Here is a 115,343-nt window from a genome sequence, read left to right as displayed (position 1 = left end):
ACAACATCTACCACAACGGCTTGCCGGAACCCGACGCCTATGACCGCAAAACCGCCGAGGACCGCATGAAGGCGCAGCTGGACATTCTCAAAGGCTACAAAGGCGAGAAATACATGATTCCCGGCAACCACGACTGGGGCGGCGGCAGCGGCACCCCCGACGGCCTGGAGGCCGTGATCCGCGAAGAGCGGTTTGTGGAAGAGTACCTGGCCGACAGCAGCATTGTGGTAGGCACCGACTTCTTTGTGCCGGGCAGCGGCTGCCCGGGTCCGTTTGAGACCTACATCTCTGAAGACATCGTGTTGATCGCCCTCAACTCGCACTGGTGGCTGCACCCCTACGAGAAACCCTACGGCGAGGACAACGTCTGCGGCGTGGCCAATGAGGTAGACATGCTGGTGCAGCTGGAAGACATCATTGACAAAAACCAGGGCAAGAACATTATGGTGGTGGGGCACCACCCCCTGTTCAGCAACGGCATCCACGGGGGGTACTTCACCCTAACCGACCACCTGTTCCCCCTGACCATTCTCCGGAAAGGCCTTATCCTGCCCCTGCCTATCATTGGGTCTATCTATCCGCTGGCCCGCAAGTACGGGGGCATCAGCCAGGACATTCCGCACCCCAGCTACCAGGCGTACATCAAAGGGCTGTTGGGGGTGTTTGAGAAGTATGACAATATTGTGTACGCCGCGGGGCATGAGCACAACCTGCAGTACTTCAAGTACGGCAAGCTGGCGCACATCATCAGCGGCTCGGGCTGTAAAACCCAGCACGCCCGCGACGGCGGCGATGCCCTGTACGCCCACAAAACAAAGGGGTTCGCCCGGGTCAACTATTACCGCAACGGCGAAGCCTGGGTAGAATTCTGGACCAATGAGGGCACCGATGACCCTGCCGGCCTCATGACCTTCCGGATGCCCATGTACGCCAAAACCACCACGCAGCAGGAGAAGATTGCCGTTGCCACGGAAGATTACAAAGACAGCACCATTACCGTGGCGGCCAATCCTGTTTACGCGGCGGGCGGCGGTATAAAGCGGGCCTTGCTGGGGCAGCACTACCGGTCGGTGTGGAAGACGCCGGTGCAAATGCCCATGCTGGACCTGGAGCGCGAGAAAGGCGGCCTCACGCCTTACCAGAAAGGGGGCGGGAAGCAGACAACGTCCCTGAAACTGCGCAACGAGGAAGGCCGGGAGTACACCCTGCGTTCCATCAACAAAGACCCCACCAACGTGCTGCCCGAGGCCTTGCAGGAAACCTTCGCCCGTGACCTGCTGCAGGACCAGATCTCGGCGCAGCATCCCTACGGGGCCCTCATTGCCGCCCAACTGGCCGATGCCGCCGGGGTGTACCACACCAACCCCAAGCTGGTGTACATTCCCAATGACCCGCGCCTGCGCCAGTACCTGGATGAGTTCAACAACACCATGGCGTTCCTGGAGGAAGACGCCGACGAAGACCACTCAGACGTGGCCAGCCTGGGCAATGCCACCAACATTGTGGGCACCGAGAAAGTGCTGGAGCGCAAGCGCAACGACCATGACAACCGCGTGAACGAGCAGGAGTTTGCCAAGGCGCGCCTCCTGGACATGCTCATTGGTGACTGGGACCGGCACGAGGGGCAGTGGCGCTGGGTGGAGACCCGTTCCGGCGAGGACAACCGCACCTACCGTCCCGTGCCCGAGGACCGCGACGTGGCTTTCTTCAAGGGCGATGGAATTATTCCGTGGCTGGTGAGCCGGCGCTGGGCGGTGCGCAACTTCCAGAACTTCGGGAAAGACTACGCCGACTACAAAGGCCTTAACCTTACCGCCCTCACCGTTGACCGCACCTTCCTGTCCAGCGTGACGCGCGAGCAGTGGATTGCCCTGGCCAACGAGATGAAGAACGCCCTCACAGACCAGGCCATTGAAAACGCTGTGCGCCAGATGCCGCCCGAGGTGTACCCCCTCTCGGGGCCCGAGATCATCGCCAAACTGAAGTCCCGGCGAGACCTCCTGCCCAGGGTGGCGGAGAAGTACTACGTGCACTTAGCTGAGGACGTGGACATTGCGGGCAGCGACAAGCGCGAGAAGTTTGAGGTGCACCGCCTCTCAGATGACGAGACCGAGGTGATCGTGCGGAAGATCAACAAGGAGGGTGAAGTGAGCAAAGAGCTGTACCGGCGCAAGTTCTTCCACAAAGAAACCGAGGAAATCAGGCTCTACGGCCTGGGCGGCGATGACGTGTTTGAGGTGACCGGCCGCGTGCGCAACAGCCCCATGGTGCGCATCATTGGGGGCGAGGGCAACGACGCTATCTCAGACCAGTCGTTTGTGAAGGGCGGCGTGCGCAAAACCAAGGTGTACGACTTCACCGGCGAGAAAAATGAGCTTGCGCTGGGCCCGGAGGCCGAGGACAAGACCGAAGCCAACGAGGAGGTAAACCTCTATGACCGTGACAATTACAAGCTGGCGTATCTGGGGCCCCGGCTCTCAGTGGAGTACAACGTAGACGATGGCCTGTTTCTGGGCGGAGGCCTGCTGTACCGCAACCACAAGTTCCGGAAGAAGCCGTACGCCTCTGAACACTACCTGCGGGCCAACTACGCCTTTGCCACCCGCGCCTACAACATCAGGTATGACGCCGAGTTCAAGCAGGTTTTCAATGACAACCTGGACCTGGGCGTGAAAGCCGCCATCTACGGGCCGCAGTACCAGATCAACTTCTTCGGGCTGGGCAACGAGACCCGGCAGGAGCGCGATGACATTGAGTATTACCGGGTGCGGCTGGCCCGCCAGTGGGTGAACCCTACCCTCAACACCACCTTCACCCACTTTGTGCGCATGGGCATTGGGCCGTTCTATGACCGCTATGAGCTGCAGCACTACCCGGGCCGCTTTGTAGATGAAGTGTTCTCTGAGGAGGTGTTTGGCATGGAGCAGTACACGGGCGTGCGCGCCTTCCTCAACCTGCAGGCCGTCAGCACGCCGGTGAACCCGCGCATTGGCCTCAAGTGGCTGAATGAGTTCTCTTACCATCGCCAGTTGGGGGCCGAGCGCCGCGACTTTGGCCGCATTGGGTCTGAGTTTATCTTCTACATTGGCCCCAGGCTGCCGTTCCAGCTAACCCTGGCGGCCCGATTTGGCGGGGCGCACAACTTCGGCGATTTCCCGTTCTACCAGGCCAATACGCTGGGGGGGCTCAGCAACTTACGGGGATACCGGCGCACCCGCTTTGCCGGGCGCAGCTCCCTGTACCAGAACACCGAGATTCGCCTGGAGGTCTTCCGGTTTAACGTGTACCTGTTCCCCGGCAAGTTCGGGATCATGGGTCTGGTGGACCACGGCCGCGTGTGGGCCGATGGCGAGAACTCCAACAAGATCCACCGGGGCGTGGGCGGCGGCGTCTGGATTGACGTGCTCAAGCAGGCCGTGGTGAATGCCACCTACTCCGTGGGCGAAGATGAAAAGCTGTTCAACCTCAATTTTGGTTTCCTGTTTTAGCCATGCCCCGCTTTCTTTTACCTACTACCGTTGTTTGCATGAAGCGCTTTTTCCTTTGGTTGGGGGCAGTGGCCTTGGTGGGCGCGCAGGAGCCGGTGAGGGCCCAAGGGCTCTTTTCCGATTCCATTCGGGCGGCCCGCGCCACCGTTGACCCGCAGGAACTGGCCAACCCCTCGGTGCTGGGGCAGGGCAAGAGCAAGGGCGTGGTGATCAGGTATGAGCGCCTGCCCCGCTTTGGCATGCACTCCCGGGGCCAGCAAAGCAACGTGGAAGATGCCCGCGCCGATGTGCTCCGCAGCAACCGTTTTGAGTTCAAGGCCTATGCGCCGCTGGTCAACAATCCGCACTTTAAGCTGGTGCTGGGGGGCGGCTATTTCCTGGAGGAGTTCAACTACAAAGAGCCCGCCACGCAAGAGTACCCGCTGTACCAGCGCCTGGAAGACAAGAACCTACGCTCCCTTGACGCCCAGCTGGTCATGCTGCGGCCCATCAACCACAAGAATTACATCATCTTCAGGGTAAAGGGCGAGCTCAACGGCGATTACGGCAAGGACAACAAGATCAGCCTCACCCGCTACCTGAGAACCTCCATGGAAGCCATCTACGGCTGGAAGAAAAGTCCGTACCTGTCGTACGGCGTGGGGGTGCAGCTGGGCTATGCGTTTGGGCGGCAGACCATCTATCCGGCCCTGCTCTATAACCGCACCTTCAACGACAAATGGGGCGTGGAGGCCATCTTCCCGGCCAACGTCACATTCCGGCGCAACTTCTCAGAGAAGTCCCTGCTGTACATGGGCTACCGCATTGACGGAGCCACCTACAACATCAACATTGACACGCCGCCTTTTAACCAGTACGAGACCGTGGAGCTCCGCAAATCAGAGATCAAGGGCAGGCTGCGGTGGGACCGCGAGATCTATGATTTCCTGTGGTTCGGGCTGGAGACGGGCTACCGGTACAACCACCGGTTCAACCTGTATGACGGTCGCCGGCGCACGGCCAACCCTTTGATTGAGACCCACATCAAAGACGCCGTTTTCTTCAACGTGGAGCTGTTCCTGGTGCCGCCCCGCCGGTTCCTGAAGCAGTAGGGCCGTTCTGTTTTAGGCTTGTTTTGGGGAGAAAAGGCCCAAAACAGGCTAGAGCCTACCCGAGAGCAATCGTTTATGCTCCCCAAAAAAGTACGGAGCCCGCTACCGGTAAGTAGCGGGCTTCGGGCTTTTTTGGGGCAGGGTTGCCTAGTGCTCAGAACCGGAGAGCAGCCCGGCCGCGGCAGCCTTTTCCTTCAGGAAATCATAGGCCTCGTACTGCGCCCTTACGGAGGTGGTTGGGTCGTCTGAGACCCAGTACTGGTTGTCTGCGGTGCGGGCTTTCTGGTTGTCTTTCCGTTGGATGTCCAGCAGGTGCCTGATCTCCTGGCGCAGCTCTGGGTGGTAGAGGGGAAACGCGACTTCCACCCGGCGGCTCAGGTTGCGGTTCATCCAGTCGGCGGAGGCGATGTAGATCTTTTCCTCGCCCCCGTTCCCGAACACGTAGATGCGGCCATGCTCCAGGTAGCGGTCTACAATGCTGTGCACCGTGATGTTCTCGCTGATGCCCGGCACCCCCGGCACCAGGCTGCAGATGCCGCGCACCAGCAGCTCAATCTTCACGCCGGCCTGGCTGGCGGCGTACAGCTGCTTGATCATGCGGGTGTCCTGCAGGGCGTTCATCTTGGCAATGAGGTAGGCCGGTTTTCCCTCCTGGGCCAGCTGCATTTCGTGCCGGATCAAAGCCTCAAACCCGTCGCGCAGGTTCAGCGGGGCCACCAGCAGGTGCTCAAAGGTGGGGTCGCCGCCGCCGTCTACCAGAAAGTTGAAGACCTTGGCCAGTTCATGGGTCAGCCGCTCGTCGGTGGTGAACAGGGCGTGGTCGGTGTAGATGAGCGAGGTTTTCTCGTTGAAGTTCCCGGTGCTCAGGTAGGCGTACTGCACGGCCCGGCCCTCTTCCTGCCTGATCACCAGGCCAATCTTGCTGTGCACTTTCAGGTCTGGCGAACCGTAGATCACGTTGGCGCCGGCCTTCTCCAGTTTGTTGCCCCAGTAAATGTTGGATTCCTCGTCAAAGCGGGCCTTCAGCTCCACCACCACCGTCACCAGTTTGCCGTGCTCGGCGGCCCGTACTAGCGCCTTGGCCACTTTGGACTTGTCAGCGACCCGGTACAGCGTGGCGCTGATGCTGGTTACGGCCGGGTCCTGGGCGGCCTCCTCAAAGAACCGGAGCACGTAGTCAAACTTCTGGTAGGGGTAGTGCACCAGAAACTCCTGCGTGCGCATGGCCGCCAGAATGCTGTCCGCGTTCTCCAGGCCGGGGTGCGGCAGGGGCGGCTTGGGGTCATAGTACAGTTCGGGGTTCTGGAACTTGGGAAACCCGAAGAAGTCGCGGAAGTTATGGTAGCGGCTGCCCACCACCAGCTCGTCGGTGGTAATGCCAATGCGCTCCAGGAGGGCGTGCAGCATGGGCTCGGGCGTGGCCGGGTCATAGAGCAGGCGGCTGGGATGGCCCTTCTCGCGTTTCTTGAGGCTTTTTTTGATTTTAGCCATTAAATTACCCGACACCTCTTCCTCAATGTCCAGCTCGGCGTCGCGCGAGAGCTTGAGCGCAAAGGCCTCTACTTCGGCAAAGCCGGGGAACAGGTCTGGCAGCCCCAGCCTGATCACGTCATCCAGCATCATGACGTAGTGGTCGCCCTGCTCGGCGGGCAGCTGCACAAAGCGGCTGCCGTGTTTCTGGGTGGGAATCTCCAGGATGGCGTATTGCTCCGGCTGCTCGGTTTTGGGCTGGAGCCGCACCATGAGGTACACGGTCTGGTCTTTGAGAAACAGCGGGCTGGGGTTGGTGCTGAAGATGATGGGCACCAGGAGCGGCTTTACGTTGCGCCGGAAATAGTCCAGGGCCAGGCGGTGCTGGCCGTCGGTGCAGCCGGTCTCGTCAATGAGGTGAATGCGCTCCTGGCGCAGCTCGGGCAGCAGCTCATTGCGGAACACCTGCCCAAACTCTTTCTGCTGCCGGGAGACCTCGGCAAGGATTTTCTCCAGTTCCTCGGCAGGGTCTTCCTCCAGCTTCTCTCGGGTTTTCTTTTTCAGTTTCACCAGCCGGCGCATGGTGGCCACGCGCACCTTGAAGTACTCGTCCAGGTTAGAGGAGAAGATGGCCATGAAGTTAAGGCGCTCCATGAGCGGCACCCGCGGGTCTTTGGCCTCCTGTAGCACGCGGTAATTGAACGCCAGCCAGCTCAGCTCCCGGCTAATGAGCGGGTACTCGGGCTGGGCCGAACCGGCGGTGGTGGTATCTGTTGACATGGTAGGGTCGTTGGCAGCCATTCAGGTGAAGTTGTGCGTGGCCGCGCGGGCACGCGTTAACGATAGTTTTTAGGGAAATCGAAGAAAAGGAGCTTGGAGTTGTTGGGCGAGATCTCGCCCCAGTAGCCGCAGTCAAAGCTGATGCCCACAATGCCCGCGGTGGGGATGTTGACAATGCTCTTCTCCTGGATCAGCTGGTTGGCGATCTCGGTAAAGGTAGGATTGTGCCCCACCAGCATCACGTGGTCGTACTCCTCGGGCAAGGCCTGAATAAAGATCAGGAGGTCGTCGGTGGCAATATGATAGAGTTCTTCCTGCACCCCAATCTTGTCCAGGGGGAAATCCAGTTCCTTGGCAATGAGCGTGGCGGTGGTGATGGCCCTGACCGCCGAGCTGGAGATGACCATGTCTAGTTTTATTTTGCGCTCGGCCAGTTCCTGCCCAATCAGGGGGGCGTCGCTGCGGCCCCGCTTGCTCAGGGGGCGGTCATGGTCGCTCAGTTCCTCGTAGTCCCAGCTGGATTTGGCGTGTCGTAACAGATATAGCGTTTTCATAGAGCATCCAGTAAAGATGAAAGCCACAGCTGATGCACAACTGTGGCTTTCATCTTTACTGCATACGCCCATAAATTGTTGTGCTTTGGCAAGCCCGGGCGGCAGGGTTTCTGATTGAATTCTGGAGGGATGCCCCATCCTGGGGCGGGAGGGCCGCACCCGCGGGGAATGCAAGCATTTCGGGCCTGTTTTCCAGAAAACAGGCCCGAAACAGGTGGGTTATTCTACTGGCGGCGCATTGTTGGGGTAGCGCTCAAAATGGATTTTAGACACCTGCTCCAGCAGCACCTGGCGCAGTTCCTCAATGTTGCTGCGGTTGGTGGCCGAGATGAAAATGGCCGGCGTGTGCTGCTTGGCCAGGTAAGAAGACCTCAGTTCGTTGATGTCGGGCAGGGCGTCTGGGTGGTCTTCCTTCAGTTCCTGCTCGCGCTTCTCCAGATACAGGTCGGTTTTGTTGAAGACCAGGATAACGGGCTTCTCGGCGGACTGAATGTCTTTGAGCGTATCGTTCACCACGGCAATGTGCTCCTCAAACGAAGGGTGCGACACGTCTACCACGTGCAGCAGCAGGTCAGACTCCCGAATCTCGTCCAGCGTGGACTTGAAGCTTTCAATGAGTTTGGTGGGCAGTTTCCGGATGAATCCTACCGTGTCTGAGAGCAGGAACGGAATGTTGTCAATCACGATCTTGCGCACCGTGGCGTCTACCGTAGCGAAGAGCTTGTTCTCGGCGAAGACATCGGCCTTGGCCAGCAGGTTCATGATGGTAGATTTGCCCACGTTGGTGTACCCCACCAGAGACACGCGCACAATACCCGCACGGGATTTGCGCTGCTCAAAGTTCTGCCGCTCAAATTTCTCCAGCTTCTCTTTGAGCAAAGAGATCTTGTCGCGCACAATCCGTCTATCGGTCTCAATCTCGGTTTCCCCGGGACCACGCATGGCCACGCCCCCGCCCCGTTGCCGCGATAAGTGGGTCCAGAGATTGGTCAGGCGGGGCAGCAGGTACTGGTACTGGGCCATTTCCACTTGGGCGCGGGCCGTGGCCGTCTGGGCGCGCAGCGCGAAGATGTCCAGGATGAGCAAGCTGCGGTCAATGATTTTCACGCCCAGCTCGCGCTCCAGGTTGCGCACCTGCGAAGGCGTGAGATCATCGTCAAAAATGACCATGTCTACGTTGTGTTCTTTCACGTAGGCCACAATTTCCTCCAGCTTGCCCTTGCCCACGTAGGTTTTGGAGTCGGGTTTGTCCAGTTTCTGGGTGAAGCGCTTGAGGGTTCTGGCGCCTACGGTCTCGGTGAGGAACGCGAGTTCGTCCAGGTACTCCTTGGTTTTCTCGTCTGACTGGCGGTATTCTGGGACGGCTACCAAAACAGCGGTTTCCTGTTCCTTGGCCGTAATATGGAGTTGGTTTTTCATGTAGTTCGGTTACTTTTTAAGCAAAGTGGAGTAGAGCGCCAGGGCTTCGATCTCTTGCTCCGACAATTGGGAGCCGAAGCCCGGCATAAGCCCGCGCCCGTTGGCAATCACTTCCCGGCGGCCCTCCACGTTCAAGCGGCTCAGCTGCAGGTTGACCGCCCCGCTGGCGCCTTTCTGGCCGTCCTCACCGTGGCAATTGGCGCACAGGTTGTTGTAGATGGCCTTGGCGTTTTCCAGTTGCGTTCCCTCCAGTTGAGACAGAATAGGGTGGCTGGCTTTCTCCGGGTCCGGTGAGGCGGTGCCCACTTTTCCGCCCGGAGACACGGCTACTGCTTCCCCTTTATCAGCACGTATTTTCAGGCTTTTGGTTTCGGCTATGCCGTAGACGTACAAAAAGAGCAGCACGCCCGTGGCCGTCAGGACTTTGCTGTGCCGCTTAAGGCCCACAATGGAAAGGGGAATGGCCGCCAGCACCAGCACCACTTTCACCAGGAGCCAGTTAGGGAGCGGGCCGTTGTAGCTGAGCGCCAGGTAGCCCCCGCTGACCAAGGTAAGCGTCCCGAAGACAATGTCCAGCATTTTGGTAGAGGAGCGCACCCTGTTCAGGTGGTCATGCTGGTTGAAGAACAGCAGAAACGCCTTCGCCAGCAACAGGAGCAGGAATAGGATTACTACCAGAACGTGGATATGTAGGAAAGCGGTGGTCATACAGGTGAAACGGCAAACCGAAGGTGGGTTTGGGCGCAAAGTAAGCACAATGGCCCTGAAAACCGACAAACCAAAACAGTTTCTGCCCAAAGGAGCAGGTTGCTGCCAAATCTGCTGCTATCTTTGTCTTTTGCTTTATACTGCCCCATGCGCATTGCCATTGTTATTAATAAGTCCTGGAATATCTTCAATTTTAGATTGAGTCTGGTCAAAGCCCTCATGGCGGCCGGGCATGAGGTGGTGGCCATAGCCCCGGAAGATGCGTATTCCGCCAAGCTGGTAGCCGAAGGATGTAAATTTGTGCCGCTGCCCATGGAAAGCAAAGGCACCAACCCCATCAAAGACATGCTGTTGGTGCGCAAATTCCTGAAGGCCTACAAAAGCGTGCAGCCCGATGTGATCTTGCAATACACCATCAAACCCAACATCTACGGCTCCATTGCGGCCAAACTGGCGGGCATTCCTACCATCAACAACGTGTCGGGCTTGGGAACGGTGTTCATTGTGCAGAACCTGGTGTCCAAGATTGCCATGGCGCTGTACCGGTTCTCTTTTCAGTTCCCGGACAAAGTCTTCTTCCAGAACTCCGATGATCAGGCTCTCTTTTTAGACCGAAAACTGGTGCGTGACTCCATTACCGAAGTTATTCCCGGCTCGGGCATCAACACCCAAAAATACCAACCCGCCGCTTTCCAACGCCGCGAGCCTTTCGTGTTCCTGATGGTTTCCCGGGCGCTTTATGAGAAAGGTCTGGTGGAGTACGTGGAGGCCAGCAAAATCCTGAAAGCCAAGTACCCCGATCTGCGCATTCAATTGTTGGGGGCTATTGACGAGGAAGGTAACATTGGCATTAAACGGACGCTGGTGGAGCAATGGGCCAACGAAGGCTGGCTGGAGTACCTGGGCACCTCAGATGACGTGGCCAGCGTAGTGCATGGCGCCGACTGCGTGGTGCTGCCCTCTTACCGCGAAGGAACCCCGCGCACCCTGCTAGAAGCTGCGGCCATGGGGAAACCCATTGTGACGACCAACGTGCCCGGCTGCAAAGAAACCGTAATAGACGGCTACAACGGCTATCTCTGCGAGGTACGCAACGGCGCCGATCTGGCTGCCAAAATGGAGCAAGTCTATCTGCTTTCTGACCAAGAACTCCAGAACATGGGCCAGAAGAGCCGCCGGCTGGCCGAAGAAAAATTTGATGAAAAGTTTGTCATTGACCGCTATTTTGCGGCCATAGAAGGTGCTACCGGAAAAGTAGCCAGAAAGATAAAATAACAGATCCTATGCAAGTAAAGAACTACCCAATTGCGGGGATAGTGGAAATCACACCCAGAATTTTTGCCGATGACCGCGGAGCTTTCCTGGAAACCTTCAGCGCGAAACTGTTCGCCGAAGCCGGTGTCACCGAGACCTTTGTCCAGGATAACCTGTCCATCTCCAAAAAAGGCGTGGTGCGCGGACTGCATTTCCAGAGACCACCTTTCGCTCAGGCCAAACTGGTGAGCGTGACCGTGGGCAGAGCGCTGGACGTGGCGGTAGACATCCGCAAAGATTCTCCCACTTATGGGCAGCACGTGACTTGCATCTTAGACGCTGAGAAGCGCAATTCCTTTTTTATTCCGGTAGGCTTCGCGCATGGGTTTGTCGCCCTGGAAGAAGGCACCATTTTCCAGTACAAGTGCAGCAACTACTATCACAAAGAGTCAGAGGGTGGTCTGCTGTGGAATGATCCGGCCTTAGCCATTGATTGGGGAATTGAGACGCCTTTGGTGTCTGAGAAAGATGAAATCCTTCCTACGCTGGAAGGGTTTGATTCTCCTTTCTAATTGAGAATTCGGCCTATAAACCGGAAGCCTCTGCCCAGCTGCAGAGGCTTTTTTTATTTTCCATCCATTTTAAGCCTGGTTTGTGGAAAATTGGCTAAAAACAGCTTCGTCGTTCTCTGCACTGCTCAGAGAAAGTTAGCAAACACAAGCTCCTGAAAAACCTTTAGGGATTGCAACACCACCTCCTGCCTTTACCCATCTTCCTTTCTCAAGCTTGAAGAAATTTCATCCGTGAGGCGGTTTTGGAGCCGTTTCTGGAAAACAGCCCCGAAACTGCAGACCATACCACAGACTTCTCATCAAGTCCAGTAAGTAGCCCATTTCTCCCTTACTGAAGCGCCACCCCTCTTTCATGCTTTTAAAATTATTTTAATTTTTTATAAAACTTATGGGGGATTTTAGCTTTCGCCTTGTCTATCATCTCTAGACAAGTATGATGTTTCCTCTAAGAAGCTGGCCAAAATGGGGGCAACGCAGGGTTGTTTTTTCAGACAAGCCAATCTACGGCGACTCTGGTGAGCGGTAAGCCGTCCCTGCGAGTACCCCGTTGCCTCACCTGCTTAGCTCCGCATCATTCCTGCCTCTCCCAATGCAACTACTTCCTGTAACCTACCTTCAGCTCTACCTGCCCATGAAGTGCTTTACTACCAGATTTTTCCTTGCGTTATTCGTTTTGCTAGCAAGTGTGCTGCGCCTGCAAGCGGCCCCCAACAAACCCGCTACTCCCGCCAAACCCGTTCATTTCATCCAGAACCGGGGGCAAATTCAGACCCAGAAGGGGAGTCCGGGGCAACAGGTGGAATACTCGGCCACGGTGCCCGGGGCTACGCTGTACTTTACCCCAGACCGGGTGGTGTACCACTTTCAGCAAAAAGAAAGTACCGGTACAGGCAAGACCCAACAAGTGGTGATGCGCTTGGTGAATGCCAATGCGCAGACTAAGATCCTGAGCGAGCAGAAAGCCGGGGAGTTCTACAATTACTACCTGCCGCACTGTCCGCAGGGCATTACCGGAGTGCCCGCTTACCAGCAGCTGGTGTACCAGGAGGTGTACCCTAACATCGACTTAGTCTTCCACGCCAAGCCCGAAGGCGTAAAATACGAATTTGTGGTGCGCCCGGGCGGAAAGCCCTCAGACATTCAGATGCAGTACGAAGGAGCCACCGACATCAGCCTTGATGCCAAAGGACACCTGCAAATCAAGCACCCGCTGGGCAGCATTCAGGAGGAGGCGCCTTATACCTACCAGCCAGCGAAGGGCACGGATAAGACAGCGGTACAGGCCATTACTTCTGCGTTCGCGCTCAAAGGAAAGAACAGCATTGGTTTCCAGGTGGGGGCCTATGACGCGGGCAAAGACCTGGTCATAGACCCTTTTGCCACGTATTACGGGGGCTCCATGTTTGAGGAAGCCTCTGATGTGGCCACCGATGCCGCGGGCAACATCTACTTCACCGGAAAAACATACAGCGAGGATTTCCCTACCAAAAGCATCGGGGGCGGGTACAACCAAACCCAGCACGGCGGCGATTTTGACGCGTTTTTGGTAAAATTCGATAAAAACGGGGCGCTGAAATGGGCCACCTATTTTGGCGGAGGCAGCAATGAGGAAGCCAACGGACTGGCCGTTGATGCCAGCGGCAACGTGGTGGTCACCGGTTATACCTCCAGCACCAACCTGCCCCGGTTAGCGGGCGGCGGCTACGAGCAAACCGCGCTCAACGGAAGCCAGGATGCCTTCATCCTGAAAATGAACGCCAACGGAGTCCGGCTGTGGAGTACCTATTATGGCGGCGATGAGGAGGAAGAAGGAACCGATGTGGCCATTGATGGTTCTGGGGACATCATTGTGGTGGGGCGTACGTACAGCACCAATTTTCCGGTGCAGGCCGCTGCCGGCGGATACAACCAGGCCACCCGCGGCGGCGGCTCCAACCGATGGAACGACGATGCGTTCCTCCTGAAGTTCAACGCCAGTGGCGTTCGGCAGTGGGCCACGTATTACGGCGGGGCCAACGAAGAGGTAGCCAGGGGAGTGGCCACCGACCAGAACGGCAACATCTGGGTAACGGGCACCGCCGAAAGCGGCATGCCCCTGCAGACCTTAAGCGGCGCCTATAACCAGACCTTCGCCCCCGGTTCTACCAACGGCACCGATGCCTTTCTCCTGAAATTCTCCGCCGGCGGCGTTCGGCAGTGGGCCACCTATTACGGCGGCCGGGCCGATGATCTGGGCGAGCGCATTGCCGTTGACGCAGCCAACAATGTGCTGGTGACCGGTACCACCTACGGCATGGCTTTCCCGCTGCAGAGTTTAACCGGCGCGTACAACCAAAGCACCTTCGGGGGCGAGAGCGATGCCTTCATCCTCAAATTCACCAACAGCGGAGCCAGTACCTGGGCCACGTACTACGGCGGTCCCGACGAAGACCAGGGCAAGAGCATCGCCACTGATAAAGGCAATAACATCTTTGTGGTTGGTTCGGCCACCGGGACAGGGTTCCCCACCCAATCCATCGCGGGTGGGCTGAACCAGTTGCAAGGCTCCGCCGATGGCGACCAGGATGGCTACCTTTTGAAATTCAATGCTTCGGGGGCGCGGCAATGGGCTACGTATTACGGCGCTCCCCAGGAGGACGAACTAAGGGGCGTAGCCACTGACGCCGACGGGAACGTGATTGCCGTAGGGTCTTCTTACAGCGGAGACTTGCCGGTAGTCACCAACCCGGGAGGCTATGGCCAGGGTGGCAGGGTCTTTACCCAGAAAGTTATCATCCTGCAGTTAACCGGGGCCGGCCGGTTGTCTACCGGGCAAACGGCCCAGACCATCTCCTTTGAGCAGATCCAGGACCGGGAAAACTATGAATCGGTTACCCTGAACGCCAGCGCCAGCTCAGGGTTGCCGGTATCCTACACCGTTTCGGGCCCCGCCGAACTGTACGATGGCAATTTTGTCTTGCTGACTGGTTTTGGAAAAGTAACCGTTACGGCTAACCAAAGCGGGAACAGCGTGTATGCCCCGGCCCCGGCGGTAGAGCGAAGCTTCTGCGTGAAAGTGGTCCTGCCCCAGGACCTCAATGTGGAGGGGAACAACTGCGTGGGAACCCAAACGTACTCGGCCGGTGAGGTGCAGGGAGCCATCTACAAGTGGACAGTTTCCTCCGGCGGAACCATCGTGAGCGCTACCAAGGATGAGGTGACCGTGCAGTGGGCCAGAACCGGCAAACATACCCTTACCCTTACCATCTCCAGTGACTGCGAGCCTACGGGAAAAACCAAAGCGTACGAGGTAGACGTGGTCACCAGTCCTAAACCCGGAGCCATTGCCAACCTGGTGCCCGCCCAGAATGCCGCGAATCTGTCCTTGCCGCTCACTTTCTCCTGGGGCGCATCTACCAACGCCACCAGCTATGACCTGTACGTTTGGCCCGCCAGCCAGACCAATGCGCCTTCCAGTCCTTTTAAGTATGATATAGAGGGAACTTCGGTTTCGGTCACCTCTGGCTTGACCGTTGGTGTTTCCTACAAATGGAAAGTAGTCGCCAAGTCGGAGTGCCAGACCACGGAAAGCGCGGTACAGACGTTTACCTTGGGCTGTACCCCACCGGCCCAACCCTCTGTTATTTCCGGTAAGACCGAGGCCTGCGCCGGAATGGAAGTTTACTCCGTTGCCTCGGTGAACGGAGTCACTTATAACTGGACACTGTCAGGCGGCGGGGAACTGCTGGCTATAGGAAACCTGGCAATGATCACCTGGAAAACGCCGGGTACTTATACTTTGACGGTAACTCCGGTAAGCTGCGGGACAAACGGGACCCCGCGCTCTATCCAGATTACCGTCACACAAATGGCGGCACCCGGCCAGGTCAGCAACATGAAACCCGCCACGGGCTCCGGTAATCTTTCGCTTCCCCTGAACCTTTCCTGGTCTGCCGCCGCCAACGCTACGCTGTATGACGTGTATGTGTGGCGCGAAGGAGCTACCCGTCCGTTTTTGCCCGTGAAAGGAGACTTGCAGACGCTCACTACCTCCATCAAAGACGGGGAGGTAAACATCATCAATGGGGTGACCTATAACTGGCAGGTAGTGGCTAAAAACACGTGCCACCAGACCGATGGGCCCATCCAGACGTTCATCATCAACTGCGTTGCACCTCTGCAGCCAAGCGTCATTTCCGGCAAGACCACTGTCTGCCTGGAGCAGCAGGAATACCGGGTGGAACGGGTAGAAGGGGTAACCTATACCTGGTCTGCGTCAGATGCCGGTATTATTTCGGGCAGCGGCAATGCCGTTCAGGTGACCTGGACCAAGGCCGGAACGCATACTTTGACCGTAACGCCATCGGTGGGCTGCGGCCAGAGCGGGCCTGCCCGTACGTTGCAGGTAACAGTGCAGAACGTACAGCTACCTACTGCCATTACCAACCTGCAGCCGGCCTCCGGAAGTACCAATCTTTCTTTACCGCTGAATCTCTCCTGGGCAGCCTCAACCCATGCCACGCAATATGATGTCTACGTCTGGAAAGACGGCACCACACGGCCAAGTTCTCCGCAGGCAAGTAACCTCACCACACCTTCCTATTCCCTCACCACCGGGCTGAACTACGGTGAAGTTTATAAATGGCAGGTAGTAGCCAAAAACAGCTGCTTCCAGGTGGAAAGCGTAGCCCAGACCTTCACCCTCAAGTGCGTTACTCCAAGTCAGCCCTCGGTGATAACAGGCGTGAGCAGTGTGTGCTTGGGCGTTCAGCAAACTTATAGTGTGATTCAGGTAAGCGGCATCAGCTATACCTGGTCTACCGGTGGGGCCGGTACCGTGTCCGGAACCGGAGACATGGTGCAGGTTACCTGGACCAAAGCAGGAACCCATACGTTGACCGTCACGCCATCTGCGGGTTGTGGACAAGCAGGGCCGGCGCGTACCCTCCAGGTAACGGTGCAAGATCCGCCTGTTCCGGGAGTGGTTTCCAACATGAAGCCGGCCAACGGAACTACCAATTTGCTGGTGCCTTTTGATCTTTCCTGGACCGCTGCTCAGAATGCCACTTCCTATGACGTATACCTGTGGCCCGATGATGGTAAGCCCCGGCCAGCCTTCCCATCCTATGATCATGTAACCGCTACTACGGTACGGGTAACCGGTAGCATTCAGTACGGGGTGCAGTACAAGTGGCAGGTGGTGGCCAGGAACGCCTGCAAGGAGAAAGAAGGACCGGTGCAAACTTTGAAACCGTCCTGCCTCCCGCCGCATAAGCCAGAAGCCATTACCGGGGTAGTGAACGTTTGCCCGGGTATTTGGAAATACCAGGTGAAAAACAGCAACGGCGCCACGCACAGGTGGCAGATCTCAGGAGGCGGAACCAAGACCGAAGACAACGAAGAGGTGACCATCAACTGGACTGCTTTGGGTACCTATACCGTTACCGTTACACCAGTTTCGGCCTGCGGGGCCGCAGGAGAGTCGCAAACTCTTACCGTGGTGGTGGGCAACCCGGTTACTCCGGCGGCAGTCACCAGCATGAAGCCGGCGAATGACATGAAGAATGTGCTTCCCTCGGTAAGTCTCTCCTGGGCGGCGGCAGCCAATGCCACTTTCTATGATGTTTATATATGGCCAGCATCAGAAGCTACCCGTCCAAGTCAGCCGTTTGCAGCCAATGTAGAGGAACCTGGCTATACCATCCCTCCAGCGCGTACTCTGGCCTCAGACGTGGCGTACAAATGGCAGGTAGTGTCTCGCAACAACTGTAAACAGACAGAAGGACCGGTACAGACGTTCCATACCAGGCCTCTGCCAGATCTGGAGGTATTGAACAAGTCTGTACAGGCAACAGCTACCAGCGGTGGCACCATTCCGGTAAGTTGGGATGTGAAAAACACCGGAAAAGCCGGTACGAGCAGTGCCCAATGGGTAGACAGAGTGTACCTGTCCAACGACCTGGATCTGCGCGCCGATGAGGACGAGTTGCTGGGCACCTTCCCGCAGGTAACGTATCTGCAGCCTGGCCAATCGTACCGGCAGGTGCAGGAAGTGAAACTGCCTTCCACACCGGGCACCTATTACCTCTTTATCATCACCGATAACCAGCATGCCAACTGTAGAGGAGACCTCACCGGCGATAAATGCTCTCTGGACCGGCAGATTGGGGCACACAACCTCCACGAGGCCAATGAACAGAACAACTACGCTTACCAGCTCATCAACATCCAAACCGGACCAACCGCTGATCTGGAAATGGTATCGGTGGGGGTACCGTCTGAGGTGTTCAACGGAAGCACTATCAACGTGTCTTACAAAGTGTTCAACAAAGGGGAAGCCAGTGCCTTGGGTAAGAAAACCTATGCCAGCGGGGTAATCCCTCAGACGCAGGTGCTAGGGGGCAGAGGCGCCCGTTTGGGAGCCACCGCCCATTGCTATGATCATTACTGGCAAGACGGCATCTACCTGTCGGCAGACAAGAATTTCTCCCCTGAGACAGACATCTACCTGGGTGCTTCTTTTGTGAGCCTGAAAAGCACCACCCAGAAAAACGCCTGCGGTGATTTTGCCGGCATTCCGCTGCCCACTAAAAAGGACTATGCCCTGGTTACCCCGGTCACCTTGCCGGTGGATAAGTTAGGGAAATACTACGTGTTTGTGGTAGCCGCCGATAAGGACGGAGTGGATGAAGGCTCGCGCCTGAGCAACAACGTGATGGCCAGCGGAGAAATTAACATCAAACTGACGCCACCACCCAACCTGGAGGTAAGTGCGCTCACCGTTCAGAACACCGGGGTTGCCGGAAAAGAGGCTACTTTCTCCTGGACAGTGAAAAACAGCGGAGCCTCCGCGCCAAGGGCTACAGAAAATGTGTGGCATGATCACCTGTACATTTCCAAGGAAAGCACCTTTGACAAGGCCACCAGCATCAGCCTGGGCAAATTCTACCATACCGCCGGTCCTGATTTTGTGGGCAACAAGGGTTCCTACACCCAGACCAAGAGCATCCGCTTGCCAGACGGAATCTCCGGTACGTATTATGCCTACCTGATCACCGACGAGGACAACAAGGTGTTTGAGCACACTTTTACCTCAGATAACCAAAAAAGAAGCGATAAACAGATTAACATCTCCGTGGGAAGTTACGCCGATCTGGAAGTGCTCAACATTGATATGCCAGATGAGGTAACCGCCGGGCGTGAGTTCAAAATCAAGTACCAGGTGAAGAACAGCGGTACCGGTAAACCAACCGGGGTGTACCAGGACCAGACCTCTTATTCCAGCACCACCACCTGGGATCCTACCAAAAGCCTGAAGACCCAGAACTATGACGGGCAGCCAGAGCCAAAACAGACGCAGAACAGAGAAATGATCGTAAGAGCCCCTTACGCCATAGGCGATGCCTACTTCTTTGTGCAGACAGATTTCTCGGGCAAGGTTTACGAGAATAATGAGGAAAACAACCTGAAAACGTACGGTAAGAAAGTGACGGTGAAATATGCGCCTCTGGAACCAGACCTGAAGGTAACAGACTTTACCGCGCCGCCGGTGGCCCAGGCCGGAACCACCATCAAGCTGGATTGGAAAGTGTCTAACATAGGAAGCGGTAGCCCCGAGGTTTCTACCTGGTCAGACGCCGTGTACCTGTCCAAAGACCGGACTCTGGATGCGGGAGATAAGGTTCTCTTCTCTAAATACTTCCGCAGCGGTGGCCTGAACCCGCGCCTTTCTTACGACGCCACGTATTCCACTGAAGTGCCGAAAGGCCTGTCCGGAACCTACTACCTGATTGTACTCACGGACCCTGACAAACTGGTGACCAATGATCCAGACCGCAAGAACAATCTGGAAATCAAAGAAATCACCTTATCAACAGCTCCGCCGGCAGATCTGGTAGTGACCAAGATCGAGGCTCCGGCCGAAGCCTACGCGGGCCAGTACCTGAAGGTGAAGTTCACCGTCAAGAACCAGGGCCAGGGAGTAGCTTCCAGCAAGTACCCAGATCTGGCCTATTGGCGCGATGCCGTGTGGTTGGGATTAGATCCGGCTTTGGCTTCCAAGGCTACGAGCCAGACCTTGGGCAGCAGCCAGAAAACAGGCCCGTTAGCGAAAGGCGATTCTTATACAGACAGCATTGAGGTGCAGATTCCAACGTACCTCAACGGCGAGTATTACCTCTTTGTGCGCGCCGATAACCAGGACATGGTGTTTGAGCATGACAAAGAAGAGAATAACCTCTCAGTAGCCATTCCGGTGAAGATCACCACCGCGCCTCCGGCTGATTTGATCGTGGAGAAAGTGAACCTCACGCCAAGCGTTTACCTGGGAGAAAATCTGCAGGCGGCCTATACCGTGAAAAACGTGGGCACCGTGCCGGCCGTGGGTAATCTGCGGAACAGCGCCTTCCTCTCCGCTGATGGTAACTTGAACCCGGCCTCCGATGTGCTGCTCAACTACGGTGAAACCCGCATCAACCTGGAGCCAGGCAAGTCGTTCTCCGGAACGTTGATGGCGCCGGTACCCGGTTTGCTGCCTGCCAACTACCAGGGAATTCTGCTCACCAACTCCAGCAACGCTGTTGCCGAGAATAACCTGAACAACAACCAGAAAACAGGAGACGCGCCGGTCAATGTGAAAATCAAGACTCTTTTCCTGAATGTGCCGGAAATCGCGCCGCTGAAACTGAATGACCAGTTGTTCTACCAGGTGGCCGTTACCGCTGACCAGGATCTGTTATTGACCCTGAACAGCGACCAGGAGTATGGCCTGAACGAGGTGTACGTCGCCTACAACCGTATTCCAACGGCCGCCAACTTTGACTTCAAGTATTCAGACCTCAACCGACCTAACCAGAAGGTACTCATCCCGCAGACCAAAGCCGGCAACTACTATGTGCTGGTAAGGGCATCCTCAGGATTCAGCGGAAGCCAGAACGTTACCTTGCTGGCCAAGTCACTGCCTTTCTCCATTATGGGCATCACGCCTAACCGCATGGGGCAGGGCAGGGTGACCGGCACGCTGCAAGGAGCCGGGTTCCGTCCGGGCATCCAGGTTACCTTGAAGGCAGGCAACGGTACCACAGCGGCAACCGCCCAGGTAGTAAAAATGGTGAACAGCATGGAACTGCAACTGCGCTGGAACCTGACCAACACGCCCAAAGGCATTTATGATGTGGTGGCCACCAATCCTAACAACCAGCAGCAGGTGCTGGCCAAAGGAGTGACGGTGGAAGAAATCAAACCCTACACGGTAGACTACGTTCCGCAGGCGCCTAATGTGCTGCGCAGGGGCAAAGGCGGCTTGTACACCTTCTCGTTCCGCAATACGTCTAACGTAGACATTCCGGTGCTGCACGGCAATTTCACCCTGCTGGATGAGGCCGACGTAACCGTGGAGAAAGTAGAGGGCAGATTCCTGACCGGCTCTGACTGGCCCATTGCGCCCGGCATACCTAACACAGACTACACCGTGGTAGGGGGCACAAAGGAGATTCCGTTTATTACCCGCAACGTGGCTCCGGGTGAGAAGCTCACCATTGCCATCAACGTGGGCCTGCAAGACTTCCGGTTAAACCGATTCCCGCTTACGGTAAAATTATTTGCCTACTCCCAAAGCACACTTATGCTCAATTTGAGTGAGCAGATTGAGGTCACCAGAAGGGCTATCCTGGCAGAACCACAGTTGCTCAAAGCAGATCAGGTAGATGGGTTATTATCCCTGGCGGGTAATCAGCGGAAGTATGGCGAAGCCGTCATGGCTACCCTGATTGCCAACGGGCTTTTAACCTCCGCCGACACGACTGGTTTTGATTATACCTGCCCCACCTGCGGCCCGCTGAACGGCCCAAGCCCGCAGCCCGAGGCTCAGGAATCAGAGGTAGTCGCCTTTAACTATGACCCAGGGGCCAGCCCAGGGTCCATTATCATGCCCACGGCCACCTTTGCGCCGGGGCAGGATTACCTGTGGGAAATCAACAAATACAACGGTTCGGCCGGGGCAGATCCGGGGTGGGACTTGATCAAGATCAACGGTCGTCTCAACATCACGGCGACGGCTCAGAATCCCTTTGTAATCAGGGTTTCCTCTCTGGATTACGACAATTACCCAAGCTACCTGGCGGGTTGGTACCCAGCCGTGGATAAGTGCTGGCCCATAGCCGTAGCCGAAGGCGGAATCACCGGCTTTGCCGAAAACAAATTCGCAATTGATACGTCGCGCTTTGTGGCCCACAACTATACCTACAAAGGCAAGTTCTCGCTGCGGGTAACCGGCAACACGTTATACCTGTGTTTTACCGCTTACGTGCCAAAACCAGGCGAGCAAGGCGTGCCGGGCGCGCCGGGTGGATGGGGCGAAGCCGGAAGCCCCGGCGGGCAAGGCGGTCCAGGTACTGGAACCGTTAGCCCGGGTGCGGGTGGGCCCGGTGGAGCCGGTGGGCCAAACGGCGGCGCGGGCGGACCAGGCGGTAAGGGCGGACCGGCAGGTACCACCGGGCCGGGTGGTCCCGGTGGCCCAGGAGGTCCGGGGGGTCCGGGGGGCGGCCAAGGTGGCGGCGGCGGCGAGGGCGGAGAAGGTCCGCAAGGGCCAGGGCCGGAAGGTCCAACGGGGCCCACTGGACCGGTGGGTCCTGAACAGCCAAGTTCTCCGCCGGGAACCCCTCCGGGTACGCCTCCGCACAGAAGGCCAACGTCCAGACCTAAAGGGCCGGGTTCTTACCGGTACAGCAAGTCCTACATTCCAGATTGGCCGCAACAGCAGCCGCAGAACCCGGAGGAGACAGAGCCGCCCACCACTCCTAAGCAGTGCAACGAGACCCTCTTCTCAGAAGATGACTGCAAGAAAGGATTGGACTTCCTGAGCCAGATGGCCAAAGTGCGTACCGGAGCCAGTGATCCGTATTCAGGCGTGATTGGATCGGTTTCCACGGCCACCTCAGACTGTTACACCAGCGCCGTGATTGGCGGAATTGGCGACGCCGTGAACACCACGCTTGGCATTGTGAAAGGAGGACCCACCCCGTTGGTGGTTACCAGCGGACTCCTGAATGCGGGTAAGTTCGGGTTGTCCTTATACAGCTGTTCTCTGCCCGATGGAGACCGGAAGCGCGATGTACAATTTGTGATTGACCTGATTGGCTGCTTCAACTCTTCCAGTGCGCTGGAGCTAGGCATCAATGCGGCGGCCTGTTTCGGGAAGTTGTTCTTCTGTACCGATATTGTAGCCTCCTGTGACCCGAATGAGATTGTGGGGCCAGTGGGCTACGGACCTAACCGAATGGTGGGTACTACCGTGCCCATGGGCTACAAGGTGAGCTACGAAAACGATTCTACGCTGGCCTCGGCGCCGGCTCAACGCGTACGGGTAACCGTGCCGCTGGATGAGGAGTTGAATCCGTTGAGCTTCCGGTTAGGTTCCTTCGGGTTCGGGCCGTTCACTTTCAACGTGCCGGCAGATGTCGCCAGTTACCAGACTACTTTGGCCTTGGCTGATTCTGTAGGCTACAACGTGGAAGTAACCGCCGGGGTAGACGTACTGGAGAACGAAGCCTTCTGGGTGTTGCAAACCATTGACCCAGCTACCGGTTTACCACCTGCTGATCCGTTGAAAGGCTTCCTGCCGAAGAACAACGCCAGCGGTGCCGGAGAAGGCTTTGTGACCTACACTGTGCTGCCGAAGAGCGCCGCCGCCACCGGTGACACCATCCACGCCAGAGGCTCCATTGTCTTCGATACAAATGACCCGATTATCACCAACCGGGCCCAAAACATCCTGGATGCGATGGCCCCTGCGTCTAAAGTTGCCAACCTGCCCGCCATTGTAGAAGCCTCTACGGCCGTTGCGGTTACCATTCAGGACGAGGCCAAAGGCAGCGGGGTGCAGTCTTATGATCTGTACGTGTCTGAAAACGGGGGAGCCTTTACTTTGCTGAAAGCAAAACTGACGCCGTCTGAGGCATACGCGTTCACCGGTCAGCCGGGCAGAACCTACTGTTTCTTCTCCATCGGGAGAGACAACGTGGGCAACCAGGAAGCCATGAAGTTTACCGGCGAGGCTTGTCTGTTGGTGAAAGGCAATGACAATACCCGCAAAGTGGCCGTGCTGCAACCAAACGGCGGTGAGCAGTACTGTCCAGGTTCCCCCATCAAGGTAACGTGGGGAAGTCAGGGCGTGCAGAACGTAAATGTGTTCTACTCCACCAACGGCGGACAATCGTTCCAGAGCATTGCCACAAATCAGGCGGCTACGGGTTCTATTAACTGGACGGTTCCTGCCGCGTTCACCGCTTCTGACAACGTGGTGATCAAGGTGGAAGATGCCGCTAACACCAATGTGAAAGACGTGAGCGATAAAACCTTTACCGTGGGCATCACCACACCGGTGAATGCCGGAGCAGACCAAACCGTTTGCCAGAACCAGGCGGCGTTTGCCCTCGGTGGTTTTAGCCCCGAAGGCGGAAAATGGGCCGGAAACGGCGTAAGCGCCACTGGAACGTTTGACCCGGCCACCGCAGGCGTAGGAACGCATACGCTCACCTACACGGTGCAAGTGAACGGCTGTACTGCCACTGCTACGAAGAAAGTGACCGTAACAGCGGCCTCACCGGTGACCCTAGCGGCCATTGCCCCGGTTGCAGAAACTGCGGCCCCGTTTGCCTTAACCGGTGGCTCACCGGCCGGAGGTACCTACACCGGGATGGGCGTGGTGAACGGAACCTTCCATCCTGCCCTGGTAGGAACCGGAACCTTCACCATCACCTACACCGTGAACGGAGACTGCGGTGCCTCGGCCTCCAGAACCATTGCGGTGAACCCAGTGATTCAGGCACCCACCACGCTTGCCGCAGAGGGTATTACTTCTACCCAAATCGCTTTGACCTGGGCAGACAATACCACCTCTGAAACAGGCGTAGTAGTGGAGCGGGCCAACGCACAGAACGGACCATTTACGGTAGTGGCTACGTTACCAGCCAACACCACCGCCTACACCGACAATGGCCTGGTAGCGAAAACCACCTACTACTACCGCGTGAAAGCCATCAACGCCACCAACGCGCAGTCTGAGTACAGTGCCGTGGCCAACGCTACTACCAAGAACAGCATCACCGGCTCACCGTACGGTCTGGGCAACGCCTTCGTGAAACTGTACCCTAACCCAACCCGCGACAAGGCGCAGGTAGAGTACACCTCAAGCAAAGGCTCGCAGAAAGTGACCATCATTCTCTACAATGCGGTGGGTACGCCTATCCTGGAGAAAGAAGTGAAGGTGCAGAATGGCTCGTTCAAAGCCGAACTGGATCTGAGCGACCTGGCCAGCGGTGCTTACTTCATGAGGCTGATTGACAAAGACCAGATTTTCTACAACAAAGTGGTGAGACAATAAAAGGCTTGCCCATCAACAAAAAGGGAGACCATGTGTATGGTCTCCCTTTTTGTTGGCAGATAGAAGTAGATGCCGTTTGCGGGTGTTTTCAGAAAAACAGGCTGAAATCGTTTGTGAAACTCCTGCAGTGGCGGCGAGTTCAATCCTCACAGGTCTTCAAGACCTGTGAGGATTTTATGTTCCTGTTGTCTGGGCGATTTGAGAAACGACATTTGCGGGAGACACTCATAGGAGCTGCGCACACTACGAGGTCTTTGGAGCCTACCTGTTTCCCGCAACTGAGGTTTATTCTGCCAATGTGCTGGCGCGAGTCTCCAGACTCGTGCCGCTGGATGAATGGAGTCTCCAGACTCCCGAGTTCCGGCTGGTGGTTTATTGCGAGTCTGGAGACTCGCTTTATCCCAGGTCACGAGACTGAAGTCTCGCGCCAGCTTTTCTATCATTTAGACTCAAGACTCAGAATTCAGAACTCAATAAGACCTCGTAGTGTGCGCAGCTCCTACGAGTGTCTCCGCCAATAGCGTTTCAAGCCTGTTTTTCTAAAAACAACCCAAAAACCACTACAACAGATTCACCACCGTCTCCAGGCCAATCCCACGGGAGCCTTTGATCAGCACGTGGCTGTTGCGCACGGGATGATCGGTGAGCCATTGTTCCAGAGCGCTTTTCTCCGCGAAGTAGCGGAAATCTGGATTCACCTCGGCGGCGTAGCGCATTTCCTTGCCGCAGAGAAACACCTGCGCGAAGTTCAATCCGTTCAGTTGCTCGCCTAACGCGCGGTGCTCGGCTTCGCTTTCCTGACCCAGTTCCAGCATGTCGCCCAAGATGACCACCTTTGATTCACCGGCCATCTGTGCGAAGTTGGAAACCGATAAGCCCATAGAACTGGGGTTGGCGTTGTAGGCATCCAGCAGCACGGTGTTGGTGTCTTTCTGCACAATCTGGGAGCGGTTGTTGGTGGGCACGTACCCGGCAATGGCGGCGTTGATCGCCTCGTGCGGCACGCCAAAAAACTGACCGATGCACGCAGCAGCGGCCATGTTCTCAAAATTGTAGGAGCCCATCAAATGGGTGTGCACTTCCTCACCGTTGGCGGCGCGGTAGATTACCTGCGGGGCGGCTTGCAGCAGCTCGGCGGTATAATCGTCTTCGGGCTGGTAATAGGTGACTTTCTTGGCTATTCTGCGTACCATGCGCATGAGGTGTTCGTTAGAAGTATTCACAAACACAGTACCATCTGCTTTGTCCAGGTGCAGGTAAAGTTCGCTTTTGGTGCGGGCCACGCCCTCCAGGCTCCCGAAGCCTTCTAGGTGCGCCTTGCCAATGTTGGTGATAATGCCATGGGTGGGCAACGCGTAAGAGCACAGCTCCGCGATGTCGCCGGGGTGGTTAGCGCCCATCTCAATGATGGCCAGCTCGTGCTCCGGCTGAATGCTGAGCAGGGTGAGCGGCACCCCGATGTGGTTGTTGAGGTTCCCTTTGGTGCAGAGCACGTTGTATTTCTGGCTCAGAACCGCATTGATGAGTTCTTTGGTAGTGGTTTTGCCGTTGCTGCCCGTGATGCCAATAATTGGAATGCTCAATTGCAACCGGTGGTGCAGCGCCAAAGCCTGTAAGGCTTTGAGGGAGTCTTCCACCTGGATGATGTTGGGGCCGGTGATGCTTGGGTCCTGCACCACGGCATAGCGGGCACCTTTGTCCAGGGCCATCTGGGCAAACTGGCTGCCTTTAAAGTTAGGCCCGTCTAAGGCAAAAAAAAGGGTGTTGTCTTGTTCGGCCCGCGAATCAGTGCTTACTTTCCGGCACTCCAGATATTTCTGATACAGGTGCTCTATTAGCTCCGCCATAGGATAGATTGCTTTGTCAAGTCAAGGATACGAATAAATGAATCGAGCATTAAAGGTACTAGCGTTTTTTTTAAGTTGGATAGGTGCGCTGGGGCAAACCGCCCTGGGCCAGGCACCTGTCAGGCTGCAGGAGGTGACCGGACCCGAGGTCCGGAACCAGGCCGGTCAAGCGCTACGCCTGCCGTGGGCCGGCGGGTTCAACAGCCCGCAGTTCTCGGCCATTGACCTGAACCGCGACGGACAGCAGGATCTATTCGTTTTTGACCGAAGTTCGCAACAGGTAACCACTTTTCTGGCGGTGCAAACCAACGGTGTCTGGTCTTATCAACACGCGCCGCAGTACGAAAACAGCTTTCCGGCGGGGCTGCGTTTCTTTGCCGTTTTGCGCGATTTCAACTGCGACGGTGCGCCAGACCTGTTCACAGCTTCTAACCTAGGGCTGGTGGTGTACACCAATACGTCTTCGGCCAGTGCCGGTCTCCAGTTTGACCTTACGCACCCGGTGGTGTATTTCAATTCAGGGGCTAACCTGCTGGTGGGCTCCGAGGACATGCCCGCTATTGTGGACATGGACGGCGATGGCGACTTGGACATCCTTACCTGGGAGTGGACGAACGGCACCGTGCTGGAGTACTACCGGAACGAGCGGGTAGAGCAGGGGCTGGGCTGCAATTCGCTTACGTTTACCCGTGCCTCTAACTGGTGGGGACAGGTGACCCGCTGCGTAGGCTCCTGCAACAACTACAGCTTCGGGCAGACGTGTCCGTCAACGGAGCACGTGGGCGGCTCCAGCGTGTTGCCCTTGGATTTAAACGGCGATGGCGTGCTGGACCTGGTAACCGGCCATGACGACTGCCCCGATCTGGTAAGCCTTTACAACACCGGTACCAACCTGCAGCCCAAGATTACAAGCGCCGCTTACAACCTTCCGCCTGATATCACCAGGCAACAATTCAGTGTCTTTCCTGCCGCCTATTACCTGGATGTGACTTTTGACGGCATCCCTGATCTGGTGGTGGCCCCCAACATGACTTCTAATTCGCATCAGAATGTGAACCTGAAAAATTCGGTGTGGGTATATGCCAATAGCGGTACTGCCGCCAAGCCCCGGTTCAACAGTCCTAAACAGCCGTTCCTGCAAGACCAGATGGTAGATGTAGGCGAAGGGGCCGCGCCCGCTCTGGCAGACCTCACCGGCAACGGGACTCTGGATCTGCTGGTAGGGAACACGGCAGTTCTGGAGAATGGCCGCTATACTGCCTCGCTCACGTTGTACGAGAACAAAGGCACTGCGCGGCAGGCTGCTTTTGAAGCGGTTGCCACCGATTACCTTGGCTTTTCAGCGCAGAACCTCACCTCCCTCAAGCCCCAGTTGGTAGATTTGAATGCCGATGGAAAAACAGATTTGGCCTGGAGTGCTTTCCGGCAGGCGACCAACACCGTGGAATTCAGGTACATTCTAAACGAAGCCCCGGCGGGTCAGCCCGCCCAGTACACCATGGCAAATGCGGTCACTGTGCCAGGTATTCTGCTGTTCAGGGGAGATACGCCCTACTGGTACGATGTGGACCGCGACGGGAAGATGGACGTGCTCATTGGCCGCGCCTCCGGCGGATTAACCTACTACCGAAATTCGGGTACCCTTGCCGCTCCCACCTGGACCTTGGTCTCAGAAGCGCTGGGCGGAATTGCCGCCGATCCGGAGCGTAACCGCTTGCAGGTTACCGTCACAGATCTGAACCGTGACGGCCAACCCGATCTGCTTGCCACCGACAACTCCGGTCAACTGCGGGTGTTCCCTGCTTTCCAGGCGCACCTTACCGGCTCCTTCCCCGCGGAGGAAAATGTGCTCTGGATACCCTTTAAGCAGCAATATGGGCAAGCCAGGTTTGGGCCAGGGCTGGTAATCGCAACGGGGAATCTAGACCAAGAGGAAAATCAGTTGCCTGAGCTTATTCTGGGAACCCACGCCGGCGGCCTTCGTTTCCTGAAAGCCATCTCTGAACCGCTAAGCGTGGAGGGCCCGCAGGAAGATCTAGTCGCCATCAAACTCTTTCCTAACCCAGCTGATAGAACGGTGCAACTCCTCACGCCCAAAAACGCCACTTACCAACTGCACAACACCGCCGGAGCTCTGGTTTCCAAAGGAAAGACACTGGCTGCACAAGCCTATTCCATCTCTACCGCAGTCTTACCAGCAGGTCTTTACTTCCTGCGGGTACATTTGGCAGATGGCCGCGCCGTGACGCATAAGTTGGTGGTGAAGCACTAATGCGTATTTCTTGTTTTTAGCCTGATTTTAGGAAAAGAGCTTCAGAATAGGAAAGTTACCTTTCCCATTTGTCATCCTGAAAGGATCTTGTGGGCAAGCAGTAATAGCGTTTAGAAAGCGTCTTTACCGTTCACTACCAAGATCCTTTCAGGATGACAAAAAAGGAGAAAATCCCATTATTCTAGCAACCATTCAGCCGTTCATTCACACATTCACTCAATCACTCATTTACTCATTCAAACATGAATCGTGAACGCATCAGCGTCAATGTCCCAGGGAAGTTTCTGGCGGGTTTCCTCCAGGTGCTGGCGCGATAAAGTGACGGTGGTAACGGCTTCTTCGTGTTCATGGTAGGTCAGTTCCTCGCCCAGCAGGTTGTAGGCAGCCGAGTCGCCAGAGTAGGCATGGCCTTTGGCATCGGTGCCTACGCGGTTCACGCCAATGCAGTACGCCAGGTTCTCAATGGCGCGGGCTCGCAGCAGCGTTCTCCAGGCCAGGCGACGGCGGTCTGGCCAGCTGGCAATATAGATGAGCACGTCATACGCAATAGGCGTGTTGCGCGACCAAACCGGGAACCGCAGGTCATAGCACACCAGCGGACAGATTTTCCAGCCTTTTAAGTCTACGATCAGTTTCTCAGTACCGGGAGAATAGGCCTCGCACTCACCGGCCATCCGGAAGAGGTGGCGTTTGTCATACTGGGCGAAGGTGCTATCGGGGCGCATCCAGACCACGCGGTTGTAGTAGTTTCCGTTCTCGGTGATGATCAAGCTGCCCATAACCACGGCGTTCCTCTCCTGGGCCATCTGCCGCATCCAGGCCACCGATTCGCCGGTCATTTCCTCGGCCAAGGCGGGCGCATCCATGCTGAAACCAGTCGTGAACATCTCGGGCAGGATGATCAGATCGGTCTCGGGGAGCTGTTGAATTTTGTCCTGGAACCTGGCTCTGTTGGCGGTGGCATCGTGCCACACCAGGTCTAACTGAAGAAGGGAAACACGCAGATCAACCATCTGTTTCATTAGAAATTAAGATTAGAAAGTAGAAATTGAGGCGGTTGTCCTTGATTTTTCTGAGACAGGAGAACTTCTCAAGTTCTAACACGATAAAAGTACTCACTTCTGTTTACATCAAACAATCCCCCCATGGAGATACAAAAGAAAAAGATTGCCATTGACATGGACGAGGTCATGGCCGACCCCATTGAGAAATTCATCAGACTATACAACCGCGACTGTGCCCTGGAACTGACCCTGGAAGCTTTGCACGGAAAAGACATTCACGAGGTAGTGCCGCCCGAGCATGCCAGCAAAACCTGGGAATACATCAACGCGGAGGGCTTCTTCCGTGATCTTAATGTAATACCAGACGCCCAAGAAGTCATCCAAGCGCTGTGCGAGAAATATGATGTCTTTATTGTAAGCGCTGGCATGGAGTTCCGGAATTCGCTTATTGACAAGTTTGACTGGCTGCAGGATCATTTCCCGTTTATCAGCTGGCGTAACTACGTGCTCTGCGGTGACAAAAGCATCATCGGTGCCGATATCATGATTGATGACCGCCCGCGAAACCTGCGTACTTTCACCGGGGAACGGAAGCTGCTGTTCACCTCGCCGCATAACGTGAACATTCATGAGTTTGAGCGGGTGAGTACGTGGAAGGAAGTAGCGGAGAAGTTATTGTAATGATTTGTCGTTTCAGGGCTGGTTTCGGGAAATCAGCCCTGAAACTTATTCATGGTTCAAGTCTGCGACTTGGACCTACTATGGCCGACAGTTTGAAACTGCCGTGAGGCGCTAGCCTCAAGGAAGTCCTCCTGCTATGGCGCGGAAGTTACTTCCGTGCCTTTCTTTTTTATTGCCGCTTCCCCAGCCATTCGCCTTCTTCGCCGTTGTTGGTGTTCTCACCAACAACCCAATCTGCCCCTCAAGCCACTACTTGCCCCAGAGCCCCTGTTGGGTTACGCATGCGCCCAACAGGGGCTCTGGGGCATTTTGCTTATTGGTCTTTGAGCTGTTGCAATACCTTCATCGTCCTGCGGACGGCCATAATTAAATTCTGCCGTTGTTGGTATTCTCACCAACAACCTACGCTCCCCAAACACTAAGTCCCCCTTTGAAGGGGGTAGGGGGATGTTTACACTTGCATATCCTCCTTGTTTCTATGCCGCGGATTTACCACAATGATTGTCCCAACAACTCAGAACTCAAGACTCAGAACTCAGGACTACAGTTGGCACAGCCTTTCTGCAGCGGTACGTAGCGTATCTTCTTTCTTCGCGAAGCAGAAGCGGATGACGCCATTGTCCTGGCCGTTGTGGTAGAACACCGAGACGGGGATCACGGCCACAGCGGCTTCTTTGGTGAGCCATTGCGAGAATTCTACGTCTGATAAAGCAGAGATCTGGTTATAGCGGGCGAGTTGGAAATACGTGCCGGCGCTAGGCAACAGCTCAAACTTGGAGGGCTGCAGCAGGGAAGAGAACAGGTCGCGTTTCTGTTGGTAGAACTGGGGCAGGGTGAGGTAGTGCTCCTGGTTATCTAAATAAGCAGCAATGGCGTGTTGGAGCGGCGTGGCGGTGCTGAAGGTGAGGTACTGGTGCACTTTCCGGAACTCGGTGGTGAGCAGGGCAGGGGCGATGCAGTAGCCTACTTTCCAGCCGGTGGTGTGGTACGTTTTCCCGAAGGAGGAAACTACGAAGGACCGCTCTGCCAAAGCGGGTACCGTAAGTACGCTGTGGTGTGGCTGCCCGTCGAAAACCATGTGCTCGTACACCTCGTCGCTGAGGATAAGGAACGGGTACTTTTGCGTGAGTTGCGTGAGCGCCTTCAGGTCTTCTTTCTGCCACACGGCGCCGCTGGGGTTGTGCGGCGAGTTGATGATGAGCAGGCGCGTTTTCTGGGTGAGCTTTTCTTCTACCTGCTGCCAGTCTACGCTGAAATCGGGGAAGCGCAGGGGCACAAACACCGGTACGCCACCGCTTAGCTCAATGGCCGGCACATAGGAGTCGTAGCAGGGCTCCAGCACTAGCACCTCATCGCCGGGCTGCACTACGGCGGCAATGGCGGCAAACAGCGCCTCGGTAGCACCGGAAGTGACGGTGACCTCGGTGTCTGGGTTGGGCAGGTGGCCGTACAGCAGTTGCGTTTTCTGGCTAATTTTCTGGCGGAGCAACGGTAACCCGGGGCTGGGCGCGTATTGGTTGAAACCAGCCCGCATGGCCTCCGTCACCAAATCCACCAACTCCGGCGGACAGTCAAAATCTGGGAAACCCTGTGATAAGTTAATGGCCCCGTGCTGCTGGGCCAGTTGGCTCATGGTGGTAAAGATGGTGGTACCTACGTTGGGTAGCTTGCTCTGCAAAGAAATGCTCATGCGCTTTTGGCCTGTTTTTGTGAAAATAGGCAAAAAACAGATTAGGCCAACCTAGCCATGCAGCGTAGCCTGCACAATGTCTTGTAGCGTGGGCACTACTTCCATCTCAAACCACGGGTGGCGCTTAAACCAGGCAATGTTCCGGGGCGAGGGATGGGGCAGAGGCAGGTACTTGGGCAAGTAATCACGCCAGGCTTCTACGGTTTCGGTGAGGGTGGCTTTGGCGGCGCTTCCCAGGAAAGCCTTTTGGGCGTAGGTACCTATGAGCAGGGTTAATTTGATGTTGGGCAGCAAGGGTAACAACTGCGGATGCCAGTGCTGGAAACACTCAGGGCGAGGCGGCAAATCGCCGGAGCGGCCGGTGCCCGGGTAGCAGAACGCGGTGGGCACAATGGCTACGTTCTGCTCATCGTAAAATTCCTCGGGCGAGAGGCCCAGCCACTGGCGCAGGCGTTTGCCGCTTTGGTCGTTCCAGGGGATGCCGGTGGCGTGAACTTTGGTGCCCGGGGCCTGCCCTACAATCATCAGTTTGGCCGAGGTAGCAGCGCGCAACACCGGTCTTGGGCCGTGCGGCAGGTGGGCAGCGCATAGCTGGCAGGCTCTGATCTGGGGCAGAAGTTCTTCTAACATTGAAAAAGATAAAGCAGCGTTTTAGGGCTGTTTTCTGGAAGAGAACGCCAAAACGCCCTGGGATAATTCCTTCGCTTTCTTTTCCGGTGGTAAGCAGCCCGAAGAGGTATAATGTGTCCGGCAGGGTGGGGGTTAAGCTATGAGTACGCCCACGCACTTGAGGGAGGAGCGAGGGGGAGAATCCGGCCCCAAAAAAGAAGCCGGCGTCTTCAGGACACCGGCTTCTTTGCACTGTTATGATGTTGTCTTTAGGTCTCCAGTAGGCCATCGGCAGCTATCTCGTCCTCGGGGAAAGTCCGGAGGAGCAAGTAAGAGATAGCTACGCTGGTGATGGCAATGGTAATCATGAGGGCTTTCATCTTTGCGGGAATGAAAGGCTACTGCTTAGTAGTACCGGGGAGTGTTGTCGCGGTTGTAAAAGAATGAGTCATCCCCGGTGTCTGACTCGTCTGACCAGCGCGGACCTCTTTCGTAGCCCCGGTCATCGCGGGAGCGGTATTCGTGATTGTTCCGGCGGTGGTCCTGGTCATTCCGGCGGTTGTCGCGGTCATTGTCATACTGGTTGCCGTGGTTGCCTGACCGGTTAAACATGTTCTGCACGCCGTGTTTGATGTCGTACCAGGCTTCGCGCAAGCCTTCGCCCATGTCGCCCAGCACGTCGCCTTTGTCGTGGTCTACGCGGCGGCCGTCGTTGGCGGTGTAGCGGTGCTCCTGGTACCAGTCATGGTTGCCGCTGCCGTAGCGGTAGTCATCGTCTTTGTAGCGGCTGCGGGAGCCGGGGTACTCATTGTAGGGGTTGGCGTCTGGGCGGGGCAGTTCTTCGCGCACGCCTCTGGAGTCCATGTAGCCGCCCCGGTAGTAGTTCTCGTTGGAGTCGTCGCGGCGGCGCTGCTCAGAGATCCTGTTTTCACTGTGGATGTGGTCATGGCCGTGCCCGTAAGAATCCTGGCGGGCAGAGTAATTGCCGCGTCCGTCGCCGTAGGGCGCAAAGTGCTGGTTGCTGTTGTGGCTGTGTGACGGGCCGCCCTGCTGGCCGGAAGACGGGGTGCTGTTGCCGCGGCCGTCGCCGTAGTTGAGGCTGTTGGGGTTGCGGTACACGCTGTACTCGCGCTCGCCGTAATGCTTGCTCAGGCTGGCACCACGGTCGGCGTTGGAGGTGCGCTGGTGCGTGTCCTCGGGGAAGTGGCTGCGGCTCTGGTTGCTGTAGCCCGTGTGGAAGTTGTTGACACCATCCCAGTTACTGCCTTCCGGCCGGTGCGATGACTGCCGATGTTCCTGGTCTCTGCGGTGCAGTTCCCGACCAATCCGGTGGTTCTCAATCTCACCGCTTTGGTCTGGTGATTTCCAATTTCTTTGATTATCCTGCATGGTAGTAATTTTAAGATTCTAAGATGTTTGCCTCTGCCACAGAGGCGAGTAGGTATATGTACGAGTGCCTTGGCAGAGGGTTAACACAGCCCTTGCCCCGGGGGCGTTTTAGGGGCGTTTGGGCAAAAACAGGCCAAAAACGGCATTTTGGCGGAACCTTTGTGGCGGAAAACAGTAAGGGGAGGAGACCAAAATTTTAAGCTCGGCTTTATGAAACGTTATCTACCGTTGCTGGGAGTTTTCCTGCTGTTTTTTCTGGTGATGTCTGGTTTTGCGTACGGCGCGCGCCACACGGGGGCGCAACCTGTGAAGGCGTGGGAGCAAGTGGCGCCCATCAGCTCAGCGCACGGAGGCGAGTAGCCCCGCCATGGCGCAGACCGCAGAAAACGGAAAGCCCCTTGCCTGCCAATAACAAAAAGGGCGACCCTGTACTTGAGACAGGGCCGCCCTTTTCTATGAGGCCGTAAAGTGGGTTACTGAAAGTGTTCCTGCAGGATCTCGCGCACGTGGGCTTCCTCCAGGGGTTTGGAGATGTGCTGTTCCACCGCGCTGTATTTCTTGAGTTTCTCCAGGTCATAGAAACTGGCCGAGGAGGTGAGCATCATGACCACAATGCATTTCTGGGTTTCCTCCGGCAACTGATGGTACTGGTCCAGGAACTCAAAGCCATCCATCACGGGCATCTTAATGTCCAGGAACATGAGGTCTGGAAGAGGCGCGTTCTGAGCCAGGGCGTTGTTCAGGAACTTAAGGGCTTCTTCTCCGTTGGTCACCACCTCAATTTGCTCGGCAATGTTCATGCGGGTAAGCAGCCGCTTGTTCAGGTAGTTGGTGGTTTCGTCATCGTCTACCAGCAAAATCAAGTTCAACCTTTTCATAGGACAAATATAGAAAGCCCGTGGGCTACTGAACGTTATTTTTAAAATAAATGGTGAAGGTGGTGCCTTCGTTTATCTGGCTGTCTACCTCAATGCGGCCGCCGTTCTTCTGCACAATGCGGTTAAGGATGTAAAGCCCCAGCCCAGAGCCGTCTACGTGGTTGTGGAACCGCTTGAACATCTGGAACATCTTGGCCCCGTGTTTCTCCAAGTCCATGCCCATGCCGTTGTCCCGCACCACAAACACTGTGTGCTCCTGCTGCGGGTAAGTGCGCAGGTGTACCTCCGGCGGCCGGTCTGGCGAACGGTATTTCACGGCGTTGCTGATGAGGTTGTACAGAATGCTCTTGAGGTTCACGCGCGAGTACAGCAGGGTGGGGGCCTGCGCAAAGTCACAGGTGATGGTAGCACCCGAGCTCTGGATCAGGTCTTGGATGCTGAACTTCACCTCCTCCACCAGGTCTGCAAAAGCAGCTTCCTCCAGGTGGGCGTCAATCTCCTTCTGCACCTTCACAATCTCGGCCAGGTCTGAGATGGTGGCGTTGATCTGTTTGAGCGACTTGTTGAACATAGAGATCAGCAGCTCGGCATCGGGGTCATGGAACGTGGCGCTCTTGGTGAGCTCCTGGAAGATGCCCGCCATGTTAATGATGGGCAGCTTGAGGTCATGCGAGGCCGTGTAGACAAAGCTGTCCAGGTCTTCGTTGATGCTGCGCAGCTCCCGGTTGGTTTGCTCCATGAGGGCTTCGTTCTGCTTCTGGTCCTCAATGTCGGTGCAGGTGCCAAACCACTTGATGATCTTGCCTTCCTGGTCGCGCAGCGGGAGGGCGCGGGCCAGAAACCAGCGCCAGCTTCCGTCAGAGCCCCGTTTGAAGCGGTATTCTATCTCATAGGGTACCCCAGTGGTAAGGGAGTGGTGCCAGCGGGCGGCGGCGCGCTCCTGGTCATCTGGGTGCAGGAGTTTGTTCCACATGGTAGGGCCCTTGCTGGTTTCCAGGTCATACCCGGTAAAGTCTACCCAGCGTTGGTTGAAGTAGTCATGGAAGCCCTGGGCATCGGTGGTCCAGACCAGCTGCGGCATGCTCTCTGCCAGGAACCGGAAGTGTCGGATGCTCTCCTGCAAGGCCAGTTGGGTTTGCTTCTGGTCATGGATGTCAGTATGGGAGCCCACCCACATGAGGATGTTGCCCTGGGCATCGCGCACGGGTACGCCCCGCACCAGGAACCAGCGGTACTCCTGGTCTTCCTGGGCGCGCCAGCGGTTTTCTATCACAAAGTCCTGGCCGGTGGCCAGCGAGTGCTTCCAGCTAAGGTGCGTATTCTCCAGGTCGTCTGGGTGCAGGTAGTTTTCCCATCCCCAGCCGGTGAGCGTTTCGCGGGTGCCGCCCAGAAAGTCATACCATTGCTGGCTGTAGTACTCCACATACCCGTCTGGGTGCGTGGTGAAGGTCATGTGCGGCAGGGCGTCCAGGATCTGCGTGATGCGGTCATGCGAGGCCTGGAGCTCGGCGGTAAGCTTTTCAGTCTGCTGCTTGGCCAGCACTCGTTCGGTTACCTCTACAATTAGGATCATCACGCCTTCCACGGAGTGGTCCTGGCTGAAGAGGGGCTGGTAGATAAAGTCAAAGTACCCGGGTTCCAGGGTGCCGTTCCCTTGCCGGTCAAGGTGGGCGAGCTGCTCGTTGCCCCGGTAAAGCTGGCCGGTGGCGTACACTTTCTCCAGTATCTTGAAGAAGCCCTGTGCCTCCAGCTCAGGCAGGGCCTCTTTGAAGGGTTTGCCCACAATGTCACGGCCGCCCACCAGCTGCTTAAACTGCGGGGTGGCAAAGTCGGCGATCCAGTCGGCGCCCTTCAGTACGGCAAACTGCACCGGGGCCTGCGCCAGCATGCGCTGCACGTACTCATCCCGTTCCCGCAGCGTTTGCTGAATGTCTTTCTGCTCCTGAATGTCAGTGTCTACCCCAATCCAGGCCTGGATGTCGCCGGCCTCGTCGTACATGGGGGTGGCCAGCATGGAAAACCAGCGGTACTGCCCGTCTGCGGCGCGCTTCAGGCGGGCCTCGTTCACGTAGTTCTGGCCAGACGCCAGGGCCGAGGCCCATTTGGATAGGGTGGGTTCCAGGTCCTCTGGGTGCACCACCTTGTCCCAGCCGTCGTCTGGCCCCAGGTTGCCGGTGTAGGCGTACCAGGCTTTGTTGTAGTAGTAGATGAAGCCATCGGCGCGGGCCACCCAGGCTATCTCAGGAATGCCTTCCAGCAAGGCCCGCACGTGGTCTGCGCTGGCTTTGAGGGCGGCGGCGGCCTTGTTCCGCTCGGTAATGTCCAGCATGGCCCCAATCATGCGCTGCGGCTTGCCGGCCGGGTCGCGGGCAATAAAGCCGCGGTCCAGGATCTCGGCGTAGGAGCCGTCGGCCTTCCGGAACCGGTACTCATCCTGCCAGGTGGTGCCGTCGCCGTCTATGACCGCATGAATGCCGTCTACCACGCGCTGGGCGTCATCTGGGTGAATGCGGCCGTACCATGAGTTCACGTCATGCTCAATCTCCTCCTGTTTGTAGCCGAAGGTGGTCTTGAAACCGTCGTTCCACCAGATGTGGTCGTTGGTGAGGTTCCAGTCCCAGATCACGTCATTGGTGGCCCGGGAGATGAGCTCAAACCGCTCCAGGTTTTCCTGGGCCTGGCGGGCCTGACTTTCCTGGTAATCGGCGTCTACCATGGTGCCCATCATGCGGGCGGGTTCTCCCTCGCGGTCATAGAGGATAAACCCATGGTCTATGACCCGGGTGTAGGAGTCATCGGCTTTCCTGAAGCGGTAACTGCCGGTCCAGACTTTCTCCCTGCGCTGGATCACCAGCCGGATGCTGTGCTTGAGGGATTCGTAGTCATCGGGGTGTACTTTCAGGTCCCAGGAGTTGGGGGCTTCCCCGTGCTCTGAGACTGGGTACCCGAACACCTGCTCAAAGTTCTTGCTCCAGTAGAATTTCCTGCTTTCCACGTCATAGTCCCAGGAAACCCCGCCGGTGGCTTCCACAATGGCCAGCAGGTTGCTGTGGGCCCGCTCTGAGCTGTTTTTCTCCTTCTGTTCCTCGGTGACGTCTACCACGCTGTGGATGAGGTAAAGCACCTCGCCGGTCTGGTCCAGGACGGGCGTGTTCAGCGGTTGCCAGTACTTTTCCTCAAAGCCGCCGCCCTGGGCCGCGGGCCGGGTCACGTCATAGCGCTGCACCTCCATCTTGTGCGGAGCCTTGTGGGTGCGGGCGTGCTCCAGGGACTGCCGCAGGTTGGTTGCCGCGGCCGCCTCGGGCGCGTCTGGGTTGTCTGGGAAAATCTCAAACAAAGGCCGGCCAATGATGGAACGGTCCTTGAGCGTGGAGGCAAGGTAGGCATCGCTGGCTTCCAGAATGGTAAAGTCAGCCGACAGAATAAGGTATGATCCTGGCAGAGCACGTAAAACAAGCTGCAGCTCCAGGGGAGCCACAGGGTCAGGAGGAGACATCATACAGAACGGTACTGTGACAGGTAATCATGATTTTGTAAGGCACCCTGCTGGTAAAGTGCCCTTGGTACACCAAGAAAGGCATTTTTGGGCAGTTTTACCAGAAATTGCGCAGAAACAGCCCTACGCCTGCAACTGCTCAAAGATGTCTTTGGCCGCATCCAGCGTGGAAACATCCTCTACCACTACTATCAGCTTGTCTTTGGCTTCCTTGAGCCTGGACCGGCGGGAGTGCTGCTGCACGTACTGCAAAATACGGCTAAAGGTTTCAGACTGGAAGAAGGCATCATTGTTCTGGCTGGGGATGTAGCCCCTGAGCGTGTCTTTCTTGAGCGTGAGCTTCTCAAAGCCCAGGTGACAAGCCTCCCAGCGCATCTTCACAATGGCCACCAACTGCTGCACCTCGGGCGGCAACGGCCCGAACCGATCTACCATGCCCGCCACCAGTTTCTCCAGGCTTTCCAGGTCTTTGACGCTGTCCAGCTTGCTGTACATCTGCAGGCGCTCAGAGATGTTGCTGATGTACGTGTCGGGGATGAGGATTTCCAGATCGGTTTCCACGGAGCACTCGCGCACGGGCTCTACTACTTTCTCCAGCTCCAGGTCTTTGAAAAACAGGTCGCGGAACTCGGTTTCCTTGAGTTCCTGCACGGCCTCGTCCAGGATCTGGTGGTAGGCCTCAAAGCCCAGGTCGTTGATGAACCCGCTCTGCTCGCCGCCCAGCATGTTACCGGCCCCGCGGATGTCCAGGTCGCGCATGGCAATCTTGAAGCCCTCGCCCAGGTCAGAGAATTCCTCCAGGGTGCTCAGGCGCTTGCGGGCATCAGACGGCAGGCCAGATACCGGCGGTGTCAATAAATAGCAGTAGGCTTTCTTGTTAGACCGGCCCACGCGCCCGCGCATCTGGTGCAGGTCACTCAGGCCAAACATGTGCGCCCGGTTGATGATGATGGTGTTGGCGTTAGGAATGTCCAGCCCGCTTTCAATGATGTTGGTGCTCACCAGCACGTCATACTCGCCCTCCACGAAGCGCATCATGCGTTTCTCCAGCTCCTCAGGGTCCATCTGGCCGTGGGCGTAGGTCACCTTGGCATCGGGCACCAGCTTGAGGATGAGGTTGGCCATTTCCTCAATGTCTGAGATGCGGTTGTGCACAAAGAACACCTGCCCCTTGCGCTTGAGCTCAAAGGCCACGGCATCCCGGATGAGGGCATCGTCAAACACGTGCAGTTCGGTCTGCACCGGTTGGCGGTTGGGTGGCGGCGTGGCAATCACCGAGAGGTCACGGGCCCCCATGAGGGAGAAGTGCAGCGTGCGCGGAATAGGTGTGGCGGTGAGCGTGAGCGTGTCTACGTTCACCTTCATCTCCTTAAGCCGGTCTTTCGTTTTTACGCCGAATTTCTGTTCCTCGTCAATAATCAGGAGTCCCAGGTTCTTGAACTTCACGTCTTTGCTCACCAGGCGGTGCGTGCCTATGAGAATATCGGTTTTGCCCTCGGCCACGCGGGCCAGGGTTTCTTTGATCTGCTTGGTGGTCTTGAAGCGGTTGATGTACTCCACGTTTACCGGGAAGTTCTCCAGGCGGCTCCGGAAGGTTTTATAGTGCTGCATGGCCAGAATGGTGGTGGGCACCAGCACGGCCACCTGCTTGCCGTCACAGGCCGCTTTAAAGGCCGCCCGAATGGCCACCTCGGTTTTCCCGAAGCCCACGTCGCCGCAGACCAGCCGGTCCATGGGGTGGGGCTGCTCCATGTCGTTTTTCACGTCCTCGGTGGCTTTGCCCTGGTCTGGGGTATCTTCGTAAATGAACGACGACTCCAGCTCGGCCTGCAGGAAACCGTCGCGGGAGAAAGCGTACCCGGGTGCCTGCTTGCGTTTGGCGTACAAAGAGATAAGCTCGGAGGCAATGTCTTTGACCTTGCTCTTGACGCGCTTTTTCTTGTTCTCCCACTCCTGCGAACCCAGTTTGCTCATGGTGGGCGGCGTGCCTTCCTTGCCGGTGTACTTGCTGATCTTGTGCAGCGAGTGGATGCTCACGTACAGCAAATCATCGTCACGGTACACCAGTCTGATCGCTTCCTGCAGACGGCCGCCCACTTCCACTTTCTCCAGCCCCGCAAAACGCCCGATGCCGTAGTCCATGTGCGTGACGTAGTCGCCGGGTTTGAGGGTGCGCAGTTCCTTGAGGGTGATGGCTTTGGACTTGGAGTAGCCCTCGCGGGTCTTGTGCTTGTAGAAACGCTCAAACAGCTGGTGGTCGGTGTAGCACACCAGTTTCACCAGATCATCCACGAAACCCTCGCGCAGGGCCAGCATTAAGTGGTGGAACCGCACGTCATGGTCCAGCTCGTCAAAGATGGTGGTGAGGCGGTCGGCCTGGCGCGGCGACTCGGCGGCGATCACGTTCACGTAGCCCTTGCTTTGGTTTTCGTGCAGGTTGCTCACCAGCCGCTGGAAATCCTTGTTGAACGAGGGCTGCGGATGCGCCTGGAACTGCACCACCTCAGCGTTCTTGAAGTTGAACCGTTTGCCAAACTCAATAAGCGTGAACGCCTCCAGCCGTTTCTTAAAGCCCTTGCCGCTTTCAAACAAATCCTCGGGCTTGGACACGATCTGCACGCCGGCGCTGGCCTCCAGCATTTCCTGGAAGCTTTGCTCGGCTTTCTCGTAAGACTCACTCACCACTTCCACGGTGTGCCGGTAGTCCTTTACCCAAACGGTGCTGTTTTCAGGAATAAAGTCCAGAAACGACTCGCGGGTTTCCTGCAGCAGTTTGGTCTGCACGTTGGGGATGATGGAAATCTGCTTTTTCTGCTCCACTGAGAGCTGCGTGTTGGGGTCAAACGTCCGGATGCTTTCAATCTCGTCGCCGAACAACTCCAGGCGGTAGGGCAGCTCGTTGGCGTAGGAGAACACGTCAATGATGCCTCCGCGCACGGCAAACTGACCGGCCTCGTAGACAAAATCGGTGCGCTCAAAGTCATAGCTGGTGAGCATCTCAGAGAGAAAGGCCACGTCCAGCTTTTCGCCCACCTTGGCGCCCAGCGTGTTGGCCACCAGTGACTTTTTGTTGATCACTTTCTCGGTGAGCGCCTCGGGGTAGGTGACAATGAAGGCCCCGGCGCCGGCGCGGTCGTTGAGGCGGTTGAGTACCTCGGCGCGCAGCAGAATGTTGGCGTTCTCGGTGTGGTCAAACTGGTACGCCCGCTTGTACGAGCTGGGGAAGAGCATCACTTCCTGGTCACTCTCCAGGAGGTTGGAAAGGTCGCTGTAGAAGTAGGCGGCCTCCTCGCGGTCGTGCAGGATGAACAGGTGGGTGCCGGGCTGCAGGGTTTGCAGGGCAGACGCCACCACGGCATCCAGGCTGCCCACCAGCCCTTTCAGTTGTATATGGTGAGGTTCAGGAGACTGCAGCCGCTGCGCCACGGTTTGCACCACGGGGTCCTGGCGGTACAGTTCCAAAAATTGAGTTGCTTTCAAAGGTAAATCAGTTCTAGAAAAACAGGGGCAAAGCTAGCCATTCTTGCTGGTTACTGGAAACGAAGAGCACGCAGGCTTAGTTGCCGCCGGACCGGTATTGCCGGGCCTTTCTTACAACACCGTTTTGGGGCCTTTTTCTCCAAAAGGGGCCAAAAACGGCAAAAGAAATGCCCCAAACCCAGCCACAGAAGAAGCGGTACCCGTCATAGAAATTTGCCCCGCATGCATTACTTTTGGTCTTTCTGCCTGAAGCCCTACCCTAGCCTATGGAATTCTTCGATTACTTCATCAATGTTCCGGAGAACATCGTCATCGTTTCGCCGGAGTTCAAGATTCTGGCCGCCACCAACCTGTACCTGAAAACCACCATGCGCCGGCGGGAGGAGATTATGGGGAAGGTGTTCGTGAAAGAGGTGTACCAGGACCCCGGCGTTTCCTTTGACGAGAACCCGGTGATCATCTCTATCCGGAAAGCCATTGCCACCAAACAGGTAGACTACCTGGACGTGCTGCGGTACGACCTGGAGCGCTCTGCCCAGGAGGGCGGCGGCTTTGAGGCCCGGTACTGGGAGGCCTCGCACACCCCGGTCTTGGACGAGGCCGGAAACGTGCGGTTCGTGATCCAGAACACCCATGACGTGACCGAGCGCGAACTGGCCAAACAGGCCAGCAAAGTCAGCGAAGAGAAATTCAAGTTCCTGACCGATGCCGTGCCGCAACTCATCCACACGGCCGAGCCCGACGGGGCCTGCACCTACGTGAACCAGCGCTGGCTGGACTACACCGACCTGCCGTTTGAGGAGTTCCTGGGCAGCGGCTGGCAGAAAGTGATTCACCCCGATGATATTTACCAGGTAAAGAACCGGCAGAAAGAGGCGGTTTACGCCGAAATGGAATTCCAGGCAGAGCTGCGCATCCGGGACAAGGAGGGCAGCTACCGGTGGCACCTGGTCAGAAGCCTGCCCATGAAAGACCAAAGCGGCAAGGTGCTCATGCGGGTGGGCAGCGCCAATGACATTCACAGCACCAAGTTAATGGTGCAGGAGATCCTGGAAAGCAACGAGCAGATGTCCCTGCTGTCTGACCAGGTGCAGCAAGCCTACCAGAAAGCCGAGGACCAGCGCCAGACCCTGGAGCGGCTCATCATGCAGGCCCCGGCCATCTTCGCCATCCTCAAAGGGCCTGAACACCGGTTTGAGCTGGTGAACCCGCAGTACCAGCAACTGATGCCCGGCCGGGAACTGACCGGCAAAACGGTGGCCGAGGCCTTGCCCGAGGTAGTGGCCCAGGGGTTTGTGGGCATCCTGGACAATGTCTTTACCACGGGTAAGCCGTTTGTGGCCGAAGAGATTGGGGTGGAACTGGACTGGCACAACACCGGCCAGACAGAGACCGCCTACTTTACCACCACCTACCAGCCCCTCTTTGAGGCCGATCAGGTAACCGGTATCATTGTCTTCGGGTACAATGTCACAGACAAGGTGAAGCTAAGACAAGAGTTGGAAACCCTTAGGCAGGGCTAATCTCCCTGTACAAGGTTACAATACACTAGCTTTTAACGTGGTTTACTGCAAATGAATCAAGCGCAGGTAGATTTCCAACAATTACGAATCAAGCATATTCTGTTCAAGTCAAAGGTACGATCGGTGCTGTACGGCGGAACGCTGGATGCTACTTTCTTTTCCAGCAGCGGGCCCATCAACATCTGGTTCAACTCTGTGGGGCTGTCAAGGTACCGCAACGTTGCCGAGATGCTGGAACTGAAGCAAGTGCAGCAGGAACTAAGCACCACCGCCGACTCTCTCTTTGCCCTCTACGAGCGTGGCAAGATAGACGAAGCCCAGAACGGCCTGGCCAAGATTGAGAAGCTGTCTGGGCAGTTCCTGGCGCTTCTTTCCAAGCTGGAGGGCAAGTTGGCCGCTTAAATCTAAAAAAGAGCCCAAAAACAGCGCGCGCTACCAGCAGGTAGCGCGCGCTGTTTTTGTTAGCCAGTTGCCATGGCCCTGGTGGGGTCTTACTCGCCCTCCTTCAGCTTGCCTTCCATTTTCTGTTTGAACTTCTCCACTTTGGGGGTAGACACCGCGCGCATGTAGGGGTTGTTGGGGTTGTTCCGGTAAAAGTCCTGGTGCTCTTCCTCGGCAGGATAGAACTCCTTCAGAGGGGCCACCTCCGTGACAATGGGCGCCTGGAAAGCGCGGGCGGCGTTCAGTTGCCGGATGTAGGCGTCTATCTGGGTTTTCTCCTGCGGGGTGCGGTAATAAATAGCCGACCGGTACTGGGTGCCCACATCGGGGCCCTGGCGGTTGAGCGTGGTAGGGTCATGCGCCGCGAAGAAGGCCTCCAGCAGGGTTTGGTACGACACCACGTTGGGGTCATAGTAGATCTGCACGGCTTCGGCGTGGCCGGTGAGGCCGGTGCTCACCTGCTCATACGTGGGGTTTTTGGTGGTGCCACCCGTATAGCCAGAAACCACGTCATGCACGCCCCGCAGCTTCTCGGCGGCTTCCTCGGTGCACCAGAAACACCCGCCGGCAAACGTGGCCACGGCCAGGCTGTCGCGCGGAACAGTAGCTTCCTTCTGCGCCGGCGCCTTCTGCGAGGCGGTTTGTTTTTCTTTTCGGCTCTGGGCGCAGGAGGTGAAACCCAATAATAAAACCAAGGCAACCAGTAGAAGTCTCATGGGCAAAATGCGTGAAGTACTGTAGGTACAACCGTAAAGGTAGGGCAGAAGTTTCGGGAGCCAAGGCCAGGGGCAAGGTAACTTTTTAGGCATGGTTGCGTCAACACCTCTGTAGACCAAACCAAGATAAAACTATGTCAGAATCAGCGAAAACCACCACCGACCATGATACCATCCGCAAGTGGGCCGAGTCGCACGGGGGCAAGCCCGCCACCGTGAAAGGCACCGGCAAGGGCGACGAGGCCGGCCTGCTGCGCATCAATTTCCCGGGCTACGCCGAGGACAACCTGGAGGAGATTTCCTGGGAGGAGTTCTTTGAGAAGTTTGAGGAAAAGAAGCTGGCGTTCCTGTACCAGGACGAGAAAGACAGCCGCTTCTCCAAGCTCATCAACCGGGAGTAAGCCGGGCTTTCCCGCGTTTTGGGCCTGTTTTCTACAAAATGGGCCCAAAACGCGCCGGCTCCCTTTAGCGCAGAGGTGAGAAATATCATCAATTATTATTTGGACCAATTCTAAACAGAGGCTAAATTTGTGCTGTTCCTTCGCGCAACCAGTTGAATTGCCTTATGCCTACCCCTCCGCATCTGCTTGAATTGTTCCGGACTGCCTACGGCGCGGTGTACCAATGCAACCGCTACAACTGCTACTATGTAGAGTTTGCCGGCGGTATCTCGCCCTTCAAGGTAAAGGATTTTCTGACCCTCAAGCAGCACGTAGACGCCATCAACGTGGAGGAAATGGCCAAAGACCCTTCCCGCGCCTTGGACGTGCACATCTTAATGCCCTACCGGTCTGAGCGCTGCTTTGTGCTCACCCTCACCGATGTGCTGCACTTCCAGGAGCTGCTGCAAGGCGCCAAGGCAATGCTTGCTTTGAACAGCATCCTGTATGAGTGCCTGTACGCCCCGGTGGTGTATTAAAGTGTTTACTAACAATCTGCTTTATTTCCATTCTTTCTGAAAGCAAAGTCTCTTTGAGTGGAGGGTAAGCGATTCAGGCTACTTTCTGCTTTCCTTTCAACTGCCTCTCAGCCGCGTGTACCATGTTCGTAGACCTTTGGCCTACGATTGGCCTCCGTGAACAAAAGGGTTATTCTGCCATCTCCACATAGCGGCCAGAGGCCGCAGGATGACTCACACTCGCCGGAGGCGAGCGAGGGTTAAGAGGATCAAAAAATCATTGAGGTGCGACTCTCCTAACCATTTTCCCTATCGCATTTTCCGCCGTTACCATTGTTTGCCATTGCCGTTGTTGGTGTTCCCACCAACAACCCAATCTACGTTTCCCAAGCACAAACTGCCCTTTTAAGGCGGCAAGGGAGGGTTTCTTTAACGCAGAGTCTCCTTTGAAATAGGAATGCTTACGCCTCCTGGTCTTTCCCAGATAGGAGCCCCTACATGGTTCTACCATAGCCGGCAGTTTGCAACTGCCGTGAGGCGTTAGCCTCAAAAACGCTTTTCCCGTTCACCGTTATCGCCTTTTGTTCGCCGTTGTTGGTGTTCTCACCAACAACCCCAACTGCCTCACCACCCGCCTTTATTCTCTACTTCCGCCTCAGCACTCTGGACTCAGGACTCGCCCTGCGGGCGCTTGGGCCATACTGAATTTAGACTGAATCTGTATTACCCCAAATGGCTCCGGTAGAAGAACCAAGAAAGGCTTTTACCGGTATATTTGAGTTAAGGCGTTTACCGCAGTAGATGCCCGGCACAAAGAGATTTTTAAGACTATGAAGGATTTACTGAGACTGCGTACCTCGCTTTCTGAAGAAATAGAGACGCTTTTGAACGAACAGATAAAAGTAGAAGCCCACTCCTCGGCTACGTATCTGGCCATGTCTAGCTGGTGCAACCGCCAGGGCTTTGACTATTCTGCCGATTACTTCATGAAACAGAGCCACGAGGAGCGCGAGCACATGCTCAAACTCTTCAACTTTGTGGGAGATCTGGGCGGCCACGCCATCTCGCCCGAGGTGGTGAACGTGCCCCAGGAGTTTGACTCTTTCAGAGATGTGTTTGAGAAGGCGCTGCAGCAGGAGATTTTTGTGACGCAGCAGTTCAACCGCCTCGCCGACCAGTGCATGAAATCCAAGGACTACATGACGTTCCAGTTTCTGCAGTGGTTCCTGCAGGAGCAGGTAGAAGAGGAGTATGTAGCCCGCCGCGCCCTGGAACTGTTTGACGTGATTGGCGAAGAGGGCACCGGCCGCTGGGAGATTGACAAGCAGGTGCGCAAAATAAAATACGAGAACGGCGCTGAGTAGCAACTTTGCCGGCGGGCGTACCGTATAAAAAGACAAACCCCTCAGACCCGTAAGTCTGAGGGGTTTTTTATTGGCCCAGCACCTGCTCCCGAAAAACCTGGAGGATCTGCCCTTCGGTCATGTCGTGGAGCCACAGGTTCTGCGGCTGTATGCTGAAGATGGGGCCATGCTTGCACCGGTCGGTGCAGTCGGTCTTGATAATCTCCACCTCGTCTTTGAGGCCGGCCATTTTCAGCTGCTCCCGCATGGTTTTGCGAATCTCTTTGCCGCCGCGTTTCTGGCATTTGCCGCTGCTGCAGGCGTAAATCACCTGGCGGGGCGTCTTCGGAATTTTACTCATAACTGCTCATTGCCTTTCTGGTTGGTTGTACGGGCCGGCGGCCGAATGGTGCCGCCCCGGGAAAGAAACTGTGCTTGCAGACCGCCGCTGTTTCCGGGCCGTTTCTGGCGAATTACCCTAAAAAAACGCCGCTGAAAACACTACGCCTCTTCGTATCTGGGTTCCCGCTTCCACTTAATTACCTGCCAGATGTACAGCAAAATGCCTGCGGCCAGCAGGCCGTACATGGCGTACGTGAGGGGGCCGGTGTTCTCGCGCTGCACGCTGTCTTTGCCCGCAAAAAAGGTGATGTTCTTGGCCGGGGCCGCCAGGCCATACAGCTTGCGGGTGCCTCCGGTTTCAACCACGTCCTCGCGGCTGCTGAATTCCACCTGAATCCGGTCGCCGGGCTTAACGGCGGCCCTGAAGGCGGCCGTGTCAAAGCTGGCCTCCTGGTTGCCGGTCAGCTCAAAGCGCTCAGAGAACTCCCTGAGCCAGATGCCATAATCCTTTTCCCCCTCGGGGGTTTTCTTGAAAGAGTAATTGCTGAAGGTGCCCTGCTCTGCCACCAGGTCCTGTTCGCCCCTTACCTCCTGCGTGAAGCTCTGGAAAATCATGAGGCCCAGGCCTAGCACAATCAGGAGCGTGGCGGGCAGGAACCTCCCCGAAATAGGCATGGGAAAAGTAGGAACGCCTAAGGTGCGTCTACCGCGTCTTGACATAATCTATAGAAATGTATGAAGTGCTAAAAGTATTAAAACTAAAGCGGGAATAGAAGAGTTCGTTTCAGGCTGATTTAAGCCCGGGCCCGTTCTAAAGGCAAAATGGGGGCGAAAACCTCCCCAAGCCCCTTCTGCCCAGACCCGTGAGCGCAAAAAAGCTCCCGGGCCTTCATGCTCCGGCCAAGCCAGAGAACATGAAGCCCGAGAGCCTGAACGAGGGCCGTTTTGAAGGGCTTTTGGCAGAAACAGCCCCAAAACGGCGGTGGCCCCGAAGGAAGATCAGAACGGCGCGTTGTGCAGCTTGCCTTCCCTGATGCGGTACAGCAAGCCCGACACGGGCTCGTAAACATCCAGTTCAAACGTGGCCGAGAGGCGCCTTTTCTCCAGGTCAAATTCCGTGAGGATAAACCGGCCGGTGTGCTGGCTGCTGGTGGTAAGGAGCCCCTGCAGGGTGAGCGGCCGGAAGTAAGGGAATTTTAGTGTCCCATTGCTGCCTGCTGCGTTGCCGGTGTAATCGGCGAGGTGGTCAATGGGGTAGGTGCCCGTGCCCTGCACGCCCCAGATGTCTAACTGAATCTCCCGGATGGTGTCTTTGCAGCTGTCAGAGCCTTTGATCAGCAGGCGCCCGTCGGTGAAGTAGGTGATGGAGACGTTGTCCTTGGGCAGGGCGATGTTCTTGCCAGAGCCCCGGCAGGCCGTGAACTCCCGGCCATTCACCCGGGCTGTCATAATGGGGTCTTCAATCAGCTCGGCTCCGCATCCAGAAACCCCGGCCATGACTAACAAACTAAGAAGAAAAAGGTAGAAGGTTGGGCGCATAACAAAGTTTGAGGTGAAGACCGCTTGCGGCGGGTTTTCCCCTACGGGCAGGACCAATAAAAATTGACTTTTTCTTACTTCACAATCTCTACCCAACCCTTGGCGGTATTGCCTTCGGTGTCCTTTAAAAGATAAAAATAGGAGCCCTCAGAGAGGTTGCCGCCGTCCCACTTCTGGTTATAGATCTTTTCCTGGAAGACCAGTTTGCCCCAGCGGTTGTAAATGGTGATTTCAGTAGGGAAGCAACTGAAATGCTGCACAAAGGTGTCGTTCTTGCCATCGGCGTTGGGGGTGAAGATGTTGGGGACAAAGGGCGGTTCCACCACCACGTCGCCTACCTCCAACAGCTCCTGGCAGCCGTTGCCGTAGGTGGCCACCAGCACCACCCGGTACCGGCCGGGCTGCCCATACAGGTGGCGGGGCGAGGTTTCCGTGGATTGGGTGCCATCGCCAAAGGACCAGGTGTACTGCACGCCCGCCTCTGCTTTGTTGGAGAACGCCGCGTTGAACGGGGCGTAGCCAGAAAGGGCAGGGTTGTCTGGACAGGCGTTGGCGAGCCGGGCCTCTAAGATAGGTCTGGGAGGTACATTGATGCGTTTGGTGGCCGAAATAGCGCAAGGAGTGGAAAGCGAGTACGTGACCTCGGCGGTGCCCACAAAACCGGGTGGTGGCGTGTAAATACCTGCTGGGGTCACGTTGGGCCCGCTCCAGGTGCCGCCCGCTACGGAAGCCCGCAGCTGGAACGGCGTCGCGCTGCCGAAGCAAAGGGTGGTGTCCGGCCCCGCGCTCACCTGCGGCAGAATCACCTCCACTTCCTGCGTCACAGACCCGCAGAAGCCGTTGGAACCATCGCTCCGGTAGGTGATCACGTGTTTTCCCACGCCCGCCTGAGCAGGGTTGAACGAAGCGCCCGTAACCCCGCGGCCCGAGAAGGTACCACCGGCTGGCGAGCCGGTCAACGGCACGGTTTGGGTGGAGTTGGCACAGAACTGCGTCTCCGGCATAGACAGGGTGTGCACCGAGGGCGCGGTAACAGTCATCACCATGGTGTTGGCAATGGAGCAGGAGCCGGTGCCGGTAACGGTGTAGGTGAGGGTGCGGATGCCCACCAGGCCGGGCGCGGGCGTAAACCTGTACTCCCCGTTCACCTGGGTAACGCCGTCGCCGGTCCAGACGCCGCCGGTGGGAGTGCCCCGCAGGACAATGGCGGGCGCTTCGGCGCAGATTTCCTGGTCGGGGCCGGCGTCGGCGCGGAGCTCCTCGGCAAAGTCCATTTTAAAGGCCGCGTTGTTGCAGTTGAGGCTGTTGTTGGTTCTGGAGTAGAAATTGGCCCCAAGGGGCACAGGAAAGTTAGACCTGGACTGGCACCCGCCGCAGACCGACTGGTACACGTAGCCCCTTTTGTCGAACCGGCTGGTGCCGCCGTCCACGTGCTCGTAGCTGCCGCCGGTCACCAGCTGGTTGCCCCCGAAGAACGTGGCGTAGAGCAGCTGGCGGGCATCGGTGCCCAGCTGCATCAGGTAGAAGTCCCCGCCGTCGGTGGTGGTCTGCACGGCCCCGGTGGTCACGGGCAGACCATGGGTGGTGCCGTTGCCGTACACGCCGCCGTTGGAGTTGCCGCCCCACCCCGACACATAGATGCGCTGGCAGTCGTCTACCAGAAACGCGGTGGGCGAGATGTCAATGGTGGCCCGGCCTGCCCCGAACACGGTAGACCAGGCGGTGGTGGAAAGGTCATTGCTGAGCTTGTGCAGGAACTGGCGGCCGTTGCTGTTGCTGTAGGTGCTGCCGGTCACCGGGTAGCTGCCCAGGGTTTGCCCCAGCAGGTACACGCTGTTGTCGGCGTCCAGCTGCAGGAAGTACGTCTGGTCATACGCCGGGGTGCCCAGGAACGTGGCGGCCAGGGGAACGGTGCCTGCGCTGTTGATTTTCACCACAAAGCCATCGGTGCTGCCCGCCGAGGCAGGGTTGAGGCCGTTGGCCGAGCCGGGCAGGGCGGTACTGGTAGTGCCACCGCTTAGGTACACCTGCCGGTTCTGGTCAATCTGAATGGAATAAGCGGCCTCTGCCCCAGCGCCCCCGTAGTAATTGGCCCAGATAATGCGGCTTAAGTCGGGCGAGAGCTTGCAGACCACCGCGTCATGCGTGCCGCCGTTGGCTTGGGAGCCGAACCCGTTCTGCGCCGGAAAATCTGAGGAGGCGGTATTGGAGGCCAGGTACACGTTGCCGTCTGGGTCGGTGATGATGTCGCCGCGGTACTGGTCGCCATAGTTCTGCACCAGGGTGGGCGTCAGGACTCTGGACAGGAGCCCATCATTGTCAGAGCCGCCCAGGAACGTGGAGGCAATCAGCTGGGCCCCGTTCGCGCTCAGGCGCGTGATCACCAGGTCAGACCCGTTGAAATACGCCGGGTTTCCGCCGGCCCCCAGGGGCGCAATGAAGGGCCCGCCTTTGAACTGCCGACTGAACGCCCCCTCAGAAGTAGGGTAATCTGCTGAGCTGGTAGTACCCAGAATCAGGAGTTCATCCTGGGCGTTCACCACCAGGCTGTGCGGGGTATCGGTCTCTTCGCCGCCAATGTACGTGGCATAAAGCAGGGCCGCCTCGCCCACCGCCTGGGTGTTGTACTTAATGATGGCCATGTCCCAGGCCCCGTTGAACGACTGGTCAAAGGCTCCCTCAGAGGCAGGGTACCCAATGCCCGAGGCGATGCCCCCGGAGTACATGTTGCCCTGGCTGTCATAGGTGGCGGTAAAGCCCCAGTTGTCGGCGGTAGAGCCCGTGAAGGAGGAAAATTCCACCACTGGGTCAATCACCAGGGGGTGGCGGGTGTCATAGCCCTGGGGGAAGTGGAACGAGAGAACGGTGCCGTCTAATTGGTAGTGGCACGCCACCGGCACCCGCTGGTTGTTGATGAGCTGGTAGGCCACCGGCTTGTGCTCCTTCACCTGCCCCACCGAGGTCTCTATCTGTAAATGGCCGTTCTGCAAGGAAAGCCCCGACACGCCCGAGTACCTTACCTTAATCTGAGCGGGCGAGGTGCCGGGCGCCACGTGCAGGTCGTATTTCAGGTGGCCGTGCTGCTCATACAGGGCCATGTCAATGCCTTGGTAAAGGCGCTGGTACGAGACCTGCCTAAAACCTCTGGCCCCGGTGCCCCATTTTGCCGGGTTTTTGCCCAGGTAATAGTTGCGCAGGCCCTGGGTCACGTCCTGCCCCTGCAGCGCTGCCGCCGGACTGGCGTTTTCAAAGGTGACCGAGTAGGCGTGGCTCTTCAGTTTCTGGGGTTGGGCACTGCTGCGTTGGGTGGCAGAGGAGGGAGCCGCATGCCCGTGGGCAGAAGCGGTGGGTTCGCGCAGGACGTACACAAAGCCGTTGGGTTGCAGAAATATCTTGCCGCCGGGAACGTCAGCGGCGTACTTCACCTGCGCTGGCCATTGGCCCTTGTTCTCCACAAATGCCAGGGTGCGGCTGTCTGGTGCGTTGTTTTTGTATGCGGCGCTTGCCAGGGGGGTGGGCGCAACCGTGGGGGCCTGGGCCGGCAGAAGCAACTGAAACAGTGACCAGAAAGCCGTAATGATAAAAGTGGGAATAGGCAGGAACATGTCAGAAACCGTAAACTTCTGACTAAATTAAACTAAATTTCTTTATAAAAGGAACTCTGTTCCTGCCTGGTTTTGGGGTGTTTTCTGGAAAATAGGATCAAAACGGCTTTACCAGCCCATTCTTTCAGTAAGGGAGGTGATGTGGGCCACGTGGTGCTCGCCGTGCCAGGCGTACATGCCCACCGCCTGAAACAAATAAACCTCGCCCCTTTGCGGATGCTGGAAAGACCGGTGCCATTCTTCCATGGAGAAAGACCGCATGAGCAGGGTCCAGCGCTGGTGCAGGGCCTCCAGCAGCTGTATGGACAGTTCCGGGTCGGCCCAGCGGGCGTCGTGCAGGTAGGCCCAGCTAGATTCCTCGTAGGCTTTGATCAGGGGGCGGTCTTCGGTGAGGGCCAGCCGGAACCGGCTGACCGCATTCAGGTGACTGTCGGCGAGGTGGTGCACTACCTGGCGCAGGGTCCAGCCGCCGGGCCGGTAAGGCGTGTCCAGTTGCTCATCTGAGAGAGACGCCACCGCTGCCCTGAGCTGGGCGGGTAGAGCCTCAATGGCCGCCATTGCGGGCTTGATCAGCGCTGATCGGTAGAGGGGGGGTATCTCAAACCGACCTACGGGATATCTCAGTTGTTCCAGGGGTAGAGTTGATGTTTCCATACAGTTTGAACGAACGGGTCTTTCCAAATCTAACGAATTAGCAGGGGCTTGGCTGCGTTTTTTTGCGGTATTTTTAATTTTTGGTGAAAAGCAGGTGACCTTATGGTGACTTTCAGTACTTATACTGCGGCCTGTCTGTAAGGGCAAGTACCGGGGGCTGCGGCTTCTACGCGCCAGGTACCCAGCCCGCCAGCGGGCGGGCTGGAACCAACCACACCAAACAACTTCGGCGAAGCTGCAACCACGGCCAGTGGATTAGGGTTGAAAGGGGAAGATTGTTTTTTAGCCTATTTTTAGAAAACAGGCCCTAAACGTAACGCAACGCCGCCATGCCAGAATTGCCCGAGGTAGAGACTTACCGCCGCTTCATAGAGGAAACCTGCCTGTACCAACCCATCACCGAGGTGGAGGTGCAGGACCCCAAACGCCAGCTGCAGGTAGACCTGGATGAGTTCAGGAAGGCGTTGCGGGGCAATCAGTTTACCGGCACGCAGCGCCTGGGCAAGCAGCTTTTCCTGCTCACCGCCCGCGGACCGATTGTGACCATGCACTTCGGGATGACCGGCGACGTGGCCTTTTACCGCGATGCCGCCGACACCCCGCGCTTTGCCCGGGCGGTGTTTTACTTTGAGGGCGGCTTCCGGTTTGCCTTTGTAGATTCGCGGAAGTTCGGGCGCCTGGGCCTCACCCAGAGCGTTGCAGGCTTCCGGCAGCAGAAAAAGCTGGGCCCCGATGCGCTCACCCTCACCACCGAGGAGCTTACCCAAGGCTTGGCCAACAAGAAATCGGCTATCAAGCCCCTGCTGCTGGACCAGCGCATTGCGCCCGGCGTAGGCAACTGGATTGCCGATGAGGTGCTGTTCCAGGCCCAGCTGGAGCCCGAGCGCCCGGCCCATACCCTGCAGCCTCAGGAGGTGGACCGGTTGGCCACCGCCATTAGGGAAGTGTTGGAAACGGCCATCGCCGCCGAGGCCATCTACCGCGATTTCCCCTCGCACTACCTCATCCACGCCCGCGAGTGGGACGAGGCGCCTGTCACTTCTTCCCTCAAAGACGCGCACCTGCACTGCCCCCGCTGCCAGACGCTCATCCAGAAGAAGTACGTGGGAGGCCGGGCCACCTATTTCTGCCCCCATTGCCAGGTTTAGAGAAGTTGCCTTCCTTTGCAGGGAGTGCAAGCATCATACCTCAATGAAAAACCTTATGAAACACGTAGGCAGACTCCTGCTCATCCTCCTGCTTTTCTCCTGCGGGCAGCCACCGCAAAGTAGTCAGGCGCCCACCGCAAAAGGGCAGCTAGAAGACGGGGAGCGGTTCTACTCCATCAACGGTGTCCGGCATTGGGTCAACATCAAGGGGAGCAGCAAGCAGACCACGCCCCTGGTGGTGGTACACGGCGGGCCTGGCGGGAACAACTACACGTTTGAGCGAACCGTGGGCCCCCTGCTGGAAAAGTTTGCCACCGTGGTGTACTATGAGCAGAGAGGGTGCGGCCGAAGCGATGCGCCCCAGGACCCCGAAGATTACCTGCTCCAGACCTTGATCAGCGATCTGGAGGGACTGAGGCAGGCGCTGGGTGCCCCCAGGCTTGTGCTGCTGGGCTACTCGTTTGGGGCAGAGCTTTCATTGCGGTACGCCGCCCGGCATCCAGACAAAGTAGAAAAGCTGATCCTCTCGGCCCCGGCCGAACTCTCGCCCTCCAACATGCTGGTGCAGATCCAGGGCTTCCACGCCGTTGGCGACAGTGTGCTCCGCACCAAAATTGAGAAGATCATCAAAGACACCACCGCCCTGGAGCAGAAGTATGCCCAGGTCTGGAACCTGAGTTCTGCTGCCGTGGTAGATAAGTTCCTCTTTCTGGATACCGCAAATGCCCGCAGGAACCGGGAGCTTTGGAAAGAAAGCAAACTGACCAACACGGGCCTGATGGCCAAAGTGTACCTCAGGCACAACAAAGCCGACCTGATCCGGACGGCTGCCGGGGTAACAACGCCCACCTTGCTCATCAGCGGCGTTTATGACAAGAACGGAGGTCTGCACACCGGCCTGGCCCTGCGGCAGGTGCTCAGCCACAACACCCTCAAACTTTACCAGAACAGCGCCCACTTCCCAGACCTGGAAGAACCCGCCCGCTTCGCCGCCGATGTGCAAGCCTTCCTGAAAGGGAAATAGAAACTCCCGTTTTGGGCCTGTTTTTAAAGAAACAAGCCCGAAACGGGAGTTTTGCCGGGCACCGTCTTTTAGAAAGGATACCCAATGGCCAGGTTCAGGACGCCGGTCCCGAAGAGGCCCGAGGTAGGGCGGCCGCCGTTGGGGTAGGTAGGGTCGCGCAGCGGGTACGCCAGGTCCACCCTGATCACGAAGAACTGCACGTCTACCCGCACCCCGGCCCCGGCCCCAATGGCCAGCTGGCTCATGAAGTTGCCGCTGAACTTACCGCCCGGCCGGGTAGGGTCTTCGTTCACCAGCCAGATATTGCCCGCGTCTACAAACACCGCCCCCTTCAGGTAAGGGTCCAGGAGCGGAAACCGGAACTCGGCATTCCCTTCCAGGCGGATGTCGCCGGTCTGGTCAAAGTAGGTAAAGCTCTGGGAGACATCATCGCCCTCGTCTACCAAGAGGGTAGGGTCATACACCCCCGGGCCAATGCTGCGGGCCGGGAACGCCCTGATGCTGTTAGGACCGCCAATGCCGTATTGCTTGATGTACGGCAACACGTTGGAGTTACCGTAAGGCAAGCCGTAGCCGCCCAGCAGGCGGGTGGCCAGCACCAGCTTATCAGTGATGTTGAAGTAATAGCGGGTTTCCAGGTCCAGCTTCACGTACTGTGACAAGGCCTGCCCCCTGAACCGGTTGGGGTTCTCCGGGTCGGCCGGCTGCTTGTTCTTCACGCGGTAGAACAAGCCCCACAGCCCGCCTGAGGCATCCAGGCCCGGACTGATGTAGAACTGGTGCTTGCGGCCCTCTATGCCTTGGGTGTTGTACACCAACCGGTAATTTCCGCCAATGATCAACTGTTGGTCAAATGACCTAGCCAGGAACGGCCGGTTGGCCAGGGCCGCCTCAAAGGCAGGGGTGGTCTTGCCCAAACGGGCGTACTGTACCTGCACCGGGTTGATGGAGATCTCCGTGGTGGACCGCTGGCGCCAGGTGTAGCCGTACTCAAAGTTGAACGAGTTCTGCTGGAAAAACTCCTTGCGGTCTATAAACCTGAACCCCAGCTTAAACCTGGTTCTGGGCTGGTACATGCTGCTGGAGATTCTGATGTTGAAGGGCGAGATAATGCGGGGCACGTGCAGCTCGGCATCGGCGCCTATCTCAAACGAGGTGAGGCCCGTGCGCGCCGTGTCACCGCTGATCTGAGACTCAAAGGAGCCCACCAGGTTTACCATGAGCAGCTCGGCCCCGCGCAGCGCGTTCCGGTTCCGGAAGCTCACCGTAATGCCCGGGCCGGCGTAGCCGTTTGATTTCTGTACGGTCTGCACCTCGGCGCGGATGGACTTTTTCTTGGCCTGGGTGAGCAGAATGTCGGCGTTCAGGCGACCAGCAAGCCCGGCCGAGTCCAGCGGGGTGAACCTTACCTCCGCAAACTTAAAGGTGCCCAGGTCCATGAGGCGGTTAATGGTCTGCAGGTGCCGCTTGCGGCTGTAGAGATCACCGTTTTCCACAAACACCGCGTTCAGGACGGTCTTCGCCTTAAAGGTTTCTTCGTCTGGGTAGTACTTGTAGTCCCGGTACTGCACGGGCGGCTCAGCGTCTCCCAGGGTATCGCCCAGGGAAAAGTCGGTGAAGATGCGCACCTGCTGGTAGCGGTACGGAATGAGGGCCTTGTCTGGGGCGGTGCGTTTCACCCGCAGGTAGATGTTTACTTTGTTGTTCTGGGTGCTGTCTACGTGGTAAATGAGGTAGTCTTCGTCAAAGAAGAAAAAGCCCCGCTCTTTCAAAACCCCGTCAATGCGCAGGCGCTCGGCAATAAGGGTCTCCAGGTCATAGGGGTCGTTTACCTTTAGCAGGCTTTGGGGCTCGGTCTCCCTGATGGCCATGGAAAGGCTGTCGGTGCCCTCCGGAAACTGGATCTGCTGGATGGTGTACTGCTTGTTGACCGTGGCCGTGTAGTGCACCTGGGCCATCTTGCGCTTGCTGGTGCTGTCAATCTGGTGCTCCAGCGTGGGCGCGAAGTAGCCTTTGTTGTACAGGCGGTTCATCATCTGGCCCTGCACGCGGTCGGGGTGGGCTTCGCTCAGCAGCACCGGTGGTTCGCCCAGCCGGGTTTTGATCCAGTTGGCCAGGCCCTTGCGCTCGCGGGTGCCGCCCATGGCGTTGTAGATCCACAGCTTGGGACGCATGCCTAAGAACGAGACGTTGGGCTGCGGCCGGATGGCGGCACCCAGCTCAGTCTCCAGGGCCTTGGTGTCGGTGTCTGGGTTGGTAGACTTCACGGTGATGTCACCGCCAATGTACAGGTAATCGCCCTGGGGCACGCTCTTGGTGCTGCTGCAGCCCGTTAGGAAAGACAGCAGCAGGAACAGGGGCAAGCCCCAGGCCAGAGCGGGGCGAAAGAACGGCGCAGGGGTGTAAGGCACTCTCATTATTTAGCTTTACCAGTGTTTTTAAAGAGATCGGCGAGGCTGTCATACTCGCGCACGAAAAGGAGCGAAATGCCGGTGCGTTGCAACTGCCCGTCCAGGAAACCCTCATAGGAGTTGTTCCGGAACGCCCGCAGGCGCAGCCTGCCGTCTTTGGTCACCGAGTACTCCACCGACACGTCGCCGGCAAAGCCGCTGGTGGTGCCCGTGTTGGGGTTGGTGCCGCCCTGGTCACTGCCGCCCAGCGGAATGTCAGTCCCGAAGCGGATGGTTAAACGCTCATTGAGGAGCTGGCGCTGCATGGCCACGTTCAGATCGGTGCGGCTCTGAGCTTCGCCCGAGGAATAGTCATCATAGGAGTTAAGGCCTAACTCCAGGCCCAGGCCGCCCAGATACTGCCCGGTAAGCGCGTTGAGCTGGTCAGAGAGCACCTTGCTGGCACTGCCGCGCAGGGCGCTGTTGATGCCCCCGCCCCCCGAAGACGCCAAGGGGTCCTGCGCCATGAACCGGCCCAGTACCAGCAGCGAGAAAACCTGCTTGGTGCGCTCAGATTCCTGCGTGGGCTGGCTCAGTTGCTCCAGGCGGGCGTCTATCTCGCCGCCAAATGCGCCCTTGGCTTTCTCGTCCAGCTCAATGTTGAAGGAAATGGCGGGTTTCATGAGTTCGCCGCTCAGGTTCAGGCGCACATCAAACGGCAGTTTGTTGCGGTACTGCCCCGCGGTTCCGGCGTCTACGCCCGCCGTCTGGCTCTGGATCAGCTCCAGCGGGGCGGCATCTACGTTGTAGATGGCGGTGATATTGGCGTCTGCCTCAAACGGGTCGCCGGTCCAGGCCACGTAGCTGGCGGGGTCTATCTCAAACTCGCGCTTTACCAGCTCATACAGGTTCATGGCGTAGCGGCCCTCGGTCACGTCAAAGCGGCCGGTGAGCGTAATATTCTCGGTCACGTCATAGCCCACGTTGAGGTTGGCGTCTCCCCTGATGGTGAGGTTGTCGCCAGTCTCGGGGTCCACAATCACCGTGATGGGCGTCTCGTCGGTCAGGTTCAGGGTCATGGCCATCTCAATGCCCTGCACGGCGGTCTCTACGGTGTCCAGGTCTTTGGGCCGGTTGATGCGGCGGTTGCGGGTGCTGTCTACGTCTACAAAGACCACAATGCCCTCGCGGTTCACGCCCACCTCTTCGGGCGGCACCACATAGGTGAAGTTAGACTCAGGCACCACCGTCACGCTGGTGTTGATCACGGGCACGTTCAGGTCGCCGGTAATGCGGGTGTCGCTGTCCAGCAAGACCCGGCCGTAGTAGAGCGAATTGTCCTGGGCGGTGCTGTTCATGGCCATAAAGTCATCGGTGACGGCCCGCAGGTCAAACTGGTAGTCCAGGAAATTGGAGGTAAGAATGGCCCCGTTGATGGTGGCCCGGTTGTTCAGCGAATCTAGCAGGACAAACTCATTGAACTGAATGCCCTGGTTGTTGATAGTCAGGCGCTCATCTGGTATCCGGAAGGTGGAGTTGAGCATGGCCACGTTAAAGGTGGCCTCCCTGAACTGCAGATCGCCCACCACGCTGGGGGCTTCCAGGGTGCCCCTTATGGCCACGTCCCCAGTCAGGTTGCCGCCCATGTTCTTTACCATGCCGGCGGTGAACGGCTGCAGGCTGGCCAGGTTCAGTTGGCCCAGGTCCAGGTCAAAGGACATGGGCTGCCCCTCCGTGGTGAGGTAATACCCGGCCAGGGTCACGTTGTTGCCGTAGCCGGTGAGGCGGGCCGTCATGTTGTACCGGTTGGCGCTGGGGTTGTTGGCCTGCAGGGTCAGGTCCCCTACCGGGAAGGTCTGGTATTCCAGGCCGCTCAGGGCCATATCGGCGGTAAAGCTCATGTTGCCCGTAATGTCATTCACGGTGGCCTGCCCGTTCAGGATGCCGCCTACCAGGCTGTCCTGGTCCAGGAAGGCGCGGGCCAGGTAGCCAATGTCCAGGTCGGTGACGTTGACGTTGAGCGGCGAGGTTGGGTTCTGCGGGTTCTGGCTCTGCAAGGCCAGGGACATGGGCCCGTTGGACAGGCGCAGGGCATCGGCGACCACCGCCCCAGAGGAAGTGTAATAGCGCACGTAGTTGTTGGGCGCTACGGTCCACTGGTCGCGGTTAATGAGCAGGTCAGGGTCAAGGCGGATCTCAAAGGCGTTGCGGAGCTGTGAGAGCCGTACGCCCAGGGCGGTCTGGTCTTGCCCGGCCTCGTTCTGGATAGCAGCCCGGGTAGCCACCACGTTGTCCTGCACGTTGCCCGCCAGCACAATGTTCTCAATCTGCAGGGTGTCCTGCCGCGCGCGCTCGGCGTTGATGGTGTAGTTCAGCTGCTCTGGGTTGGAGTTTACCTCCAGCAGGAGCGAGTCTAGCCGGATGTTGGTATAGCGCAGGCGCGGCACGTTGGCCACTACCTGCAGGTTGGCGGTCTGGCTGTTGTACCCGCCGTAAAGCGTGTCTAGCCGCAGGCGGGTTAAGCCCGGCACAAACGCAGAGAATACCCGAGGCTTGTGCAGCGCCAACCCAAAAGTAAATTGCTGCGGGGTTCGGCTGGGCTTGTAAGGGCCGTTGCCCAGGTCATAGTACCGGCTGATGTGGTTCATTAGCTCCGGCCCAATCTCGCCCAGCCCCAGGTTGCCGTTCAGGTTGGCGGTGAGGACATCAGAGAGCACCCGCACCTGGGTCTGGTTGGGCTGCTGCACCAGGTACACGGCCAGCGAGTCAAACCGAAGGGGGCGGTTGTTGCTGGTGAGGGCCGTGTTGCGGGCTATGATGGAACCGTTGAGACTGTTGGCATCGGCGCCACGCAGGTCAGCCACAATGTCGCCGCGCAGGCGCAGGTCCTCTGCATAAAGCTTGAGCGCCTGGAAGTCTACCGCCCGCAGGTTGGCGTTCATGGCAATGGCGGGTTGGGCGCCGCGCAGGTCCACGGTGCCGTTGAGAGCGAAATCAAGGTTGGGGTCCTGGGTGCTGTGGGCTTTGATGGCGTAGCGGTTGCGGTTGGCGTCTACGTCAAAGACAAGGTTGTGGTAGTTGTAGCCGCCGTATTCAAAGCTCTGCACCGTACCGTCAATGTTGGCCACCATGTTCTCGGGCGTAAGGCCGGTGCCGTTGATGTTGGCGCCCAGGGTAGCGCGGCCCAGGGCAGGGTTCTGCATCAGGCGGCCCAGGTCAAAGCGCAGCAGGCGAACGTTGCCCTCAATGCGCTCCTGCCCCGGGGCCCGGCCGGGTGTCATGTCAATCCTGGCCACGGCATTCCCGAAGGTGGTGCGCAGGGTAGCGTCTACGTCAAAGGCGGTCATGGTGCCGTTGAACGAGCCTTCCAGGTCCATGGACGGCGGCAAGGTGATGTTGGCCGGCAGGATACCCGCGGGCAGCAGCGACTTTACATCGGCGGCGGTGGTATGGAACCGGTTAATCTGCAGGTTGGCCGCCAGGTTGTCTGGGTTGGGCAAGCCCCTGATGCGGCCGTTGAGGGCCAGGGCGGTGTTACGCCAGCCGCTCACGCGCACGTTACTCAGGAGCAGGTTGTCCATGCGGCCGTTCACCACGCCGCTCAAATGCACCGTCTGGTTCAGGTTGCCGGCCAGGGGCGGCTGGTTCACCAGGGCAGGCTGCAGCAGCGCAATGTCGCCAAAGCCGATGTGCGTGTCCCGGAAGTCGGCGGAGAGGGTAAGCTGGCTCAGGTCTTCGGCGGCGGTCTCCAGCGACGGGTAACCCACCCGGATGCGCTGCGCGATGCGGCTGTTACCGGTTTCCAGCACCAGGTCCGTGAGTTCGGTCTGCACCGAGTCAAACAGGATGCCGGCCGTGAACTGCTTCACCTCAAACCCGCTCTTCTCCTGAAAACTTAACTGCTCTAGTTGAGCGGTGGTGCGGTTGGTGCTGTAGTACAGGTCGTTGAGCTGCAGGGTGAGGTTGCGGGCCTGCAGGTGGTTGTAGTCCATGCCCCGGGCCTGTTTGGGCGCATCGTAGTTGTCAAAGGCGGCGTCTACCTCGGTCACGTTCAGTTTGTCCAGGGTGAACACCCAGTTCACGGGCTCCCCGGTGGCTTTGGAAACGGCCTCCTCAATGGCTTCCACCGCCTCGGCGGGGTTCACCACGCGGTATTCGGCAGGCATCTCGGCGTTCTGGGAGTAGGCCAGCGTGCTGTTGTGCAGCTCCAGGTTGCTCAGGTCAATGCGCGAGTTAATGAGGTCAATCTTGTCTGAGGCCATGCGGGCCTGGCCCAGGTTTACGTCTATGTACTGCTTGGCCACGCCGTTGCGGTACTTGAGTTTTACGCGGTCCAGGGCCACGGTCTTGAGCCCGAACTGCATGGTCATGGGTTCCTGCTCGCCCTCAGGCGGCACCTTGGTCTGCACCATGTCTACCCAGGTATCGCGCAGGGCGATGTCGCCAATGCGGTAGATCTCCTTCTCCAGGTCCAGTTCGTCCATGTCTACCAGCAGGTTGCCCACGCGGGTGCGCACGTTCTGGCCGTTCACCTCGTCGCGGTAGGTGAGGTAGATGTTCTTGAGGGCAATGGTGCCGATGTCATAGGTGAAACCGGCGCTGGTGGTATCGGCGGCGACGGTGGTATCGGCGGGCGTGGCGAACGCCTCCAGGATAAAGTCAAAGTTGGAGACGCTGTCGGGCAGGGTGCGGTACATGTGCGCGGTGGCATTCTCCAGTTCCAGGGAGCGCAAGCCCACTTTGGACTTGAGCAGGCCAAAAATGTCCAGGTTCACGGCCAGGCGCTGCGAATACCACAGGGTGTCGCCTTTCTGGTCTTCCAGGTACACGTTTTCCAGCAAAATGTCTTTGCGGAAGTCGCTGCGGAACTTCCCAATCTGCACCTCGGTGCCCAGTTTGTTCTGCAGGTAATTCTCAGCCTTGCTGGCGGCAAAGTCCTGCACTTTGGGGATCTGCAGCGCTATCAACAGCAGCGCTACCAACACCAGCACGCCACCTATGATCCAAAGCAGTACGGCCAGTGTTTTAAGGGTGTATTTCTTTACGGTATGCGTAGACAAAACGAATAAGGTAGCAGTTACAGGAGATGCTACTTGTACTCAACTTATATAGCTGTGGTTACATATTAAGGGGTGAAAGAATGAGCTTAGGGCCGTTTTCAGGCCTTTTTCTTTAAAATAAGTCAAAAACGGGGCAGTGGGATGAGGCCAGGGGAAAGGCGCCGGAAAGCCCTGCCCATCCCTGGGGCAAACCTTCCGCTGAACCTGCGTATGGTAAGAGAAAAGTACCGGAATGCCCCAACAGCCCACCCCCGCCGCCTCTGCCTCCAAAGCCGCCCTGAACCACGAGCGCCGCCTGCTGCTCCGGCGCATACAGCACGCCTTGGAGGGCCCCATGATCTTCCTGGGTTTGGTGTGGCTGGTGCTGGTGGTAGTGGAGCTGATCTGGGGGCTGGGGCCGGTGCTGGAGCTGCTCAACTACGCCATCTGGATCTTGTTTATCCTGGACTTTGCCCTGCGGTTAGTGCTGGCTCCCGAGAAAGGAGCGTTTCTGCGCCAGAACTGGCTCACGCTGATTTCCCTGGCCGTGCCGGCGCTGCGGGTGTTCCGGATTACCCGGTTCCTGAGAATCCTCAGGACCGTCAGGGCCATTCGGGGCATCAGGCTGGTGCGGGTGCTGAGTTCCCTAAACCGGGGCATGAAGAGCCTGGGCGCCACCATGGGCCGGCGGGGCTTTGGGTACATGCTCACGCTCTCGCTGGCGGTGCTGTTTGCCGGGGCAGCGGGCATGTACGCGTTTGAGAACGAAGTAGAGGGAGGCCTCGCTTCATACGGCGAGGCGCTGTGGTGGACGGCCATGGTCCTGATCTCGATGGGCAGTGAGTACTGGCCCCAAACGCCCGAGGGCCGCGCCCTGTGCTTTGTGCTGGCCCTGTACGGGTTTGCCGTGTTTGGCTACTTCACCGCCCTGCTGGCCAGTTTCTTCCTGGACCGCGACGCCGCCAGCGCTGCCTCTGAGGTGGCCGGCGCCCAGCAGATTGAACAGTTGCACCGGGAAGTGAAACTACTGCGGGCCGAACTGCGGGAAGTGCTGGCCCTGCGGCAGAATAGAGGTATGCTAGAACAGCGGGAGGGTAAGAAGGGAAATGAAAGGAAAGAGTAAATAACAGGACACCCAGACACGCGCAGGTCCTCCGGACGCTACGAGGTCTTTTAAGGGAGCGGTTTTAAAACTGTGGAGTATTATCTGAGTTTTAATCTTATGCACCTTTGGGGCTGGCGGCCCACTGAAGTTGCAAACTTCAGATCAAGGTAGGTCCAAGTCACAGACTTGAACCATGTAAAGAGGTAAAGTAGGAGGCAAGGCTCTACTACTATTCCCTGTTCCAGTCTTCCCATCGAGCGCCTCGCTTCTGGCCATAGATAGGCAGTAGCTAAGAGAGATAAACAGCTCAGGCCGAAAGGGCAGTGCGGGAGGGAAAGACGAGGCTCCGCGGCCGTGAGCGCACGGAGGGCAGCTATGCAGAGACCAAGTATAAGGGCCTCGCATCAACCAGACACCACGCCAGCAATAGCAAACTGCATGCACAAGAAAGCTACAGCCCAACCCTTATCTCTCCCCACAACTCTGATCCACTTTAACCAGCAACTTAGTGTCAAAGCCTAGTTCCTGGGCCTTTTGAGATAAACGGGCGTGAATCGCGGAATCTAACTGAGGAGTGCGGGCCAAAATCCAGAGGTATTGGCGGTCGGGGGAGCCTACCAGGGCGTGGGAGTAATCTGGGGCCAGGTCCAGGATCCAGTAATCGCCCCGGAAAGGCCAGAAGAACTGCACCCTGAGCTTGGCGTTGTGGCTGCCTTCCACCGGAAAGGCCTTGCCCAGGGCACCATCTGCTTTGCCCGTGGGGCTGCCTTTGCGGCAGGTGTTGCGCACTTCCACGTAGCCGTCTTTGGGGGTGTACTGGGCGGTGGTGCAGTGGCAGCCTTTTTCAAAGCGGTTGGGAATGACCGCTACCTCGTACCATGTGCCGGCGTAGCGCTGCAGGTCAACGGATGCCACGGTGGGCAGGGGAGCCGGTGTGGGCTGCAAGGCCCGGTAGAGGGCCACTGCTGCGAGCAAACCCGCCAGGATGCCGCCAAAGAGGAGTATTCTTTTCATAACCGCTGGGTAAAGAGTGCGTCCGCTCCCCTGTGGCTGGGGCTCCCCGGGTGGCAAGCGGCGCAAAGGCCTTTACCCTTAGGCTGGCCTAGTAAAGCGGCTTGCGCATCTGGTAGTGCTGTACCTCCCCGAAGAGCAGGTGGGTAGGGAACTCTTCTGTAAACCCGTTGCGGCGGTAAAAGTTTTTGGCGTACTCGCGGGCCTGCACAATCAGTTCTTTGGCGCCCAGCTGGCGGGCCTCGTCTTCCACGGCCTGCAGCAAGCGGCGGCCTACCTGTTTGTTCTGGTATTTGGGCCCCACGGCCAGGAAACGCAGCTGGGCCTCGGTGTCAGATTCCAGGTGCACGCGGCAGCCGCCCATGATCTCGCCGGTTTCCTCGTTGATGGCCATCAGATGCACGGCCTGGTCATCGTCTTCCATGCGCTCACTGCCCACCGGCTGGTGCCAGGGCTTGCGCAACATTTCATAGCGTAAACGGTAGTACTGCTCAAACTCGTGAAAGGTAGAGGGCTTAATAATTTGCATAAATGCGTTTTTTAGCTCTTTTCCGTAAAATTCCGCTAAACTAGTAACTTTGTTCGGCTTCCGGCAATAAAAGCGACTAAATACCTGTTGTTCCCCATTAATTCTCCACCTATGCCTTCATTTGATATTGTGAGCAAAGTTGATCCGCAGACGCTGGACAACGCCATTAACACCGTGAAAAAAGAGATCCAGACCCGCTATGACTTCCGGGACACCAAGGGCGGCGTGGAGCTGGACAAGAAAACCAACCTGGTGCACATCACCACCGAGAACGACATGCGCCTGCGCCAGATTGAGGACATTATCCTGAGTAAGATTGTGAAGCAGCAGATTGACGCCACCGCGCTGGACTTCAGCAATGAGGCGGTGCCCAGCGGGGCCATGATCAAGAAAGACGTGAAGGTGCGCGCCGGCATTGACAAGGAAGACGCCAAGAAGATTGTGAAGCTCATTAAAGACAGCAAGCTGAAGGTGACCCCCGCCATCATGGACGACCAGGTGCGCGTGACCGCCAAGAAGATTGACGACCTACAGGAAGTGATTGCCATGCTGCGCCGCGCCGAGCTGGGCATTCCGCTGCAGTTTGTGAACATGAAGTCTTAGCGGGCCCTGGCCCTAAGGCAAAACTCAGCTGCCCCGGCTTCGTTTAAATCCAGTATCTTGCTTGCCATTACGCACTACCTGACCCAATAAAACTATGTTTGACGTATTTTCCAGCCCCGATGTGTGGCTAAGTTTACTCACGCTTACCTTCATGGAGGTGGTGCTGGGCATTGACAACATTGTGTTCATCTCCATTGTGGTGTCGCGGCTGCCCAAGGAGCAGCAGGCCCGGGGGCGCACCATCGGGCTGATGCTGGCCTTGGTGTTCCGCATCATCCTGCTGTCGTTCATCAGCTACATTGTGCACGCCAACCAACCCCTGTTCACCTGGAACCTGCCGTGGCTGGATGAGCCGTTCCACGTTTCCTGGCGCGATATTATCCTGTTTGGCGGGGGCTTGTTCCTGCTGGCCAAAAGTACCACCGAGATCCACAACAAGCTGGAGGGCGAGGAGGAGCACCATGGCCCGGGGGGCGGCACGGCCACCATGGGCAAGATCTTGGTGCAGATCATCATGGTGGACATTGTGTTCTCCTTTGACTCCATCCTGACCGCCGTGGGGCTGGTAGACCACATCATTGTGATGATTGTGGCCGTGATCATTTCCATGGGCATCATGCTGGCCTTCGCCAAGTACGTGAGCGACTTTGTGAACAACCACCCCACCGTGAAAATGCTGGCCCTTTCCTTCCTGATCCTCATTGGGGTGATGCTGGTAGTGGAGGCCCTGCACGCGCACATTCCTAAGGGCTACATCTACTTCGCCATGTTCTTCTCCTTGGTGGTGGAGATGCTGAACATGAAGCTGCGCAAGAAAACCGAGCCGGTGCAACTGCGCCAGAGCGAGATCAAGACCGACGACATTACGGTGCAGGGCCGCTAGTAAAAGCCGCCCCCGCCTGCAGAAGCGGGTTCCTGCCAGACAGGGACCCGCTCTTTTTTTACCGGGCCCTGCCAGCGGGTTTTGCGCTCATTTTCCAGAAAGCCGCCCAGAAACGGACCAGACAAGACTGGAGCCGGAGCCAAGGGGCAGGCATTTGCACTTGTAGGCAAAAAGCATCATCTTAAAGCACCCAAACCCGGCCCGGCCCTGGCTGCTGGCCCTCCGCCCCTACATTGTCGCGCTTGGGGCAAAGGGCTGCCCGTCTGGGAAAGCTCCTGGGCTTGGCCCGGGCCGCTTGCTACTAACCAACCAAACCCTCTGTTGCCCGCAACAGCAAACCGCACCGCAGTATGAACAATCAAATCTGGATCATGACCTCAGCGTTTGATCAGCTGAGTTTGGATGACGTAATGGCCAAGGCCCGGGAAGTGGGCGTGCAGGGCCTGGATGTATGCGTGTTCAGGAAAGACGGCACCCGCGACGACTTTGTGGCCACTCACCTGGACTATGAGCACTTCACCGTAGACGACGCTAAGAGGCTCCTGGAGAAATTCAACCAGCACCGGCTGCGGCTGTCACTGGGGGCGTTTGACAACCTGATCGGCGGCGAGCCGGCCCAGCGCCAGAAGAACCAGGACCACCTGCTCCGGCTCATCCGGATGGCGCACCTGCTGGGCGGCGATGCCAATGACGTGAAGGTGGGCACCTTTGTGGGGTACAACCACGAGCTGGGCAACCAGGAAAACGGCTTCCAGAAAAACCTGGACGAGTACGCGCGCATCTTCGGGTCCATCATCCGATACGCCGAGGACCTGGGTGTGACGGTGCTCTACGAGAACTGCCCCATGGAAGGCTGGCGGTCGGCGGGGTACACGGGCACGTTCAACAACCTTACCGGCGTGCTGGCCGCCCGCAAGCTCATGTACGAACTCATCCCCAGCAAGGCGCACGGCGAAATCTACGATCCTTCGCATGACGTGTGGCAGCACGTGGACCCCAGTCAGGTGATTCGGCATACTGACATGGCCCGGCTGCACCGCATCCACGTGAAAGGCACCCGCACCGGCAACAACGTGTACTGGGGCAACCTGTACCCGCAGCAGCAGGTAAACACGGACCTGGCCCAGCGCGCCGGCGTGCCCGTCAGCCGACACGAGTGGGACCGCCACAACTACGAGGCCATGCTGCCCGGGTTCGGCGGGTCTGACAGCATGGACTGGCGGGCCTTTGTAGACACCCTCCGGCAGCAAGGGTTTACCGGCCCCTTTGAGATTGAGAACGAGGCCGCCCTGTCTAAAGGCACCGGCAACCTGGGGGCCATTGTGCAAGGCTTCAAGGCCGCCACCCTGTGCCTGGCCCCGCTGCTCTGGCCGCTTACCAGCCAAGGCTACCAATACCCGGCAGACGGGTTCCAGGAACTGGCACCAGTGGTAAGCAAAGACACACCGGTGGTCACCATGAAAGACCTGGGCCTGCGGTAAGGTTATTTATAAGAAGAACAAACCTTCGTCCCCTGTTTAGGGCCTGCTTTTCATAAAACAGGCCCTAAACAGGGGACGATTTTTTAGTTGGCTCTGCAACTTCCGCCCAAGGGCGAAGGAAGCCGGCAGGGCAACACCCGGGCTGCCCACCTTGATTTACCCATGGGCAGGAGTCCGGTTTCTTGTCTGTTTTGGCAGAAAAAGGCCCTAAATCCTCCTTTTCTGGTTAAGCCACCCTCCATTCGGCTTGTTTTTATAAATTTTAAATTTTATTATTAAAAGGTGGTTTTGTTAATACAATTTTAACAGGTTAAAAAAGTATTAGCTCCCATTTGTTATTATCTTACCTCACTTGGTAAATCTATTTACTTGAACCCTTAGTTAACCCCTTAAACGTATCTTCCTGGTATGGCCAACAATCACTACGATGCCATTGTCATAGGTTCCGGAATCTCGGGCGGCTGGGCTGCCAAAGAGCTCACCCAAAAAGGCCTGAAAACCATCATGCTGGAGCGGGGCCGAAACATTGAACACGTCAAAGACTACGTGAACGCCAACAAGCACCCCTGGGAGTTTGCGCACCGGGGTGGCCGAACCCAGGAAATGATAGAGAACTACCCGGTCCTGAAGCGCGATTACCCTCTGCAGGAGACCAACCTTGACTTCTGGGTGAACGAGCAGGAAAGCCCCTATACGGAGAGCAAGCGCTTTGACTGGTACCGGGGCTACCACGTAGGGGGCCGGTCGCTCATGTGGGGCCGCCAGAGCTACCGCCTCTCAGACCTTGATTTTGAGGCCAACGCCAAAGACGGCATTGCGGTGGACTGGCCCATCCGCTACCAGGACATTGCCCCCTGGTACAGCTACGTGGAGAAGTTTGCGGGCATCAGCGGGTCTAAAGACGGCCTGGCCCACCTGCCCGACGGCGACTTCCTGCCGCCCATGGACATGAACTGCGTGGAGAAAGACGTGGCCGCCCGCATCAAAGCCCATTACAAAGGCAACCGCCACATGATCATCGGGCGGGTAGCTAACCTCACCGCCCCGCACCATGACCGCACCAGCTGCCAGTACCGCAACAAATGCTGGCTGGGCTGCCCGTTTGGGGGTTATTTCAGCACGCAGTCGGCCACGCTGCCGGCCGCCATGGCCACCGGCAACCTCACGCTGCGGCCGTTCTCCATCGTGACCAAGATCCTGTACGACAAAGACACCAAGCGGGCCACCGGCGTGGAGGTGCTGGACGCCGAGACCAACCAGACCTATGAGTACTTCGCCCGGGTGGTCTTCCTCAACGCCTCTACCCTCAACTCCACCTGGGTCCTGATGAACTCGGCCACCGACGTGTGGGAAGGCGGCCTGGGCAGCAGCAGCGGCCAGCTGGGCCACAACCTCATGGACCATCACTTCAGGACCGGCGCCAACGGCGACGTGGAGGGCTACGAAGACAAATACTACTACGGCCGCCGGCCGAACGGCATCTACATTCCGCGGTTCCGCAACCTGAACGGCGAACAGCGCGACTACATCCGGGGCTTTGGGTACCAGGGCGGGGCCAGCCGCTCGGGTTGGGGCCGCGAGATTGCTGAGCTGAGCATTGGCGCCGATTTCAAGGACGCCATGTGCGAGCCCGGGCCCTGGCGCATGGGCGTCACCGCCTTCGGCGAAACCCTGCCCTACCACGACAACCTGGTGCGGCTAGACAAGACCAAAAAAGATAAATGGGGCCTGCCAGTGCTGGACATCAGCTGCGAGATCAAAGAGAATGAACTGAAGATGCGCAAAGACATGACCGAGGACGCCAAGGAAATGCTGGAGATGGCCGGCCTCAAGAACGTGAGCACCTATGACTCGGGCTACGCCATGGGCCAGGGCATCCATGAGATGGGCACCGCCCGCATGGGAAGAGACCCCAAGACCTCGGTGCTGAACCAGTGGAACCAGGTGTGGGACGCGCCCAACGTGTACGTGACCGACGGCTCCTGCATGACCTCGGCGGGCTGCCAGAATCCCTCGCTCACCTACATGGCCCTCACCGCCCGCGCCGTAGACCATGCCGTGGGCGAGATGAAAAGGCTCAACGTTTAGCGCCCTTTTTCCAGAAAACTGCCCTAAAACGCACTGGAAGCCAAAGGCTTAACCCGCACCTTAAAAGCATGGGCTGGTCCGCGGCCTCAGCGGGGGCGACTGTCAAAAAAACGTAAGTAGATAACCTCACAAAACATGAACAGAAGAGAAGCCGTTGCGGCCATTGGCTGGATCTTGGGCGGTACCATGGTAGGCGCCGAGTTGCTGGTGTCCTGCACCTCCAGTTCGGCCAAGGTGAACAAAGTATTTGACCAAGACCAGGTGGCCTTTCTGGACGAGGTAGGGGAAACCATCTTGCCGGCCACCTCCACGCCGGGAGCCAAGGCCGCCCAGGTGGGCAGCTTCATGGCCGTGATGGTGCAGGACTGTTACAATGCCGAGGACCAGAAAGTCTTCCTGAAAGGCATCACGCAGCTGGACGAGGCCTGCCAGAAGAAGTTCAGCAAGAAGTTCATGAAGGCCACACCGCAGGAGCGCACCGCCCTGCTCACCCAGCTGGACGCCGAGCAGAAACAGCACCAACTCACCAAGCAAAAGGAGGAACCCACCCATTACTTCCGGATGATGAAGGAACTCACCCTGCTGGGCTTCTTCACCTCAGAGGTGGGGGCCACGCAGGCCCTGCGCTACCTGCCCGTGCCCGGCAAGTACGAGGGCTGCACGCCCTACAAAAAAGGCGATCGGGCCTGGGCCACCTAATGGTTTTGCCCGATTTTTCAGAAAAACACCCTTAAAACCGCACCCGGTGCAGGGGAGGGCAACGGGGCTCGCGCTCATTTGAAAGTGGGCGCGGCCAACCGGTTTCTCCCTTGCTTTAAACCAGTAAAATAATGAACAGAAAACTGAGAATGGGCATGATTGGCGGCGGCAAAGGCGCTTTCATTGGGGCCATCCACCGCATGGCGGCCACCATGGACGGGGCCATTGAGCTGGTCTGCGGCGCCCTCAGCACCCATCCAGACAAGGCGCAGGAAAGCGGCCGGGCCCTCTTTCTGCCCCAGGCCAGAATCTACAACAGTTACCAGGAAATGCTGGAGCAGGAAAGCGCCCTGCCCGCAGAGGAGCGCATGGACTTTGTGAGCATCGTGACGCCCAACTCGGCCCACCTGGACCCCGCGCTGCAGGCCCTGGACAGAGGCTTCCACGTGGTCATTGAGAAACCCATGACGCTCACGCTGCATGAGGCCCGGCTACTGCAGCAGAAAGTGGAGGAAACCGGCCTCTTGCTGTTGCTCACGCACACCTACGCCGGGTACCCCATGGTGAAGCAGGCCCGCCAGATGGTGCAGGCCGGCGAGCTGGGGAAGATCAGGAAAGTACTGGTAGAATACACGCAGGGCTGGCTCAGCCGACTGTCAGAGAAAGAGGGCAACGCCCAGGCCGCCTGGCGCACAGACCCCCAGCGCTCGGGCAAAAGCGGCTGCATGGGCGACATAGGAACCCACGCCACCCACCTGGCCGAGTACATCACCGGCCTCAGGATTGAGCAGGTGTGCGCCCAGCTCCACACCGTGGTGGAGGGCCGCGCCCTGGACGATGACGGGCACGTGCTCCTGCGGTTCACCGAGGGAGCCACTGGCGTGCTCACGGCCTCGCAGGTGATGGCGGGCGAGGAAAACGGCCTCAAGATACGGGTGTACGGCGAACTAGGCGGGCTGGAATGGGCCCAGCAGGAACCCAACACCCTACTGGTGAAATGGCTGGACCAACCCATGCAGGTCTTGCGCACCGGCACCGGGGGGCTCTCCACCTACGCCCAGCACAACACGCGCACGCCCGGCGGTCACCCCGAGGGCTACATTGAGGCCTTCGCCAACCTGTACCGCAACTTCGCGCTCACCCTGTCGGCCCGGCTGGAGGGGAGGACGCCCCCACCCGAGGCGCTGGATTTTCCCTCGGTGCAGGACGGCGTCAGGGGGATGGCCTTTATTGAAACGGTGGTGGCCAGCAGCGCCAGTGATCAGAAATGGACTCCATTTCTAGCCTAATACTTTTAAAAAACGGCATCATAGCGTCTTTTCTTTATCTTGGGGCGCATCAACCAACCTTATTATTACCATGCAGTTACTTGCCACTCGCGTACAGTTTATGAAAAAAGCAGTTCTACTTTTAGCCGGCTGCGCCTTCATGGCCGCCTGCAGCAATCCTTACACGGGAGAGAACAACGGGACCCAAACCACCGCCGACAGCGACTCGGCCGATGCTGCCGCCATGAGCGCCGCTAACCGCCAGTCAGACGCAGATACCAGCAGCATGAACATAGGCACCGACCGCACCGCCGGTGGCGGAGTGCTCGCCAAAGGAGCCCAGTTGATTGAGCAGTCAGACTGCGTGGGGTGCCACAGGGTAGACCAGAAGATTTTGGGACCGGCGTACGAGGCCGTGGCGCAGAAGTACGAGAACACTGAGAAAAACGTAGACTACCTGGCCTCCAAGATCATTGAGGGCGGCAAAGGCGTGTGGGGCGAGGTGCCCATGACGCCCCATCCCGGCCTGAGCGAGGAAGACGCCAAGGCCATGGCCCAGTACATCTTATCCCTCAGAAAATAACCGGGCCCATGCTGTACAGGTCAATCCTCGCAATGCTTTCCCTGGCGGCCCTGGTGGGGTGCCAGTCCTCGCAATCCAAAACCATGACGGAACAAGCATCCCCCGCGGCCCCGGAAGAGGCCACATGGCAGCCCCTGTTTGACGGCAAAACCACCCAGGGCTGGCACTCCTACGGGAAAGCAACCATCGGGAACGCCTGGAAGGTGGACAACGGTACCCTGCACCTGGACGCCTCCTCCAAGCAAGACTGGCAGACCAACGGCGGCGGCGACATTGTCACCGAGGAAAGCTTCGGTGATTTCCACCTGAAGCTGGACTGGAAGATTGCGGCCAACGGCAACAGCGGCATCATTCTGTACGTGCAGGAAGACCCCGCTAAATACGAGCACACCTGGCATACCGGCCCCGAGATTCAGGTGCTGGACAACGCCGGCCACCCCGATGCCAAGATCCACAAGCACCGCGCCGGCGACCTGTATGACCTCATCGCCAGCAGCCCGGAAACGGTGCGCCCGGCCGGCGAGTGGAACCAGGTGGAGATCATCAGCCAAGACGGCCGGCTGGAGGTAGTGCAGAACGGGAAAAAGGTAGTGACCACCACCCTGTGGGACGATGACTGGCGCGCCCGCATTGCCGGCAGCAAGTTCGCCAGCATGCCCGGCTTCGGCACTTTTAAATCAGGCAAGATTGCTCTGCAAGACCACGGCGACAACGTCTGGTACCGCAACATCATGATCAGGCGGCTGTAAGAGCTACGGTTGGGCTGGGCGCTGTTTTAGGGCTGTTTTCTGGAAAAAGGCTCAGAAACCAGTTGCCCGTGCCGGATCACCACTGGCGCGAGACTCCAGTCTCGTGACAAGGGATGAGGCGAAAGCCCCAGACTCGCCGAGAGCCGAAACCTGTAAACCAGGAGCTCAGCCCTATGGCAAAGAAATACGCTAGGCCGCAGGTTCGCCATTGAATGCTGGAGTAGAGCAGCAATGCGTGGGTTCGCTGCGGGGCAGCGAGGGTAGTCTGGAGACTACCCGGCATCTGGAGGCACGAGTTACAAACTCGCGCCAGCCATAAATGGAGAATACCAGGGCATCTAGAACAGCGCATGGTTTTGCCAGGAGTAAGCGCTAAAACCAATAAGAACCAAGAGCTAACAAACTAACCAAACAACGCATGAATACACTTACCCGCACTAAGTTATCGGCCATGATGTTTCTGGAGTTTTTTATCTGGGGCGCCTGGTTTGTCACGTTGGGAACCTTCCTGGGAAATAACCTGAAGGCCTCTGAGCTGGAAACGGCCAGCGTTTTCTCCACCCAGTCGTTCGGGGCGATCATTGCGCCGTTCATCATTGGGCTTATTGCGGACAAGTACTTCAACGCCGAGCGGATTCTGGGCATTCTGCACCTGGTGGGCGCCTGCCTGATGTACCAGATGTACCAGGCGGCCGAGGTGAGCGCGTTTTACCCGTACGTGCTGGCCTACATGTTTGCCTATATGCCCACGCTGGCCCTGGTGAACTCGGTGTCGTTCCGGCAGATGAAGAACCCCGAGAAGGAGTTTTCGGTGATCAGGGTGTGGGGAACCCTGGGCTGGATTGCGGCCGGGTTGGCCATCAGCTACCTTTTCCATTGGGACTCGGCGCAGGGCATTGAGCAGGGCCTGCTCAAAAACACGTTCCTGATGGCTGGTATTGCGTCACTGGTGCTGGGCGTTTACAGCTTCCTGCTGCCCAAGACGCCGCCGGTGAAAACGGTGGGCAGCAGCTCGGTGTCAGAGATTCTGGGCCTGGACGCCATCAAGCTGTTGAAGAGCAAAGACTTCCTCATCTTCTTCCTGGCCTCCATCCTGATCTGCATTCCGCTGGCCTTTTATTACCAGAACGCCAACCCCTTCCTCACCGATGTGGGGCTGGATAACCCCACCGGGAAAATGACCATCGGTCAGATCTCAGAGGTGCTGTTCCTGTTGCTGCTGCCGGTGTTTTTCTCCCGGTACGGGTTCAAGAAGACCATTCTGGTGGGCATGCTGGCCTGGGCGGTTCGCTACGTGCTGTTTGCCTACGGAAACGCCGCTGAGCTGTCGTTCATGCTCCTTCTGGGCATCGCCCTGCACGGCATCTGCTATGACTTTTTCTTTGTCTCGGGCCAGATTTACACCGATGCCCGGGCCGGCGAGAAGTACAAGAGCTCGGCGCAGGGGCTGGTGACGCTGGCTACCTACGGCGTGGGCATGCTCATTGGCTTCTGGGTGGCCGGGTACATTAGTGAGTACTACCGCGGGGCGGGCGTAGCGAACGTCTGGCAGAGCATCTGGCTGGTGCCAGCCGGCATTGCGGGCGGCGTGGCCCTGTTGTTCCTGCTGTTCTTTAAAGAGAAAAAAGCCCCAGCAAAGGCGGTTCCGGTGTTTGAGCCCGAGCTAGAAAGAGGTCCGGCCGTTACCAGCTTGCCTTAACCCCAGCAACCCTATGGCATCTGTAAACCAAAGAAGAACGGCGCTCAAGGGCCTGCTGGCGGGCGCCGCCGCCGTGGCCGCCACGGGCTCCTTCTCCAGCCTGGCGGCCGCCGAAAAAGAACGTAAAGCAGCACCTCAACTCAACGGCAACATCAACCACTCTGTGTGCCGCTGGTGCTTTAATGACTTAACGGTGGAGGAACTGTGCCGGGCCGCCAAGGAAATGGGCCTGAAGGGCATTGACCTGGTGGGGCCCAAAGACTGGCCCACGCTGCAGAAGTACGGGCTGGTCTCTACCATGTGCAACGGCGCCGAGATCAGCCTCACGCAGGGCTGGAACACCCCGCAGTACCACGCCACCCTCCTGAAGAACTACGCAGACATGATTCCCCTGGTGGCCAAAGCCGGCTACCAGAACCTGATCTGCTTCAGCGGCAACCGGAAGGGCATGGACGACGAAACCGGCCTCAGGAACTCGGTGGAAGGCCTGAAAAAGCTGCTGCCCCTGGCCGAAAAGCACAACGTGGTCTTGGTGATGGAACTGCTCAACAGCAAAGTAAACCACCCCGACTACCAATGCGACCGCACCGCCTGGGGCGTGGAGCTGGCCAAGCGCCTGGGCTCCGAGCACTTCAAGCTGCTGTATGACATTTACCACATGCAGGTAGACGAGGGCAACGTGATCCAGACCATCAAAGACAACCACCCTTACATTGCCCATTACCATACCGCCGGGGTGCCCGGCCGCCACGAGATAGACGAGACCCAGGAACTGAACTACCCGGCCATCATGCGGGCCATCAAGGCCACCGGGTTCAATGGGTACGTGGCGCAAGAGTTTATTCCGCAGGCAAAAGACAAGCTGGCCTCGCTGCGGCAAGCGGTGCAGATCTGTGACGTTTAACGCCTCTTTCCCGAAAAACAACCTATAAACAGCAGATTCCTATCCTTAAAGCGACATGAACAACAGAAGATCTTTCCTGCAGAAGCTTGGTTTATTGTCGGCGGGGGTTGCCTTTGCGCCCGCGCTGCTCACCTCCTGCGACAGCTCCAACCAAGCTTCCGGCAGCGCCGTCTCCACGGCCCAGGCCACCGGTTCCGGCGAGGGCAGGGCCGCCCAATCGACCATCTCAGACATCGGGATTCAACTCTACACCCTGCGGGAACTCTTGCCCCAAGACCCCAAAGGCGTGATTGCCCGGGTGGCCCAGGCCGGCTACCAGGATGTGGAGACCTACGGCTACTCCCCCCAAACTGGCTACTGGAACCTGTCGCCCACCGCGTTCAAAGAGCTCCTGACCGCCCACAACCTGGTGTCTACCAGCGGGCACTATGACTTTGGGCAGTACATGAAAGACGGCAACGCCGATATTGTGAAGCGCTACATTGAGGCCGGAAACATAGTAGGTCACCAATACATCACGGTACCTTACCTGGCCGAAGAGCTGCGCGACAGTGCCGACGATTACAAGAACATTGCCGAGAAAGTGAACAAGGCCGCCGAACTGTGCCAGGCCGCCAACCTGAAACTGGCCTACCACAACCACGATTTTGAGTTCAAGCAGTATGGAAACACCACCGGCTACGACATCCTGCTCCAGGAAACCGACCCAGCCCTGGTGAGCTTCGAGGCCGACCTGTACTGGATGGAAAAAGCCGGCCACAAACCGGTAGACCTGTTCAAGCAACACCAGGGCCGTTTTGTAATGTGGCACGTGAAAGACATGGACAAAACCACGCCCACCCTGAACACCGAGATAGGCTCGGGTTCCATTGACTACAAAGCCATCTTCGCCCAAGCCCAGACCTCCGGCGTAGACCGCATCTTCGTGGAGCAGGAAAACTTCGCCGCCGCCATGGACCCCTTCCAAAGCATCAAACAAAGCCACGACTACGTGAAGCATACGTTGTTGACCTAGCCCACACCAGTACCCATAAAAACAGAACGGCATCCCCCTGCTTCCTGATAGGAAGCAGGGGGATGCCGTTCTGTTTCAAAGCTATTTCCAAGAAAACAGGTCTGAAACAAAGAAGAGATTTTTCACCCGTCCGCAGGACGATGAAGGCATTGAAACAGCTCAAAGACCAATAAGCAAAATGCCCCAGAGCCCCTGTTGGGCGCCTGCGTAACCCAACAGGGGCTCTGGGGCAAGTAGTGGCGTCTGAAGCAGCAACGGCCTACGCTCCCTATGCAACAGAGGACGGCTGCGGGGTGGTACCAAATGAAGCCCCGCCTGTTTGAGCGTCAGCGAGTTCGGGGCTTCTTGATTCTTTTGGTTACTTTTCTCATCAAGGAGAAAAGTGACAAACGCCCGCAGAGCGAGTCCTGAGTTCAGAGTTCTGAGTCAGGAAGTAGGAAGTAGCTGATTGGGGCAGATGGAGGGGCAGTTTAGGTTGTTGGTGAGAACACCAACAACGGCGAAAGGGAGAGGCAGTTTAGGTTGTTGGTGAGAACACCAACAACGACGAATGGCTGGCAAAGTAGCAATAAAAAAGAAAGGCACGGAAGTAACTTCCGCGCCATAGAAGGCTCAAGGGTGGTTTTGAGGCTAACGCCTCACTGATTTGCAAACCTCAACCCATAGTAGGTCCAAGCCGCAGACTTGAACCATGCAGGTGGGGCTCCTATCGGTGAAAGATTAGGGGAGTGTAGACATTCGGCTGGAGAAGATGCTGGTGCAAGTCCTGAAAAGCCAGCAACCTAACAAAACAATCCTTATCTTCACCAATCCCAAACATACCCACTACTAACCCCTTTATTATGAAGCAGTTTTTTACCAACCACGTCCCTGGCTGGCGGAAACCCGTGTTGCTGCTTTGCACGGTAGGGCTGTTCGCCGGGCCGTCTATGGCCCAGAACACGCCACCCGCTGCCAAAAAGGATGACACCAAAAAAGAAGAGAAAAAAGACCTGCCGCTGGAGGCGGGCCGCACCCTTGACATCAAAACCAACGAGGGTTCCTGGCTGGCGCTGGATGTGCACCCCAATGGCAGTCAGATCATCTTCAGCTTGCTGGGCGACCTGTACTTGTTGCCCATAGGCGGAGGCAAAGCCCAGCAGCTCACCGAGGGCATGGCCCTGGACGTGCAGCCCCGCTACAGCCCAGACGGCAAGTCCATTGTGTTCCTCTCGGACCGCGATGGTAATGACAACGTCTGGATCATGGACCTGGCCACCAAGAAAACCCGCCAGATCAGCAAGAGCAAGAACGAAAACTTCCAGGCCGCCGAGTGGACGCCAGACGGCGAGTACCTGGTGGTCTCCAAAGGCCGGCGAAACCTCAAGCTGCACCTGTACCACAAAGACAGCGGCACTGGGGTAGAGCTCATAAAAACGCCTGAGACCCTGAAAACCGTGGAGCCGGCCTTCGGAAAAGACAGCCGCTACATCTGGTACGCCCGCCGCACCGGAGCCTGGAACTACAACGCCCAATTGCCGCAGTACCAACTGGCCACGTTTGACCGCGAAACCGGCGAGACCGATACCAGAACCTCGCGCTACGGCTCGGCGTTTTCGCCCACCTTGTCGCCAGACGGCGAGCTGCTGGTGTACGGCACGCGCTACAACAACCAGACCGGCCTCATTGTGCAGAACCTGAAATCGGGCGACGAGAAGTGGCTGGCCTACCCGGTGCAGCGCGATGAGCAGGAGTCCATTGCGCCGCTGGGCGTGTTGCCGTCCATGTCGTTCACGCCAGACAGCAAAGAACTGGTGGCCTCTTACGGCGGCAAGATTTACCGCATTCCGGTGAGCGGCGGGGCGGCCAAGGAGGTTCCGTTTGAGGTGGAGACCAAGATCGCCATCGGGCCGAAGCTGGAGTTCAAATACCCCATCACAGACGAGAAAACCATGAAGGTGACCCAGATCCGCGACGCGGCCATGTCACCCGATGGCAAGCGCCTGGCCTTTACCGCGCTGGACCGCCTGTACGTGACCGAGTACCCCAACGGCACGCCCAAGCGCGTGACCACCAATGATTTTACTGAGGCCCAGCCGGCCTGGTCGCCCGACGGCAAGGAGCTGGTGTTTGTGACCTGGCACGAGAAAACCGGCGGCGCCATCTACAAAGTGGCCGCCAGCGGCAAAGGCAAGCCGGTAAAGCTCACCCAGGAGAACTCGGTGTTCCAGGAGCCGGTGTGGTCGCCCAAGGGAGACAAGATTGTGTTTATCAAGGGTTCTGCCCAAACTTACCGCGAATCGGCGGGGCCGGGTGCCTTTGCCTCGCGCCAGACCATCAACTGGGTTTCTTCCAAGGGCGGGGCCAGCACGTTTGTGACCAAAGCCAACCTAGGCGCCAATCCGCACTTTGTGCAGGGCGATGACCGCATTTACCTGTACAGCGCTACCGATGGCCTGATCTCTATCCGCTGGGACGGTACCGACAAGAAACCCTACGTGAAGGTGAAAGGCATCACTACCTTCGGCTCGTACGCCGACATGCTGGAGGAGGAGATGAGCCACAACCACCACCTCAACGAGCGGGAGCCGCAGATGCAGGCCTCCACGGCCACCACGGTGATCAAAGCCCCCAAAGGTGACAAAGCCCTGGCCCTCATCAACAACGAGATTTACGTGGTGACCATCCCGTTTGTGGGCGGCGAGACCCCTACCATCTCCGTGGCCGATGTGGCCAGCTCGCAGTTCCCCAGCTGGAAGCTGACCGAGATTGGCGGACAGTTCCCCAGCTGGTCGGCCGATGGCAAGAGCGTGTACTGGTCTATAGGCAATGCGTTCTTCGCGTACAACTTAGACCAGGCCTTCGCGAAGAAACGCGAGCTGGAAGCCGCCGAGGAACTGAAGAAAGACGCCAAACCAACTACTGAAGCCAAGAAAGACAGCACCGGTGCCAAAGAGGCGGTGAAGATTGAAGGCTATAAACCGGTAGAAACCAGAATCGCCATCACGGTGCCGCGCGACATTCCGCAGGGAACCATTCTGTTGCAGGGCGCCCGCATCATCACCATGAACGGCGACGAGGTAATTGAGAAAGGCGACATCCTGATTCAGGACAACCGCATCAAGGCCGTGGGCGCTTCGGGTACCTTATCGGTGCCGCAAAACGCCACCGTGCTGGACGTGAAAGGCAAAACCATTACGCCGGGCTTCGTGGATACGCACGCGCACATGTGGCCGCGCTGGGGCGTGCACTCTAACCAGGTGTGGATTTACGCCGCCAACCTGGCCTACGGCGTAACCACCACCCGCGACCCGCAGACCGCCACCACCGACGTGCTCACGTACGCAGACATGGTGGAAACCGGTAAGATGATCGGGCCGCGCGTGTACTCCACCGGACCGGGCGTGGGGTACTGGTCATATAATTTAAAGAGCCTGGACCACGCCAAGAACGTGCTGAAGCAGTACTCAGACTACTACAACACCAAAACCATTAAGATGTACCTGGTGGGCAACCGCCAGCACCGGCAATGGATCATCATGGCGGCCAAAGAGCAGGGCCTGATGCCTACCACCGAGGGCGGGCTGGACTTTAAACTGAACCTCACCGAAGTATTGGACGGTTATCCGGGCCACGAGCACTCGTACCCCATCTATCCGCTGTACAAAGACGTGCTGGACTTTGTCTCTCAGTCGCAGATTGCCTACACGCCCACGTTGCTGGTGTCTTACGGTGGTCCCTGGGCCGAGAACTACTACTACGCCACCGAGGACCTGGTGAACGACAAAAAGCTGAACTACTTCACCCCTAAGGTGGAGCTGGATGAGAAGTCGCGCCGCCGGGCCGGTTGGTTCATGAAAGACGAGCACGTGTTTGACAAGCACGCCCAATTTGTAGACCGACTGGTGAAAGCCGGAGGTCTGGCGGGCGTGGGGTCGCACGGGCAGTTGCAGGGCCTGGGCTACCACTGGGAGTTGTGGTCTATGCAGTCGGGGGGCATGAGCAACCTGAACGCCCTGAAAACTGCTACCATCCTGGGCGCAAAATCCCTGGGGCTGGACGGTGATCTGGGCTCCATCCAGAACGGCAAACTGGCTGATCTGGTGATCATGGACCAGAACCCGCTGGAGAACATCCGCAACACCAATACCATCAAATACGTGATGCGCAACGGCCGTCTGTACGACGCCAACACGCTGGATGAACTGGCTCCCACCAAGAAGAAAGCCCCTGACTTTGACTGGCACAGCGCCCTTCCGCTGGGTGTGCCCGGTATTCAGGAGTAATCTTTTCTGATGTGTTGAAAACGCCTCCTCTGCTTAGCAGGGGAGGCGTTTTGTTTTTGGCCTGTTTTGGGGAAACCTTGTTCAAAACAGTTAGGTCTGTTTCGGAGCTATTTTAGGAAAAAGGGGCTTGAAACGGCGTTGGCGGAGACACTCGTAGGAGCTGCGCACACTACGAGGTCTTTAGCGCAGGCGTCATTGCGGGGGCAACTAGATTGATGACTCTGGCGCGAGACTCCAGTCTCGTGACAAGGTATGGTGCGAGTCTGCAGACTCGCCGGGAGCCGCCTGTAGGAACAATCGGTCTTTGTTATCCTGAAAGGATCTTAGTGACGAACCTACTAGCGCTTCTTTAACGCCATTCTAGTGCGCCCACAAGATCCTTTCAGGATGGCAATAAGGTGATGGGAGATACTTTCTTTGCCCCATCACCTTTTGGTATTTCTTGCCTCTTTTTCTCAAAACAGCGCCAAAACGCTTTCGCTCCAGCTATAATTTTCATCGCAAAAGGAGAGTGTTGCGAGGCGTAAAAAAAAAGGAGGCTCCTTTTGAAAAGAGCCTCCTTTTGAGAAAACGGTTCTAAAATAGCTTAGAACTGAGAGTGCAGGTGCACTTCCACCTTGCGGAACTCTGGGCCTTCGCTGCCCAATACGTCGCTGGCGGTTTCCACCTTGAACTGGCGGTTGGCGTGGTACCGCTGAATATACTTCTTCAGTAACTCGGCCCGTAGTCTGGCTACGTTGGCTTTGGCCTTGGCGGGCCCTACGTTGTCTGAGTAGCCTTTCACCCACAGAGAGGCGCTATCGGCCTGTTGCGCCAGGAAGGCGTCAAAGGAAGCTGCCTGGGCTGGGGTCATGAATACCTCGTTGAACCCGTAGTTGAGCGTGAGTTCAGTAGGGGCGGGTGCCGCTTCGGCCACGGGCTGGGGTACCGGCTCGGGCGTTTCCTGGACAGGGGCGTACCCGGTGAGGTACGCAGTGTAGAGCCCGTCTGGCGTACGGCTGATCCACATCTCTTTCTGCCCGATGCGCTTGTACCCCGCCGTAAAGGCTTGCTCCTGGTTCACGGGGGTGCCTACCTTGGCCGGCTGTCCGGTGGGGTTGGCGTCTTTCGCAAACGGTACCGAAGTCACGAAGGCCTGCTCGCCGGCCTTCTGGGAGAAGTACAGCGAGTCGTTGACCAGGTAAGGCGAGAACTCGGCATCGCGGGTGTTGAGCGCGGCTCCCAGGTTGGCGGGTTTAGACCACTTGCCGTTCTCCCACTTGCTCAGGTACAGGTCTTCGTAGCCTTTGGTCTTGCGCAGGTCGGCGGAGATCACCAGCGTAGACTGGTCGGGTGACAGGTACGCGCCCAGGTTATAGGAATGGTTCTTCAGGGCCGGAAACGGTTTTTCGCCCGTTTTCTGGAAATCAGCGCCATTCCAGCGGTAGGTGGCAATTTTGGCGTCTTTGCGTCCGGTTTTCTGGTACACGTACAGCTCGTCACCGGCGGCGTTTGCCCCGATGACCGCGTTAACCGCCCCGGCGTTGAGGGCGGTCTCCTTCCGGTAGGTGGTCTGGTCGCCTACCTTTTCTGAATAGAGGAACTGGCCGGCTTCGGTTTTCACGGCGTAAACCACCAGGTCTTCTCCTACCAGGTGTAGGTCAGCTAGCTTCTCGCGGGTCTGCTTGATAGGGGTCTGGGCCTGGGCCGCCGCCATGGAAGACAGCAGGACAGCAATGGTGTATAAGGTTCTTTTCATTTGGTTCTGCACAAATTCTGGTTACCACATGGTTACTTTCTTGCCCAGTTTAGGGTACTTCACCGGCAAGAGGTTGTAAGTCACCATGAACTCACTGGTGTTCCGCTTGATGGCGGCATCACCGGTGGGGATCTCATGCACGTACCCTACCCGGAACTGGTTCAGGCGAAGGCCCGCGTTAAGGGTGTAGGCCAGGTTGTGGCGGTAGCCCGCGCCGGCCCAGATGATGTTCTGGAACACGGCCTTGGCCTGCACCTCGGTGGTCTCTTTCTGGTGGCTGTCATAGCGGAAGATTCCGTTGGCTACCAGGCCTACCTGCTCTGACAAAGCGGTGCGGTAACCGGCCTGCACCACGTGCTGGATGGTGTAGGTGCCTTCCATGAAGGCATCGCCGGAGGAAAGCGCTCCTTTGGTGATGTCCTGCAGGGCATAACCCACATAGAAATCCTCGCCGGTCAGCATGGCGCCCAGGTTCACGTCAAACTTGCTCACCCGGTTCTCGGTGCCCAGGTACCCGGCAAACTCCTGGTCGCCTTCCTGGTCCACTACCAGCTTGTTGCCGTTCAGGCGCTGGATGTCATAGGTGGTGGCCACCCCCACGCGCAGGCTCAGGCTTTCTGACAACCGGATGCGGGAGCCATAGCTCAGGTTTACCTGGGTTTGGGCAAAAGGCCCGAAGGAATCATGCAGCACCGACAAACCCCAGGCGTGCTTGGCCCCGGCCTGGCGGCTGTAGGCGTCTGTCTCGCGGGTCTTGAGCACGTCTGCCTTGCGCCAGGCCGAAAGGTCTGCCTGGTCCAGCTCCACCGAGGCGAAGATGGTGCGCGGCGCATCCTCAAAGCCGGTCCACTGGTTGCGGTAGAAGGTCTTCACCATGGAGCCCTCATAGCCGGTAAGGGCCGGGTTGAAGTACTGCTGGAACAGGGAGAAGTTGGCAATGTGCTTCCGGTTCTGGGCAGAGACGCCCAGAACGGAAAGCAGGAAACAAATAGATAGGGTCAACTTTTTCATCTTCGTTATTTCTTAAGGATGGTCACGGTACCTCTCTTCACATAGTTGATGTCTTTCACGTGGATGATGTACAGGTAAGGTCCTGCCTGCACAGCCCCGTGTTGGTTGCGGCCGTTCCAGCCTTGTTCAGGGTTGGTGGTGTGGAACAGACGTACGCCCGAGCGGTCAAATACCTGCACCTCCACGTTGTTGTAGAACCGCAGCTCTGGTACTGTCCAGGTATCGTTCACGCCGTCACCGTTAGGGGAGAAGGCATTCACAATTTTGAGGTCTACCGTGGCCACGTTGTACCCTTCTTTGGTGAGCGTGAAGGTCTTCTCAAACGTGTTGTTGTAAGGGTCTACCGTTCTTACTCTGATGGAGAAAGAAGTCTTGCCCGACAGGCCCTTGTTGGATTTGAGGAACAGCTGGTTGCCGTCAATCTCAAACAGGGCGTTGTCTGTGCTGCCGGCACCGGCTACCAGCTCATACAGGTGCTGGTTCTCTGGCTGGTTGTCAATAGGGTCATCTGCATCAGTTGTAGTGAAAGAACCAATCGACTGGTCTGGCTTGATGCTGGGCTGGAAAGTAGCCTTGCTCAGGGTGATGTTGGTAGGGGCCTGGTTAGGCAGCACGCGTACCGTCCACTTCGCCTCCACGTTGTCAACATTGGACTTGTCAGTGCCGATGGTGAGGGTTCCGGTGAGCTCGTAGTCTCCGTTCACTAAGCCGTTGTAGTTTCCTGCCTGCCAGGTTACCGCAACTGGGGCGGTAGTACCATCGGTGAATGTCACGTTAACGGTGATAGGCTTGCTCACCTGGGCAAACGTAGTGCGGATAGGCACCTCCACGGTGCTTGGTCTGGCCACAGACACCACGTTAGGTCTAACTGTTACTATCTGCGTTGCAGTGGCGGTGTTGCCGGCGGCATCGGTCACGGTCCAGGTGACAGTAGTGGTTCCGGTAGGATAGGTAGCAGGAGCGTTGTTGGTAACACTGGCCACCGAACAGTTGTCTGCGGTAACCGGGGTGCCCAATGTTACACTAGAGGCTGTGGCTTGACCAGGATCAACATTCACCGTCACGGTTACTGGCGCGGTGATGGTAGGGTTGATCTTGTCTTCAACCGTTACTGTAGCAGGGGCCGTGGCCGTATTGCCATGTACATCCGTCACGGTGAGGGTGACGCTGTTTTCGCCCAGATTAGCGCAGTCAAAAGCAGTTTTAGACAGCGTGATGGACTGGATGCCGCAGTTGTCTGAAGAACCGTTGTCAACGTCTGTCGCAGTAATAGTGGCAGTGCCGCTGGCGTTCAGTTGAACCGTAATGTTCTTGGCAAGTACTACCGGTTTTACCTTGTCTTCCACTGTTACCGTAGCGGTGGCCGTAGAGACATTGCCGCTGTTGTCTGTTACCGTTAAGGTAACCGGGTTGGCACCCACGTTGGCGCAGGTGAAGGTGGTTTTGTTCAGCGTAACAGAAGCAATGGCGCAGTTGTCAGTAGAGTTGTTGTTTACATCCGCTGCTGCGATGGTCACTTTGCCCGTGGCGTCTAGCTGAACGGTGAGGTTCCTGGCCAGGGCTTTGGGGGCAATCTCATCTACTACGGTGATGGTGGCGGTGGCGGAAGCGGTGTTTCCGCTATTGTCTGTCACCGTTAACGTCACTGTCTGCGGACCGGTGGTAATACAGTCAAAGGTTGATCTGGAAAGCGCCAGGGTAACACCGCCGCAATTATCAGAAGAACCATTGTCTACCATCTGTGGGGTAATGGAGGCAACTCCGTTGGCGTCAAGCTTCACCGTCAGGGCTTTTGCTTTGGCTACCGGAACAATAGTGTCTTCAACGGTGACTACCGCTGTCTTTGATTGGGAATTGCCATTTGCGTCTGTTACCGTTAGGGTAACCGTGTTGGCACCAACATTAGAGCAGTTGAAGCTGGTTTTGCTCAGGCGAAAGCCATCTGCCGGAATAGCGCAGTTGTCGGTAGAGCCGTTGTTGATTTGAGCCGGGGTAATGGAGGCTACGCCATTGGCATCTAGCTGAACTTTTATGTCTTGCGTTACAACCACAGGGGGCACGTTGTCTACCACGGTTACGGTAAAGGAGCCGGTGGTCACGTTGCCAGCCTTGTCTACGGCTTTCCAGGTTTCGGTGGTAGTACCAATTGGGAACGTTGCGCCGCTGCCTAAGCCAGCCACCAACGTGCTGGGTACAGCTCCGCCCTCAAACTCAATCACGTACCGGGCTTCGCCCGTGTAGAACCAGTCATTCCAGGTGCCGTTTGGCCCCCAGTTCATCACGGCCCAATCTTCATTGTTGAAGTTATTGGGTTCACCGGTGTTCCAGTTGGTGTAAACCACTGGCTCATTGGTCACCCACTTGAAGGTTCCTTCCTCTGCCCGGTCAGTGAAGCCAATCCAGATACGATCAGGGCTCAAGCTGGAGATAAAGGTATTCTCCTGTGCGCTGTTAATGGTTACCAAGTGGCCGCCTAAAGCGATTGCCCTGGCGTGCGCCTCCTCTGGGGTGGCAACCTCATCTGAAAGGAAGTACGCATGGCCTCCAAACTCGCCTTTGAACGTATGGCCCGCTAGTGTGGTAGGGTACGTGCCCTCGCCGCAGTTATCGGTGGCAGAAGGTGCGTTGTAAGTGACTTTTGCGCCGCAGGCATTTGCGTCTGCGTTCACGGTGATGTTGAAAGGTACGGCAAGTACAGGCGCAACCTCATCTTTGATGATGACTTTCTGCTGAGCCGTCACACTGTTGCCGTTGCCATCATGGAAGGTCCAGGTGATGGTGTGTTCGCCTTGGGTGGTGTAGGTTAGCGCGTCTGTGGTAGTTCCTTCAATGGTGCCGGCGCAGGCATCGGTTGTGGTGGGTACCGGTACGGTGGCAGAACAGGCGGCGATGACATCCGCTAAGGTTGGAACAACCGGAGGGGTGGTGTCTTCTATCACAACCACTTTTGGTTCAGCAGTAGCCGTGCAGCCGGTTTGCGTCACAATCACGGTATAGCTTCCTGTGGTGGTGGCGGTATACGTGCTGTTGGTAGCGCCCGCAATAGGAGCGCCATTCCTGGTCCACTGGTAGGTGCTGCCCGCAGCCGCGGTAGCGGCAAAGGTTACAGAGCCCCCGCTGCATTGCACCAGCGGTTGATTGGTGGTAAAGCTTACCGTTGGCGCCACAAAGGCAGGAGCGGTACCCGATACGTATCCATCAACCCAGTTGGAAGATGCTCCCAGCAGCGCAAAGTTCTTCAAGGTGCCGTTTACGCCGCCTACCTCGTCAAGCAAAGTGGCAACCGCGCTGTTGTCTGTGCCCAGGATGCCCTGGTTGAATTTGTAGTAAGAGACCAAGCCCGCTTGCGGTAATGGCAGCTCAGCATTCATGCTGGTTTTAATCTCGCCTTCGCACAGTACGCGGTCCCAAACCCTTACTTCTTCAATGGTGCCGGCAAAAGCCCCGTTGGCAAAAGGTACGCCCGGCTTATGGCCAATGCCTCTAAGGTTTGTGTTAGACCCGGTGGCAACATTGGTGCCGGTTCCGGCTAACTCGCCGTTTACGTACAGCCTCACCGCGCCGGTGACTATGTCACGCGTGGCAGCTACAAACACCCACTGGTTGAGCGGAATTTCCTGGGAAGACTCGGTGGCGCTACCCCAAGAGGTACCATTCCCGAAGTTGACATGCAGTTTGTTGGTGACGTTGTTCACCGACACAGAACTAATGTATTCTTTGGCCCAGATCTCGTCAAAGCCAGTGTTGTTGTCGCCGGTCTTGTAAATCCAGGCGCTGAAAGTGACGGACTTGAGATTGTTGTGGGAGTTTCCTAGCTCAACAAAATCATCTATGCCGTCAAAGTTAAGGGAGCCCGCCGCAAGGATGGTGATGATCACTTTTCCGTTGCCAGCATTGGCGCCAGCTACGTTTCTTTGGTCCAGGCCTATGTTATAAGAGCCGCCGCCGCCGGCTACCCGGCCACCATCGCCACCGGAGTAACCGCCGCCACCGCCGCCGCCATGACAGCCACCGCCGCCACCGCCGCCATATCCGCCAATGATGTCAGCTGCTCCGCAGGGACCGGTTGCTCCCTTGGCCCCATTGAGGAAACTAGCGCCACCGGTACCCGAGTCTGGTGCTCCGTCGCCGTTCCAGCCGCCGCCGCCAGATCCCCAGCTACCAGAGCTAACAATGCCCCCTAAGCCTAATCCGGTAGTTTTTACTATTCCACCTCCCGCTCCGGATTCACTGCTTCCTGAGCCGGTGGTACCATACTGGGTGGTCACCCCTGGAAAACCATTAGCGGTAACGGCCTGCCTGGTTCCGCCGCCGCCGCCGGCCACCAGAACGGGAGAAACTTTCTTCCCGGCATGAGGCCCCGAAGCAATCACGCTGGACGAGGTTGGGTCTACCTTCACAATAAAGGTACCGCCCCCACCACCGCCGCTGCTGGGGCCTGTAGCCTTGCCTGCTTCTCCTACCAGGATCAGGTAGACATCGCCTGGGGTCACATTGAAATCACCAGACATATAGGCGCCTTTTCCGCCCACAAAGCCTTCTTGGGCAGCTTTCCCTTGGGCGCCCATTGCCTCCATGCGGAGTTTGGTAACCCCCGGTGGTACCGTGTAGGTTTGCAGGGCACCCGTGTAGTCATAGGTAGTAACTAATTGCGCTTTGCCCTCAAAAGGCAAGCCCACCAGAAGGGGCACCATCCAGAGCAATAGCTTTGCCGTTGCTCTACTCAATGCTAAGTTTTGCCACCTTTTTTGGCGTGGCGGTAAGTAATTGTGTTTCATAATAAAGGGTTGTTTTTCAGGTTTCGGGTTTGCCCAGGAACTAGCTGCATGACGTTAAAGCAGAGCTGCCTCAAAGAGGGAGTCCTGCCTGCTGCAGCATCAAGGGCACGAAAGCGTAGGGATTTCGGGTGGTTCTGCAGGAGCACCGGTGGGGGAGCTGCTGCTGTTCCACAAAACTGAGCGGCTATACAATGGGCGGCAGGCGTAAACGCACCAGGCCTCATCTCTGCGTGAGACAGCCACTAACGGATTGCATAATTGGGGAGGGAATGTAACGGTGTAACTATAGGGTAAAGGTTGAGGGTGAACTACTTGGATATTCTGCTAGTGGCAAACCAGCAAGGCTTTTCAGGCTGTAATGCTCTTGCGCTAGAAAAATCTGTAATGGTACTTTAGTAAGGATTCGTGGTTGACGTAGACATGTTCTTTACTGGCTCCTTGATAAAACAAGAACCAACTAGTTTGCAGTGGTACTATTTGTTTAGATGCCCTGGGGGAGGAGGCATGTTGAAAAAGTTTCATTATGGCTGAAGCTTTTGCGGCCGTAAATTTTGGGCTAATTTTTAAATGTACAAAGCGCCTTGCTAAATACTTTTAATTTAGTCACTTGTCATTGGAAAAGTTGTAGATTTTGCAGGGGTATGGGGTTGGTCTGCTTTATAACTGGTTAGGGTATACAATTTCTTGTTAAGGATGTCAGGTGCGTTTTTGAAGCATTTACTTAAAATCAGTCAATAAATAGTGAATAAGGTTTATGGTTATTCAACTATTTAAACTTTACAAATATTTTTCAGGAGTGTTTTGGGCTGAGCCCTCCTGAAGGGCAACTTGGCGACAGGATTACTTTCTAGAACTGGCGACTCATCATCCTAAACTGGCGCGGGTGGGCAGGCCAACATCTCCTGGCCGGCGAAGTCTGCAGCACCAAAGGCGAACCCTTGCCAAGCACCTGCCAGGTTTGCTAAACTTCCTCTGCCGCTTAGAAGTAAGCACACCTAGGCATAGGCCATTTCTTTAATCTTAAAAACCATGAAACTAGCTGGAAACACAGTACTCATCACCGGTGGGGCCTCTGGCATTGGCCTGGCCATTGCCGAACGTTTTCTGCAGGCAGGCAGCACCGTCATTGTCTGCGGCCGGCGGGCCGATAAACTGAATGAAGCGAAAGAGAAGCATCCGGCGCTGCACACCATTGTCTGCGATGTGGCCAAGGAAGCCGACCGCGTGGCTCTGTTGGAGTGGACCACCGCTGAGTTCCCGCAACTGAACGTGCTGGTGAACAACGCCGGTATCCAGCGGCGGGTGAACCCTGTGGAGGAGCAAGAGGCGTGGAGCCAGACGCAACAGGAAATTGCCATTAACCTGGAGGCGCCCATCCACCTGTGTAGCCTGTTTGTGCCGCACCTGCAAAAGCAACCCAAAGCCGGCATTGTCAACGTCACGTCGGGGTTGGCGTTTACGCCGGGCGTTTTTGCGCCGGTGTACTGCGCCACCAAGGCCGCCCTCCATTCCTTTACCATGTCGCTGCGCTTTTTGCTGAGGAACACGGCCGTGGAAGTGGTGGAGATTGTGCCGCCCGCCGTGAACACTGATCTGGGAGGGGCCGGGCTGCACACCTTCGGGGCTCCCCTGGATGAGTTTGCCGACTCTGTGATGCAGCGGATTGACAACGGGGAACTGGAGGTGGGCTTTGGCACCGCCGAGGTGCGCCGGAAAGCCTCCCGCGAAGAGAACGACGCCTTCTTTCTGGAAATGAACTCCCGCTGGGCTTGACCCCGTTTAAGGCCCGTTTCAGTAAAAATAGCCTCAAAACGGGGCTTTGGTGCTGAGCCCCTGCAGGGCACTGCCGCCTGAAATTATCTCCGGGGTAAGTGACTGGTTCTTAGGTAATAAATGCTTATATTCAGGTCAGGGGAGGTTTTGCCTGTGAAACGCGTTAATAGGGTAACCAGGCGCAGAAAGCCTTACTGGTTTTGTGATACTTTTAAACACTAAGATGATGAAATGGGCATATAGCATCAAACAAAAGACAAAAGCCGCGTTTCTGATCGCCATCGTGCTGGGGCTGGTGCTTTCCAAGAATTTACTGGACAGCAACAACGTCAACCAGCTGGGGTCCTCCTTTTCGGCGGTGTATGAAGACCGGCTGCTGGTAGAAAGTTACATCTATCAGCTCTCGGGGCACCTCTACCAGAAGAAGATGCTGGTAGACAATTGTTACTATACAGACAATGCGGCCTCGTTGCAGGACCAGCTGTTGGCGAAGAACACGGCGATTGCTACCCTGCTGCAAACCTATGAAACCACCGACCTGACCGAAGCCGAGGCGAAGTATTTTGGCGCGCTGAAGCAGACCATGGATAAGATCAGAAACCTGGAGAACCAGTACCTGGCCCGCCAGGGAACAGGGCAGGAAATGGCGCAGGCCAAAGCCCTCATGGACGCGCAGTACAGCCTTGCCGCCAGCCACCTGAACCAGCTGTCGGGCATTCAGGTAGAGGAGGGCAAGCGCCTGAACGAGAAATCAAAGAAAATCATTGCGGGCTCCACCATCCTCACCAATTTTGAGCTGGTAGTGGTGGTAGGCCTGGGCATCATGATCCAGATGCTGATTCTGGCCTCCAAATCTAAGCTCTCCAAGTTCCCGCAGAAGCCCATGCTCAACTAACACAGTCTGGCTGCCCCGGTGCGCTGCCGGCTGCGTCTTTTTAGGAAAGGCGCAGCCGGGGCTCCGGGGGCGGGCAGTACCCAGTTGAAGCAGTTTCTGGAGGCAAAGGCAAAAGTATTCGGGCACATTGCTTACCTTGCTTAAAAGAGTCTTCATGGGCTCACCCTTTACACGCAAATAATGATACGCATGAAAAATACAGTGAAGGTATTGGCGGCAGCTTCTTTGCTCTGCCTTGCGGCTTGCTCCAAAGAGAAAAGCCCGGCCACTACAGAGAATGGTTCATTTAAACCAGCCACCTTCCCCGTGAATGCCGCCCCGGCGGGCGGGGCAAACCAACCGGCCACGGCAGGTCAACCGGCGCAGGGTGCGCAGCCCGAAGCCACGGCCGGGTTGAACCCCCCGCACGGACAACCCGGTCACCGGTGCGACATTGAGGTGGGCGCTCCCCTGAACTCCCCGGCCAAGTCTGCTCCTGCAGCTACCGGCACTGCGCCCGCTGCTTTGCCGCCCGCCCCGGTACTGCCATCGGCGCCGCCCATTTCCACCGCCAAAGGGCTCAACCCGCCACACGGCCAGCCCGGCCACGACTGCAGCATTGCAGTGGGTGCCCCGTTAAACAAATAAGGTTGGCCTTGAGCGCTGCCCCTAAGCGAACTGATTGGGCAGTATTTTTAGATTGATTTACTAAAAACAGGTTGAAAACAGAAAGCCTGCATGTAGCACACATGCAGGCTTTCTGTTTATTGGTGACGGTCAAAGTGGTTGGGAAGAACTAGTGGGCCGTTGTCTTTTGTGCTAGGAGTAGTTTATGGTTTCCTTTTATTTCTGCCGCCGGGCTGTACTTGGGCTGGTAAGTGCCCCTTACTTCTTCCTTTTCTTCCCCGCCTTGCGCACCGCCTTGCTGTATTTCGTCACCAACGGTATGGTAGAGTCTGTGTCGAAGACGCCGTAGAGGCCTTGCTCTTCCTGGGGAGGATCGCCCATGAGGTCATCGCCGGGTTTCCAGAAGTGGCGGGTAGGGTTGGGGCGAGCAGTGCCGTTGAAGGCCCAGAAGTTGGCACCGGCCAGGGCATCTTTGGCTTGGGCGCTGGCAAGTACGCGCTCAAACACCCGTTGGTAGTACCGGTCGCGGTGCGAGGTTGTGGCCGAGGGGCTGAACGCATTGTGGTCGCGCTGCAAACCGAACTCTTCCAGCACGATGGGCTTCTTCTGCTCGCGGGCGAAAGCGATGTGACGGTCCATGTACTCCATGGTTTTGGTGATAGCAGAATCCAGGGAACCGGCCAGGTTCTGGTTGTCCAGCCAACCCCAGTTGCGGGGCCAGATGTGCATGGTGAAGTAATCGATGTTGGGATCAGTGTGCACTTGTTTGAACACGTCCATGGAGCCCTCGGAGCCGTGCGAACCTTCTGAGCCGGTTGACACCAGGTGGTTCGGGGAAAGGGATTTGAGCAGGGCAGCGGTGCTTTTGATCCATTGGCTGTACGCCGGCACGTTGGCCATGGAAAAGGCGCGGGGCTCATTGGCAATCTGCCAGGACATGATTACGGGATCATCGGTGTACTTCTTCCTGGTGAACTGATTGGTGCGGCCTAGCATGAATTTCACGTGATTCGCGAACTGCTGCTTGCAGGGCTCGCACTGGTGGAACTGGCCCGAGTACTTCATGAAGCTCGCCCAGTCATTGTTGTTGGCCAGGGCGTACGGAATAGGCACGTTGGTGTTCCAGTTCACATATTGGCTAAACCCACCCGACCATTCCCAGGCATTGTTCAGGTACAGCACCGCTTTCATATCGCGCTTGCCCATTTCGGCCAAAAGGAAATCCAGCCCGGCCAGCAAAGTGTCATTGTAAACGCCCGGCGATAGCTGCAGACCCGGCGACACGCGGTACGGTTGATTATTAGGACCTTCGGTGCCGGCCAGAATGCGCAGGTTGGTCACGCCGGCTTTCTTGAGCATGTCCAGTTCCTTTAGCAGGCGCTCGCGGTTGCCGGCTTCGCCGGTGGAGCCCAGCAGCGCGCCGTACCAGTAATTGGTCCCGATGAAATAATAAGGCTTCCCGTTCAGCGTGAACAGGTGGCCATCGGTTTTCACAAAGTCCCTTTTCTGGGCGTGGAGCTGGGTGAAAGCAAGGCACAGGAGGGCGAGTAGGAGATAAATTCTGGTCATCTACTTTTTAGTTAGATAAAGCGCAGCTATAGGTGAGAGCACTGCGTAAAGAAAGAGTCAAACGTTCATTCTGTCATCCTGAAAGGACCTTGGGGCGAACGGCAGTTGCAGTAAAAGAAAGTCATTCTGGTTCGTCCACAAGGTCCTTTCAGGATGACAAAGGGGGGGAGGAGAGGCCCTTTGGGTTCTTTTCAGGGGAGCTAGGTGGCGCTCGCTATTTCCGGGGCCAGGAATCGGTCCGGAAGGCGGAGGCGGGCAGGCCTGCTTTGTTGAAAAGGTTCGGGTTGGCGCTGTTGCTCCAGCCAAACCGGACGGCTACCGGCTTTTTCACTTCCTTGGCGCTCACCACAACGGTGTTGCCGTCTATTTTAGCGGTAGCGGGCACAAACTGCTGGTCTTCGCCGGCAATCTCAAAGTAAGTGAGTTCCTTGCCTTTGACTACCAGGCCTTGGTCGGCGTGGTCAAAGTAGAGGCGGGTCTTGTTGCCCTGTACTTTCATGCTGCGGTAAATAGGACCCGAGGAAACCACGTCTTTCTTTCCGTAGGTTTTGTTCAGGGCCAGCGCTGCCAGGCGTTTGCCTACGTCCAGTTTGTTTCTGGGGTGGATGTCATCTACGTTGCCCACATCATGGATCACGGCCATGCCGGTGTGGGGCACGCGCAGGGTTTTTAGCTGAGCTTCGGCTAACCGAGGCCATTCTTCGGCCCCGCCGTATTTGTAGGGCGCAATCTGTACGTAGTAGAACGGGAAGTCCTGCTTCCAGGCGGAGCGCCAATCCTGGATGAGGGCGGGCAGCATCTGGGCGTAAACCTCAGGCGCGTCTACGTTAGATTCGCCCTGGTACCAGAGGGCACCGGCCAGCCGGAAGGGGATAAGCGGCGCAATCATGGCGTTGTAGGCTTTGGCGGTTTGCACCGGTCCCCATTCTACTTCTTTGCGTTTGGCGGCGGCCTCCGCCAGAACCGGATTGGCGGCCATGGCCCCGGCGCTCAGCCACACTTCGGCGGGCGTGCCGCCCCAGCTGCTGTTGATCAGGCCCACGGGCGTCTTCAGGTTCTGGTGAATCTCCCGCCCGAAGAAATAGCCCACCGCGCTGAAGTGCTGCATGGTCTGGGGCGTGCAGACCACCCACTGGCCCGGCAAGTCCAGCTGCGGCGCATCGGCGGTGCGGCGGGGCACCTGGAAGAACCGGATGGACGGGTAATTAGCCTCCGCAACGTGTTTCTGGGCGTTGTCAATACCCGCGTTGGCGCTCCATTCCATGTTAGACTGGCCCGAGCACAGCCACACCTCGCCCAATAACACGTCTTCCAGCACGATGGTGTTGTAGCCTTTCACGGTCACGGTTTGCGGCTGGGTGACCCCCGAGGTCTGCAGTTTCACCGACCATTGCGCCAGGCCGTTGACCTTGGTCTTGACGGGTTTGTTGTCCCAACTGCCGGTGACGGTGACCTCTTCGCCGGTGTGGCCCCAGCCCCAGATGGTCACTTCGGCGTTGCGCTGCAGCACCATGTGGTTGCCAATAATGGCCGGAAGCGAGACCGCCCCCGCCTGTGTAGTGACGCCACTCATGGCCATGAGCACGAAGCGTTTAAAGAAGGTTTTAAGTTTCATAGAGAAGAATGCATAAGGTCTTGTTTCACGTTTGCCCAACAACGGGTGGGTCTATCAGTAGCCTGAGTAATTTATTCATTGTGTTGTAAACCTGAAAGTGGGGTGAACCTGGAAAAGCGTTTCGGGCCCATTTTCAGAAAAAAAGGCCCGAATTGCCGTTGCATAGGCGGCGGTATGCGGATTTACTTGCCGGCCACCTTCGCTTTGTCACCAGAAAGCACCAGCATCACCACATCATGCGAGGGTACCGTGGCCGTGAAGGTCTTTTTGGTGTTGCCTTGCTCTTTCCTGGTCCACACGTTCCGGATTTTGTAGGTGGTTTTGCCCGCGTTCAGCTCCTTTTTAGAGAGGTCATCCACAATGGGGGTGTTCTTCCAGTCAAAGCTCACTTTCTGCGGGGCCTTGCTGCGGTTCAGGAACACCACGGCCCACTTGTCATTGTCCAGGGGTTTCAACCAGGTTTCCACGCTGTCTTTGGTGCTGTATTTAAAGCCCTGGATGCCCAGTTTGTCCTGGTTCACGGCAATGGCTTCCGGGTTGGTTAGAATGGCCAGGGTCTCTTTGGTCATGTTGCGCAGGTCGTTGCCAGCTATGAGCGGGGCGGCCAGCATGGTCCACATGGTGAAATGGGCGCGTTCCTCGTGCACGGGCATTCCGTTGCCCACTTCCATCATGTCGGGGTCGTTCCAGCGGCCCGGGCCGGCGTACTGCCGAAGGCCTTCCTGCATGTCCAGGATCTGCATCACGCCCCAGGACTTCCAGGTGCCGTGGTCTTTCACGCAGTCAAAGCAGTTGTAGATATCGCCGGTGGTGCGCCACAGGTGGCCCACGGCTGGGCCCCACTCCCAGGGTTTGTCGGTGCCCCACTCGCAGATGCTCAGCACCACCGGACGGCCGGCTTTGCGCAGCGCCGCCGCGATGGTTTTGTAGGCGCCCTCGGCTTTCAGTCCCTCGGTGTTGCACCAGTCGTACTTGAGGTAGTCAATGCCCCATTTGGCGTACTGCTGCGCATCCTGAAACTCATAACCCCGGCTCCCCGGACGGCCGCCGCAGGTCTGGGAACCGGCATCGGAGTAGATGCCCAGCTTCAGGCCTTTGGAATGCACGTAATCCGCCAGGGCTTTCATGCCGGAAGGGAAGCGCTTGGGATCTGGGTGAATGAAGCCCAGGCTGTCGCGGTCGCCGTGCCAGCAGTCGTCAATGTTAATGTACTCGTAGCCGGCCGCTTTCATGCCCGAACTCACCATGGCATCGGCGGTTTCCCGGATCAGTTTTTCGTCTACGTTGCAGGCAAATTTGTTCCAGCTGTTCCAGCCCATGGGCGGGGTCATGGCCAGGTTCTCGTATTTGGTGTAGTTCTGGGCGTAGTTGTTCCCCTGGCCTAATGCCGAAGAGGAAAGTGCGAGGGCCGCTAAAGAGAGCAGTAATTTTTTCATGTTTGTTTGAGGGGTTAGGTCAGGGGAGGTATGGTGATTTGGTGTTTTGTGGTAAGTACAAAGACAAGAAGGCCGGGGCTTTGTTTTCTTTGTCATCTTGGACGGATCTTGTGAGCGAACGGTCATCGCGCTTCCTACAAGGCCTTTCTGGTTGACCCACAAGACCCTTTCAGGATGACAGAAATGTAGTTTTCCTAAGTAAACCCAGTTGCTGTTTTAAGGCTGTTTTTAAAGTAACGTGCCGAAACCAGCAATGAATTAAGGCGAGGTCTTTGAGGCTCTTTCCCCAAAAACAGCCTTAAAACAGAAGCTAGCTTTAGCCTGGCTTTGGCAGAAACCAGCTGTAAACTTAGTCGAAGCGGCTCAGTTCTTTCTGGCACCGGTGCATGACCTCCAGACAGGCGCGGGCGTTGTGGTAGGGGCACTTCCAGAAGCCCACCTTGTCTTCCTTGGACATCAAGGAATAGTCATCATTCACGCCCCAGAACCATTCGCCCCGCTCCAGGTCCAGGAAGTAGGTCTGGGCGAACCTCCAGGCGTCAAGTGAATGGTGTAGGAAAGCTTCGTCGTGCGTCAGTTCGTAGGCGTTCAGGAAGCCTACCATGGCCTCGGCGCTCACCCACCATTCGCGGTGGGTGTCGTAGTGGTTCTCGTCTAGGTTCAGTTCGTGGTACAGGCTCCCGTCGGGCAACAGCGCCTTTGCCGTGGCGATGGCCATGTTCAAGGCGGTGTCCTTTACCTGACTCAGCAAGGCTTCATCGCCCAGCGCCTCGGCGGCTTCTTGCAGAAGCCAGGAGGCCTCAATGTCGTGGCCGTAGGAAATCAGGTTGGCGGTGGAGGTCCAGTCGCGGGCGAAGAACAGCTTCAGGTGGCCCGTGTTCTGGTCCACGATGTGTTGCAGGAACACCTCAATCAATCCTCTCAGTTTTTCCGCCAGCAGCTGGTCCGGCCAGATGCGGTACAGGTTGGCGTAGGCCTCCAGAATATGCAGGTGCGTATTCATGGTCTTAGGATCGTTGCGGTCCTTCTCGCTCAGGCGCAAATCCTCCAGCAGTTCACCTTCCTGGCTGAAAGCCTCTAAATAGCCACCGTGCTCGGGGTCAAAGCTGAATCTCTCAATCCACTGGAACAATTCCTGGCTGGCTTTCAGGGCCGCCGGATCTTGGGTGGCCTGGTAGTACTCGCTGAAGCCGTAGATGGCGAACGCCAGCGCATAGATCTGTTTGCGGGTGTTCAGGGGCTGGCCCTGGGCATCCACCATCCAGTAAATACCGCCGTGTGCGGTGTCCAGGAAAGAGGTGCGCAGGTAATCAAAGGCCCGAGTGGCAATCTCCAGGTACGTTTCCTGCTTGGTTTGCTTAAAAGCCGCCGAAAACGTCCACAGGATGCGGGCGTTCAGAATGCTGCCTTTAGGGGCATCCTGGACCACGTTCCCGGAGTAGTCGATCTGCCCGATGAAGCCGCCGTGTTGGTGGTCCAGGGTGTGCTCCATCCAGAAACCCAATATCCTTTCCAGCTCGCTTTCCATCTCCTGCTGGTAGGTGGAAAGCGTCTGGCCAAGGGTTGTACCGGTGAGGGAATCCATTACCGTGCGTTGTTTAGTTCAGGCGCTTCTACCTGCTTTTTGCTTTCCAGGTACGCCAGGTTTTTGTCAATCAAGTTGTTGATTTGCTGCACAGAGGCGGCGGAGCGGAGACCGTCGGCCGGGGTGTTCAGCACGTAATCCAATAATTTGTTCACAGTGGAAGTGGCCACGTGGGTGCGGGTGTCGGAGGAAGCGTAATAGATGAACACGGTGCCGTCCTCGTCCAGAATCCAGCCGTTCGCAAATACCACGTTGGACACGTCGCCCACTCGTTCCTCGCCTTCCGGCGCGATGAAGAACCCGCCGGGCTTGGCAATCACCTTGGATGGGTCCTGCAGGTCGGTGAGGAACAGGTACAGCACGTAGCGCAGACCGGCGGCGGTATTTCTAACACCGTGGGCCAGGTGCAGCCAGCCTTTCTCGGTTTTGATGGGGGCAGGACCCTGGCCGTTCTTCACCTCGTACACGGTGTGGTAAGTCTTGGGGTCTACGATGATTTCCTCGTCCACCACGGCGTTCTCCATGGAATCCGTCAGGCCCCAGCCGATACCGCCGCGGCTGCCTGCCTCAATGAAGCTGTCCTGCGGACGGGTGTAGAGTGCGTATTTGCCGTTAATAAACTCGGGGTGCAGCACCACGTTGCGCTGCTGCGGCGAGGTGGTCTTTAGGTCAGGCAGTCTTTCCCAGGAAACGAGGTCACGGGTACGGGCGATGCCGCACTGCGCGTTCGCCGAGGATTGGTCCCCTTCCGGGGCCTCCGGGTCTTTGCGCTCAGTGCAGAACAGGCCGTAGATCCAGCCGTCCTCATGCTGGACCAGGCGTATGTCGTACACGTTGATGTCCGGGTCCTCGGTCTCGGGCATGGTGATGGGTTTCTCCCAAAATTGAAAGTTGTCCACGCCGTTGGGGCTCTCGGCCACCGCGAAGAACGACTTGCGGTCGTTGCCCTCCACCCGGGCCACTACCAGGTACTTGCCGTTGAATTTGATGGCACCCGCGTTGAATACGGCGTTTACCCCAATGCGCTCCATGAAATATGGGTTGGTCTCGGGGTTCAGGTCATAGCGCCAGAAGATGGGCGCGTGCTGGTTGGTCAGGATCGGGAATTTATATTTGTCGTAGATGCCGTTGCCCAAGGGCTGCTTCTCGTTTTTTCTGCTGATCAGCTCGGAGTGAAACTTCTCCAGCGCTTGCTGTCTTTTTTGGAAGAGATTTTCCATGAGGATGAATTTAAAAAGGTAATGAGGAGAGCGGTTAGGGAATGTGCCTTGCCGCTGTTGGCTTATGTATGGGAAACTAGTTTTCTTTTAAGGGCAGAGGCCACGCTGTCGCCGTCATGGTCCAGCCTGTCCCACCAGGTTTTCTTCAGGATCACGCCTACCACCAGGATAATGCCTAAGACTACCATCAACTCGGTGTGCATGCCCAGCACCAGGTAAATAGGAAGGAGCGTGAGCGCCATCTGCCCGGCTACGCCAATGAGCACGTTGAACATGTCCAGCCAGAAGTTCTTGTTTTCCACAAACGAGGGGTCTTCGGCTTTCACCTGCTCGGCCACCGGTCCCCAGAAACCCCACGGACGCACGTTGCGGTAGAAGCCTTTCAGGGTTTCCATGTCGGTAGGCGGGGCCAGGTAGGTACCAATGATGCTGCCGGCCAAAGAGATGAGGAGCAGGTACGGGAAGTAGTAGAGGTCCAGGCCTTCGGTGAAGTAAGGGAAAACCAGTGCCGGAATGATACCGGCCAGCATGCCCCAGAAGAAGCCGCTGCCGTTAAAGCGCCACCAATACCATTTAAGCACGTTAGCCGAGATGTAGCCGCCGTAAAGCCCCGCCACAATCCATTGCAGCAAGCTGTTCACGTCTTTGGCAAACAAGCCCAGCACCATGCTCACCAACACCACTACAATGCCCGTGGCGTAGTTAATGCTGGTCACCGTTTTGTTGCTGGCTTTGGGGTTCACGTACCGCAGGTACACGTCATTTACCAGGTACGCTTGGGCTGCGTTGAGCGTTCCCGCGAAGGTCCCGATGAACGCCGCCAACAGACCCGCCAGGATCAAGCCCATTAAACCGTTAGGGGCGAAGTTCTGGATGGCGGCGGGCAGAATACGCTCAAAGTCAATACCGTTAGCCGATTCCAGGTTGAGTTGGTTGTAGTTCAAAATGGCCAATACAGTAAACCCGATGATCATCAGGTAGCGGGTAGGAATCAAAACCACCGACACAAATCCGCTCATTTTGGCGGCGTCTTGCGGAGATTTAGCCGAAAGCACTTTCTGCATGTCATAGCTGGGGGTAGGACCAGCCAAGCTGGCTAAAACTCCCTTGAAGACCATCAGCATAAAGAAAATCCCAAACAAGGAATAGCCATCGGCCTGAATTTTGGCATTCACCTCGTCAATGATTCCGGTCCAGTTCAGGTCATCCAAGGTAGCCCCAAAGAAGGGGGTTCTCCAGCCTTCTGGTACGTTTAGTTGGGCAACGTCTAGGTTGTTCATGGCCAGTACCGCAATGGCTACGGCAGCGGCGGTCATGATTAGATATTGGAGTACATCGGCCCATACAATACTGGCCATGCCGCCCAGGATGGAGTAGAACACCGCGAAGAAGGTGAAAACCATGCCGTAAAAGTGGGGCACGTATTCTGCCGGTAGGTCAAAGGGCAAGTATGGCTGCACCACCGACCAAGGCACGAAAATCTCCACGAACTTGCCTAATCCAATGAAGCCGTACGCCAGGAAGCCCATGCAGCTGAGCAGGGCGAAAACGACCACGATGCTGTGTGACTTGTTAGAATCCTTGCCCCGTCCAAAACGGGTGAGCATCCACTCGGCCCCGGTGGTCACGTTGGAACGGCGCAGCCAGGCCGCCAAAAACATCATCAGGAAGATCTGGTTGAAGGATGGCCAAAGCCACGGAATCCAGATGCTTTTGAGGCCATACACAAAGCCCAGCATCACCATCCACATGGTGCCCGAAATATCGAACATCCCGGAGGCGTTGGATAGCCCCAGCGCGTACCAGGGCAGCGTGTTGCCACCCAGTAGATACGCTTCTTTGTTGGCCTTGGCTCTCTTCTGCAAAATCAATCCAATGGCCGCTACCGATACCAGGTAGAGGAGGATGATGCCTATGTCAAGCGCGGTTAACTTCATGAGGTGTAGTTGTTGTGGGTTAGCGTAGTGTCAGGTAAGGGGCGTTCTATTGGGCGGCTTGTTTGTTCTGGTAAACCGGCGCGTACAGGTTCTCTTGCTGCGTTTTCTTAATGAAGAACACCTTGGGATTTTGGTAGAACTCCCTGAAATTCTCGGCGCTCTTCTGCCCCGGATAAGGCGCGTAGTAATGGTCTGGGCGGCCGTTGCGCCACACCAGCACGTAAGACAAGCCGGCGTCTTTCACAATGGGATACAGCACGTTGGTCCACCAATCAGTGACCGGTAAAGTCTCTAAGCCGGTTTCGCTCAAGGTCCAGACTTTGTTTTTCTCCTGACCAATCTGGCGCAGCGTTTCCACCATCTGGCGGGCTTCTTTTACAAAGGTCTGGTTGGATTGGGCCAGTTGGCTTGCATCTGCGTTGGCGGGCGGACGGTGGTAGATGTCAAAGCCCACAATGTCCACGTAGTCATCGCCGGGGTAGCGCTCCAGATAATCCTCGCGGGAGGTGAAGCGGTCGGTGGAGTAAGCGAAGAGCAGGTTGTTTGCTTTCTTTTTGCGCAGGTAATCCACGGTAAAGCGCCACATCTGCTTGTATTCCTCCGGCGAACAGTGTTTACGACCCCACCAGAACCAACTGCCCGTATGCTCGTGCAACGGCCGGAAGACCACCGGAATCAACTCGCCTTTAGGTCCTTTGAGGCTTTTCATGAAAGAAGCCAGACCGTCGAGCCAGGATTGGTAGCGCTTCAGGGCTTTTTTGTCTTTGAACAAATGCTGGATGGTAGAATCCATGGGGTCCCAACTGGTTTTGCTAGGGTCCAGCGGGTTGTTTAAATGCCAGCTGAAGGTGTTCAAACCGCCGTTAACGTACACTTCCTGGGCAAACTCCCGCATTTTCTGAAACGGAACGCTGTCCAGGTTCACGGGTTTGTTCAGCTCCAGATGGCCCAGGTCCCAACCCACCACGGCAGGGTATTCGCCTACCACTTCCTTCACATCAGACCGGCCAGGTTCGTATTTCCAGCCCATGCCGTACGCCAGCGCATCCTGGTGCCCGAACATGATGCCTTTCTGCGAGAGCCTCTTCAGGTTCGCGTACAGGTTACGGGTTTCGGCCGTGGCTTTCTTGTTGATGGGAAGTGCCTGCCCTAACGCATGAAGACAGGTGAATACCAGTAAAAAGCAAGCCGCAAATAATCGGGTCATGGGTGTACAGGTAAAGAGCCAAACTCAATAGTAAGCGCAGCGAAGTTTTCGGTTAGCATCAGGTAACTCCGGCTGCCTGCCTGGCCTGGCGCGGTTTAGTGCTCCTTTGGGTAAAATAGGCAGAAAACGCCTGGTTTTCTGCTATCCTCACAAGCTGTTCCCACAAGCCAAGGCATCTAGTACAAATCTAAATAGTTTTTCTACCCGGTATTAGCATTATTTTATCAATTGTTTGATTGAAACTCTAAGGCTTGGCTCTGTGCGCTCGGGTTAGGGCATCACTTGTGCAATCAAAGCCAGATTATGATAAAGATAAACGAGAAGGTGAAGTTGAGGCAGCGTTTAAATAATACCTGCTGTTTAGGCGCTGTTTTTAGGGAAAGTGTAGTAAAGTAGCAATCCAAGACTTGGAGAGAAACCTGAATTGTTTTGAGTTGTATGCCCTGAGTTTGCCTATGAGCGCGTTCTTACCTAGGCTTTTAGAGGTAAAAACCTTAGTCTTTTTTTAGCAGGTATACGATTATTTCTGCGCATATCTGTATCTTCAGGTACAATTTCAGAAGCATGAGTGCCATCTACCGTGAGATTACCCCCCTAACCCAGAACGACTGCTTTACCGTCTTCTCGCGGGTAAAGCAGGAGTTCAACTTCCCGCTCCACTACCACGAGGACTTTGAGCTGAACTTTATTTACAACGCGGCCGGCGCCAAACGGGTGGTGGGCGACCATGTAGAGGTGATTGACGACTATGAACTGGTGCTGGTGGGCAGCAACCTGCCGCACGGTTGGTTCACGCACCAGTGCAAAGACAAGGAAATCATGGAGATCACCATTCAGTTTCACCGGGACCTGTTTGACGAGAAGTTCCTGCGCCGCAACCAGCTGAGCTTTGTGCGGGTGCTGCTGGAGCGGGCCGGCAAAGGCATTTCCTTTTCGCGCGAGACCAAGGAAGCGTTTAAGCCCCGCCTTGAGGCATTGACGCAAAAAAGCGGGTTCGACTCGGTGCTGGAGCTCATCTCCATTTTGCATGACCTGTCCATCTCCCGCAACATGCGCACGCTTTCTAACAGCACCTTTACCTCAGACCAGTTCAATTACCACAGCCGCCGTATTGAAAAGGCCTTTGAGTACATGCAGGCCTACTATGACAAGGAAGTATCTCTGGGCGATGTGGCCAAAGTGGTGAACATGCCCGAGGTTTCCTTCAGCCGGTTTATTAAGAAACGGACCGGCAAAACGTTCATCGAGAGCCTGAACGAGATCCGGCTGGGTCACGCCTCGCGCCTGCTCATTGACACCACCGAGACCATCTCGGAGATTTCCTTTAAATGCGGGTTCAACAACCTATCGTACTTCAACCGCATTTTCCGGCGCAAGAACGGCTGCACGCCCAAGGAATTCCGGCAGAATTACTCTGGTTCCCGGGTCTTCATTTAAGCTCCCGAAAAGCGCCTAGTTGTGCTTTGTTTCAGCGGTGTTTTCCAGAAAACAGGCGTAAAACGGAAAAACAGAATCGAGCATCAACCGAAACGGCCGCGGGCCGATGCGTTTCTAAATCGCATCGGCCCGCGGCCGTTTTCAGGGATTCCGTTTTGGGGCCGATTTCCAGGAATCAGCCCCAGAACAGGAGGTTAGTTTATTGCAAGGTAACGGTAGTCTTCAGGTCGCCCACCATCAGGTCAAAGGCACCGGGCTCGGTGACCCATTTGCCGGCCTCGTTCACAAAGGCCAGGTCTTTGGCCGAGAGGGTGAAGCTCACTTCTTTCTCCTCGCCGGGTTGCAGCGCTACCTTGGTGAAGGCCCGCAGGCGTCTGGCGCTGGGCGTAATGCTGGCGAACTGGTCGTGGCTGTAGAGTTCCACGGTTTTTTTGCCCGCCCGGCTGCCGGTGTTCTTCACGCGCACCGTAACCTGCAGATGGTCGGTGTTGGTGAAGGTGGTCTTGCTCACGCGCAGGTCTGAGAGCGCGAACGTGGTGTAGCTCAACCCGTGCCCGAACGGCCACTGTGGGTTGAAGCCCCGGTTGCCGGCCACGTTGGGCACGTCTTCCCGGATGATTTCGGTGCCTTTGTGGTCATAGGTGAGCACGTCGCCGGAGAAGCGCGGATAGGTGAAGGGCAGCACGCCGTCTGGGTTGTAGTCACCGAACAGCACATCGGCAATGGCCGCGGCACCAAACGTGGCCGGACGGTAGGCCAGCAGAATGGCATCGGCCAGGGGCTCCACGGACGACAGGAGGCGCGGTCTGCCTTCCAGCAGCACCAGGATCACGGGCTTGCCGGTTTCCTTGGCGGCCCGCACCAGGGCCAGTTGGTTCTCTTCCAGTTCCAGGTCGTCAATCACACCGGGGCTCTCGGCGTAGGCCTTCTCGCCTAAACACAGCACAATGGCCTGGGCCTGGGCGGCGTCTCGCTTCAGTTGGGCCACGTTGTAGTTGGCGGCGGCACCAAAGTCAGCCACGGACCTTGAAATAACATTGCCTTTGCCAATTTCAGCAATCAGGCCCTGCACCACGGTCTTGGCTTTGGCGGGGTACTGGCTCTCGTCGTTGCCCTGCCACACGTAAGACCAGCTGCCGTGCAGGGCACCCAGGTTGTTGGCGGTGGGGCCTGCCACCAGCACCTTGGTGGTTTTTCTAAGCGGCAAGGTCTGGTTGTTGTTCTTCAGGAGGGTCATGCTCTCCAGCGCCGCCTGCAGCGAGGTCTGGTCGTACTCGGGCTTGTGAATGTTACCGGCCAGCGAAGCTTTCGGGCCAGGCTGCTCAAACAAGCCCAGCTTTTTCTTGAGGGTTAAGATGCGGCGCACCGAAAGGTTGAGGCGCTCCTCAGAAATGGTGCCTTCCTTCACCAGGGCCACCAGGTGGTCATAGAAAGAGAACTCATAGGGCACCATGCTCATGTCCAAACCCGCCTCCACGGCCATGCGCACGGCCTCTTTGGGGGTAGCGGCCACCTTGTGGCGGGTGTGCAGCCTGATCACGTCTTCCCAGTCAGACACGGCCACGCCCTCAAAGCCCAGCTCGTTGCGCAGGATGTCGGTGAGGTAGTATTTGCTGCCGTGCACGGGCACCCCATTGATCTCGCCGGAGTTGATCATGACCGTGGAGGCGCCGGCTTCCACGGCGGCCTTGAACGGCGGCAGGAAAATCTCGCGCAGCATCTGCTCCGGAATGTAAGACGGCGTGCGGTCTTTGCCGGTAGAAGGGTAGGAGTAGCCCAGGTAATGCTTCATGCAGGAGGCTACCGTAAAATCGGGCCCCAGGCCGTTCTGCTCGTAGCCCTTGATGGCGGCCACGCCCAGGGTCTTCACCACGTGCACGTCTTCGCCGAAGGTCTCCTCAAAGCGGGGCCACAGCGGCTGTCGGCCTACGTCCAGCACCGGGTCAAAGTTCCACGGAATGCCCGAGGCGCGGGTCTCGGCGGCGGTGTGGCGGGCAATCTGGTGCACCAGGTCTGGGTTGCGGGTGGCCCCCATGCTAATGTTGTGCGGGTACAGGGTAGTGCCGGCCAGGTAATTGGCCCCGTGGATGGCGTCAATGCCGTAGATCACCGGAATGCGCAGGCGGGTGGTGGCACTGGTGGCGTGAATGGCGTTCAGGATGGTGTGCCACTCCTGCAGCGTGTAAGCGCGGCCCTTCACGTTCAGGATGGAGCCTATGTTGTACTGCACCAGTACCCGGCGCAGCTTGGCGGTATCTACCACGGCGGCTTCGCTGTCCTTCAGGATAAGGTCAATGGTGAGCTGGGTCATCTGGCCCACCTTCTCCTCTATGGACATGCGGGAGATCAAGTCCTCAATCTGCTGGTCGCGCGCGGCGGCCGGCGTGGCCGGGGTGGTAGGAGCGGCGGTAGTGCTAGGCTGTGAGGCGGGGGCTGGCTTAGTGCCGCTGCAGGCGGGTAGCCCCAGCGCCAGGGCCAGCGCCAAAGGAGTCAGATACCTCCTGGACACTTTGTTGGTTGGGAATGGCATGAAAGAGATACGTTTACTGGTGCACAGAATTCAATGTCTTTGCAAGTATAAAGCATCTTTTTCAAGTAGAACGGGCCTTGCGGGGCCACTTAACAAATGAGACACCAAAAGGAAACATTCCATACCGCTTACCGCTTATGATACAAAATATCTTTGAGGAATCTAAGTTTAACAGCTTGGCAGAAGAGCCTCAATATTTCAAGATTGGTTTGAAGAATAGCTGATTTGGAACGGGTATTTTATTATTTTTACAAAGACTGCCCGGTTGTGCGGCGGCCAGCTTCCCTGATTTTAGCCTGTTTTCCCCAAATAAGCCCCAAAACCGCTGCCGCTCGTGCCCCAGGGTGGCCGTTGGGCAGAGGGTAAGGAATGTTAACCTGGGGGTAAGGGGCCGGGAACGGGGTGCGGTTTCTTGAGTTGTGTATGGTGCCAAGTATGTCACGTATGGGTTTTGTTAGTAAGATAGTAGCAGTGCTGGTTTTCCTGGGTGCTTTCACGGCGGCCCGGGCCCAGGTGCCGGAGCGGTACCGGTTTTCCCTCCTTGACATCAACCAGGGGCTTTCCAGCAACCAGGTGCAGTGTTTCCTCAAAGACAGCCGGGGCTACCTGTGGGTGGGCACCATTGCGGGCGGCCTCAACCGGTACGACGGCTACCAGCACAAAGTCTTCAAGTACCAGTCGCATGACACCACCTCCCTGCTGAGCAACGACGTGACCAAGCTGCTGGAGGGGCCAGACCGGAAGATCTGGGTGCAGACCTCGCAGGGCGTGTGCGTGTTTGACCCTGTCACCGAACGGTTCTACCGCAACCCAGGGGCGCTGCTGAAACAGTACAAACTGCCCAACGGCAGGGTGGAAGACCTCCTGAAAGACAAGGCCGGTAATTTCTGGTTCGTGATCAGCGGGCAGGGCCTGGCCCGGTACAACCCCAATACCAACCGCGCGGTACAGCTGAAGCACGCCTTTTCAGACAAGAACAGCCTTAGCACCAACAACATTTCGGCCCTTGGCCAGGACAGCCGGGGCGGAATCTGGATCATCCACAAGAGTGGCATCCTGGAAAAGCTGGACCCTGCCACCCTAAAGGTCACCGAGCGCAACGACGAGATTTACCGGAAGTACAGCCGGGAGGCCCTGGACTACGCCCTCATGGTGGACTCGGCCAATGACCTGTGGCTCTATGTGCGCGAGAAAGAGGGCGGCGTCTATTTTTACCAAAACGGCTCCAAAACGCTACAGCACTTCCACAAGGGCTCTTCCCCCATCCGGCTCAACAACAACCTGGTGCGGGGCATGGTGGAGGGCGAGCCCGGCCAGATCTGGATTGGCACAGACCACGGCGGCATCAACCTCCTCAACAAACACAAGGCCACGGTGCAGTACATCCGGCATGACCCTGAGGTGGACCGCAGTCTGGCGCACAACAGCATCTACGCGCTGTACAAAGACCCCGAGGGCATTATCTGGGTAGGAACCTTCAAGAAGGGCATCAACTACTACCACAAAAACAGCGTCCGGTTTTCGCATGACAAGCACCGGGCCTCGGTGGCGGGCAGCCTGCCCTTTGACGATGTCAACGCCTTCGCCGAAGACGCGAAAGGCAACCTCTGGATTGGCACCAACGGCGGCGGCCTGCTCTACTTAGACCGAAAGACCGGCCTTTACACCAAATACACCCACAATCCCGCCAATGCCAACAGCATCGCCAGCGACGTGGTGGTGAGCCTGCTCCTCGACCGGCAGCAAAACCTGTGGATAGGCACCTACCTGGGCGGCCTGGACAAGTTTGACGGCAAAACGTTCACGCACTATAAAAACGAGCCGGGCAACCCCGAGAGCCTGGCCGACAACAGCATCTGGGAACTGTACCAGGATGCCGGCGGGAACATCTGGGCGGGTACCCTGCGCGGCGGGCTGGAACTGCTGAACCCGCAGCAGACCGGCTTCATCCACTCCAGTGTGGGCAAGGGCCGGTTCCCCATTCACTGCAACTACATCACCTCCCTGGCCGAGGACCGCCTGGGTAACCTCTGGGTGGGCGGCGGCTACGGTTTGGACGTGTTCCACAAGGAAACCGGCAAGAGCACCTATTTCTTCCATGACCCCAAAAACCCCCAAAGCCTGATCAGCAACAGCATTACCTTCCTGCACCGGGACCGGCGCAACAACCTATGGATAGGCACCACCGAGGGGCTGGACCTGTACAACGAGAAGGAGAACACCTTTACCCACTTCACCACCAGGAACGGGCTGCCCAACAACACCATCACCACCATTCTGGAAGACCAACGCGGCAACCTCTGGATCAGTACCCGCAACGGCATCTCGCACCTGATCATCCGGCAGGAGCAGGGCGGCGGCTACCGCTTTGATTTCCGGAACTATGATGAGCTGGACGGCCTGCAGGGGAAAGCCTTCAACGAGAACGCGGCGCTGCGCACGCGCCAGGGCGAGCTCATCTTTGGCGGGGCCAACGGGTTCAACCTGTTCCGGCCCGGCGCCATTGAGAAGAACAGCCGGGCCCCGCGCGTGGTGTTCACAGATTTTCAGCTGTTCAACCAGAGCCTGGAGGCCAACAAGCCTTTTCAGGAGAGAATCATCCTGACGAAGTCTATCTCTGAAACAGAGCACCTGACCCTAGAGCACGATGAGAACGTGTTCTCCATTGGGTTTGCGGCGCTCAACTTCATTCATCCGGAGAAAAACCGGTACCGCTACAAGCTGGAGGGCTTTGACAAGGAATGGCGCACCGCAGACGCCAGCAACCGCAAAGTCACCTACACCAACCTGGACCCCGGCGAGTACACGTTTCAGGTGCTGGCCTCCAACAATGACGGCGTGTGGACCCAGACTGGCGCCAGCCTGAAGATCACGGTGCTGGCTCCGTTCTGGCAGACGCCGCTGGCCTTTGTGCTGTACGCCGTGGCGGCCATTGTGGCCCTGGTGGTGGTGCGCAGGGTGGAGTTGCGCAAGACCGCCGCCAAATTCAGGCTGGAGCAGGAGCGGCGCGAGGCGCGCCAGTTGCATGACCTGGACCTGATGAAGATCAAGTTCTTTACAAACGTGAGCCATGAGTTCCGCACGCCCTTAACCCTTATTCTGGCCCCCCTTGAAAAGCTCCTGAAAACCCAGCCAGACCCTGAGCTGCAGCAGCAACTGCAGATGATCAATAAGAACGCCCGGCGCCTGCTGAACATGGTCAACCAGCTGCTTGACTTTAAGAAGATGGACGTGAACGATGTGCGGCTGACTCCGGCAGAGGGCAACGTGGTGGCGTTTGTGCAGGACACCGTGAATTCCTTCGTGGACTTGTCAGACAAGAAGAACATCCCGCTCTCGTTTACCGCCAGCGTGCAGGAGTTGGTCATCTCCTTTGACAAAGACAAGCTGGAGAAGATCCTGTTCAACCTGCTTTCCAACGCGTTTAAGTTCACGCCTGAGCAGGGCCGCATAGCGGTAGAACTCAACTGCCACCCCAACGACTCTTCTTCTGAGGGCATTAAGATTCTGGAGATAAAAGTAAAAGACACCGGCATTGGCATTGCCCGCGAGCACCACCAGAAGATCTTTGAGCGGTTTTTCCGGGACCAGGTGCCCAGCCACCTGATAAACCAGGGCAGCGGCATTGGGCTGGCGCTGGTGCAGGAGTTTGTCAACCTGCACGGCGGCATGATTACGGTAGACAGTGCGCCCGGCGCGGGCAGTTGCTTCACGGTCACGCTGCCCGTGAAAGAACTTAGCCCCCAGCCAGCCCCGGCAGAGAGAGAGGCGGAGTTGGAAGAGCAGACCAGTGAGGAGCCGGTTGCCGCCCCCAAAGCTGCCGCTGCTGCCTTCGCCCAGGGCAAACCCGTGGTGCTGATCACCGAAGACAACGAAGATTTCAGGTTTTACCTGAAAGACAGCCTAAGCCCGCATTTTAACATCCTGGAGGCGCGGGACGGCAAAGAGGGCTGGCAGAAGGCCCTGGCCCACCTGCCCGACCTGATTGTGAGCGACCTCATGATGCCGGAAGTAGACGGGATGGAGTTCTGCAAGAAGATCAAGGCCGATGCCCGGACCTCGCAGATTCCGTTTGTGCTGCTCACGGCCCACGCCTCTGATGAGAAAAAGCTGAAGGGGCTCAACGTGGGGGCCAATGATTACCTCACCAAACCCTTCAACTTTGACTTGCTGCTCACCCGCATCCGGAACCTGATCGCGCAGCGCGAACTCCTGCAGAAAGTATTTGAGAAGAAGATAAGCGTGCAGGCCAGCGAAAACGAGATTGTGTCCTTAGACGACAAACTCATCCGGAAGGCCATCCAACTGGTGGAAGACAACCTGTCCAACCCCGACCTTTCGGTGGAGGAAATGAGCCGCGAGTTGGGCGTGAGCAGGGTACACCTGTACAAGAAGATGGTGGCCATCACGGGGCAGTCGCCGGTGGAGTTTATCCGGAAGATCAGGCTGCAGCACGCCGCCCAGTACCTGGAAAAGAGCCAGCTCACCGTGGCCGAGGTTGCCTATAAGGTAGGGTTCAACAACCGCAAGTACTTCACCAAGTACTTCAAGGAGGAATACAACATCCTGCCCTCGCAGTACGCCGAGCGCCTGCGGGAAAAAGAAGCGCCGGTGTAAGCAGGTGGCTGGGCCTCGCGCAGTGGGGTAGGGGTGCGGGCCTGGTGCCTGGGTTAACATCAGGGGAATACATTGGAAACATTTGGTATCCTGCTGAGCCGCGGGTACCTGTTAATTTAGCAGGTACGAAGGGGGCAATGCAAACGCCCGCGGCGGGTGGCAGTGGTCTGGGGTTTTACAGGCCGTTCTGGTTGCCGCCGTGGCCAACGCCCCTATGTTGTTCCATAACCCTGAAGCAGTTCTTCTCCATGCGTACTTTCTGCAAAACGCTCACGGGCGCGTTCCTTTGCCTGACCTTTTCCTGTGCCCAGGCCCAATCGCCGGTCCGGGGACAAGAAGCCATCCGGCTGAATCAGCTGGGTTTTTACCCAAACGCCGCCAAAATAGCGGTGGTAGTGGGCGAGCACCAAGGCGGTAAGTTTCTGCTGAAAACCGCCGACCAAGCCAAAACGGTGCACACCGGGCAGCTGTCTGAGAGCAAGCCGGCCGAACTGTCTAAGCGGCCCACCCGCGTAGCCGATTTCAGCAGTTTCAACACGCCCGGCACCTACGTGCTGGAAATTCCCGGGGTGGGGCAGTCCTACGCGTTCGAGATCAAGCCAGACGTGCACAAAGAGTTGGCGGCGGCTTCTGTCAAAGGCTTCTATTTTCAGCGCACGGCCACCGACTTACCCGAGCAGTACGCGGGCAAGTGGCACCGGCCCGCCGGGCACCCAGACGATAAAGTGCTGGTGCATCCGTCGGCGGCTACCGCCCAGCGCCCGGCGGGTACCGTGATCTCGTCTTCCAAAGGCTGGTATGATGCCGGTGACTACAACAAGTACATTGTGAACAGCGGCATCACCATGGGCACGCTGCTCTCGGCGTACGAAGATTTTCCCGGGTTCTTCCGGGCCCAGAACCTGAACATTCCTGAAAGCAACAATACCGTCCCAGACCTGTTGGATGAGTCGCTCTGGAACCTGCGGTGGATGCTGACCATGCAGGACCCGCATGACGGCGGCGTGTACCACAAACTGACCAATCCGGCCTTTGACGGCATCATCATGCCCCACCAGGCCACCGGTCCCCGCTACGTGGTGCAGAAAGGAACGGCCGCCGCGCTGGACTTTGCCGCCGTCATGGCCCAGGCCAGCCGGGTGTACAGAGGCTTCTCCAAAGAGTTTCCGGGCCTGGCCGATTCTTGCCTCACCGCCGCGGTGCGGGCCTGGGACTGGGCCCGGAAAAACCCCAAGGTAGCCTATGAGCAGGACGCTCTCAACAAGAGCTTTGACCCAGACGTGAGCACCGGGGCCTACGGCGACTGTGATTTCACCGATGAGTTTATCTGGGCCGCGGCCGAACTGTACACCACCACCAAGCAAGACAGCTACTACAAGGCCGTGACCATGCTGCCCGACCCTAAAATGCCGCTGCCCTCGTGGCCTCAGGTGCGGTTGCTGGGGTATTACACGCTGCTGCGGCACAAAGACAAGGCCGGGGCCGTTGCCCTGCAAGATCTGCCCGAGATCAGGAAACGGTTGCTGCAGATGGCCGATGGGATGGTAGCTGGCGCCAGCCAGGGCGCCTATAAGACCGTGATGGGCCGGGTGGCGCAGGACTATATCTGGGGCAGCAGTTCCGTGGCCGCCAACCAGGGCATAGCCCTGATCCAGGCCTACCAGCTTACCAATGACAAGAAATACCTGCAGGCCGCCCTCTCCAACCTGGATTACCTGCTGGGCCGCAATGCGGTGGGCTATTCCTTCGTGACCGGTTACGGCGACAAAGCCACCCTGAACCCGCACCACCGCCCTTCCATGGCCGATGGCGTTAAGGAGCCGGTGCCGGGGCTGCTTTCCGGGGGCACCAACGGGCAGGCCAACAAACAGGACAAGTGCGAGGGCTACACCGCCACCTCACCGGATGAAATGTACCTGGACGTGGACTGCTCCTACGCCTCCAACGAGATTGCCATTAACTGGAATGCCCCGCTGGTGTACCTGGCCGGCGCCCTGGAGGCCCTGCAACAAAAGGCCGGTTTTGCCGCAAACCTGAAAAAATGATGCTCACAGAAGCCCTTATGCAAACAGAACTCCTGACCCGGCGTGCGTACCAGCAGCCGCACCAGCGGGTAGAAAAGGTGCTCCAGTACCTGCAGGCGTATTACCAGGAAGACGTACGGCTGGCGCAGGTGGCTGAGTTGGTAGACATGCCCGAAGTGTCTTTCTGCCGTTTTCTGAAACAGCGCACCGGCAAAACCTTCGTGGAGAACCTGCACGCCATCCGGTTGGGGCACGCTGCCCGTCTGCTGGTGCATACCACGCGGCCCATTGCCGAGATAGCCAGTGCCTGCGGGTTCAACCAGCCGTCTTACTTTAACCGCATTTTCCGGCGCATCCACGCGTGCACGCCCCAGGAGTTCCGGCAACGGTATGGCCTGGGCGCAGTAGGCAAGAACTAGGCTCCGGCTTTGCCGAAGGTGCCCACCAAGTTCTGGTTCAGGCGAAAGGCTGGAGAAACCGGTGTTTTAAGGCTGTTTTCTTGAAAAGGGCCCTACAACAAGGTGGCGCGTTTGAGTTTATCCCTGAAAGGGCAATTCCCTTTTCCCTTGCCGGTACGGTGGCTTTTGCGGTTTTCGCGCGGGTAAGAAGGGGCTGCTTTTTCGTTTACCAACCACATCTTGATTATGGCAGGAATTTCTAAAAACAGCATTGAAACGGCTCCGGTCCCCGCGGGGCAGATGGCCGCTTCCGCAAACAGCTACGTGGGGCCGCTGCTGGTGGTAACCATGCTGTTTTTCATGTGGGGCTTTATCACCTGCCTCAACGACATCCTGATTCCCAAGCTGCAGCAGGTCTTTACCCTGCAGAACTGGCAGGCAATGCTCATCCAGACGGCCTTTTTTGGGGCGTACTTCATTGTCTCTTTTCTCTATTTCGTCGTGTCGGTCACCAAAGGCGATCCTATCCTCAGGATTGGTTATAAGAACGGCATCATGGTGGGGCTGGTGGTGACGGCCCTTGGGTGCCTGCTGTTTTTGCCCGCCGCCAATCTGCACAGTTACGGCCTGTTCCTGGGGGCGCTGTTTGTGCTGGCCTCGGGCATTACGGTGCTGCAGATCACGGCCAATCCGTACGTGGCCATCCTGGGTCCGCCCGAGTCTTCCTCCAGCCGCATGAACCTCACGCAGGCGCTCAATTCCTTCGGGACTACCATTGCGCCCATCGTGGGCGGTTACCTGATCTTTGACCAGGTAAGCCATGACTTCGCCAACGCCGACTCGGTGAAGATGCCCTACATCGGCCTGGCCGTTACCTTGCTGGCCATTGCCGCCATCATTAAACTGGCCCGTTTGCCGCGCCTCACCGGAGCAGATTCGCTTACGGCCGGGGCGGGGTCGGGGGCCTTGCAGCACCGGCATCTGGTGCTGGGCATTGTCTGTATTTTCATGTACGTGGGCGGCGAGGTGGCCGTGGGCAGCATGATTATCAACTACCTCAAACTTCCGCAGATTGCCGGCTTGGGCGAGTCGGAGGCCAAGCACTATCTGTCGTTTTACTGGGGTGGGGCCATGATCGGGCGGTTCTTTGGGGCGGTGGCGCTGGCACAGCTGCAGAAAAGCTCGCTCAAATTGGGGGTGATGGCGGTGATTGCGGCGGTGACCTTCGGGGTGGTGTACGCCCTGTATGACCTGGACCAGGCCCTCATTATCCTGGGGTTGATAGCCGTGAACTTCGGGGTGCTGCTGCTGGGCCGGTTTATCCCCAACCGAACGGTGGGCCTCTACGCCGCAGCCGTGATTGGGCTGCTGCTGGTGGGCA

The 115,343-nt window shown here is 57.4% G+C and carries 69 protein-coding genes (2 of these 69 cut by a window edge); 36 read left to right on the top strand and 33 right to left on the bottom strand.

Features of this window, described 5'->3' with window-relative positions:
* Positions 1-3,488 carry the 3' portion of a metallophosphoesterase gene (locus tag JT718_RS02765; protein ID WP_240336886.1) on the top strand. It extends 265 nt beyond the left edge of the window, so only the last 3,488 of its 3,753 coding nucleotides appear in the window; its start codon lies beyond the left edge, outside the window; it ends in the stop codon at positions 3,486-3,488.
* 38 nt (positions 3,489-3,526) lie between these two features.
* Positions 3,527-4,579, top strand: coding sequence for a DUF6268 family outer membrane beta-barrel protein (locus JT718_RS02760; RefSeq protein ID WP_205500155.1), 1,053 nt, complete (start codon positions 3,527-3,529; stop codon positions 4,577-4,579).
* A 147-nt stretch (positions 4,580-4,726) separates the two neighbouring features.
* Here the strand turns inward: JT718_RS02760 and ppk1 are convergent, their stop codons facing one another.
* The 4 genes from ppk1 to JT718_RS02740 all read right to left on the bottom strand — a co-directional run bounded on the left by ppk1 (position 4,727) and on the right by JT718_RS02740 (position 9,510).
* Positions 4,727-6,829, bottom strand: a complete 2,103-nt coding sequence (gene ppk1, locus JT718_RS02755) for a polyphosphate kinase 1 (protein ID WP_205500154.1) — start codon at positions 6,827-6,829, stop codon at positions 4,727-4,729.
* A 56-nt stretch (positions 6,830-6,885) separates the two neighbouring features.
* Positions 6,886-7,383: a SixA phosphatase family protein gene (locus JT718_RS02750; protein ID WP_205500153.1), complete on the bottom strand. Its 498-nt coding sequence runs from the start codon at positions 7,381-7,383 to the stop codon at positions 6,886-6,888.
* Between the two features lie 219 nt (positions 7,384-7,602).
* Positions 7,603-8,802, bottom strand: a complete 1,200-nt coding sequence (hflX, locus tag JT718_RS02745) for a GTPase HflX (RefSeq protein WP_205500152.1) — start codon at positions 8,800-8,802, stop codon at positions 7,603-7,605.
* A gap of 9 nt (positions 8,803-8,811) precedes the next feature.
* Positions 8,812-9,510, bottom strand: coding sequence for a c-type cytochrome (locus tag JT718_RS02740; RefSeq protein ID WP_205500151.1), 699 nt, complete (start codon positions 9,508-9,510; stop codon positions 8,812-8,814).
* 147 nt (positions 9,511-9,657) lie between these two features.
* On the opposite strand from JT718_RS02740, the gene JT718_RS02735 reads away from it, so the two are divergent.
* The 3 genes from JT718_RS02735 (at position 9,658) to JT718_RS02725 (ending at position 24,696) form a co-directional block, all read left to right on the top strand.
* Positions 9,658-10,785, top strand: coding sequence for a glycosyltransferase family 4 protein (locus tag JT718_RS02735; protein ID WP_205500150.1), 1,128 nt, complete (start codon positions 9,658-9,660; stop codon positions 10,783-10,785).
* A gap of 8 nt (positions 10,786-10,793) precedes the next feature.
* Positions 10,794-11,336: a dTDP-4-dehydrorhamnose 3,5-epimerase gene (gene rfbC, locus JT718_RS02730; RefSeq protein ID WP_205500149.1), complete on the top strand. Its 543-nt coding sequence runs from the start codon at positions 10,794-10,796 to the stop codon at positions 11,334-11,336.
* Between the two features lie 673 nt (positions 11,337-12,009).
* Entirely contained in the window at positions 12,010-24,696 is a 12,687-nt protein-coding gene (locus JT718_RS02725) for a DUF7948 domain-containing protein (RefSeq protein WP_205500148.1), read from the top strand.
* Positions 24,697-25,256: 560 nt separating this feature from the next.
* Here JT718_RS02725 and JT718_RS02720 read toward each other — a convergent pair.
* Positions 25,257-26,543, bottom strand: a complete 1,287-nt coding sequence (locus tag JT718_RS02720) for a UDP-N-acetylmuramoyl-tripeptide--D-alanyl-D-alanine ligase (RefSeq protein WP_205500147.1) — start codon at positions 26,541-26,543, stop codon at positions 25,257-25,259.
* 37 nt (positions 26,544-26,580) lie between these two features.
* Between JT718_RS02720 and JT718_RS02715 the strand changes: the two genes are divergently transcribed.
* Entirely contained in the window at positions 26,581-28,815 is a 2,235-nt protein-coding gene (locus JT718_RS02715; protein ID WP_205500146.1) for a T9SS type A sorting domain-containing protein, read from the top strand.
* 236 nt (positions 28,816-29,051) lie between these two features.
* On the opposite strand, the gene JT718_RS02710 is transcribed toward JT718_RS02715, so the two are convergent.
* Entirely contained in the window at positions 29,052-29,837 is a 786-nt protein-coding gene (locus tag JT718_RS02710; RefSeq protein WP_317195464.1) for an amidohydrolase, read from the bottom strand.
* A 123-nt stretch (positions 29,838-29,960) separates the two neighbouring features.
* On the opposite strand from JT718_RS02710, the gene JT718_RS02705 reads away from it, so the two are divergent.
* Positions 29,961-30,500 (top strand): 5' nucleotidase, NT5C type, encoded by a 540-nt coding sequence (locus tag JT718_RS02705; protein WP_205500145.1) that lies wholly within the window; start codon positions 29,961-29,963, stop codon positions 30,498-30,500.
* 541 nt (positions 30,501-31,041) lie between these two features.
* Here the strand turns inward: JT718_RS02705 and JT718_RS02700 are convergent.
* From JT718_RS02700 to JT718_RS02690, 3 genes are all read right to left on the bottom strand, one after another.
* A complete protein-coding gene (locus JT718_RS02700; RefSeq protein WP_205500144.1) occupies positions 31,042-32,190 on the bottom strand; it encodes a pyridoxal phosphate-dependent aminotransferase in 1,149 nt (382 codons plus the stop codon).
* 51 nt (positions 32,191-32,241) lie between these two features.
* Positions 32,242-32,820, bottom strand: coding sequence for a uracil-DNA glycosylase family protein (locus tag JT718_RS02695; RefSeq protein WP_205500143.1), 579 nt, complete (start codon positions 32,818-32,820; stop codon positions 32,242-32,244).
* Between the two features lie 384 nt (positions 32,821-33,204).
* The gene (locus JT718_RS02690) at positions 33,205-34,188 is read right to left on the bottom strand and encodes a hypothetical protein (protein ID WP_205500142.1); all 984 of its coding nucleotides are present in this window, start codon (positions 34,186-34,188) and stop codon (positions 33,205-33,207) included.
* Between the two features lie 210 nt (positions 34,189-34,398).
* On the opposite strand from JT718_RS02690, the gene JT718_RS02685 reads away from it, so the two are divergent.
* Positions 34,399-34,548, top strand: coding sequence for a hypothetical protein (locus JT718_RS02685; RefSeq protein WP_205500141.1), 150 nt, complete (start codon positions 34,399-34,401; stop codon positions 34,546-34,548).
* Positions 34,549-34,661: 113 nt separating this feature from the next.
* On the opposite strand, the gene JT718_RS02680 is transcribed toward JT718_RS02685, so the two are convergent.
* From JT718_RS02680 to mfd, 3 genes are all read right to left on the bottom strand, one after another.
* Positions 34,662-35,066, bottom strand: coding sequence for a response regulator (locus JT718_RS02680; RefSeq protein WP_205500140.1), 405 nt, complete (start codon positions 35,064-35,066; stop codon positions 34,662-34,664).
* 25 nt (positions 35,067-35,091) lie between these two features.
* Positions 35,092-38,565 (bottom strand): PAS domain-containing sensor histidine kinase, encoded by a 3,474-nt coding sequence (locus JT718_RS02675; protein WP_205500139.1) that lies wholly within the window; start codon positions 38,563-38,565, stop codon positions 35,092-35,094.
* Between the two features lie 120 nt (positions 38,566-38,685).
* Complete coding sequence (mfd, locus tag JT718_RS02670; RefSeq protein ID WP_205500138.1) at positions 38,686-42,042, bottom strand: transcription-repair coupling factor; 3,357 nt, start codon at positions 42,040-42,042, stop codon at positions 38,686-38,688.
* A 266-nt stretch (positions 42,043-42,308) separates the two neighbouring features.
* Between mfd and JT718_RS02665 the strand changes: the two genes are divergently transcribed.
* Entirely contained in the window at positions 42,309-43,565 is a 1,257-nt protein-coding gene (locus JT718_RS02665) for a PAS domain-containing protein (RefSeq protein WP_205500137.1), read from the top strand.
* A gap of 51 nt (positions 43,566-43,616) precedes the next feature.
* On the top strand, positions 43,617-43,967 hold the full coding sequence (locus JT718_RS02660) for a histidine kinase (protein ID WP_205500136.1): 351 nt from the start codon (positions 43,617-43,619) through the stop codon (positions 43,965-43,967).
* Positions 43,968-44,056: 89 nt separating this feature from the next.
* Here the strand turns inward: JT718_RS02660 and msrA are convergent, their stop codons facing one another.
* On the bottom strand, positions 44,057-44,722 hold the full coding sequence (gene msrA, locus JT718_RS02655) for a peptide-methionine (S)-S-oxide reductase MsrA (protein ID WP_205500135.1): 666 nt from the start codon (positions 44,720-44,722) through the stop codon (positions 44,057-44,059).
* A 134-nt stretch (positions 44,723-44,856) separates the two neighbouring features.
* Here msrA and JT718_RS02650 point away from each other — a divergent pair, with 134 nt between their 5' ends.
* The 3 genes from JT718_RS02650 (at position 44,857) to JT718_RS02640 (ending at position 46,984) form a co-directional block, all read left to right on the top strand.
* The gene (locus JT718_RS02650; protein WP_205500134.1) at positions 44,857-45,123 is read left to right on the top strand and encodes a hypothetical protein; all 267 of its coding nucleotides are present in this window, start codon (positions 44,857-44,859) and stop codon (positions 45,121-45,123) included.
* 164 nt (positions 45,124-45,287) lie between these two features.
* On the top strand, positions 45,288-45,641 hold the full coding sequence (locus JT718_RS02645; protein ID WP_205500133.1) for a hypothetical protein: 354 nt from the start codon (positions 45,288-45,290) through the stop codon (positions 45,639-45,641).
* 809 nt (positions 45,642-46,450) lie between these two features.
* Positions 46,451-46,984, top strand: coding sequence for a ferritin (locus JT718_RS02640; protein WP_205500132.1), 534 nt, complete (start codon positions 46,451-46,453; stop codon positions 46,982-46,984).
* A 67-nt stretch (positions 46,985-47,051) separates the two neighbouring features.
* On the opposite strand, the gene JT718_RS02635 is transcribed toward JT718_RS02640, so the two are convergent.
* The 5 genes from JT718_RS02635 to JT718_RS02615 all read right to left on the bottom strand — a co-directional run bounded on the left by JT718_RS02635 (position 47,052) and on the right by JT718_RS02615 (position 53,103).
* On the bottom strand, positions 47,052-47,324 hold the full coding sequence (locus tag JT718_RS02635; protein WP_205500131.1) for a (2Fe-2S) ferredoxin domain-containing protein: 273 nt from the start codon (positions 47,322-47,324) through the stop codon (positions 47,052-47,054).
* 140 nt (positions 47,325-47,464) lie between these two features.
* Positions 47,465-48,025: a hypothetical protein gene (locus JT718_RS02630; protein ID WP_205500130.1), complete on the bottom strand. Its 561-nt coding sequence runs from the start codon at positions 48,023-48,025 to the stop codon at positions 47,465-47,467.
* Positions 48,026-48,304: 279 nt separating this feature from the next.
* Positions 48,305-48,802, bottom strand: coding sequence for a hypothetical protein (locus JT718_RS02625; RefSeq protein WP_205500129.1), 498 nt, complete (start codon positions 48,800-48,802; stop codon positions 48,305-48,307).
* 116 nt (positions 48,803-48,918) lie between these two features.
* On the bottom strand, positions 48,919-52,449 hold the full coding sequence (locus JT718_RS02620) for a DUF7948 domain-containing protein (protein WP_205500128.1): 3,531 nt from the start codon (positions 52,447-52,449) through the stop codon (positions 48,919-48,921).
* Between the two features lie 108 nt (positions 52,450-52,557).
* On the bottom strand, positions 52,558-53,103 hold the full coding sequence (locus JT718_RS02615; protein WP_240336885.1) for a YfiT family bacillithiol transferase: 546 nt from the start codon (positions 53,101-53,103) through the stop codon (positions 52,558-52,560).
* A 329-nt stretch (positions 53,104-53,432) separates the two neighbouring features.
* Here JT718_RS02615 and mutM point away from each other — a divergent pair, with 329 nt between their 5' ends.
* Both mutM and JT718_RS02605 read left to right on the top strand, forming a co-directional pair.
* The gene (gene mutM, locus JT718_RS02610; RefSeq protein WP_205500127.1) at positions 53,433-54,251 is read left to right on the top strand and encodes a DNA-formamidopyrimidine glycosylase; all 819 of its coding nucleotides are present in this window, start codon (positions 53,433-53,435) and stop codon (positions 54,249-54,251) included.
* A gap of 55 nt (positions 54,252-54,306) precedes the next feature.
* The gene (locus JT718_RS02605) at positions 54,307-55,275 is read left to right on the top strand and encodes an alpha/beta fold hydrolase (RefSeq protein WP_205500126.1); all 969 of its coding nucleotides are present in this window, start codon (positions 54,307-54,309) and stop codon (positions 55,273-55,275) included.
* Between the two features lie 68 nt (positions 55,276-55,343).
* Here JT718_RS02605 and tamL read toward each other — a convergent pair whose 3' ends face one another.
* Positions 55,344-57,692 (bottom strand): translocation and assembly module lipoprotein TamL, encoded by a 2,349-nt coding sequence (gene tamL, locus JT718_RS02600; protein WP_205500125.1) that lies wholly within the window; start codon positions 57,690-57,692, stop codon positions 55,344-55,346.
* A complete protein-coding gene (locus JT718_RS02595) occupies positions 57,692-62,725 on the bottom strand; it encodes a translocation/assembly module TamB domain-containing protein (protein WP_205500124.1) in 5,034 nt (1,677 codons plus the stop codon). Before JT718_RS02595 ends, tamL begins: the two co-directional genes overlap by 1 nt.
* 232 nt (positions 62,726-62,957) lie before the next feature.
* On the opposite strand from JT718_RS02595, the gene JT718_RS02590 reads away from it, so the two are divergent.
* Positions 62,958-63,827, top strand: coding sequence for an ion transporter (locus JT718_RS02590; RefSeq protein ID WP_205500123.1), 870 nt, complete (start codon positions 62,958-62,960; stop codon positions 63,825-63,827).
* Between the two features lie 447 nt (positions 63,828-64,274).
* On the opposite strand, the gene JT718_RS02585 is transcribed toward JT718_RS02590, so the two are convergent.
* Complete coding sequence (locus tag JT718_RS02585) at positions 64,275-64,823, bottom strand: lipocalin family protein (RefSeq protein ID WP_205500122.1); 549 nt, start codon at positions 64,821-64,823, stop codon at positions 64,275-64,277.
* 88 nt (positions 64,824-64,911) lie between these two features.
* Complete coding sequence (locus JT718_RS02580) at positions 64,912-65,349, bottom strand: GNAT family N-acetyltransferase (RefSeq protein ID WP_205500121.1); 438 nt, start codon at positions 65,347-65,349, stop codon at positions 64,912-64,914.
* A gap of 111 nt (positions 65,350-65,460) precedes the next feature.
* On the opposite strand from JT718_RS02580, the gene JT718_RS02575 reads away from it, so the two are divergent.
* From JT718_RS02575 to JT718_RS02520, 12 genes are all read left to right on the top strand, one after another.
* Positions 65,461-65,952, top strand: a complete 492-nt coding sequence (locus JT718_RS02575; protein ID WP_205500120.1) for a YajQ family cyclic di-GMP-binding protein — start codon at positions 65,461-65,463, stop codon at positions 65,950-65,952.
* A 94-nt stretch (positions 65,953-66,046) separates the two neighbouring features.
* Positions 66,047-66,835 (top strand): TerC family protein, encoded by a 789-nt coding sequence (locus JT718_RS02570; protein WP_205500119.1) that lies wholly within the window; start codon positions 66,047-66,049, stop codon positions 66,833-66,835.
* Between the two features lie 350 nt (positions 66,836-67,185).
* Positions 67,186-68,316, top strand: a complete 1,131-nt coding sequence (locus JT718_RS02565) for a sugar phosphate isomerase/epimerase family protein (RefSeq protein WP_205500118.1) — start codon at positions 67,186-67,188, stop codon at positions 68,314-68,316.
* Between the two features lie 408 nt (positions 68,317-68,724).
* On the top strand, positions 68,725-70,404 hold the full coding sequence (locus JT718_RS02560) for a GMC oxidoreductase (RefSeq protein ID WP_205500117.1): 1,680 nt from the start codon (positions 68,725-68,727) through the stop codon (positions 70,402-70,404).
* Positions 70,405-70,539: 135 nt separating this feature from the next.
* Positions 70,540-71,103, top strand: a complete 564-nt coding sequence (locus JT718_RS02555) for a gluconate 2-dehydrogenase subunit 3 family protein (protein WP_205500116.1) — start codon at positions 70,540-70,542, stop codon at positions 71,101-71,103.
* Between the two features lie 131 nt (positions 71,104-71,234).
* Positions 71,235-72,392, top strand: coding sequence for a Gfo/Idh/MocA family protein (locus tag JT718_RS02550; protein ID WP_240336884.1), 1,158 nt, complete (start codon positions 71,235-71,237; stop codon positions 72,390-72,392).
* 100 nt (positions 72,393-72,492) lie between these two features.
* Entirely contained in the window at positions 72,493-72,954 is a 462-nt protein-coding gene (locus JT718_RS02545) for a c-type cytochrome (protein ID WP_240336883.1), read from the top strand.
* 83 nt (positions 72,955-73,037) lie between these two features.
* Complete coding sequence (locus JT718_RS02540) at positions 73,038-73,703, top strand: 3-keto-disaccharide hydrolase (protein ID WP_240336882.1); 666 nt, start codon at positions 73,038-73,040, stop codon at positions 73,701-73,703.
* Between the two features lie 418 nt (positions 73,704-74,121).
* Positions 74,122-75,402, top strand: coding sequence for a nucleoside permease (locus tag JT718_RS02535; RefSeq protein WP_205500114.1), 1,281 nt, complete (start codon positions 74,122-74,124; stop codon positions 75,400-75,402).
* Positions 75,403-75,415: 13 nt separating this feature from the next.
* Positions 75,416-76,306, top strand: coding sequence for a hydroxypyruvate isomerase family protein (locus JT718_RS02530; RefSeq protein WP_205500113.1), 891 nt, complete (start codon positions 75,416-75,418; stop codon positions 76,304-76,306).
* Positions 76,307-76,361: 55 nt separating this feature from the next.
* Positions 76,362-77,321, top strand: a complete 960-nt coding sequence (locus JT718_RS02525) for a sugar phosphate isomerase/epimerase family protein (protein WP_205500112.1) — start codon at positions 76,362-76,364, stop codon at positions 77,319-77,321.
* An 842-nt stretch (positions 77,322-78,163) separates the two neighbouring features.
* Positions 78,164-81,586, top strand: coding sequence for an amidohydrolase family protein (locus JT718_RS02520; RefSeq protein ID WP_240336881.1), 3,423 nt, complete (start codon positions 78,164-78,166; stop codon positions 81,584-81,586).
* 586 nt (positions 81,587-82,172) lie between these two features.
* Here JT718_RS02520 and JT718_RS02515 read toward each other — a convergent pair.
* From JT718_RS02515 to JT718_RS02505, 3 genes are read right to left on the bottom strand one after another with little or no spacing between them, the layout of a single operon-like run.
* Positions 82,173-83,324, bottom strand: a complete 1,152-nt coding sequence (locus JT718_RS02515) for a hypothetical protein (protein ID WP_205500111.1) — start codon at positions 83,322-83,324, stop codon at positions 82,173-82,175.
* A 21-nt stretch (positions 83,325-83,345) separates the two neighbouring features.
* Positions 83,346-84,335: a PorP/SprF family type IX secretion system membrane protein gene (locus JT718_RS02510; protein ID WP_205500110.1), complete on the bottom strand. Its 990-nt coding sequence runs from the start codon at positions 84,333-84,335 to the stop codon at positions 83,346-83,348.
* Between the two features lie 5 nt (positions 84,336-84,340).
* Positions 84,341-89,062, bottom strand: a complete 4,722-nt coding sequence (locus JT718_RS02505; RefSeq protein WP_205500109.1) for an HYR domain-containing protein — start codon at positions 89,060-89,062, stop codon at positions 84,341-84,343.
* A gap of 1,080 nt (positions 89,063-90,142) precedes the next feature.
* On the opposite strand from JT718_RS02505, the gene JT718_RS02500 reads away from it, so the two are divergent.
* From JT718_RS02500 to JT718_RS02490, 3 genes are all read left to right on the top strand, one after another.
* Complete coding sequence (locus JT718_RS02500) at positions 90,143-90,886, top strand: SDR family oxidoreductase (protein WP_205500108.1); 744 nt, start codon at positions 90,143-90,145, stop codon at positions 90,884-90,886.
* 226 nt (positions 90,887-91,112) lie between these two features.
* A complete protein-coding gene (locus tag JT718_RS02495) occupies positions 91,113-91,781 on the top strand; it encodes an MCP four helix bundle domain-containing protein (protein WP_205500107.1) in 669 nt (222 codons plus the stop codon).
* Positions 91,782-91,970: 189 nt separating this feature from the next.
* Positions 91,971-92,408, top strand: coding sequence for a hypothetical protein (locus JT718_RS02490; protein WP_205500106.1), 438 nt, complete (start codon positions 91,971-91,973; stop codon positions 92,406-92,408).
* A gap of 237 nt (positions 92,409-92,645) precedes the next feature.
* Here JT718_RS02490 and JT718_RS02485 read toward each other — a convergent pair whose 3' ends face one another.
* The 7 genes from JT718_RS02485 to JT718_RS02455 all read right to left on the bottom strand — a co-directional run bounded on the left by JT718_RS02485 (position 92,646) and on the right by JT718_RS02455 (position 102,956).
* A complete protein-coding gene (locus JT718_RS02485) occupies positions 92,646-93,956 on the bottom strand; it encodes a glycoside hydrolase 5 family protein (protein ID WP_205500105.1) in 1,311 nt (436 codons plus the stop codon).
* A gap of 214 nt (positions 93,957-94,170) precedes the next feature.
* Positions 94,171-95,571, bottom strand: coding sequence for a sialate O-acetylesterase (locus JT718_RS02480; protein ID WP_240336880.1), 1,401 nt, complete (start codon positions 95,569-95,571; stop codon positions 94,171-94,173).
* A gap of 182 nt (positions 95,572-95,753) precedes the next feature.
* Positions 95,754-97,007, bottom strand: a complete 1,254-nt coding sequence (locus JT718_RS02475; RefSeq protein WP_205500104.1) for a glycoside hydrolase family 27 protein — start codon at positions 97,005-97,007, stop codon at positions 95,754-95,756.
* Between the two features lie 349 nt (positions 97,008-97,356).
* A complete protein-coding gene (locus JT718_RS02470; protein WP_205500103.1) occupies positions 97,357-98,592 on the bottom strand; it encodes an AGE family epimerase/isomerase in 1,236 nt (411 codons plus the stop codon).
* Entirely contained in the window at positions 98,592-99,812 is a 1,221-nt protein-coding gene (locus tag JT718_RS02465) for a glycoside hydrolase family 130 protein (protein WP_205500102.1), read from the bottom strand. The genes JT718_RS02470 and JT718_RS02465 overlap by 1 nt, the downstream gene beginning before the upstream one ends.
* A 62-nt stretch (positions 99,813-99,874) precedes the next feature.
* Positions 99,875-101,749, bottom strand: a complete 1,875-nt coding sequence (locus JT718_RS02460; protein WP_205500101.1) for a sodium:solute symporter family protein — start codon at positions 101,747-101,749, stop codon at positions 99,875-99,877.
* A gap of 46 nt (positions 101,750-101,795) precedes the next feature.
* Positions 101,796-102,956: a glycoside hydrolase family 26 protein gene (locus JT718_RS02455; RefSeq protein WP_205500100.1), complete on the bottom strand. Its 1,161-nt coding sequence runs from the start codon at positions 102,954-102,956 to the stop codon at positions 101,796-101,798.
* A 564-nt stretch (positions 102,957-103,520) separates the two neighbouring features.
* On the opposite strand from JT718_RS02455, the gene JT718_RS02450 reads away from it, so the two are divergent.
* Complete coding sequence (locus tag JT718_RS02450; RefSeq protein ID WP_205500099.1) at positions 103,521-104,393, top strand: AraC family transcriptional regulator; 873 nt, start codon at positions 103,521-103,523, stop codon at positions 104,391-104,393.
* A gap of 199 nt (positions 104,394-104,592) precedes the next feature.
* Here JT718_RS02450 and JT718_RS02445 read toward each other — a convergent pair whose 3' ends face one another.
* The gene (locus tag JT718_RS02445) at positions 104,593-106,923 is read right to left on the bottom strand and encodes a glycoside hydrolase family 3 N-terminal domain-containing protein (RefSeq protein WP_240336879.1); all 2,331 of its coding nucleotides are present in this window, start codon (positions 106,921-106,923) and stop codon (positions 104,593-104,595) included.
* 444 nt (positions 106,924-107,367) lie between these two features.
* Here JT718_RS02445 and JT718_RS02440 point away from each other — a divergent pair, with 444 nt between their 5' ends.
* The 4 genes from JT718_RS02440 to JT718_RS02425 all read left to right on the top strand — a co-directional run.
* Entirely contained in the window at positions 107,368-111,540 is a 4,173-nt protein-coding gene (locus JT718_RS02440; RefSeq protein ID WP_205500098.1) for a hybrid sensor histidine kinase/response regulator transcription factor, read from the top strand.
* 248 nt (positions 111,541-111,788) lie between these two features.
* Complete coding sequence (locus JT718_RS02435) at positions 111,789-113,585, top strand: glycoside hydrolase family 9 protein (RefSeq protein ID WP_205500097.1); 1,797 nt, start codon at positions 111,789-111,791, stop codon at positions 113,583-113,585.
* Entirely contained in the window at positions 113,582-113,983 is a 402-nt protein-coding gene (locus JT718_RS02430; RefSeq protein WP_205500096.1) for a helix-turn-helix domain-containing protein, read from the top strand. Before JT718_RS02435 ends, JT718_RS02430 begins: the two co-directional genes overlap by 4 nt.
* Before the next feature lie 225 nt (positions 113,984-114,208).
* Positions 114,209-115,343 carry the 5' portion of a sugar MFS transporter gene (locus JT718_RS02425; protein WP_205500095.1) on the top strand. Its footprint extends 314 nt past the window's final position, so only the first 1,135 of its 1,449 coding nucleotides appear in the window; its start codon is at positions 114,209-114,211; its stop codon lies beyond the right edge, outside the window.

This window comes from Rufibacter psychrotolerans (genome assembly GCF_016924645.1).
Taxonomy (GTDB): Bacteria; Bacteroidota; Bacteroidia; order Cytophagales; family Hymenobacteraceae; genus Nibribacter; species Nibribacter psychrotolerans.
The sequence above is the reverse complement of the archived record's forward strand: the minus strand, read 5'-3'. Positions and strand labels throughout refer to the sequence as shown.

Coding starts and splice junctions, on each gene's coding strand:
- JT718_RS02760 (WP_205500155.1), top strand. CDS start 3,527: ATGAAGCGCTTTTTCCTTTGGTTGGGGGCAGTGGCCTTGGTGGGCGCG.
- ppk1 (WP_205500154.1), bottom strand. CDS start 6,829: ATGTCAACAGATACCACCACCGCCGGTTCGGCCCAGCCCGAGTACCCG.
- JT718_RS02750 (WP_205500153.1), bottom strand. CDS start 7,383: ATGAAAACGCTATATCTGTTACGACACGCCAAATCCAGCTGGGACTAC.
- hflX (WP_205500152.1), bottom strand. CDS start 8,802: ATGAAAAACCAACTCCATATTACGGCCAAGGAACAGGAAACCGCTGTT.
- JT718_RS02740 (WP_205500151.1), bottom strand. CDS start 9,510: ATGACCACCGCTTTCCTACATATCCACGTTCTGGTAGTAATCCTATTC.
- JT718_RS02735 (WP_205500150.1), top strand. CDS start 9,658: ATGCGCATTGCCATTGTTATTAATAAGTCCTGGAATATCTTCAATTTT.
- rfbC (WP_205500149.1), top strand. CDS start 10,794: ATGCAAGTAAAGAACTACCCAATTGCGGGGATAGTGGAAATCACACCC.
- JT718_RS02720 (WP_205500147.1), bottom strand. CDS start 26,543: ATGGCGGAGCTAATAGAGCACCTGTATCAGAAATATCTGGAGTGCCGG.
- JT718_RS02715 (WP_205500146.1), top strand. CDS start 26,581: ATGAATCGAGCATTAAAGGTACTAGCGTTTTTTTTAAGTTGGATAGGT.
- JT718_RS02710 (WP_317195464.1), bottom strand. CDS start 29,837: ATGAAACAGATGGTTGATCTGCGTGTTTCCCTTCTTCAGTTAGACCTG.
- JT718_RS02705 (WP_205500145.1), top strand. CDS start 29,961: ATGGAGATACAAAAGAAAAAGATTGCCATTGACATGGACGAGGTCATG.
- JT718_RS02700 (WP_205500144.1), bottom strand. CDS start 32,190: ATGAGCATTTCTTTGCAGAGCAAGCTACCCAACGTAGGTACCACCATC.
- JT718_RS02695 (WP_205500143.1), bottom strand. CDS start 32,820: ATGTTAGAAGAACTTCTGCCCCAGATCAGAGCCTGCCAGCTATGCGCT.
- JT718_RS02690 (WP_205500142.1), bottom strand. CDS start 34,188: ATGCAGGATAATCAAAGAAATTGGAAATCACCAGACCAAAGCGGTGAG.
- JT718_RS02685 (WP_205500141.1), top strand. CDS start 34,399: ATGAAACGTTATCTACCGTTGCTGGGAGTTTTCCTGCTGTTTTTTCTG.
- JT718_RS02680 (WP_205500140.1), bottom strand. CDS start 35,066: ATGAAAAGGTTGAACTTGATTTTGCTGGTAGACGATGACGAAACCACC.
- JT718_RS02675 (WP_205500139.1), bottom strand. CDS start 38,565: ATGATGTCTCCTCCTGACCCTGTGGCTCCCCTGGAGCTGCAGCTTGTT.
- JT718_RS02665 (WP_205500137.1), top strand. CDS start 42,309: ATGGAATTCTTCGATTACTTCATCAATGTTCCGGAGAACATCGTCATC.
- JT718_RS02660 (WP_205500136.1), top strand. CDS start 43,617: ATGAATCAAGCGCAGGTAGATTTCCAACAATTACGAATCAAGCATATT.
- msrA (WP_205500135.1), bottom strand. CDS start 44,722: ATGAGACTTCTACTGGTTGCCTTGGTTTTATTATTGGGTTTCACCTCC.
- JT718_RS02650 (WP_205500134.1), top strand. CDS start 44,857: ATGTCAGAATCAGCGAAAACCACCACCGACCATGATACCATCCGCAAG.
- JT718_RS02645 (WP_205500133.1), top strand. CDS start 45,288: ATGCCTACCCCTCCGCATCTGCTTGAATTGTTCCGGACTGCCTACGGC.
- JT718_RS02640 (WP_205500132.1), top strand. CDS start 46,451: ATGAAGGATTTACTGAGACTGCGTACCTCGCTTTCTGAAGAAATAGAG.
- JT718_RS02635 (WP_205500131.1), bottom strand. CDS start 47,324: ATGAGTAAAATTCCGAAGACGCCCCGCCAGGTGATTTACGCCTGCAGC.
- JT718_RS02630 (WP_205500130.1), bottom strand. CDS start 48,025: ATGTCAAGACGCGGTAGACGCACCTTAGGCGTTCCTACTTTTCCCATG.
- JT718_RS02625 (WP_205500129.1), bottom strand. CDS start 48,802: ATGGCCGGGGTTTCTGGATGCGGAGCCGAGCTGATTGAAGACCCCATT.
- JT718_RS02620 (WP_205500128.1), bottom strand. CDS start 52,449: ATGTTCCTGCCTATTCCCACTTTTATCATTACGGCTTTCTGGTCACTG.
- JT718_RS02615 (WP_240336885.1), bottom strand. CDS start 53,103: ATGGAAACATCAACTCTACCCCTGGAACAACTGAGATATCCCGTAGGT.
- mutM (WP_205500127.1), top strand. CDS start 53,433: ATGCCAGAATTGCCCGAGGTAGAGACTTACCGCCGCTTCATAGAGGAA.
- JT718_RS02605 (WP_205500126.1), top strand. CDS start 54,307: ATGAAACACGTAGGCAGACTCCTGCTCATCCTCCTGCTTTTCTCCTGC.
- tamL (WP_205500125.1), bottom strand. CDS start 57,692: ATGAGAGTGCCTTACACCCCTGCGCCGTTCTTTCGCCCCGCTCTGGCC.
- JT718_RS02590 (WP_205500123.1), top strand. CDS start 62,958: ATGCCCCAACAGCCCACCCCCGCCGCCTCTGCCTCCAAAGCCGCCCTG.
- JT718_RS02585 (WP_205500122.1), bottom strand. CDS start 64,823: ATGAAAAGAATACTCCTCTTTGGCGGCATCCTGGCGGGTTTGCTCGCA.
- JT718_RS02580 (WP_205500121.1), bottom strand. CDS start 65,349: ATGCAAATTATTAAGCCCTCTACCTTTCACGAGTTTGAGCAGTACTAC.
- JT718_RS02575 (WP_205500120.1), top strand. CDS start 65,461: ATGCCTTCATTTGATATTGTGAGCAAAGTTGATCCGCAGACGCTGGAC.
- JT718_RS02570 (WP_205500119.1), top strand. CDS start 66,047: ATGTTTGACGTATTTTCCAGCCCCGATGTGTGGCTAAGTTTACTCACG.
- JT718_RS02565 (WP_205500118.1), top strand. CDS start 67,186: ATGAACAATCAAATCTGGATCATGACCTCAGCGTTTGATCAGCTGAGT.
- JT718_RS02560 (WP_205500117.1), top strand. CDS start 68,725: ATGGCCAACAATCACTACGATGCCATTGTCATAGGTTCCGGAATCTCG.
- JT718_RS02555 (WP_205500116.1), top strand. CDS start 70,540: ATGAACAGAAGAGAAGCCGTTGCGGCCATTGGCTGGATCTTGGGCGGT.
- JT718_RS02550 (WP_240336884.1), top strand. CDS start 71,235: ATGAACAGAAAACTGAGAATGGGCATGATTGGCGGCGGCAAAGGCGCT.
- JT718_RS02545 (WP_240336883.1), top strand. CDS start 72,493: ATGAAAAAAGCAGTTCTACTTTTAGCCGGCTGCGCCTTCATGGCCGCC.
- JT718_RS02540 (WP_240336882.1), top strand. CDS start 73,038: ATGACGGAACAAGCATCCCCCGCGGCCCCGGAAGAGGCCACATGGCAG.
- JT718_RS02535 (WP_205500114.1), top strand. CDS start 74,122: ATGAATACACTTACCCGCACTAAGTTATCGGCCATGATGTTTCTGGAG.
- JT718_RS02530 (WP_205500113.1), top strand. CDS start 75,416: ATGGCATCTGTAAACCAAAGAAGAACGGCGCTCAAGGGCCTGCTGGCG.
- JT718_RS02525 (WP_205500112.1), top strand. CDS start 76,362: ATGAACAACAGAAGATCTTTCCTGCAGAAGCTTGGTTTATTGTCGGCG.
- JT718_RS02520 (WP_240336881.1), top strand. CDS start 78,164: ATGAAGCAGTTTTTTACCAACCACGTCCCTGGCTGGCGGAAACCCGTG.
- JT718_RS02515 (WP_205500111.1), bottom strand. CDS start 83,324: ATGAAAAGAACCTTATACACCATTGCTGTCCTGCTGTCTTCCATGGCG.
- JT718_RS02510 (WP_205500110.1), bottom strand. CDS start 84,335: ATGAAAAAGTTGACCCTATCTATTTGTTTCCTGCTTTCCGTTCTGGGC.
- JT718_RS02500 (WP_205500108.1), top strand. CDS start 90,143: ATGAAACTAGCTGGAAACACAGTACTCATCACCGGTGGGGCCTCTGGC.
- JT718_RS02495 (WP_205500107.1), top strand. CDS start 91,113: ATGAAATGGGCATATAGCATCAAACAAAAGACAAAAGCCGCGTTTCTG.
- JT718_RS02490 (WP_205500106.1), top strand. CDS start 91,971: ATGAAAAATACAGTGAAGGTATTGGCGGCAGCTTCTTTGCTCTGCCTT.
- JT718_RS02485 (WP_205500105.1), bottom strand. CDS start 93,956: ATGACCAGAATTTATCTCCTACTCGCCCTCCTGTGCCTTGCTTTCACC.
- JT718_RS02480 (WP_240336880.1), bottom strand. CDS start 95,571: ATGAAACTTAAAACCTTCTTTAAACGCTTCGTGCTCATGGCCATGAGT.
- JT718_RS02475 (WP_205500104.1), bottom strand. CDS start 97,007: ATGAAAAAATTACTGCTCTCTTTAGCGGCCCTCGCACTTTCCTCTTCG.
- JT718_RS02470 (WP_205500103.1), bottom strand. CDS start 98,592: ATGGATTCCCTCACCGGTACAACCCTTGGCCAGACGCTTTCCACCTAC.
- JT718_RS02465 (WP_205500102.1), bottom strand. CDS start 99,812: ATGGAAAATCTCTTCCAAAAAAGACAGCAAGCGCTGGAGAAGTTTCAC.
- JT718_RS02460 (WP_205500101.1), bottom strand. CDS start 101,749: ATGAAGTTAACCGCGCTTGACATAGGCATCATCCTCCTCTACCTGGTA.
- JT718_RS02455 (WP_205500100.1), bottom strand. CDS start 102,956: ATGACCCGATTATTTGCGGCTTGCTTTTTACTGGTATTCACCTGTCTT.
- JT718_RS02450 (WP_205500099.1), top strand. CDS start 103,521: ATGAGTGCCATCTACCGTGAGATTACCCCCCTAACCCAGAACGACTGC.
- JT718_RS02445 (WP_240336879.1), bottom strand. CDS start 106,923: ATGCCATTCCCAACCAACAAAGTGTCCAGGAGGTATCTGACTCCTTTG.
- JT718_RS02440 (WP_205500098.1), top strand. CDS start 107,368: ATGGGTTTTGTTAGTAAGATAGTAGCAGTGCTGGTTTTCCTGGGTGCT.
- JT718_RS02435 (WP_205500097.1), top strand. CDS start 111,789: ATGCGTACTTTCTGCAAAACGCTCACGGGCGCGTTCCTTTGCCTGACC.
- JT718_RS02430 (WP_205500096.1), top strand. CDS start 113,582: ATGATGCTCACAGAAGCCCTTATGCAAACAGAACTCCTGACCCGGCGT.